Source organism: Rhizobium sp. RU35A (assembly GCF_900156005.1).
Lineage (GTDB): Bacteria > Pseudomonadota > Alphaproteobacteria > Rhizobiales > Rhizobiaceae > Neorhizobium > Neorhizobium straminoryzae.
Genome location: NZ_FTMR01000001.1, coordinates 331295 through 438027, shown reverse-complemented (window position 1 = coordinate 438027; position 106733 = coordinate 331295). Strand labels below are relative to the sequence as shown.

Sequence of the window (106733 nt, the reverse complement as noted above, 5' to 3'; positions counted from 1 at the left end):
GCACCTTTTCCCGCTGGGCGAAGGAGACGAGCGGTCCCATCTGGGTTGCCTCGTCCTGCGGATCGCCGATCACGATCGCCTCCGTGCGGGCCTTGGCGCGGGTGAGGAACTGTTCCTTGATCGCCTTGTGCACGAAAACACGGGTGCCGTTCGAGCAGACCTGGCCGGTGGAATAGAAATTGCCGAGCATGGCGCCGGAAATGGCGCTGTCGAGATCTGCATCGTCGAACACGATGAGCGGCGACTTGCCGCCGAGTTCCATCGTCACATGCTTCAGCTGGCCGGCGGCGGCGGCGGCCACCTTGCGGCCTGTCGGCACGGAGCCGGTCAGCGACACCTTGGCGACGTCAGGGTGGTTGACGAGCAGCGGCCCGGTCTCCCGGTCGCCCTGGATCACGTTGTAGAGCCCCTTCGGCGCGCCGGCCTCGATCAGGATCTCGGCGATCTTCAGCGCGCCGAGCGGGGTGACTTCCGAGGGCTTGAAGATCATGGCATTGCCGGCGGCGAGTGCCGGTGCTCCCTTCCAGCAGGCGATCTGCTGCGGATAGTTCCAGGCGCCGATGCCGACGCAGACGCCGAGCGGCACGCGCTTGGTATAGGCCCAGTCGGACCCCAGCGGAATGTGCGAACCGTTGAGGGCGGTCGCGGCAATGCCACCGAAGAATTCGAAGGCATCGGCGCCGGAGGTCGGGTCGGCCACGATGGTTTCCTGGATCGGCTTGCCGGTATCGAGCGTCTCCAGTTCGGAGAGTTCGCGGTTGCGCTCGCGGATGATCTCGGCCGCCTTTTTCAGCACGCGGCCACGGGCGGTCGGCGAGAGCGCCGCCCATTCCTTCTGCGCACGTTTGGCAGAAGCGATTGCCTGTTCCACGATGGCAGGCGTTGCCGCATGCAGGCGGGCAATCACCTCGCCGGTGGCGGGATAGAGGCTTTCGATCACCGTGCCGGCCGTGTCTTCCACATAGGCGCCGTCGATGAAATGCGAGGCGGGGGGCTGGGCTTTCATGTCCTGTCTCCTGACGGTCTGCCGTTCGGTCATTCGTGTTTCGGTCGGATCCTTGTTGCCGGCATGTGCTCCGCATCCGATGCTGAAGTGCGGCAGTGCCTTCGCCGCATCCCGCTCAGCGGGACGGGGTGCGGCCGTGCTGTCGGTTCAACTGTCCGGCCACATAGTCCTCCACCAGTGTGACAGAGGCATCGATGGACAGCGGTGCCGCCTTCAGCGACTGGCGAATGTAGAGGCCGTCGATGAGGGCTGCGGCGCCATCGGCGATCTGTTTTGCAAGCGGCGCCGGGCAGAGCGGCCGAAGGCCGGAGAGCAGGTTGGAATGCAGCCTGCGCGCATAGAGCACCAGCAGGCGGCGCACTTCCTCCGAACGCTGTGCCTCGGAATAGAAGGCAAGCCAGGCGGCCACCACGTCGGGCGCGAACTGGTCGGCCTGGAAGGAGACGCGGATGACGGCGGAAATGCGCGCCCGCGGCGTCTCGGCTGCCGCAAGCGCCGCCACCGCATCGGCCCGCAACTGGGCCAGCAGCGCGCGGATCGTGGCCAGCAGCAATTGCTGCTTGCTGCCGAAATAATGATGGGCAAGCGCTGCCGAAACGCCGGCCTCGCGGGCAATCTCCGACATCGTCACGTCGAGCGATCCCTGGCTGCCGATGGTGCGCAGCGCCGCGTCCACCAGCGCCTTGCGGCGCACCGGTTCCATTCCAAGCTTCGGCATTCTGATCTCCTGACATTTGCCAGATTATTTTTGATTGACTGGTCAATCAAGAAAAAACTGCGCCATGCTCCGGCCTTGCTGCGACGGAGGACGCCGGTGATGGGCTGACTGTGGCCCCCGTGTTTCCCATGTGCCACACGCTGTGTTGAACGCCTGTGCACAGGGGAATTGCGCACTGTCAAAAAACTTTCACGCAAGCGTCACAGGGTGGAAACCGATCATTGACCGCTATGGTGTGAGCATCTGTCGTGTTTTTCGTTTGAGCTCACACACCGGAGAAGACCATGTCGAGCGCTGCGACGCTGGAAACGGGTATCTTGAGACGCTACGCCGACGACCAATTGCTGCCCCTGTCGAAGCTCGTTCTGGAAACCGCCTTCCAGCCGATCGTCGAACTGTCGACGGGGCGTGCCTTCGGTTACGAAACGCTGATGCGGGGCCATGAGCGGCTGGGCTTTGCCTCGCCGCTGCATCTTCTCGATACCGCCGCCGGGGCCGAACAGCTGCTGGCGCTGGAACAGATGCTGGCGTCGCGTGCGCTTGCCAAGTTCGCGACGCTGCCGGATTTCGCTTCCAACACGCTGTTCATCAATCTGGATGGCCGGCTGATTCCGCAGGGCGAGCAGGTGGTGGACAAGCTGGTGGCGCATCTGCGCAAGGCCGGCATTCCGCCATCCTCCATCTGCTTCGAGCTGTCCGAGCGCATCGACAACACCAGCGTGCCGGAATTTGCCGGCCTCATCACCAAGATGCGCAAGGCCGGCTTCAAGCTCGCCATCGATGATTTCGGCGTCGGCCATGCCGAGATCAAGCTGCTCTGCGATTTCCCGGTGGATTACCTGAAGATCGACCGGCATTTCATCGCCGGCCTGGAGGAGAGCCCGCGCAAGCGGCATCTGGTGCGCAACATCGTCAACATCGCGCATGTGCTCGGCATCCGCGTGATTGCCGAAGGGGTGGAAACGGAACCGGAATGCCTGGCCTGCCGCGAATGCGGGGTGGATCTCGTGCAGGGCTGGTTCATCGCCCGGCCCACCATCTTCACCAGCGAGCTGCAATCGGCCTTTCCGCATCTCGTCGATCTCGGCCGTGGCCGCCGCGCCAGCCAGTCGCTCGACGAGATCCTGATCCGCAAGCAGATCGAGATGCTGCCGACCGTCTACGAGCACGAAAGCGTCGATACCGTGTTCGAACTGTTCCGCAGCAATCCGCGCCAGTCCTTCTTCCCGGTGCTGAACGCCAATGGCGAACCGCGCGGCATCATCAGCGAACATCACCTCAAGGAATATATCTACCGCCCCTTCGGCCGCGACCTCCTGAAGAACAAGATCTACGAGCGCGCCATCTCGCATTTCGTGGAAGGCGCGCCGATCGTCGGCCTCGATGCCAATGCCGAGCGGCTGATGAACATCTTTGCCAACATGGATGGCAGCGACTGCGTGATCCTGACGGAAAACATGCGCTATGCCGGTGTCGTCTCGGCCGCCTCGCTGATCAAGGTCATCAACGAGAAGCAGCTGAAGGTGGCGCAGGACCAGAACCCGCTGACAGGCCTGCCCGGCAACCGCGCCATCCGCGACTTCATGCACGAGGTGGGCCGCAACGACGACCAGACGCGCTTCTTCTGCTATTGCGACTTCGACCACTTCAAGCCGTTCAACGACCATTACGGCTTCCAGATGGGCGATCACGCCATCTCGCTGTTTGCCGCGCTGATGCGGCGCTATTTCTTCTCGGAAGGCCATTTCCTCGGCCATGTCGGCGGCGACGATTTCTTCATCGGCTTGAGCGACTGGACACGCGAGGAACTGAACGAGATCCTGGAGCGGCTGCTCTCCGATTTCCACGACGATGTGGTGGAACTTTATTCGCCGGAAGACCGGGCGGCCGGCATCATCCGCGGCCATGACCGCAACGGGCGGGAACGGGATTTTCCGCTGCTGCGCTGCTCGATTGCCGTTCTCGAACTGCCCGAAGGCCTGCTGCTCGATGATGTCAACCGCATCAGTGCGGCGATTGCCGGCGTGAAGGCGCAGGCCAAGGATTGCGAGAGCGGGCTGGTGTTCAGCAGTTTTCAGGCACATTCCGCCTGAGACAGCCACTCAGCCCTCGTGCGCGCCGGCCTCTCCTGTCCGGATGCGTTGGAGCGAAAAATAGCGCGGGCGCGGACGCGCTGTCGCTTGCGGCAGCGCGTCACCTTTTCAAGTGCGGTGTCGGGTCCTACATCGGGGAACCGAACGAAAGGAACAGCCCATGCCTCTGTCCGCTCCGCTTCCCGTCTCCATGCGCCATGTCGATCTGCAAAGCTTCGGCGCGCCCGAGGTGATGACCTTCGCCACCGGCCCGGTGCCGCAGCCGCGCCCCGGCGAGATCCTGGTGCGCGTGTCAGCGGCCGGCGTCAACCGGCCGGATGTGGCGCAGCGGCAGGGCAGCTATCCGCCGCCGAAGGAGGCGAGCCCCATTCTCGGCCTGGAAGTGGCGGGCGAGGTGGTGGCGCTCGGCGAGGGCGTCACCGATTTCGCCGTCGGCGACCAGGTCTGCGGCCTCGCCAACGGCGGCGGTTATGCGCAGTACTGCCTGCTGCCCGCCGGCCAGGCGCTGCCCTTTCCCAAGGGTTATGATGCCGTGCGGGCGGCGGCCCTGCCGGAAACCTTCTTCACCGTCTGGGCGAACCTCTTCCAGATGGCAGGGCTAACGGAAGGCGAGAGTGTCCTGATCCATGGCGGCACGTCGGGCATCGGCACCACCGCGATCCAGCTGGCGCGCGCATTCGGCGCCACCGTCTACACCACCGCCGGCTCGGCGGACAAATGCGCCGCCTGCGAAGGGCTGGGGGCTCTGCGCGCCATCAATTACAAGACCGAGGATTTCGTCGCCGTCCTCAAGGAGGCGACCGGAGGGCAGGGGGTCGATGTGGTGCTCGACATGATCGGCGCCGCCTATTTCGAAAAGAACCTCTCCGTACTGGCCAAGGACGGCTGCCTGTCGATCATCGCCTTCCTCGGCGGTGCCGTGGCGGAAAAGGTCAATCTGTCACCGATCATGGTCAAGCGCCTCACGGTGACCGGCTCGACCATGCGCCCGCGCACGGCGGAAGAAAAGCGCGCCATCCGCGACGATCTCGCCACCCAGGTCTGGCCGCTGCTGGAGGCTGGCCGCGTGGCGCCCGTCATCCACACCGTGCTGCCCTTCGATCAGGTGGTGGAGGCGCACCGGCTGATGGAAAGCTCCAGCCATATCGGCAAGATCGTGCTGACGCTTCGCTGATCCGGCGGGGAGTGGCCGGGCGCGAGGCCCGGCCCCCATGCTCTGAGGCATTAGCCGGGCGGGCAATTCATCACCTTCGCATTGTTCAGCGTCGAGCTGACGCCGGCCAGAATATAGGCCGATGCGATCGGCGCGATCTGCGTTTGCGTCGTCACCACGCCGGTGATCGTCGCGCCGGCCTGCGAGGGGGTCCCGCTGGTCGATGCGCAGGTCCACGGGGTCGACGGGTTGGGTGCCGTGGTCTTGTTCATCATCGAGACGTTGTAGCAACTGCCGCCGGGCAGCTGGAACTGGCCCATATCCGACTTCCAGGCGCCGCCGGCACCCTTCCCGTAGAAGTTGTTGGCGGCAATGGTGATCGTACCGCTCTGATTGGTCAGCGCATTGCCGACGTTTGTCACCACAACCCCGGTTTCATTGGCCGCCGTCGCCGAGATGACGATGGTGGCGTCGCTGTTCAGGCAGAAGGCGAAGTCCTGCGGCGGCAGCGCCGACAGCTTCAATTCCTGTGCCTGAACGGGTGTCAGAGGTCCGAGTGCCGCGGCGACCGAGACCAGCATGCCGAAATATTTGCTCTTCATTGCAATTCCTCCCTGCGTTATCGAAGAACAATGCAACCATAGCGCTAATTTTCTCGTCGCGCCACAAAATATACTTAAGGTAGAGTAAATTATAATAATGCATCTTAAAAATGCATTTGCTAGAATGGCCGGATTGCGCGTCCGCCTCCGGCCGTCAGAGGCAATCGAAACCCGGCAGGCAGCGGGCCCGCGTCTTTTCGAGGGGCTCCTCGGCGCAACCTGGGGGGGCACGCTGTCCTCGACGAATGGGTGACCGCACCGCACGATGCGGCTGTGGCGTGATGCCTATGGGATTGGCGTGCAGCCCTCTCGGGCGGGGTGGATTGCGGTGCCGGCCCGCTCCGGCGCGCGGCAGGGTTGCCGCCCTTGCGCCTTCGGAGCGGATGCTTTCACGCAATCACATGCCGCTGTTACACAACGTGGCTTGAAGATCGGCGGCCTCGCGCCTACCTTCTCCTCATGTTCAACGAAACGGAAGGAGGTGATCCGATGTCTAATGAGATTGCGGTTTGCAAGGCGGACATGGGAAAGGTTTTGGTCATGACGGGGCAGCCCTCGGCCTGACCGCACCTCCTCAGGGATCTTCCACCGCAAGGTCCCGGTTCGCATTCCGAACCGAACTCATGGAAAGGGTCGCGCAAGCGGCCCTTTTTCTGTTTGGGGCGCATATCGGGCGAGGGCTATATCCCGATGCGGCCGATGGCCGGGATCTTGAGGCCGGGGCGGGCGAGATCCAGCCCGGCGACGAGGCCCAGAACATGCACCTCCAGCCCGCTGCGCCAGCCGGCGGAGAGCCCGATCAGGCCGGCAAGCGTCAGGTGCACGTCGCGTCCGTCCGGGTCGATCACGAGGAATGGCCCTTCCGGCAGAAAATCGCGGCCCACGGCATGCGGCGGCAGCACGGCGCCGAGATCCGGCACGCGGCGCAGCACGAAGGCGACGAAGGTGTTGGAATTCGGCCCCGGCCAGATGCGGTAATCACCCGGTTGGGCGTAGGGATAGGCAGCAATCGCCGCCTCGACCTGCGGGATCAGCCGTTCGGCTTCGGGCCCCGTGACGGAGGCCACCAGTTCCGGCGCATTGGAGTACCAGTAGGTATCGGCCGGCCGGTGGTTGCGCCGAATGGGAGAACCCCAGCCCACCTTGTCATAGCGCTGATAGGAGGCGGCGCCCTTTGCCTTGGTGACGATCCAGGCATGGCTCGCCACCGCCCCCTTCAGCCCGCCGGTCTTGGCGGACAACACGTAGACGGCAGCGTCCTTGCTCTCTTGCGGGCGTGGCAGCAGGCTGGAGGAGCCCCAGTTGGCCTCGCTCCAGCGGGCGGGCCTGTCCTGCAGCGCCCACCAGCCGGCGGCGGCGAAGGTGGGGGCGAGGTAGAGCAGGAAAAACGCCGTCAGCAGTCGTTTCAGCAGTGTCATTCCGGTTGTTGCCCGCTTCGCTTGGCCCGTGCTGCGGGCCGGTAAAATGGGTTGGGCTTTTTGTCCCGTCAGGCTATCAGAGGCAGGAAAGCAGCATCAGCAGGGCCTCCCAATGCAAAATCCCGTTACCGTCGAAGTCACCCGTGGCAATCGTGTGGAAAGCCGTCATCGCGGCATGGCTGTCGCCGTGGATGGCGCCGGCCGCATCGTCTTCTCCGCCGGGGATGTGGAGGCCGGCGTGTTTCCGCGCTCCGCCTGCAAGGCCATGCAGGCGCTGCCGCTGATCGAAAGCGGTGCAGCGGATGCCTTCAGCCTTTCGGCGCGGGAACTCGCGCTTGCCTGTTCCTCCCATTCCGGCGAGGACGAGCATGTGGCGACCGCCGCCGGCATGCTGCAAAAGGCCGGCCACGACCTTTCCGTTCTCGAATGCGGCGCGCACTGGTCCTCCGACCAGCAGACGCTGATCCACCAGGCCCGCACGCTGGAGCGCCCGACGGCGCTGCACAACAACTGTTCCGGAAAGCATTCCGGCTTCATCTGCACCTGCGTGCAGTCCGGCTGGGATCCGAAGGGCTATGTCGGCTATGACCACCCCCTGCAGGCGGAAATCCGCGCCGTCATGCAGGCGCTGACCGGCGCCGTGCTGGACCGCGATACCTGCGGCACCGATGGCTGCTCCATCCCCACCTATGCCGTGCCGCTTACCGGGCTGGCGCACGGCTTTGCCCGCATGCTGACCGGCGAGGGCCTGTCGCCCGCCCGCGCCGCAGCCTCGCGCCGGCTGATGGAGGCCTGCATGGCCGAACCCTTCTATGTGGCCGGCACCAAGCGCGCCTGCACCCGGCTGATGGAGGTGGCGCCAGGGAAAATCTTTGCCAAGACCGGGGCCGAAGGCGTCTTCGTCGCGGCCCTTCCCGACCAGGGCGTGGCGCTTGCCGTCAAATGCGAGGACGGCACATCGCGCGCCGCCGAAAGCATGATCTATGCGCTGATTGCCCGCTTCTTCGAGCCGGGCAGCGAGACCCGCGACACGCTGATCGCCATGGCCAACCGCCCGCTCTCCAACTGGAACGGTATCCATGTCGGCGATATCCGGGTGACGGACGCGCTGTTTGCATGAGGTTTTGGCCGGGATGGCGTGATCGGCCGCACCTGGGTGGCGTTGTGTCGTGTGGTTTGCCGCCTCTGGCTGCCGCCATCTCTCCACGAGGGGCGCGCTGCTGCACCCGCCCGGCTTTCACCTGCTTCGGCGGCTCGGCTGGGTTAAAGCCCTCCCCCTTGTGGGGAGGGTTGGGAGGGGGCTTGTTTCAATTGCAACAGTCGCCCTTGCGGGGGAAATGCCCAGCGGCGCCGATATGCCACAGCGGGCAGAACGCCAGAGCCACTTCAAACGCAACGCAACGTCACGACCGAACCCTTAAATCTCCCCGCCAATCCGCGCCGTGCCGGTCTGGCCGTTGTCGCGGATCCATTTCAGCGTCCTGTCGCCGGTCCTGTAGAGTTCGAAGCACATCGGCGCGCCCTTGTACCAGGTGGTGAACTGCTGGCAGAGGCGGTTGCCGCGGATCCACCATTTGCCGGTATCCGTGGGCTGGATGAAGCGGCCGAGGCCGAGCGCCTCGCCGGAGCCATCGACCACGCCGGAGCGGCGATAGTTCAGCGGAAATTCGCCGCCGAGGGGGGCTGCCAGATAGATCCGCTTGCCGATGATCTGGCGCTCGATGTCGCGGGCGCTGTAGGCCTCGCCGGTGGCGGCGGCGGGGCTGGCGGCAGGGGCGGCAAGCGCCAGGCACAGCGGCAGGGTGCGAAGAAGGGGCGGCAGGCGTGTCAACATCGGCAATCTCCTGTGGCAGGGGCGCATCATGCGCCGCGGTCCGGGGCAGACGTCCCGATGCGCCGCGGATCGTCCGGACGCCATGCCATCGCCGACCTGGGGCCAGGCGTCGCAAACCATCCGGATGCGCTCACTAACGCAGACGTTGCGGTGCCGGATCAGTCGGCGGCGATGATTTTGATGCCGGCCTGCCGATAGGGGAGAAGGCGATCCTCGCCGGTCTCCGCCGGTACCACCAGGGTCGAAAGCTGAGCGGTGGGCATGATCACGTGCGGTGAGGTGGCATCCAGCTTTTCCGGTGTAACAAGCGTAATTGTTTCCCCGGCGCGGCCGGCGATCTGCCGCTTGATCGCGGCTTCCTCGAAATCGCCGGTCGAGAGGCCGCGTGTCGCATGGATCGCGGTAACGCCGAGAAAGAAGACGTCGGGGCTGAGAAGCGCGATCTGCGCGGCGGCCTGCGCGCCGACCGCTACCATGGAATGCCTGTAGAGCGTGCCGCCGATCAGGATCACGCTGGCCGCGTGATGCTCCAGATCCGCCGCAATCGTCGGGCTGTGGGTGAGGATGGTGACGGCCATGTCGCGCGGCAGGTGCCGCAGCAGCGCGGCATGCGTGGTGCCGCCATCGACAAAGATCGTCATGCCCGGCCGGATCAGTGCCACGGCGGCGCGGCCGAGCCGATCCTTCACGTCGCTTGCAAGGCCACGCCGGGCCGTCAGGTCCGGCAGCCCCGGCGCCAGCGGCAGCGCCCCGCCATGCACGCGGGTCAACAGTCCCTCCGATGCCATCTCGCGCAGGTCGCGGCGGATCGTATCCTCCGACAGAGAGAGCGATTGCGCCAGATCGCGGGCAATCACCTGGCCGTCGCGGCGCAGCAGGTCGAGGATCAGGGCTTTGCGTTGGCTGGTCAGCATGGCTTGACTCTTCACGAAATTGCACGAAACCTAGTGATGTTGCCTGAATTGAGTCCTGAAGGCAAGAAAACAAGATTTTTCGTGCGGAGATACACACCATGCTGATCCTGATTGCCGGCCCCTATCGTTCCGGAACCGGGGATGATCCCCGGAAGATGGCGGAAAACCTGCATCGCCTTGAGGCGCCCTCGCATGCCCTGTTCAAGGCAGGCCATGTGCCGATGATCGGCGAATGGGTGGCGCTGCCGATCTGGCGCGCCGCCGGCGGACAGAGGGTGGGCGATGCGCTCTACGAGGACATCTTCTATCCCGTGGCGCACCGGCTTCTGGCGCTTTGCGAGGGCGTGCTGCGCCTGCCGGGCGAATCTAAGGGGGCCGACAACGATGTGCGGATCGCCCGGGAGCGGGGCCTGCCCGTCTGGTACCGGCTGGAGGATGTTCCGGGCGTCGTCACGGAATAGGCACTTTCCCGGCGCCGGGTGATGGGCTACTCCTTGCCCTCGATATTCTGGAGGACTGCTGATGTTGACGCTCTTCTTCTCGCCCGGCGCCTGTTCGCTCGCCGCCCATATCGCGCTGATCGATTCCGGCCTGCCGTTTGCGCTGCATCGGCTGAAATTTGCGGAAAACGAGCAGCGTTCGGCACATTATCTGAAGGTCAACCCGAAGGGCCGCGTACCGGCGCTGGTGACGGAGAAGGGCACGCTGACGGAAACGCTGGCGATCCTGCTGTTCATCGCCCAGATGGCGCCGGACAAGCAGCTCGCGCCGCTGAACGATCCCTTCGCGCTGGCGCAGCTGCAGGGGTTCAACAGCTTCATCGCCTCCACCGTGCATGTGAACCACGCGCATGGCCGCCGCGCCACCCGCTGGGCCGATGAGCCGACCTCGATCGAGGACATGAAGCGCAAGGTGCCCGCCACCATGCGCGATTGCTTCCGCCTGATCGAGGAGGGCATGCTGGCCGGCCCCTGGGTGCTGGGCGAAGCCTATTCCGTCGCCGACCCCTATCTCTTCGTGATGTCCGGCTGGCTGAAGGGCGATGGCGTCGATATCGCGGAGTTTCCGCGCGTCGAGGATCACTATCGGCGCATGCAGGAGCGTCCGTCGGTGCAGAAGGCGCTCGCCGACGAGGCGGCTGCCTGAGCGGACGGATGTCCGTCGGGCGGTTCAGATTTTCTTCAGGCGCAGCGTGACAGCGGCAGAGTGTTTTGCGCGGCGGTCGGTGTCTCCTGAATCGCGACTTCAATCGCGACCTGGCCGAGCGGAAGATCGGCGAGATCGCGCAGGCTCATGCGGTGGATCTGCGGATGTTGCAGGATGTCCTCGCCGTTCGCGCCGTCAATGCGGGTCGCCCACGTTGCCAAGGTCAGGATGTTGCGGAAAAGGGTGGGAATTGCCATCGCGGCTACCTCGCAAATAAGAGTTATTTGCAGGCTCGTTATCCGCGAACCGGGCATCGTCTTCAATTGAAGAAATCAGGCGCCTGCTGTAGAAAATCTATATGCACAACCTCAATCGCGTTCATCTCAACGGCCTGCGGGCGCTGGAAAGCGTGGCCCGCCTCGGCTCGCTGCAGGCGGCGGCCGAGGAGCTTGGCGTCACCATCGGCGCCGTCAGCCAGCAGGTCATCAAGGCGGAAGCCCAACTCGGGCGTCCGGTCTTTGCCCGCACCCCGAAGGGGCTGGTGCCGGTGGAGGGCACGGAGCCGCTGATTGCGCGGCTGGCGGAGGGTTTTCAGGCCCTGTCGGAGGCGGTCGCCATCGGCCGCCAGCCGGACGATACGCTGCTCACCGTCACGGTCGCGCCGGTCTTTGCCTCGCGCTTCATCCTGCCCCGGATCGACCGTTTCACCGCCCGCCATCCGGAGCTTCGCCTTAGGCTCGATGCCACCGCGCGGCTTGCGGATTTCTCCCGCGATGCCGTCGATGTCGGCATCCGCATCGGGCGCGGCGAATGGCCGGGCGTGGATGCGCAACTGCTTCTGCCGCAGACGGTGTTTCCGGTCTGCGCGCCCTCGCTGGCGCGTGGGGTGAAGACGCCGGCCGATCTTCTGAAGCTGCCGGTGCTGCTCGACGGGCAGGCGATGTTTTCCTGGGATGTGTGGCTGGAAGAGGCCGGCCTTGCCGGTCGCAAGGTGAAGCCCCGCCATGTGTTCAGCGAGGCCTCGCTCTGTCTCGAGGCCGCGATTGCCGGGCAGGGGGTGATGCTGGCCTGGCGGCTGCTCGCCCTGTCGGCGATCCGCCAGAAGTGCCTGGTGCGTCCCTTCGCACTCGAGGCATCGACCGGCATGGGCCATTATCTCGTCACCCGCACCGGCGCGCGACGTCCGGCCAAGGTGAAGATGTTCGCCGCCTGGCTGCGCGCCGAACTCGATGAGGCGATGGCCGACTGGGCCGCGCTTGACGCACCGGCGCCGGACCGGTAACGATCATTCCCGAAGGGTCCGCAGTTCACCCAGGCGTCACCGCCCGATCCCGCATCGGGAGCTAAACCTGCCCACGCATCCCGCACTCGCGTTGGTTTCTCCTTCGTGCCGGGTCGGAAGACGGTGACCACCGACGATCCCATCGGCACGATATCGAGGACGAAACGATGTCGAAGACCCTGCATGCCGTGACCATTCCGGATCTCTCCGCGCTGGCGAAAATCCTGCGCCGTGAACTTTATGCCCGCGATACCCCGCCGAGCCATGTCGAACTGTTGAACCTGCTCGCCCGCGGCGCCGGTTTCCGCAATTTCCAGCATCTGAAGGCGAGCCACGCGGCTGCCGCCCGGCTGGAGGCCGCGCCCGAGCCGGTAGAGGCGGAGCCCGTCGATCACCGCCGGATCGAGCTGGTGCTGCGCTGTTTCGATGACGAAGCCGTCATGGCCCGCTGGCCGAAGAAAACCGCACAGCAGAAGCTGGCGCTCTGGTGGTGCTGGGCGTCGCTGCCCGCCCGGCGCGAGCTTTCCGAACCCGAGGTGAACGCCATCCTGAAGGCGCTGAACGGCTTTGGCGATCACGTGCTGATCCGCCGCGAACTCGTCGATTGGGGCATGGTGGCCCGCTCGCCGGATTGCCGCATCTACCGGCGGATCGAAACCCGCCCGCCGGCGGACGCGGCGGCGCTGATCGCGCATCTTCAGGCGCGCAAGCGGGCAAAGCGGGTGCCACGGGTCTCGAACAGGCCGCCGTTCACACCGGTCCGGTCGCCGGCTCGGCCAGACGCTTCTCCCACATCGCCTTGAAGGCGGGGCGGGCCTGGGCGCGCTCCAGCCAGGCCTTCAGCGCCGGGCGCTCATCGAACAGCGGCGCATGCGGCTGGGCGTAGCGGACGATCTCGGCCATGTTGATGTCGGCGACCGTGAAGCGTTCGCCGACCATCCAGGTCCTGGCCGTCAGGTATTTTTCCAGCACGTCGAAGGGGCGCTTCAGGCTGGCGGCGGCCGTCGCGATGGCGGCCGTCACCGCGTCCGTCTGTTCGCCGAGCGAGGCGGCGGAAATCTTCAGCGCGGCTGCCTCGATCTCGGTCGCGGCAAACAGCGCCCATTGCAGCATGGCGGCCTCTTCGACCAGATCTTTCGGGCCGAGGTCGCCGCCGTATTTCTTCGCGAGGTAGAGGTTGATGGCGAGCGATTCGATCACCACCACGCCGTCATCCTCGATGGCGGGAATGGTGCCCATCGGATTGATCGCAAGGAAAGCGGGCGATTGGGTGTTGATCGGCGCATCCGCGGCCAGCGGGTTTTCCAGGCGCTTGGCCTGCACCACGGGCACGTGGGTAAAGGCAAGATCGAGTTCGCCGGCCAGCCAGAGGGTGCGGGTAGCGCGGGAGCGGCAGGCGCCGTAGATCGTCAGCATGGGCAGTCATTCCTGTTTGCGGGTAAGGACCGGAGCCTATTGCGCTGCCGCGGCAACGGAAAGGGCATCCGGCTGCAACCGGCGATGAAATTTTCTGATCGGCAGGCGGCGGAAAAAAACCGGAAATTCACGCTGAAAACGAATCAGTTTTCCCCCTTGAAATTTTTTCGTTCTGCCCTGTTGCGATTCGCGACAGGGCAGAACGATCAGAACCTCTGTTTCAAATTGATGCAACGACAGGCGGGGTTTGAGGGCTTTTCCCGCGATAGATCGAAATTTTCCTATCTTCTTAAATGAAGCGAAGGGTTTGCATCCCATTCTTTGGCCGTCAACGGACCCCGCGACATATTTTGCCCTTCTCATATAGCGGGATGCCCCGCTAGGATTCGCGAATGGGAGGGCGAGGATGCAGGATGGGTGCAGGAGGCGCATGAATGAGTGACAGTGCAATGCACCACAGGGTTGTCGCAGCCGATGCCGATCCGCTCGATCAACTGCGTCGCCATCTCGTCCAGCTTGCCACCTCCGCCGACGTCGACGCCCTTGGCGCAGCCCATGTCATCCAGTCTCTCGATCCCAGCATGTTGTTCGATCAGTTCTCCGAATATTTCTGCATCAAGGACCGTTGCTGTCGGTTCGTTTTCGCCAATGCGGCGGCAATGTCCTGCATCAATGCCCGGTCCATGTCCTCCGTGCTCGGGCGCACCGAACTCGATTTTCTCGACCGCGAGACGGCCGAGCAGCGGCTTGCCCTTGAGCAGGACCTGATGGCGCAAGGCGCCAACTGCGAGCGCGAGGAGATGGTGCGTCTGCCTGACGGTGCCGAGAAATGGCTGCTCACCACCCGCACCAGCCTGCGCGATGCCAAGGGCGACGTGGTGGGGCTGATGGTCATGTCGCGCGACATCACCCGCGCCCGGCAGGAGGCGGAACTCGAGCGCGGCCATGCGGCGGTGCTGGAAATGGTGGCGCGGGGGCGGCCGCTTCCGGCGGTGCTCGATGCGCTGTGCTGCACGATCGAGAACCAGCTGCAAGGGATCTATGCCTCCGTGCTTCTGCTGGACGAGGCGGGCGAACGGCTGCGCCATGGTGCTGCCCCCAGCCTGCCGCCGTCCTATACACGGCTGATCGATGGCGTTGCCATCGGTCCGTCCGTCGGGTCGTGTGGCACGGCTGCCTGGCGGCGCTGCTCCATCGTGGTGCGCGATATCCAGTCCGACCCGCTCTGGGCGGATTTCCGCCATCTCGCCATGCCTTTCCGGTTGCGCTCCTGCTGGTCGACGCCGATCATGGGCGCCAACAACCGCGTGCTCGGCACCTTCGCGCTCTATTCGAACGAGGTGCGCGAGCCGATGGCGCGCGAGATCGAGCTGACCGCCATGGCGACCGACCTCGCTGGCATTGCCATCGAGCGGGCCATGAACGAGCGCCGCATCCAGCATCTGGCCTATCACGACCCGCTGACGGGCCTGCCGAACCGCACATTGTTCTGGGCGCAGTTCGCGCGGACGCTGATGGACGCCCGCCGCGAAAGCCGCAAGCTGACGGTCGCCTATCTCGATCTCGACAATTTCAAGCAGGTCAATGACACGCACGGCCACGCGGCCGGCGACGAGGTGCTGAAGCGCATTGCCGAACGGATCGAGCAGCGCCTGCGGCCGAACGACCTGGCCGTGCGCCTCGGCGGCGACGAATTTGCCATCGTGCTGGCCGATGTCTACCAGGACGAGGTCAGCGCGCTGATGCGCCTGCGTGAAATCCATGGCGCAATCGCCGAGGATCTGCGTGTGGGCACCGCGCGGACATCGGTGACCTGCAGCATCGGTGTCTCCTTCCATCCGCAGGATGGCGATACGGCGGAAGCGCTGCTGGCGGCCGCCGACCGCGCCATGTACGAGGCCAAGGCGCAAGGGCGCGATGCACTGCAGGTGATCCGCCGCGTGCCGGCCTGACCTTGAGCACAAGATCGCCCCGGTTCAGCGGTCCCGTCCCTCCTCGGGCGGAAGGGGGCGTGGTTCCGGCGGCAGGACCACATCCTCCAGACGCTCCGCATGGAGGAAGATCTCCTCGAACCCGTCGAGAAAGCGCTCGAACAGCAGGCTGAAGGCAAGGCGTTCCTCGGAACTCCAGCCATGGGTCGCCTGGGTGACGATCGCGTGCTTCACCGCCCGGATTTCCGTCAGCAGGGCTTCGCCGGCTTCCGTCGGCGCGATCAGCGAACGGCGGCCATCTTCCTGCGAGGCGTCGCGCTTCAGGATTCCCTGACTGACCAGTTCGGCCACCAGCCGGCTGCCACGCGAGGGGTCGATGCGCATGGCCTCTGCAATGGCGCCGACGGTTGCCTCGCCGCCTTCGCGGCGGATGCGCACCACCACTTCGAGAATGTCGAGCTGTGACAGATCGAGACCCGGAGCGGCACGGGCAATCGCGATGCGACCGATCATGCGCCGTCCCATCATCACCCGCATGCGCGTCATCGTCTGGCCGATGCGGAAGATGTCCGCATCGGTCTGCGAGGCTGTCTCTGGCGCGGTGTGGTCTGTTCTCATGCGGGTGTCGTACACCAAATCGTGAGGCGGCTTCAAGTGCATGCCATCAGCAAGAGCATTCGATTGACAATTATATGCTAAAGGCACATAAATCGGCAAACTTCAGGAAGCCTCCCATGGACATGTCGCCCCAGCAGTTCCAGCCTCTCGTCACCGATCCGCGCAAGAGGCTGATCCTTTTCCTCTTTCTCCTGACGGCCATGTTCATGGCCACGCTCGACAACCAGATCGTCTCCACCGCCCTTCCCACCATCGTCGGGGAGTTCGGGGAACTCGAGCGTTTCGGCTGGGTGGGGTCGGCCTTCCTGCTCGCCACCAGCGCGGTGATGCCCGTCTATGGCAAGCTCGGTGATCTCTTTGGCCGCAAATACGTGATGATCGGCGCCGTCACCATCTTCACCATCGGTTCGCTGCTCTGCGGCCTCGCCTGGTCGATGGACAGTCTCATTGCCGCGCGCGTCTTCCAGGGGCTGGGCGGCGGCGGCATCATGGTGTCGATCTTCTCCGTCAATGCCGACCTGTTCGAGCCGCGCGAACGGGCCCGCTACCAGAGCTATTCCAGCCTCGTCATCATGGCGTCCGGTACCGTCGGACCGACGATCGGCGGCACCATGAGCGACCTGTTCGGCTGGCGCTCGATCTTTTTGATCAACCTGCCGATCGGTATCATTGTGCTGGCCGGTCTGGTGATGATGCTGCCGAACCGGCGTCCCAGCCGCCAGCCGAAGATCGATTATCTCGGTGCCGTGCTGCTGGCGCTGGCCAGCACCACCGTCGTTCTTCTGACGGACGGCATCTCGCTGTTCGGCTCGCTGTTTTCCTGGCAGAGCTTCACGGTGCTGGTGATCGGCATTGCCGCGGCTGTCTCCTGGGTTCTCGTGGAACGCCGCGCGCCGGAGCCGATCATTCCGCTGCGCCTGTTCAAGGATTCGACCTTCTCGCTGTTCCTTGTCGTTTCGCTGATGACGGGCGGTGTGGCGATCGGCATGGTCAACTATTTTGCGCTCTTCCTGCAGACGACCACCGGGCTGTCACCGACCGCCGCCGGTCTGTTCTTCATCGCCGTCACGGGCGGCATCGTCATCGGCTCCCTGTCGGCCGGGCGGCTGATCTCGATCACCGGCCGCTACAAGCCCTTCGTGGTCACGGGTCTGGTGATGAATGTTGCGACCCTTCTCATCTTCTCGCAGCTGCATGCCGGCAGTTCGCTGGTGCTGGTGGCGCTCGTCATGCTGATGCAGGGTCTTTCCGTCGGGCTTGGCCAGCAGGCGCCGATCATCGGCGTGCAGAATGCCGTGCCGCGCGCCGATGTGGGCTCTGCCACCGGCGCCGTCACGCTGACGCGCATGGGCGGGGCGGCGATCGCGATCTCCGTCTATGGCGCCGTCATCACCGCCTTCATGCACGGCGTCACCGTGCCCGGCGTCGAGAATGTCACCACGCTGACGCCGGACCAGCTGGCGAAGCTGCCGGATGCGGCGCGGCTGGCGGTTGCCAATGCCTATGCGCAGGCCTTCGAGCCGATGTTCCTCACCGCGGCCGGCTTTGCCATAATCGGACTGATCGCGGCCCTGATGCTGAAGCCGGTGCGTCTGCCCTCGCTCGGCGAGCGCAAGAGCTGAGGCAGACAGGCGGCCTTTGGTGGCGCGACGGGCAGGGCTTTCAAAGCGCTGCTTTCTGCCTATCTTCAGCGTCATGAAACCCGAAGCGCTGCTCTATCCCACGCCGGCCGGTCTCTATTGCCCGGCTGGCGATTTTCATGTCGATCCCGTGCGCCCGGTGAAAAGGGCGCTGATCACCCATGGCCATTCCGACCATGCCCGCGCCGGCCACGGCGCCGTGCTCGCCACCCGCCAGACACTCGACATCATGGCCCTGCGCTATGGTACCGATTTTGCGGGTTCGACACAGGCGGCCGCGTGGGGGGAGGCGGTGGATCTCGGTGGCGTCAAGGTCCGCTTCCATCCGGCCGGCCATGTGCTGGGCTCGGCGCAGATCGCCATCGAAAAGGATGGTACCCGCATCGTCGTGTCCGGCGATTACAAGCGCGGCGTGGATGCCACCTGCGCGCCCTTCGAGCCGGTCGCCTGCGATGTCTTCATCACCGAAGCCACCTTCGGCCTGCCGGTCTTCCATCACCCCGATCCGAAGGCGGAAACCCGCAAGCTGCTCACCTCGCTTGTCCAGTTTCCCGAGCGCACGCATCTCGTCGGCGCCTATGCGCTCGGCAAGGCGCAGCGGGTGATCCGGCTCATCCGCGACTGTGGTTATGACCGGCCGATCTACATCCACGGCGCGCTGGCCAGGCTCTGCGACTATTATCGCGCCGAGGGCATCGATCTCGGCGACTTGCGCCCGGCAACCGTCGAGAAGAAGGAACCGGGGGCCTTCCACGGGGCCATCGTCGTCGGTCCGCCCTCTGCCTTCCAGGACCGCTGGGCGCGCCGTTTCAACGAGCCGCTGATCGCCTTTGCCTCCGGCTGGATGATGGTGCGCCAGCGCGCCAAGCAGGGCGGCGTGGAGCTGCCGCTCGTCATTTCCGACCATTGCGACTGGCCCGAACTTCTCGACACCATCCGCGAGATCGCCCCGCAGCAGGTCTGGGTCACGCATGGTCGCGAGGAAGCGCTGGTGCGCTGGTGCGAGCTTGCCGGCATCGCCGCCCGCCCGCTTCATCTGGTGGGCTACGAGGACGAGGGGGATTGAGGCTTTTTGCGGCCAGAGTGTTTTGACGCTGTAGGGTATCGTTTCGGTCTGACATTGCAAACCATAAAATATCTATTTGAATTCCTACGGACGTTAACTAAGCTTCACTCATTGATTGTCGGAAGGAATTTTGTTTTGCGAAGCAATTATTATGCGTTGGATGGTATGCGGGGTGCCGCGGCGCTCATGGTTGTCATTTTTCATATGGGCTTCTGGTTCCCCCAGGCGATCTTTCCGAAGGCATATCTGGCGGTTGACCTGTTTTTTTGCTTGAGCGGGTTTGTGATTGCTCATGCTTATTCTGGGAAGTTGAGTTCTGGGATGAAAGTTTCAGAATTTATTGCTTTGAGAATTGCGAGGCTTTATCCTCTTTATATTTTAGGAACATTGCTTGGTTTCTTTAGGCTTGCTGGGCAGATTTTTGTAAATCATCCAAATGCCCCATCTCCTTTTGCTTTTTTTGCTTCAATTATTCTTTCTTTTTTCATGCTGCCGTCATGGTCTCCGCGTTTCGATCTCTATCCTGCTAACACGGTGGCATGGTCACTCGTGTTCGAGTTGCTTGTAAATGCTGCATACGCTTTTTGTTTTCCGTTTCTTACCACCAGACGTATGATTCAAATAGCCGTAGTGTCAGGTGCGGGGCTGCTGTTGTTCGGTACGTTGAACGGTGATTTTGAAATGGGACCTTTCTGGAGTGATTTTGTAGGGACATGCTTTCGGACTGTTTTCTCGTTTTCCATGGGACTTATTGTCTATCGTTTTCGTGATGACTGTCCTCTTAAAGTACCGGCGCCAGCTCTATTGATATTGGTTGTTGCTGCTCTGGCTGTGCCGTTTCATGGGGCGGTGTGGTATGATGCAATCTTCTGTGCTGTCATTTCCCCGATTTTGGTATGGTGCGGTGCTGGAGCAGGAACAGAGTCCGCAAAGCATAAGGTTTCTTCATTCCTCGGATATGTATCTTATCCTATTTATATGATTCATACACCTTTTGTGAGCGCAGTCGGAAACTTCAAATATAAATTTGATTTTAATATTTATGCTTTGGCTATTTTAATAATAATTTTTATTGTAATTCTTTCTTATTTGGTGGGAAAATTCTACGACGAGCCAATGAGAAGGCGATTGTTAATGTGGGTTCGGGGCGCATTCGTGTCTCAGGAAAGAATGTCCTTGTGATTGGATGAGTGGGGACATCGTGTGAGCATTTCCAGCGAAATTGGGTATGGGTTCTCTTGTCCGCAATTGCGTGAAAGCAAAGAGTGTAGGGGATTTTAAGCTGCTTTTGTGCCGTAAACGCTCCAAGTACACTCAAAAGACGCCTTGCGGTGTGGCGCGCGTGCTCCATGTCAGATGATGAATGAAAGCCTTCGCCACACTCCTCGATCGTCTCGTGCTCACCCCGTCGCGCAACGGCAAGCTGACGCTGCTCGTCGATTATTTCCGCACCACGCCCGATCCCGACCGTGGCTATGGGCTGGCGGCGCTCGCCGGCACGCTCGATCTGAAGGGCGTCAAGCCGGCGCTCCTCAAGGAACTGGCGCTGGAGCGGCTGGATCCCGTCCTCTTCCAGTATTCCTATGACTATGTCGGCGATCTTGCCGAAACCATCGCGCTGATCTGGGATGGCGGGGCGAAGGAGCGGGTGGCGGCGGAAAGCCAGCCGCGGCTCGGCGAGGTCGTCACGCGCATGAACAGTCTCGGCCGCACGGAGGTGCGCGCCGCCGTGCGTGAGCTGCTCGATCATCTCGATCATTCGAGCCGCTTTGCCTTCCTGAAGCTTGCGACCGGCGGCCTGCGCATTGGCGTTTCGGCCCGCCTTGCCAAGCAGGCGCTTTCGGAGATGAGCGGCCCCGCTGGAGAGGGCAGGGACGTCACCGAGATCGAAACGCTCTGGCACGGGCTGGCGCCACCCTATCAGCCGCTGTTTGCCTGGCTGGAGGGGCGGGCGGAGAAGCCGGTGCTGGCAACGCCGGCCATCTTCCACTCGGTCATGCTCGCCAATCCGGTCGAGGCGGGGGATCTCGACAAGCTCGACCCTCGGGATTATGCGGCGGAATGGAAATGGGATGGCATCCGCGTGCAGATCTCCTCCTTCGGGACCACGCGAAAACTCTATTCGCGCTCCGGCGACGATATTTCCGGTGCCTTTCCCGATGTGATCGACGCGATCGGCTTCGAAGGCGTCATCGATGGCGAATTGCTGGTCGGCGGCACGGCCCGGTCGAACAGCGCCACCCGCAGCTTTTCCGACTTGCAGCAGCGGCTGAACCGCAAGACGGTGAATGCAAGGCTGGTGCAGGATTATCCGGCCTTCGTGCGCGCCTATGACCTCCTGTTCGAAGGCGACGACGACCGGCGCGCCAGGACCTACCTGGAGCGGCGCGCGCGGCTGGAGGACCTGATCGACAGGGCCCCGCACGACCGCTTCGACCTTTCGCCGCTGGTGCCCTTCGCAGACTGGCAGGAACTTGATGCGCTGCGGCTGTCACCGCCCGATCCGGTCATCGAAGGGGTGATGATCAAGCGGCGGGACAGCGCCTATCAGGCGGGGCGCCTGAAAGGGCCGTGGTTCAAGTGGAAGCGCGAACCCTTCAACGTCGATGCGGTGATGATGTATGCGCAGCGCGGCCACGGCAAGCGCTCCAGCTATTATTCCGATTTCACCTTCGGCGTGTGGGCGGAAGGTCTCGACGGCGAGATGCTGGTGCCGGTCGGCAAGGCCTATTTCGGCTTCACCGATGCGGAACTGGAGACCCTCGACAAGTTCGTGCGCGACAATACGGTGGAGCGGTTCGGGCCGGTGCGGGCGGTGCGCGCCGAGCCGGGCTTCGGCTTCGTGCTGGAAGTGGCCTTCGAGGGGATCAACCGCTCGACGCGTCACAAGTCGGGCGTTGCGATGCGCTTTCCCCGCATTGCAAGGCTTCGGCCTGACAAGCTGCCGCGCGATGCCGACCGCCTCTCGACGCTCATCGCCCTGATCGACCAGAGGATCGACCAGAGGGCCGGCGAGGCCGGGGAGGGGCCGGCGTGAGCGCGACGCAAGCCCTGCGGTTGACCCGTCGTGGTGGCTCTGCGCCGCGTACGGCCGATCACGGCCGCCGATCCTGTTCGCTTGCAGCATTCAATTCTGCGTGACTGCAAGGTGTGATTGCGTGTTGAATCGGCTGGTCTCTGTTCCGTTTCGGGTCAGACGGCTGGCGGCAGCGGGGCAAAGCCGGCTCCGCCGGCGGCGAAACGCCTGATCACGGCTTCGGGATGGTCGTGTGACACCGGGGTGGACACCGGACGGGGGCTTGTCGGCGCCGCCGGCAGTGCTAGCTTTTGCTGTCATCAACAAACGCGGTCCCATTCATGCTGTTATCCCGCCGTTCGATGCTTGCCGGTCTTGCCGTCGCCTCCGTCAGCCCTGTTGCCGGTCGGGTTCAGGCTGCCGAGCCGCCACCCTTTCCCGTTCCGGAAGATCCGCCGCAGGAGCGGCGCGATTACGCAGAAGCGCGCAAGCATTTCCAGACCCGTCTGTTGCGGCGCGGCCCCTCTCCGGAGCTTGCGCCGCCGCTCGGTACGCCGGCCGGTGCGACGCGCGTGCTCTATCGCAGCGGTGAGCAGAAGGAACTGGAACTGATCGCCTGGGTTTCCGAGCATGCCCCCTCCAGGGAGCTGAAGCCCGCGGTTCTCTTCCTGCACGGTGGCAATGCCACCGGCGATGGCCACTGGCAGCTGATGAAGCCCTATGTCGAGGCGGGTTTCGTGGTGATGCTGCCGTCGTTTCGCGGTGAAAACGGCCAGATGGGCTATTATTCCGGTTTCTATGACGAGACCTCCGACGCGCTGGCCGCTGCCGAATATCTCGAGAACCTGCCGGGCGTCGATCGCGAGCGCCTGTTCCTGGCCGGCCACAGCAATGGTGGCACGCTGGCGCTGCTGGCAGCCATGACACGCCGTTTCCGCGCCGCCGTGCCGATGTCCGCCGGTGTCGATGCGTGGCGCTATTTCTCCCGCTACAGCGACGACATGCCCTTTGATGACCGCAATGCGGAAGAGTTCGTCATGCGCTCCTCCGTCTGCTTCGGTCACAGCCTGAAATGCCCGACGCTTCTCCTGCGCGGCACGGAAGAGCGTCCCTTCGACCGCAATCACCAGCTGACCATCGATCGCGCCCGGGCCGTGGGCGTTTCCATCGATCACCGCCTGCTGCCCGGCAGCCATAACGGCATGGTGCCCGGTGCGGTTGCGGAAAGCATCCGCTTCTTCCGCAGCTACGGCGCCTGACGATCGTGGTCTGCAGGCTGGTGCGAAAGCCTCGCGCCAGCCTGAAGCGGCACAGTTCGGCACGACGCCATCTGCCGGAAGACCCGCCATGTCCCGCACTGCCCAGATCTTCGCGCGCCTGTCTGCGCCCCTCTGCCTGATTGCCGTTGCCACAGGCCTTTCCGGCTGCATTCTGGTGACCGATACCAGCCGCATGAACCCGGACGTCTTCGTGCAGGAGACGGCGCCGGTCTTCTACAACATGGCCGGCGCCAGCCAGCCGCAGCCGCAGCCTCTGCCGGTGCGCAAGCAGCAGCCGATCCCGCAGAAGCGCGATCTCTACCAGACGCAGTTCCACCAGACCTATGGCGTGCCGATCAGCAATCCGGCCTTCCGCACCTATTATGCCAGCATGCAGGATGATGGCCACACCCTGCCTGCCATTCCCTATTCCCGCATCGACCAGCGCTATCTGCGCCAGGAGGTGGATTATCCGACCACCGAGGCGCCCGGCACCATCATCGTGGATACCAAGGCCCGTTTCCTTTATCTGGTAGAGGCCAACGGAAAGGCGCTGCGCTACGGCGTCGGCATCGGTCGCGACGGCTTTGCCTGGTCGGGTCGCGGCGTGATCCAGTGGAAGGCGAAGTGGCCGCGCTGGACCCCGCCGCAGGAGATGGTGGACCGGCAGCCGGAACTGGCGAAGTTTTCCGCAGCCGAGGGGGGTGCCATGCCGGGCCTCAATAACCCGCTCGGCGCCCGCGCGCTCTACATCTACAAGGATGGCAAGGACACCCTCTACCGCGTGCACGGCACGCCGGACTGGCAATCGGTCGGCAAGGCAACGTCCTCGGGCTGCGTGCGCATGCTGAACCAGGACGTGATCGACCTCTTCGACCGTGTCCCGGCCCGCACGCCGATTGTGGTGATCTGATCACACCTGCACGAGACCTGCCGCATTCAGAGGAACGGGCGCCGAATTGCGGCGCCCTTTACTTGTTTAAGCCATATTTAATGGAACAATCGTGCCCATCATTCGTTGATTTCCGTTCGTGTTCCCGCCGTTCCAGTGAAGAAGTTTTTCCGCTCCCATGACCACTGATCTTTTCAGCCGCCGCCGTCTGCTCAGTCTCCTGGCCGTCGGCACTGCCTCCACGCTTGCCAGTTGCGCCTCCTCCCGGCCGGGTCCCGCCGGTCTCAACATCACCTATCGCGATGGTGATGCAGGGCTTCCCTTCGTGCCGTCGCCGCCGATGCGCGGTCGTTCGCCGGAACTCGACGCCATCTATGGCGAGACGGTGGATGGCGGTTTCGTCATTCCCGCCGTTCCCTACTGGCAGATCGATCCGCGCTTCTATCGCCAGCGGGTGGTCGATCCGACCGGCCAGCCGCCGGGCACGGTGGTCGTCGATACCGCCTCGCGCTTCCTCTATCTTGTGGAGCCGGGTGGCACCGCCATGCGCTACGGTGTCGGCATCGGTCGCCAGGGCTTTGCCTGGCAGGGCGAGGGCGTCATCCAATGGCGCCAGAAGTGGCCGAAGTGGACGCCGCCGGATGAAATGGTGGCCCGCCAGCCGGAACTCGTGCGCTATTCCTCGGCCAATGGCGGCATGCAGCCGGGCCTGATGAACCCGCTTGGCGCGCGTGCGCTCTACATCTTCAAGAACGGCCAGGACACGCTCTACCGTCTGCACGGTTCGCCGGAATGGAATTCCATCGGAAAGGCCGTCTCCTCCGGCTGCGTGCGCCTGATGAACCAGGACATCATCGACCTTTACGAGCGCGTGCCGCAGAAGGCCCGTATCGTCGTCTGGCAATAACACCGAGGGTTTGACGTTTGACATGCGAAAGGCGCCCTATGGCTTCATGGGGCGCTTTTTTTGAGCATTTCCGGTGAAAACCGGATCCCCTGAAATGCTCTGTCTCTTTGTTTTCACGCAGTCCGGACGCAAAACCGCTGACGCACTTTTGGCTCGGACGTGCTCTAGCCGTCGCCCTGCACCACGGTGCAGGCGAAGCGGCTGGCTGTCAGCGCCTTGCAGGCGGATTGCGCTGCAGCGCGGTTCTGGAAGCCGGAGAAGCGGGCGCGGTGCAGCGGACCGGACGCGCTGCCGACTGTCTGCGTATAGGGCGTGATGCCGTTGAAACGACGATCGAGCGTCGGCATGGCACGCGACAGCAGGGAAATCGCCTCCGACTCGCTCGGCGTTGCCGCAATCTGCACCGCCCAGCCGTCATTGCTGGCCATGGCGAAGGGCATGTCAGCCGGAGGGTGATGGGGAATGGCGGCCCGCGGCGTCGGTGCGGAGACGGTGGGGGCATCCTCCATGGCGACCGGCTCGGCCACGATCGGCGCGGCCACGATCGGTGCTGCAGGTGTCGCCGGGGCGGCATAGGCGAGATCGCTGTTGCGGCTTTCGAGCGCCGCGAGCTTGCGGGCGACCGGATCGTGTCGGCGCGGCTCTACCGGTTGCGGCACGCCGCGTTCCGGCAGGTCGATGCTTTGCGCGACGGCGGCGGGTGCTGCGCCACGGCCGATGCCGGCGCGTGGCATGGCGGCGTCCAGAAGGGCTGCCATGCGGTCGTCACGGGCCCGCGCCGTGCGTCCGCCCATCACCACGCCGATCACCCGTTTGCCATCCTCGTTGACCGCGCTGACGATGTTGAAGCCGCTGGCGTTGATGTAGCCCGTCTTGATGCCGTCCATGCCGCGATAGCGGTACATCAGGTGATTATGACCGCTGATGGTCCGGCCGCGGAACGTGAAGGAACGGGTGGCGAAGATGCGGTATTCCTTCGGAAAGTCGCGCATCAGGGCAAGGCCCAGCGTCGCCATGTCGCGCGCGGTCGTCACCTGCCGGCTGTCGGGCAGGCCGGAGCCGTTGCGGAATGTGGTGCGGCTCATGCCGAGCTGGCGCGCCTTGCGCGTCATCGCCTGACCGAATTTTTCCTCAGAGCCGTAGAGGTGGTCGCCGATGCCTTCGGCGACGTCATTGGCGGATTTGACCGCCATGCCGTAGACGGCTTCGCGCACCGTATAGGTCTGGCCGGCGGGAATGCCGAGCTTGAAGGGAATGGTGCTTGCGCCATTGCGCGACATGACGATCTTCTGGTCCCAGGAAAGGCGCCCGTCGCGCAGCGCCTCGAAGGTCATGTAGAGCGTCATCATCTTGGTGAGCGAGGCCGGATGGTTCAGCGCATCGGCATTTTCCGCCGCCAGTACCCGGCCGGTATTGGCGTCCATGACGAAATGCGCGTAACCGGCCTGTGCCGGTGCTGCCGCAAGGCCGAGCAGAAGCGCCGCCATTCCCATCAGTATCGAAAAAGCCTGCGCGATCTTCGTCATTCCGGTCCCCGTTCGGATGAAGAATGCCATGCATAAGGCCGCTTTGCGGCAACAAAGTCGTTCGAATTTTAGAGAATGTTGACAGACTTAACGAAGGGTGAAGGTCGCGCGGCAGCCTGTGCCGCGATGATGCAGCGCGCCAGCTTTTGCCGCTAGGCAGCCCGGCGCCGTCTCTTTTGACCTGCGCGACTCGGGCGGCGGCATCCGCTCCGCCGCCCCGATCAGCCTTGCGCGGCCACAGTCATGTGGCCCCCTGATGGCTCAGACGAACTGCGACAGGCCCGGAACGGAGCCGACCACCTCGTCCACGGTCTCGGAGCCGGCATGTTCGCGGGCAACGGCAATGGTTTCGCGGGCAAGCGCGGTGATTTCACCCATGCCGAGGCCGAGCGACATCAGCTGCTGGCCGAGCGCCATCACGCCACCGCCGAAGGCCGACATCAGGCCGCCGAGCAGGCCGCCGCCACCTGTGCCTTCGCCGTTGAATTTCGCCACCAGTTCGGGCGCGCCGGGAATCGCCTCGATCATGCGGGCAACGGCGCCGTCATCGGCCTCGCGCTGCAGAAAGCCCAGCATCATGCCCACGGCCTTTTCCGCAGTATCCGGCGCAATGCCCACATTGTCCGCTACGCGGGTGACCAGCTCGTTCATCAAACTCTCCTCAGGTTTTTGACGTTAACGTCAAGGTAAATAAAACCCCGGTGCGATGCAAGCCGTCTGCGACGTCTGGCGGTCGCATGGATGGCGAAGGAAGAAGAGGCAACGGGGCGCTTGCGGCGCCTGTCGCCGGGGCCGCGTTGCCCGACGGCACGCCACATCCTATACATCAGCACAGGGACATCAAAAGACACGGGATGACAAGGGAGACCTGTTCAATGCACGAGGCGGGAAAGCTCTTCATCGGCGCAAGCCGCCACCCGGACGACCGGCTGAAGAAGCCGGAATATCTTCAGCTGTCGCTCGCCAACCGTCACGGTCTCGTCACCGGCGCCACCGGCACTGGCAAGACGGTGACGCTGCAGATGCTGGCGGAAGGCTTTTCCGCGGCCGGCGTGCCGGTGTTCTGCTCCGACATCAAGGGCGATCTCTCAGGCATCGCCGCCCTGGGAGAGCCGAAGGATTTTCTGCTGAAGCGGGCGGAGGAGATCCGCTTTGCAGACTATGACAATGCCGCCTTCCCGGTGATCTTCTGGGATCTCTATGGCGAGAAGGGTCACCGGGTGCGCGCCACCATTGCCGAGATGGGGCCACTGCTTCTCGCCCGGCTGATGGATGCGACGGAGGCCCAGGAGGGCGTGCTGAACATCGCCTTCAAGATTGCCGACGAGGGCGGCCTGCCGCTGCTCGACCTCAAGGACCTGCAGGCGCTGCTGACCTACATGGCCGGGCAGGCGGCCGCGATTTCCGAGCGTTTTGGCTTCGTCTCCAAGGCCTCGATCGGCGCGCTGCAGCGCGGCCTGCTGGTGCTGGAGGAGCAGGGGGCCGAGCATTTTTTTGGCGAGCCGGCGCTTCAAATCACCGACATCATGCGCACGGCCCCCGACGGGCGCGGCGTGATTTCCGTGCTGGCCGCCGACCGGCTGATGATGAATCCCCGTCTCTACGCCACCTTCCTGCTCTGGCTGCTGTCCGAACTGTTCGAGGCGCTGCCGGAAGTCGGTGATCCCGAAAAACCGAAACTCGTCTTCTTCTTCGACGAGGCGCATCTTCTGTTTTCCGAGGCGCCGAAGGTGCTGCTGGAGCGGGTGGAGCAGGTGGTGCGCCTCATCCGCTCCAAGGGGGTGGGCATCTATTTCATCACCCAGAACCCGCTCGACGTGCCGGAAACGGTGCTCGCCCAGCTTGGCAACCGGGTGCAGCATGCGCTGCGCGCCTATAGCCCGCGCGAGCAGAAGGCGGTGAGAACCGCTGCCGAAACCTTTCGCCCCAATCCCGACTTTCGCACGGAGGAGGCGATCACCCTGCTGGCCACCGGCGAGGCGCTGGTGTCAACCCTCGAAGGCAAGGGCGCGCCCTCGGTGGTGGAGCGCACGCTGATCCGCCCGCCCGCCGCCCGCATCGGCCCGCTCTCGGACGAGGAGCGCCGTCAGGTGATGGCGCAAAGCCCGGTCGCCGGTCACTACGATACCGATCTCGACCGTGAATCTGCCTTCGAGATCCTGATGGCCCGCGCCGGAAAATCCGTCGATGCTACGCCCGCCACCGCGTCGAACCCGGAACAATCCCCTTCCCCCTGGGGAGGTACCCGTGACGCGCCATCGTCCGAGAGTGCCGCTGGTCGCTGGAAACTGCCGGGCTTCGATCCCGCAGAGGAGGAGGCTGCGGAACGGCAACGCAGCCCGCGCGGCACCCGTTCCACCGGCTATCAGCGCGAAACCGTGCTGGAAGCCGCGATGAAAAGCGCCGCCCGCTCCGTCGCAAGCCAGGTCGCCAACCAGCTCGGCCGCGCGCTGGTGCGGGGGATCCTGGGAAGCCTGAAGCGGTAGGGGGCTATCGGGCGAAACGGCCCCCTCCGTTTGTCGGGCGCCACTTCCGGGCATGGACGGCGATGACGCCCCCCTTTCGGTCGCGTCCTCGCCTCCGGTCATCCTCGTTTCAGCGTCTCAGCGCCGAACGATCCCGTTCATGAAAACATCCACCAGATGCGCGATCTGCTCCGGTCCTGATGGGTCCTGTTCGGTGGCAAGCGAGATGGCAGTCGCGACGCAGACGAGATCGTTGAAGCGGACATCCGGCCGAACGGCACCCTCCGTCTGCGCTCGCTGCAAAAGCCGGATACCTTCCGTGCTGGTGGCGAGACATCCCGGCGTTCCGATCTGGAGAACCGTTCCCAGAGAAGCGGCAAAACCGCGATAGACGTTCGAATAGCGGACGAGGTCTTCGAGATAGGCGCTAAGCGCGCTTGCAGGGTCGAGCGTGGCCGATCTGGCGCGGCTCGTCTCAGCACAGGCCTCGAAACGCGCGCTATAGGCCGCCGCCAGCAGGTCCTCGCGCGTCGGAAAGCGGCGATAGAGCGTGCCGATCCCGACGCCGGCGCGCCGGGCGACATCGTCCAGCGACACGCCGGCGCCGCGCTCCAGAAACACGTCCTCGGCGGCGGCCAGGATCCGCTCCCTGTTGAGTTTCGCATCGGCGCGCAAAGGGGTTTCGTCCGTCAAAAAATGCCTCTCCTCGTCACTTGCAAGTGGAGGATATCTCCACATATAAAGTGGAGCAATCCTCCACTTAAAACGGAAGCGAGACAGGCATGACGAAGCGATTTGAAAACAAGGTGGTGGTAATCACCGGCGGCACGGATGGGATCGGTCTGGCAACGGCCCGAGCATTTGCGGCGGAAGGCGCGCATGTCTACGTCACGGGGCGCCGGCAGGATCGTCTCGACGCGGCGCTTGGGGATATCGGCCAGGGTGCCGTCGGCGTGCAGGGCGATGTCAGCAATCCCGCCGATCTCGACCGGCTCTACGCCGCAATCCAGCAGGATCACGGGCGGGTGGACGTGGTGTTCGCCAATGCCGGCGTCTCGGAATCCGCACCGATTGGCGCCATCGATGAGGATCACATTGACCGCCTGTTCGCCATCAACGTCAAGGGAACGATCTTTACCGTGCAAAAGGCTCTGCCGCTGATGTCGGCCGGCGGTGCCGTGGTGCTGGCCGGGTCCGGGGCCGGCAGCAAGGGCTTCCCCAGCCTGTCCGTCTACAGCGCGACCAAGGCCGCGATCCGCTCCTTCGCCCGCACCTGGACGACCGATCTCAAGAGCCGTGGCATTCGTGTCAACACCGTGTCCGCCGGCATGGCGCTGACGCCGGCCATGCAGACCTATCTCCAGAACAATGCTGGTCTCGAGGACTGGATGAAGCAGATGATTCCGTTCGGACGGCTTGGCGAACCGGACGAGATCGCCAAGGCGGTGCTGTTCCTCGCCTCGCAGGACAGCAGCTTCGTGGGCGGCGAGGAACTGCTGGTCGATGGCGGCTTCGTGGCCGTCTGAGGAGCGCACGGGCCGGGTGGGGGCCCTGATGTCCACCGCGAGGATGGCCTCTGCGTCAACATGGCCGATGTCGTCGGCCGTCGTTTGGCGCTAGTGCTGCTTGACAATAGACAAGATCGAGTACGCCCGTGAATACATCCGATATCTGGGACTGGTTCCCTTACGTCTTCTTCCCCTTGAAGATTCTCGTGCTGGGCGTGGGCATGTTCTATGCCATCAAGTGGCATCACGATCAGGAAAAGAAGAAGAACGAAACCAGCGGGTCGTAACCGCCCGCAGAAGGCAGACGCGCCGCAAGGGCGGCGCGCCTTGCCGCAAGAAACTTACCGCTTGCGCACGAATTCCGTGCGCAGCACCAGCCCCTTGATGGTGTCGTGCCGGCAGTCGATTTCTTCCGGGTTGTCGGTGAGGCGGATCGAGCGGATGACGGTGCCCTGTTTCAGGGTCTGGCCGGCGCCCTTCACCTTGAGGTCCTTGATCAGCACGACGGAATCGCCATCCGCCAGCACATTGCCGGAGGCATCGCGCACTTCGGAAGCCTTGGCCGCTTCGGCCTTCAGCTCGGAGGCCGGGCGCCATTCGCCGCTCGCTTCGTCATAGATGTATTCGTCGTCATCGGCGCTCATGGCGTTCTTCCTTGCTGGTGTTTCAGGCGCCATAGGCCTTGCCGGCCCGGAAGTCAAAGCGGTGCGCCATGCTCGGCCGCCCGATGTTCCGCCAAAAGCGTGTCGATGACGAGCAGTGCGCCCTGATGGGCTGCGCCATCGTCCGTATCCGGCTTGTCGAGCGCCAGCAGCGCCTTCCACAGCGCCCAGCCACGGGCGCGGGCAAAGGTTGCCGCATCAAGGCCGATGCGGCTGCGAAACAGCGCGCGGCTTTCGCCGGCAAAGAAGGTCCAGGTCATCATCAGGTCCGAGGCGGGATCGCCGGTGCCGAGGCAGCCGAAATCGATCACGGCGGCCAGTTTTCCGTCGCGCAGCAGAAGATTGCCGGCCGAGACGTCGCCATGCACGAAGACGGGCGCCTGCTGCCAGCGGGAGGACAGGGCCGCCTGCCACAGGGCGGCAGCGGTTGCCCGGTCGTAGCGCCCGGCGGAGCGCGTCAGGCAGGCCTGCGTTTCGCCGTCATAGACGGAAAGATCGCCGCCACGGAAGAAATTGTGCGGTCCGGCGGGCGGTGCATCGGAGACCGGCACCCGGTGCAGTGCGAGCAGCCAGTCGGCAAGGTCCCCGGCCAGCGCCGTGCGGTCGACGGCGGACGAGGCCGCAACGCTTTTTCCGGGAATGAAGCTCTGGACCACCCAGGGAAAGGGATAGTCTTCGCCCGGCCGGCCAATTGCCAGCGGCACCGGCAGCTCGTGCGCGACACTTTCCGGCAGGTGGGCTGCGATATGCGGCAGCCAGCGGGCCTCCTTCTCGCCCTGCGCGGCATAGCGGATGGCGGTCGGCATGCGGATCTTCATCGCATCGCCCAGACGGAAGGTGCAATTGTCCCAGCCGTTGAGGTCGACCGGGCGCACGGGAAGATCTTCCCATTGCGGAAACTGCGCCGCCACCAGCGCCGCTGCCGTTTCCACCGGAATGTGCAGCCGGTCGTCGCCGGTCTTGTCCTTTTCAGCCATCCTGCTCTTGTCCCCTGCCTGCCTGTTGGCCCCGTCCAGGTCGCGACGCATGGCCATTCCCGGCTCGCTTACCCCTTCCCCTTTGCCGTTTGATGACGCCGGTTGCCGCAGCCGGGAAACGCTACCAGCGGTCGGACGGTTTTTGCATCTCGCGCCGACGCCTGGCACGATGCGCGCCATCCTGAAAGCCCGGCGGCTTGCGGGACACCCAGGCGACGAATTTGGCCATATCGGGATGGGCAAGCAGCGCCTCGACCGTGGAATAGGCCGTCTCCAGCTCGGCTTCGGAGAAGAGCGCATGGATCTGCTTGTGGCAGATGCGGTGCAGCGCCTGTGTGACGCGCCCGCCGCGGCTCTTCGGCACCAGATGATGCAGGTCCCGCTGGTCCTCCGGGATCTCACGTCCGCACAAGGGGCAGATCTCTGCCGCCGGCGGCTGATACCAGGGTGCGATCTTTTCCCGATGCTTGCGTGCCATGCCCGTTCCGGTGCGGAGCCTTTTCGGAAAAGATAGGCGTGCGCAGACGGCGGGGGAAGGGGCTATTCCACCAAAAGCCGCGCGCCCGCGCCGTCTTCGCCCAGCCGGTCGGCGGCGTTGCGCAGCGGGCACTGGTCGAGCGACAGGCAGCCACAGCCGATGCAGCCGGTCAGGTCGTCGCGCAGGCGGGTCAGTTGGCGGATACGTTCGGAGAGCAGGTCGCGCCAGCCGGCGGACAGTCTCGCCCAGTCCTTTGCCGTCGGCGTGCGGGCCTCGGGCAGGGTGGCAAAGGCCTGTTCGATCTCCCGGAGGCTGAGGCCGGCGGCCTGTGCCACGCGGATCACCGCGATGCGGCGCAGCACGTCGCGGCCGTAGCGCCGGTGGCCGCTCGGCGTGCGCTGGCTGCGGATCAGCCCTTCCGCCTCGTAGAAATGCAGGGCGGACACGGCAACGCCCGCGCGCCGCGCCACCTCGCCCACCGAAAGCTCGCGCCGCACGGCACGTCCTGCCGATTGTGCCTTGACCTCAACCATGCTCGAGGTTCTACAGGCTCTCTCCGGTCGAGAAAAGATGAAAAGGATCGGAGAGGGTCATGGATCAGATGTCGGGAGGAGCAAAGCAGATGGCAGACGAAAGGACAGCGCCGAGCGTGGCGGCGGATGACGCGCTGACGGCTGTCGCGGAACGGCCCGAATCTGCGGACACCGCCACCGGCTGGCCGGCGCTGCTCGCCGCCCCCTATGGGTTGCGGCTGATGGCAGTGTCCGCCGGCATCGGCCTGCATGCCTTCAACGAGGTGGCGATTGCCCCGGTGCTGCCGCTCGCCATGGAGGCGCTCGGCGGCGTGACGCTGCTGCCCTTGATCTATGCGGCCTTCTTCACGCTGGTGATTGCCGGCGGCCTGTCGGCTGCGCCGCTGCGCCGCCGGTTTGGCGCGCGCCGGGCCCTGATGCTGGCCGGGCTTCTCTATTGCGCGGGCATTTTGCTGCAGGTCTCCGCCCCCTCCGCGCCGCTGCTTCTGGCCGGCCGGGCCGTACAGGGGCTGGCGGATGGCTGGATCGTGGCGCTCTGCTACACGCTGATTGCCGATCTCTTCCCCTCGCGCCTGGTGCCGCGCGTCTTTTCCACCGAGGCCGTGGTCTGGGCCATGGCGGCGATCCTCGGTCCCTTTGCCGGCGGGCTGGTGGTTCAGCATCTCGGCTGGCGGCCGGCCTTTGCGGTCAGCCTGCCGCTTCTGGCGCTGTTCTTCCTCGCCATGCCCTTTGCGCTACCGCGCGACGGGCGGGCAAAGGTGCCGATCGTGCCGCATCGCCTGCTGCCGCCACGGCTGTTCGGCTTCTCCTCCACTGTCGGGCGCGGCAGCTGGCTGCTGTTGCTGATGACGGGCGGCCAGTGCGTGTCCACCGTCTTCCTCGCCTATACGCTGCATCACCGCCTGCAGCTCTCACCGGTCGAGGTGGGGCTGGTGCTGATCACGCTCTCGCTGAGCTGGAGCGTCACGGCGATCCCGATCGGTGGCATCCGCACGGTCGAGCGGCGGCAGGCCATTCTGCGCATCGGCCCGCTGTCGCAGGTGCTGGGCGCCGCTTTGGTGGCGAACGGTCTCTATTTCGGGTTTTTGCCGCTGGTGCTGGCCGGGCAGGCGCTGAACGGCGCGGCCTTTGCCATGGTGTTCGGCAGCGCCAGCCAGGCGATCATCGAGGATGCCGATCCCGAACACCGCATGACGACGAGCGCGCTGCTGCCGTCGGTGGAAACCGGCGGCTATGTGATCGGCGCCAGCTTTCTCGGCGGCATCGGCCCGCTGTTCAACCTGCCGGCGCGGCTTGCGGCAGAACCGCCGGCGCCGCAGATCTTTGCCCTGTGGGGCGTCACCATGCTGATGGCAGCCGTTTCGCTTGTCGCGGCGCGCGGCGTGCGGCTGAAGCCGCCGGGCGCCGGACCGTGATCGGGTAAAGGGCGGTGCTCAGGCTGCGCCCACCAGCGCGAAATAGGCGCCCTGCGGGTCTGTGGCCTGTACGATCTGGCTGCCGCCCGGCACCTCCTGCGGGCCGAACACCACCGTTCCGCCGCCGGCCTTGATCCGCTCGATGGCCGCGCTGATCGAGGCGACGGTGATATAGTAGGACCAGCAGGCGACCGGCACGCTTTGCGGCCGCGTCATCATGCCGCCGATCGGCCGGCCGTGATGGGCAAAGATCAGGTAATCGCCCATCTCGCCCATCGGCATTGCGTGATCCAGCCTCCAGCCGAACAGCTTTTCGTAGAAGGCGAGCGCCTCGCGCCCGTCATTGGCATAAAGCTCGTTCCAGCCGAAGGTGCCGGGGCTGCCGGGGGCTGCCATCGGTGGCGGATTGTCCATCGGCAGCGGCGTCATGATGCACAGAACCGCACCGTGCGGATCGGCCACCACCGCCATGCGCCCGACGCCCGGAACGTCGAAGGGCGGCTTCATCACCGACCCACCCTCGGCCTCGAATGTCCGGACCGTCTCGTCCACGTCGTCGACGCCGACATAACCCGTCCAGTTCGGCGGCACCTGGCCCTTCATATCCGGCGGAATGACCATGTAGCCCGCCACGCCACAATCCGCGTCACCGGCGCGGGTGTCGAAGATTCCGTATTCTTCGCCCTCCATGCCGGGCATCGGCATGGTCTTCGTCGTCCAGCCGGTCACGGCGGTGTAAAAGGCGGCGGCCTTGTCCATGTCGCTGGTCATCAGCTCGCACCAGATGAAGGTGCCGTGGGTGGGAGAGGGCATGGGCGGGGTCCTTGTTCGATGAGGTTGCGGGTCGCCCTGAGGGATAGCGCAAGGCCATCCGCGTTCGGGCACGAAGACGCGTGCGATGCCGTCAGGTCAGGCAAGGCGCCGGTAGTCGGCACGCATGAAACCGTGCCAGCCGCCATCCGGCTGGGCGGCGCTGGAGGTGAAGATGCGGCTGTTCTCGCCGGTCAGGATGATCTGCTCGCGATATCGCTGTGTGACGGCCGGATCGGAAAAACTCGGGCCCGTCGTGTAGAGGCTGAGCGTGGAGCCATCCTCGGAAAGCTCCCCGTCATAGACCCACATATGCTCCATCATCGTGCCGATCCAGCTGCCGAGATAGCGGCCGGTCGCGCTGTTGTGGCCAAGTGTCAGCAGCGTGGTGGCAGGCGTGCCGTCCGGCATGTTGCCGCGACCTTCCGCCACGAACCAGAGGCCGGAGAGCGAGCGCACCTCCTCGATCCAGTCGCTGCCATCGCTCATCTCTGCTGCGGAAACCTGCCAGCGACCGACCAGTTTCTGCAGGAAAGCGTGCTCGGCACGCGGCTGCGGCATGGGCATGTCCATGGGCGTTCTCCTCCCGTTGGCGCCTCGTGTCCCCGGTGTGTGGGCTGCGCTCAGTGGCAGCAGCCACCGGCCTTTGGCTGATCCTCGTATTCGTCGTGGCGGCGGATGAAATCCATCGTGCCCTTTTCGTTGCGTCCGAGCGGCGCCTGATCAAGGATCATCATCGTTGCCAGCATCTCCTCGCCGCCGCGGGCATAGGAGGAATAGGTGTGGAAGATCTGGTTCTGCCCGTCCCTGAAGAAGGCGGATTGACCGGGCAGTTCGTCATGCGCCTTGTCGCTCGGCGTGTCGCGGAAATTGTAGAAGACGGAGCCCTCCGCCAGTTGCGATGGCGTGAAGGACACGCCGAAATCGAAGTTGAAATCGCTGCCGAAGGAGGAGACCCAGGGAAAGCGCCAGCCCATGCGGCGCTTGTAGGCCTCGATCTTGTCGAGCGGCGCGCGCGACACGCAGACCAGCGTCACATCATGATGGTTGAGATGCGGCAGCGTGCCGTCCAGATGGTCGGCGAGGAAGGAGCAGCCGGGGCAGCCGGCCTCCCAGTCGGGGCCGAACATGAAGTGGTAGGTGATGAGCTGGCTGCGGCCATCGAACAGGTCGGCCAGCGATTGCTCGCCTGATGGGGTGTGGAAGCGATAATCCTTCTCCACCTTCACCCAGGGCAGGGCCAGCCGCGCGCGGTTCACCTGATCGCGCAGCCGCGTCATTTCCTTTTCCTGGACGAGCAGCGCCTGGCGGGCTGCAAGCCATTCCTCCCGCGAGACCACGGCATGATCCATCCCGTTCACGACCATCTTCATCCTCCCGATGGCTACGATCTTGACAATTAGGTTGATATCAACGTATATAAGTCATGTCAAATGAAAATGTGATTCCCTTTTCGGTTACGCTTGAAGTCCGGGATACCTGTCTGTGCCTGCATGTACAGCGTGCGGCCCGGGCGCTGGCCCGACGCTTCGATACCGCGTTGAGGCCGCTCGGTCTCACCAATGGCCAGTTCTCGCTGCTGATGTCGCTGAACCGGCCGCAACCCGCCACCATGGGGTCCGTTGCGCAGGTGCTGGACATGGATCGCACCACGCTGACGGCGGCGCTGAAGCCGCTTGAGCGGCGCGGACTGCTGGAAAGCGTTGCCGACCCGAAGGATGCCCGCAGCCGCCTGCTGCAACTGACGCCGGAGGGCAGGGCGCTTCTTTCGCGCGCCGTGCCGATCTGGCGCGATACCCATGCGCTGGTCGACGATCTGCTGGGCGAGGGCGGCCCCGCCCGTCTCAGGTCCGATCTGGCGGCGATCCGGTAGCATATCGCGCCGCAATGCGCGGGTCGGCGGCAAAATCCGCCAGCGAGAAGCCGAGCCGAAGGCGCGGGAAATCGCAGAGCGCCTGCACGTGCCCGGTCGAGAGGTGGATGCGCCAGCTCTGGCGTTCGGTCGGTTCCCGATGGGCAAAGGCGCCGGCATTCAGAAGCGCGATGTTCATGCCGCGCCCGGGGTCGCGGATCGAGCGATAGAGGATCGCATCGATCTCGGTCGCCCTTGCCGTCTCCGCCAGCGTCTGGCAGGCCGCGTAATCGGTCGGATGCTCGAGGGCCGCGCGGTCGCGCGCGAACGGCTCCCGGCTGAGGTCGAGCCCGCGCTCGGTCGCGATCCGGGCGGCAAAGGCCGTGTAATCCGCAGGGCTGGCGGGAAGCTGCGTGGCAGGCGATTCCGTGTAGAACAGCAGACGGTAGAAGGCCATTTCGGCAACGGCGGTGGTCACGCTGGCGGCGGCATAGAACACGCCCGGCGTGCGGCCGGCCCGGCGAAAGCGGGAGCCGTGCGGATAGACCGCGCCATAACGGAAGGGGGTGGCGAGCAGGTAATCCAGCCCGCGCGCCTCGGGCGGCAGTTGCGGCTTGGTCTCGTCCAGCAGGCTTTCCAGCAGTGCCTGTTCCTCGCTCGTCTCCACCAGCTTCATGGTCGAAACCTGATGCTGCGCCTCCACCAGCCGCCAGAACGCGCCGCGAACGGGCACGATCTCAGACAAGAGCGCGGCGGGCGTCCAGATAGGCAAGGACATCGATGAGACCTGCAATGGTGACGATCTTTTCCAGGGGAATGCTGCCGAGCGCGGTATTCTCGTTGCGCAGCCATGCCTTCGCCACCGTCTCGTCGCCGCCGGTGATGGCATCGAGCGAGCGGAACAGGCGGATGAAGAGAAGTGCGAGTTCGAAACTCTTCTCGCCCGGCGAAAGCCTGAGGTCGCCGCGCTTGAGGCGAGAGACGGAGGCTTCCGAAAGACCGAGAATGCCACCCAGCGTGCGGCCGTTGAGGTTGAGCCGGTCGGCTGCGCTCAGCACGGCCTTGCTGACCACGGCGCTTTCGGAAGCGCGATCGGGACGGGCGGGGAGCTGCAAGTTCATGGGCACTATCCTTTCATGTGAAAGAATATAGCATGAAATCCATTAAATGAAAGGGCCGCTTGCGCGACCCTTCCGTTTCGCCCCCCGTCCGGGGGATGGATATGGGATCCGAGGGATCAGGCAACCGAGACCGGAACTTCGGTCGAGGTGCGCATGGCGTGGCTGTAGGGGCACACGATATGGGCCTTGGCGACCAGGTCTTCGGCCTGGGCCTTGTCGAGGCCGGGGATGTTGACCAGCAGCGAGACCTCGATGCCGAAGCCGGTGCCGTCATCGCGCGGGCCGATGCCGACGGTGGCGGTGACCGTGGTATCTTCCGGGATCTTCACCTTGGCCTGGCCGGCCACGAATTTCAGGGCACCGAGGAAGCAGGCGGAATAGCCGGCCGCAAACAGCTGCTCGGGATTGGTGCCGGTGGCGCCGTCGCCGCCCAGTTCCTTCGGAACCGTCAGCGTGACGTCGAGGACGCCGTTTTCGGAATGGGCGCGGCCGGCGCGGCCGCCGGTGGCAGATGCCTTGGTGGTGTAGAGAATGGCCATGATCGTCTCCTTGGGTTGCGGTTCTGTTGACGTCTTCGGGTGTCTGCGAATGGCCGAGATTGAAGCGGCCTGAATTTAATATTGCGCAATTCAATTGCGTGCAATACATTTATGCGCATTGAAGTCCGGCGTCAAGCCTGCGACAATGGAAAAAATAGGACGATGTGCGATGAAATCAGGATCCGCCATGCCAGACAACGATCAAGCCGGCGAAACGATCCGCCTGGACCAGATGCTGTGTTTTGCGCTCTATGGCGCAGCGCATGCCTTTTCGCGCGCCTACAAGCCGCTTCTGGAGCCGCTTGGCCTCACCTATCCGCAATATCTGGTGATGATCAGCCTCTGGGAAAAGGACGGCCAGCCGGTGAAGGGGCTCGGCGAAGCGCTGGGGCTCGATTCCGGCACGCTCTCGCCGCTCCTGAAGCGGTTGGAGCAGGCGGGCCTCGTGACCCGCACCCGCGCGCGCAGCGACGAGCGTCAGGTCAACATCACGCTGACGCAAAAGGGCAGGGCGCTTGAGGCTGATGCGGCCGGCGTCACGTCCGCCATTGCCGGCGCCACCGGCTGCGGGCTGGACGAGATCGTGTCCCTGCGCGACCGGCTGCAGGATCTCAGGCTGCGGCTGGTGGAGGCCGGCGAGCGGCTCGATTCCGCTCCGGCGTGACCGGCAGGACCTTGCGCATGCGGCAGGCGACGGCTATCCCCGGTTCTGCAGTCATGGCTGCGTACAGCTTTTGCATGACCTGATCGTTTCCATCTGGGGATTTATTGCCGATGCTTCGCACTCTTTACGCCTGGACCATGGCGCTCGCCGCGCGCAAGGCTGCGGCCTGGTGGCTGGCCATCATCGCCTTCGTGGAAAGCTCCTTCTTTCTCGTGCCGGCCGATGTGCTGTTCATTCCCATGGTGCTGGCGCGTCCGCGCCGCGCCTATGTCTATGCGGCGATCGCCACCACGGCCTCCGTGCTCGGCGGCATTCTCGGCTGGGCCATCGGCCATTATGCCTTCGAGGCGGTGGCAAAGCCGGTGCTGGTGTTTTACGGCAAGCTCGACACGTTCGACAGCCTTGCCGCCGCCGTCGACTGGAAGACGATCCTGCTTCTCCTCGTCACCTCGGGCGTGGCGCATCTGCCGCCGATCAAGGTGGTGACGATCCTGTCCGGCGTCGCCAACTTCAATCTCGGCCTGTTCATCCTGTCGGCCATCATCGCCCGCGGCGCCCGCTTCTTCGCGCTGGCCTGGCTGCTCAACACCTATGGCGAGGACATGCGCCATTTCATCGAGAAGCGCCTGAAGCTGATCACCGCCATCGCCGCCGCCGCCCTGATCGGCGTCTATGCGGTCTATATGCTGCGGCATTGAAAAGGGTCTTGACGGCCGTTTCCAGATTGGGAATTGTAGGGCTGGTCATGGCTCACGGGTGGCGCGGTCGGGATGAATGTCATTGCGAAGGCGGCGCTGGTGCGTTTCTGGCAAAAGCAGCCGAAGGGCGAGCCGCAACGGGCCGCAGAGGCCGCGATGACGCAATGGTTCACAACGGCCTCGGATGCCCTTTGGGGCAATTTCGATGACCTGAAACGAACCTTCAATTCGGCCGATTATGTGGGCAATGGCAAGGTGGTCTTCGATATCGGCGGCAACAAGTATCGGATCGTCGGTCTGGTGGCCTACCGAACGAAACGTATCTTCATTCTCTTTGTCGGCACCCATGCGGACTATGACCGCATCGACGTTCGAGCGCTGTAAGGGAGACGGTTCATGGATATAGCGTCCATCCGCACATTGCAGACGGAAGCGGAATATGAGGCTGCTCTGTCGGCGGTTCGCCCCTATTTCGAGGCAGAGCCAGCGGAAGGCACGCCGGAGGCCGCGCATTTCGATGCCCTCGTGCTGCTCATCGAGGAATATGAGGCGCGCCATTTTCCGATAGACCGTGCCTCGCCGGTCGAGGTGGTCAAGGCGGTGATGGAGGCCAACAACTATACCCGCGCCGATCTGGTTGCGGTGATCGGCTCCAAGGCAAGGGCGGCCGACCTGTTAAACGGGCGGCGCGAAATCAATCTCGACCAGATCCGCAAGTTGAGCCGGGCCTGGGGCATTCCACCGGCCGCCCTGATCGCCGAACTCGCGGCCTGAACGCGAGGGCGCGCGGGACACTGTCCGCGCGCCCGGTTCCATCAACCCCGTCTCGGTCAATCCCAGTGCGGCGGGCGCAGGTGGCCGGGGTTGACGATGCGGCCGTCGGGCTTGGCCAGCGCGTGGATCGCCTGCATCTCGTCTGCCGACAGTGCAAAGTCGAACACGTCGAAGTTTTCCTTCAGGCGGCTTTCGGTCGCCGTCTTCGACAGCGCGATCACGCCGTCCTGCTGCACGGCCCAGCGCAGCACCACCTGCGCGGCGGTCTTGCCGTGGCGGGCGGCAATATCCTGCAGTAGCGGGTCCTTCGGCACCCGGCCATCGGCCATCAGGTAATAGGCCGTCAGCGAAATGCCCCGGGCGCGGGCCGCCTCCAGCAGCTTCGACTGGTCGAGATAAGGGTGATATTCCACCTGGTTGGTGGCGATCGGCGCGTCCGAAAGGCTCGCCGCCTCGTTCATCATCGCGATGTTGAAGTTGGAAATGCCGATATGCTTCACCTTGCCGGCTGTCTTCACGGCGTTGAGGCTGTCCATGCGCTCGGCCAAGGGCACGTCGCTTTGCGGCCAGTGCAGGAGCAGCAGATCGACATGGTCGGTCTTCAGTTTCCGCAGGCTTTCATCGACGGAGGCGGAGAAATCCCGGGCCGCAAACTTGTCGACCCAGACCTTGGTGGTCAGGAAGATCTCGTGGCGCGGCACGCCGGAGGCGGCGATCACCTGGCCGACTTCGGCCTCGTTGCCATAGATCTGCGCGGTGTCGATGTGGCGGAAGCCGAGGTCGATCGCCTTGGGCAGCACGCTGCGGATCTCGTCGCCCGGCATGCGGAAGGTGCCGAAGCCGAGGGCGGGAATGTTGGCGCCATTGGCGCTGACGGTGTGCATGGTCACTCCTTGCGGATGGGTTCGGGGATCAGGCGGCGGCGGGCGCCGCGGGGAAGGGGGACCCCTTCTACATGGGGCCCCGAGGGGCAAGTTCAAGCACGTCCGCCGGCGGCTGCCCCGCGCGCGGTTCTGTCGAGCAGGCCGCTTGCGACCGTGAGCCCCAGCGCCACGGCCACCAGGGCCGCGCCGAACAGCGGCGTTGCGCCAAGGCCCAGCGGCGAGTCCACCACCAGCCCGCCGATCCACGCGCCGCCGGCAATGCCGAGATTGAAGGCGGCGATGTTGAGTGCGGAGGCGACATCGACCCCGCCCGGGCGGTAGCGCCGGGCGAGCTGCACCACATAGATCTGCAGGCCGGGCACGTTGGCGAAGGAAAGGAAGCCGAGCGCCGCCAGCGTGACGAGGGCCGCAATGGCGTGCGGGGCGGTGAAGGCAAACAGCGACAACACGCCGGCCTGCAAAGCAAACAGGCCGGTCAGCGCCTTGACCGGATCGCGGTCCGCCAGCCGGCCGCCGCTCAGATTGCCGACCGCGATCGCAAGCCCGTAGAGCACGAGGACCAGGCTGACGCTGCCGGCGGAAAGGCCGGTGATCTCCTGCAGCATCGATGCCAGATAGGTGAAGGTGACGAAGGTGCCGCCATAGCCGAAGGTCGTCATCGCCAGTACCAGAAGCAGGCGGCCGGAGCCCAGTACGCGCACCTGGTCCATCAGGCCGGCCGGTGCCGCCTTCGGGAGCGTCGAGGGCAGGAGCGCCAGGATGCCGAGGAAAGCGATCGCGCCCAGCCCCGCCACGGCCACGAAGGTGGCGCGCCAGCCAAAGGTCTGGCCGATCAGCGTGCCGAGCGGAACGCCCGTGACGATGGCGACCGTCAGTCCGGTGAACATCAGCGCAATGGCCGAGGCCCGACGGTTTTCCGGCACGAGATCGGCAGCAATCGTCGCGCCGACGGAGAAGAACACGCCATGGGCGAAGGCCGACAGCACGCGTCCGACCAGCAGCAGGCCATAGCCGGGGGCAAGGGCGGTGGCGAGATTGCCGGCGATGAACAGCGCCATCAGGCCGAGCAGCAGGGTCTTGCGGTTCAGCCGGCCGCTCAGCGCCGTCAGCACCGGCGCGCCGAAGGTGACACCGAGCGCATAGATCGAGACGATCAGCCCGGCGAGCGGCAGCGTGATGTGAAGATCGGAAGCGACGGTCGGCAAAAGGCCGACGATGACGAATTCCGTGGTGCCGATCGCATAGGCCGCGATCGTCAGGGCATAAAGGGCAAGAGGCATGGGAGGGTCTCCGGAAGGGAAAAGCGTTGCACCGGAGATAGACTGTGGCCCTCTTGTGAACTAGATTGCGCATGAGAACATCAGTTGTGAGGCAAAGTCACAGATGGCGCGTGCCGACATCAACCGGTCCGGCGAGATGGAGGTTTTCGTGCGGGTGGTGGAAACCGGCGGCTTTTCGGCCGCCGCCCGCAGCCTTTCCATGACGCCTTCGGCGGTCAGCAAGCTTGTGGCACGGCTGGAAAAGCGGCTGGATGCCCGCCTCGTCAGCCGTTCCACCCGCCAGTTCCGCCTGACGCCGGAGGGGCGGGATTTTTTCGAGAGAGCAACGGCCATCCTCGCCAGCATCGAGGATGCCGAACGGGCGGCGGGGGCCGCGGTGAAGGCGGTCGGCCGCATCCGCCTCAACACCAGCTCGGTCTATGCCACCCATGTGCTGAACCCGCTGCTGCCGGATTTTCTGGCGCTTTATCCCGGCGTCACGCTCGACATCGCCCAGACCGACCAGGTGATCGATCTGCTCGCCGATCATGCCGATGTCGCGGTGCGCACGGGGCCGCTGAAAAGTTCCAGCCTCGTCGCCCGCAAGCTCGGCGAAACACGGCTGGTGGTGGCGGCAAGCCCGGCCTATCTCGCCAGGACTGGCACCCCCAGGGTCCCGGCCGACCTTGCCGGCCACAACCTCATCTCCTTTTCCTACAGTCGCAGCATCCGCGAATGGCCCTTCGTGGTGTCCGGGGAGACGGTGACGGCGGTGCCGTCCGGCGCGGTGCAGGTGAATGACGGGGAGGGCATGCGCCAGCTGGCGCTCGCCGGCGTCGGCATCGTGCGGATGGGGGAATTCGCGCTGGCGTCCGATCTCGCCGCCGGCCGTCTGGTGCCGCTGATGGAGGATCTGAACCCCGGTGATCGCGAGGCCTTCTACGCGGTCTATGTCGGGCAGGGCGGGCCGCTGCCCTCGCGGGTGCGGGCGCTTCTCGATTTTCTGGCCGACCGGGGCCGCGTCGGCTGAGCCGTTCGCCGTTTCGCGCAGGGCAGCCATCCCCGGCCTGCTGTTCGCTTGCGTGCGTCCGGGCCGCCGTTCAGCGTCCGGAAGGAAACAGGCGGCGGCCGAACCTGTTGCGCAAAAAGGCGGAGGTTTTGTAGCGCAGGCCTGCCGGCCGTTCGGGATCGACCCAGTCGGATTCGGCAATCATGGCGTCATCGATGCCGAGCGGTCGCCGTTCCACAGGGCGAAGTCCGGTGCCGCCCGGCTGCGTCAGGGTCGCGATCGCCTTCAGCAGCGAGCCGCCGTTGCCGGCGATGGCGGCGGATACCTGTTGCGGCGTCGAGCCCAGATGCTCGGCCAGCAGGTCGTCGCGCCGGAATCGGATCCGCTCCCGCACCGTATCGTCCTGCGCTTCGAGGATCACGTCGCTTTCGGTGTCGTAGCCCATGGAGCGGTTGTTGAGGTTGGCCGAGCCGAGCTTCAGGAGGCGGTCGTCGGCAATCATGATCTTGGCATGCACATAGATTGGCGTGTCTGCCGCATTGACCGGGTAGAAGATGCCGAAGCGGCCGAAGCGGTCAGCCTTGCGGACGATGTCGATCATGCGGCTGCGCGCCGTGTCCATGGTCTTTTCCTCCAGCCAGCCGCTGGCGGTCTTCGGGTTGACGATGACGATCTCCGGCCCGTCCGGCTCGGCAAGCCGTTTCGCCATCGCCTCGGCCACCCGCCGCGAGGCGAAATACTGGCTCTCCACGTAAAGGCTCCTGCGTGCGGCGGCGATGATGGCAAGCGTCGCCGTCTCGATCTCCACCACCTCGCGGCGCTCGCGGTAGCGGGGTGCCGTGCGGGCAATGCCGACCCTGACGCCGGTAAAATCCGGCGACAGTCCGTCCGGCCAGAGATCGGTCACCTCATAGGGGGCGCGCAAGGCCTCCTCCGTCGCCACGCGCCAGCGATCGCGGGCAAGATCGCCGAGTGCACGCGCGGCCGGGCCGGACATGCAGGTGGTTGCATCATGCCAGGGCGGCTCGGCAAAGCCGAAGGGCGAACGGCGCAGCGGATGGTTGTCCCGGTGCTCGCGCGTGTCCCAGCGGCCGACCGTCATGTCGATGCCGCCGCAGAAGGCCACCGCATCGTCAATCACCAGCAGCTTCATGTGGTGGGCGGCCAGCGGCGGATGCGCCCGGTCGAACTTCAGGTGGATCTGGCGCGAGGTGATCCAGCGCAGCATGTGCAGCGGCGTCTCGCCGCGGGTCAGGGAGGCGATCAGTCCCAGATCCCATTTCAGGATGTGGATCCCGAGCTGCGGCGTGCGGCGGGCCAGATGTTCCAGGAAGCGCCCGAGGCGATCCGGCGCGTTCGTCTCCTGCGGTGTCAGGCGGATGCGGGTGTCGAAATCCCAGCCGATCAGGATGATCGAATGGCGGGCTTTGAGCATGCAGTCCCTGGCGTGGCGGAAGAAATCCGCGGCATCGATGATGACCGAAAAACGATCCGCCTCGGCGATGCGCCAGCAGGTTTCTCCTTCCGCCAGTATGGATGTCATGCCCTCTTCCGTTGCCGCGCCAGACCCCCGGCAAGACGCAAGGAAGGGTAAATTTGTTCCCGCAAATTTGATCTCAATCGAATTTACGCCGCATAAATCTGTCATAATGCCCGGCAGAGAGAGTATGAGGGCTGATGCGAATTTCCTGGTGTCTGGTGTGGATTGCGATTCTGGTCGCCATCGTGCTGTGCATTCCGCTGATTGAGCGGAACGCCTTCGAAACCCGCACGCGCGGCTCCGAGACGGGCGAAAACGCACCCCTGCTGCCGGCTCCGCCGCAGCGACCGTGAGGGCGGCGTGAACGCGCGCTGCGCACTTTCCATCAGCGGCGATGATGGGTGCATTCGCCCCGTTTACCGATGACGAACGGCGATGACCGGGAAGGCCGGGCGGGGAGCAATTTTCTTTCGATTGCGTGCCTTCTTCTAAAAATCCCTTGACCGGGCAAGCCTGCGGCGCGTTCATTTCCACCAGTTTTGCACGCGCACGGAGAATAACATGCCTGTCGATACCACGCCCCGCAGCCCCACCTGGACCTTTGTCGACGGGGACTGGATCGCCGGAAATCCGCCGCTGATCGGCCCCACCTCGCATGCCATGTGGCTGGGCTCGACCGTGTTCGACGGTGCCCGCTGGTTCGACGGCATTGCGCCCGATCTCGACCTGCATTGCCAGCGCGTCAACCGCTCGGCGCTTGCCATGGGGATGAATGCCACGATGGCGGCCGAGGAGATCGAGAGGCTGGCGCTCGAAGGCGTCCGCAAGTTCGATGGCAAGACGGCCATCTACATCAAGCCGATGTACTGGGCCGAGCATGGCATGGCGACATCCGTGGTGGCCGCTGATCCGGAGTCTACCCGCTTCGCGCTCTGCCTGTTCGAGGCGGCGATGCACACCGCAAAACCCTCCTCCATCACCGTCTCGCCCTTCCGCCGGCCGAACCCGGAAGTGGCGATGACCGGCGCCAAGACCGGCAGCCTCTATCCCAACAGCGGCCGTGCCATCATCGAGGCGCGCGCCCGCGGCTTCGACAATGCGCTGATGCGCGACATGAACGGCAACGTGGCCGAAACCGCCTCCTCCAACATCTTTCTGGTGAAGGACGGAGTGGTGATGACGCCGGTTGCCAACGGCACCTTCCTTGCCGGCATCACCCGCTCGCGCGTCATCACCCTTCTGCGCGGCGCGGGGATCGAGGTGCGCGAATGCACGCTGACGGTCGAGGATTTCAAGGCCGCCGACGAGATCTTCACCTCCGGCAACTATTCGAAGATCGTGCCGATCAACCGGCTGGACGACCAGGAATTCCAGGAGGGGCCGGTCGCCCGCAAGGCGCTTGCGCTCTACATGGACTGGGCCCGCGCCACGACGAAGGCCGCCGCCTGAGGCGTGCCGGGCAAGCCCGCGCGATGCCGCCGCAAACCCCTTCCCGTCCGGGGAAGGGGGGAGATCGAACCGCGGCCGCGACCGGGTGTTCCCGGCCGGCCGCCGTTTGCCGTCATCCTTCCTGAGCACAGCGTGCGGACCTGCGAAATGGCAAAAATCGCGTACCGTTTTCGGCCCTCGCGTGGTTGCCTCGCGCCGCGTTCAAACCTATGTTCCGCCTCAACATCGCTTCAGGTGTTTTGCCGAAAAGGAGTAAGATCATGGCCTTTGAACTTCCCGAACTCCCCTATGCCTACGATGCGCTCGCCCCGTTCATGTCGGCGGAAACGCTCGAATTCCACCACGACAAGCACCACAAGGCTTACGTGGACAACGGCAACAAGCTGGCTGCCGAAGCCGGCCTCGCCGACCTGTCGCTGGAAGAGATCGTCAAGAAGTCCTATGGCACCAATGCCGGCCTCTTCAACAATGCCGGCCAGCACTACAACCATGTCCACTTCTGGAACTGGATGAAGAAGGACGGTGGCGGCACCAAGCTGCCGGGCAAGCTGCAGGCCGCGATCGACAGCGATCTTGGCGGCTATGACAAGTTCAAGGCCGATTTCGTTGCCGCCGGCACCACGCAGTTCGGCTCCGGCTGGGCCTGGCTCTCGGTCAAGGACGGCAAGCTCGTCATCTCCAAGACCCCGAACGGCGAAAACCCGCTCGTGCATGGCGCGTCCCCGATCCTCGGCGTCGATGTCTGGGAACACTCCTACTATATCGACTACCGCAATGCCCGCCCGAAGTACCTCGAAGCCTTCGTCGACAGCCTGATCAACTGGGATTACGTGGCTGAACTGTACGAAGCCGCCACGAAGTAAGCGGCGCCGGCGCACGACGCCGGTCACAGCCAGGAAATCAGAAGGCTCCGGTTCGCGCCGGGGCCTTTTTCGCGTGGCGGTCTTGGCGCCGAATTCGACGCCGGCGGCGGCACGGCCTCGCTGATGGTGAATGCCACCACCGAGGGTCAGGATCCCACCGTCTGGGTCCGCGCCAACTACACCGTCAAGTTCTGACGCCACAGACCGGACCGCCGGCGTCACAAGGTGCCGGCGCTCCTGGTGATCGGCGGGCGGCTTGTGAGTGAGCGGCATGCTCGTATCGCCGCAGACAAGACCGTCAGCCCTCTGCTGTTGAAACGGGCAGTGTCGCCTATGGCTACCCGCTCTACCGCCGTTCCCGCCAGAGGGAGACCATGAAGCGGTACTTTTTATTTCTTGTATTTCTAAAATATTCAGAAGTGAATGTTGCTGCTCGGAAGCTGAAAAAGCAGAATTTATCCTAAAAATAGGACGTTCTATTTTGGGGCTAATGTATTGCAATGCTTACGGAAAAATATAATCACGGTGAGTGACTGCCCGCCGCACGCGCTATGATTCTTTGTTGTGTACGGGTTTCCCGATGCAAGGTCGGGTCAGGGGTGTTTTAATCAGGTGAAATGATGCAGGGATTTGTTTCAGGAAGGTATTGGTGCGCGGTCTCGGCGCTTGCGCTGATGGTGGGCTGGGGCGGTCAAGCCTGGGCCATGCCGGTTGCTGCGCATGAAATTGTCGGCATGAGCCGCGATGGTTCGGTCTATCTGGATCGTCAGATGGCATACGAGAACAACGATTACGTTGTCACGTATCGCCTGGTTTCCACGGCAAACGGTACGAGCGTGACGATCGAGTTTCCGCCTGGGGCGAATAACCCATACATCGCTGGCATGAGCCCGGACGGCAGTGTCCTTGCTGGCGTCTCTTATACGGACGGTGGCCCGCAAGCCTTCATCTGGAACAATGGTCAACTGACATTTTCCTCTGCGCTCAGTTCGTTTCTCAATGTCGCTGGTGTCAGCAACAATGGAATCGTTGCAGGCACGCAGTTTGATCCTTCGTCATCGAACGCGTTGATCTGGCAGGACGGACGTTTTACGCCTGCCCCGCATGATGGCCCTGTCACCAGTACATCCGCCGCGGCCATCAGCCTTGATGGCTCCACGGTTGTCGGTGAAGTCACGTCATCGGGTGATAACGGCCACTATCATGCAATGGTGTGGAAGCTGGCTGATCAAAGCGTCTTCAATATCGATACACTTTACGATCGGTCTTCGGCAGAATTTGTCAGCCGGGATGGTTCCGTTGTTGCCGGCGAGGGAACCCATTTCGGCCAGGACGATCAAGACGAATATCGCGTGTTCCGCTGGTCCATGCTTGGTGGGATGCGCGACATCGGCACTTTGGGCGACTCTGGTCAATATATGTCGCTCTCGGCAATGTCCGATGACGGCAGTGTTCTGGTCGGCACGGGGGGCGTGCAAAGCGGCGCAGACCATGCCTATCGCTATGTCGCGCCGGCACAGCCGAACGGGACCGGCGAACTGACCGATCTGGGCACGCTCGGCGGTCAAAGTTCATATGCTCGCAATGTCAGCGCCGATGGGCGCTACGTGGTGGGCTATGCCCAGAATGCCGAGAATGTGGATCGGGGCTTCCGCTGGTCGGAAGCAACCGGCATGCAGTCCATCGAGCAATGGCTCGCCGCCGCCAACGTGACCTACAACTATGCCACTGTCGATGCCGAGTTCATCTCCGACGACGGCAATGTCGTGACAGGCCTGACGGACGAGGGCAATATCTACGTGGCGCGCGTCGGCGCGGTGAGCGGCATCATCGATGAGGCCAAGTTCTTCCCCACGGTCGTTCAGGCCGCGTCCACCTCGGTGCAGAACAATGTGGGCAACGCCAATACCATCATGTTCGGCGCACAGGGCAATCCGATGCGCAACCTGCTCAGCGAGGGACAGCGCTCCGTCTGGGGAACGGTCGATGGCGGCTATGACAACAGCGATCTGTCGGAAGGTGGTCTGGCGCTCGGGGAATTCGGCTTCGGCTACGGCATTGCCGAGGGTGTGACGGCCCGCTTCTCGGTGGGCGGCACCTACAGCAACCAGGATCTCGATGCCGGCGGTTCGGTGCGCCAGCGCGGCTACTATCTCTCGCCGGAGGTCTCGACGCATCTCGGCTCGGATGTCTACCTGACGCTCGGCGGCTATCTCGGCCGCAGCAGCATCGATACGGCCCGCGGCTATCTGAACGGTTCGTCGCAGGACTATTCGAACGGCAGCACCCATGCCGATACCTGGGGCGCCAAGATCCGCTTCGACTGGCTGAACGCGGCCAATATCGGCGCAACCGACATCACGCCCTATGCCGGCCTCTCCTATGCCCGCACGAAGGTGGACGGCTATACGGAAACCGGCGGTTCGTTCCCCGTCAGCTATGACGAGACGAAGGACCATTCGACGGTGCTGCGCATCGGTGCCGATTTCGTGCATCCGCTGACCGACACGGTTCGCCTGCTGGCCAAGGCCGAGGCCGACTACCAGTTCGAGAAGCATGCGGCCACCACCAGCGGCACGCTGATCGGGCTCAACGACTTCAGCATTGCCGGGCAGGATCTGAAGCAGTTCTGGGTGCGTGGCGGTCTTGGCGCCGAATTCGACGCCGGCGGCGGCACGGCCTCGCTGATGGTGAACGCCACCACCGAGGGTCAGGATGCCACCGTCTGGGTCCGCGCCAACTACACCGTCAAGTTCTGACGCCACAGACCGGATCGCCGGCGCCACAAGGTGCCGGCGGTTCTGGTGATCGGCGGGCGGTCGCCTGCCTCAGTCCGCCAGCCGTGCCCAGCGCTCGTGGTCGCACCACACGCCGTTGATCTTCAGGTAGCGCGGCGAAAAACCTTCCTTCGAGAAGCCGCAGCGGGAGACGAGCGCGATGGAGCGCCGGTTGCCCGGCTGGATATTGGCCTCGACGCGATTCAGGCCGATCTCGTCAAACGCATGCACCAGCACCCTGTTCAGCGCCGCCGTCATCAGCCCGCGGCCGGCCAGCGCCGCCATGCCGTAATAGCCGAGATAGCAGCTGCGGAAATTGCCGAGCGCGATCTGGCTGAGGTTGAAGACGCCGATGATCTGCTGCGTCGCCGCAAGGCGGGCGATCAGGCTCACATTGGCACCCGTCATCACCTGCCCGTACCAGGCCTCGAATCCCGCCTCGTCGGTTGGCGGCATCACCCAGGGGCGGTGATGCCAGAGGCTTTGCACATTGGCGGCCAGCAGATCGGCGGCGTCGCTGCGCAGCACGGGGCGAAGATCGATCGCCTCTGCGGCGGGAAGGGGGTGCATCATCTCTTTCATGGGCGTCTCCGATCAGGGCACGGCGGTTAAGCCGCAGGGGCGGCGCGGTCAATGGGCAAAGGCACGCGCCACCTGCGAGGTCTCTTGCAGGGTTCCTGTCACAACCGTGTCACGCCAGACCGCTAATGCGACCGCATGCCAAACCAGCCGCTTCTCCGCTTCGGTCTCATTGCCGATCCCCAATATGCCGATCTCGATCCGAACGCTTCGCTCGACCGCCATTTCCGGGCCAGTCTTGGCAAGCTCGCCGAGGCGATCGGGACCTTCGAGGGCGAGGATCTTTCCTTCATCATGACGCTTGGCGATCTCATCGATCGCGGAGCAGAGCATTTCGAGGCGCCGCTTGCCATCTACCGGCGCTCGCGCCACGAATGCCTGTTTTTGCCTGGCAACCATGATTTCCTGGTGGATACCGAACACCTCGGCCGGGTTCACATGCGGCTCGGCATGCCGGCGCCCTATTACAGCTTCGTGCGCAACGGCATCCGCTTCGTGGTGATCGACGGCTGCGAGGAAAGCCTGTTTGCCACCGTCCCCGGCTCGCCGGCCCATCAGGCGGCCACGGCCCGGCTGGAGGCCTTGAAGGCGAGGGGCGCCGTCAATGCCATGGACTGGAATGCCGGCATTTCCGAGCGCCAGTTCGCCTGGATCGCCGGCCAGCTGGAGGCGGCGCGCGCGCTTGGCCAGCGGGTGATCGCCATGGGCCATTTCCCGCTTTATCCCCACAGCGACCATGCGCTTTGGGATGCCGAGGCGCTGGCCGATCTCTTTTCGTCCCAGCCGCACGTGATTGCCTATCTCTGTGGCCATTATCATGCCGGCGGCGTTTCACGGGCCGGACACTGCTGGTTCCTCAATCTCAAGGGTATGGTGGATACGGCGCAGCAGAACGCCTTTTCGACGATCGCGCTTTATGAGGATCGCCTGGAGGTGACCGGCTTCGGCCGCGAGGAAAGCCGCGTCCTGACGCGTTGAGCGGTCTTCGCCGGTGCCACCCCTGTCGCGGCCATGCCTGGCATGACCCAGGGCACGTTGCTTCCGTTTGCCAATCACATCTGTGTGTCTCTGCTTAAACGTCATGTAAATCAAATGCATGCCATGCCATCATGATGCGTCGCAGGAATGCCGGGGTGGGTCCGGCACCGACAGAAGGGGAGACCATCCATGAAATTCAAACTGGTGACGACAGGCATTCTGGCGCTCTGTCTTGGTGTTGGCGCCGTCTATGCCGCGGACGCGCCGCAGGTGGTCCGTCAGGGGCTGATGAAGAAGATCGGCGGCTCCATGGGTGCTCTCGGTGCGATTGCCAAGGGCCAGAAGCCCTATGACGCCGCCACCGTGAAGACCTCGCTCTCCACGATTGCCGAATCCGCCAAGGATTTCCCCAACCACTTCCCGGCCGGTTCCGAAACCGGCAACGATACGGAAGCCGCCCCGGCCATCTGGCAGAACACGGCAGATTTCAAGGCCAAGGCCGAAAAGCTCTCCTCGGATGCGCAGACCATTCTCGCGTCCATGCCAACGGATCAGGCCGGTGTCGGCCAGGCCGTGCAGACGCTGGGCGCGGAATGCGGCGTCTGCCACCAGGCCTATCGCCTGAAGCGCTGAGACGCCTGCGAGCGGATGCACCGCTGCCGGGCCGGCCCCGGCGGCGGCTTTTTCTGTTTTCTGACCTGACCGAAGGGGGAAGGGCATGGCCTCGATCTGGAGCAAATTGGCGCTTGCCGGCTTGGCGGCCGCCGTGGTTGGTGCCGGTGTCGCCTATGCGCTGACAAGGCCCGATCCGCATCCGGCCTCCTATTGGACGGGCCTTGCCGGGCCGGATCTTGCGCATGGCGAACAGCTGTTCTGGGCGGGCGGCTGCGCCAGCTGCCATGCGGCCAAGGGCGCCGAAGGCGAGGACCTGAAGGTGCTGTCCGGCGGTCGCGCGCTGCCCACGGCATTCGGCACCTTCCACGTGCCGAACATCTCCTCCGATCCGAAGGCCGGCATCGGCGGCTGGACGCTCGCGCAATTTGGTGATGCGATGACGCGGGGCGTCGGGCCTTCGGGCGAACATCTCTATCCGTCCTTTCCCTACGGCTCCTATGCCCGCATGACGCGCGAGGACGTCAACGACCTCTTCGGCTATCTGAAAAGCCTGCCGGCAAGCGCCAATGTGGCGCCGGCCCATGAACTGAACTTCCCCTTCAACCTGCGCATCGCCGTGGGCGGCTGGAAGCTCATCTATTTCTCGGATGCGCCGCGCATCGAACTGGGCAATGCCAGCGCGGACGTGAAGCGCGGGCAGTATCTGGTGGAAGGACCCGGCCATTGCGGCGAATGCCACACACCGCGCAATGTTCTCGGCGGTTTCCAGGCCGGCCAGTGGCTGGCCGGCGGTCCGAACCCGGAAGGCGAAGGCCGCATTCCCGACATCACCCCCGGGTCGCAAACGATCGGCAAATGGAGCCAGGATGAGATCGTTGCCTATCTCGAAACAGGCTTCACGCCTGATTTCGACAGTGTCGGCGGCTCCATGGTCGAGGTGCAGAAGAATATCGCCCACCTGCCGAAGAGCGATCTGCAGGCGATTGCCGCCTATCTGAAGGCCGTGCCGGCGCGTTGAGCGCGGCCTTCGTCTTGGTTTCTGCCCGTGGCAGATGTTTGGTGATGCATGGCAGGCCAGAGCGGCCGGCCCTGTCAGAATTCACGCCCAAAGCCTGCCATCTCCGCTTCCGCCTCCGGCGTCCACAGGTCCAGCGCCTTCAGGATCTCCACCGTAAACGTGAAGGGCGCGGTGCCGGGGGCCGTCACGACGCCATCCTCGGACACTGCCCGTGGCTGGTCGCGGTAAAGCGCGCTTCCGGCATAGCCCGGCACCGCCTGGTGGGCTAAAAGCGCATTGCCTGTATGGGCAACGTCGTTCAGGATCCCGGTGCCGGCGAGCGCGCTCGCGGCAGCGCAGATGCCGGCGACCAGCTTCCGTCGGTTGCGAAACGCGTGGACGAGCGGGGCGAGATCGGGTGCGGTGCCTTTCTCCCAACTCATCCCGCCCGGGATTACCAGCGCCTCGAAGCGTTCGGGATCGAGCCCGGCATAGGCGCAATCCGGCGTCACCCGCAACCCGCCCATGGAGGTGACCAAAGCGCCGTCCGGCGAGGCGAATACGATTTCGACGTCGAGAAAGCTGCGGGCGACGGCGGTCAGAAGCGCGATCTCCCAATCGGCGTAATCTGGCGTCAGGGCAATGGCGATTCGGGTCATGCCTGGTTCTCCCATGCGTCATGGCTTTTTGCGTCCGGGGCACGGTCGCCCCGGTCTCTGCTGGCGGAGGCGGGACTTGTCCCGCATCCCTGCCGGTCAGGCCAGCGGCTGCAGGAAGCGCATGCCGGTGACGGGGCGGGCGGTGAAGTCCATCTGCTCGTAGAAGCGGTGGGCGGCGAAATTGCCTGTGGCGGCGGAGACCGAGAGGAAGTCACAGCCCTGGGCGCGGGCACAGTCGCGGGCGCGCGCCACCAGATGCTGGCCGATGCCGTGGCCGCGATGGCCGTCGCGCACGAAGAGATGGTGCAGGTCCATGCCGCGCTTGCCCTCCTGCGCCCTGTAGAGCGGCACCAGAATGGCGTAACCCATCAGGCCCTCACCGCCGTCGGCCACCAGCGCCTGGATCCATGGCATGGGGCCGAACAGATCGCGCTCCAGCTTTTCCGGCGTCATGGCGGACGCATCGCCGTGATGGGCGGCAAGCAGGGCGATCATCTCGTTGAGTTCCGGCAGGTCGCGCGGTTTGGCCACGCGGATATTCACCACGGCCGGGCGGAGAAGGGAGATTTCGGTATCTTCGGGCATTTGCGGCATCCTCTGGTTTTCTCGTGCCGTCAGGTGCCGTCTTCTAACAACAAAGCCGCCTGACGGCGGCTTGTTGACATTGTGATCTGTCGAGCCGCCCGTTACCGGTAGGCCCAAAAATACGTAGCAGCAATGGGTGCGCATTCGATCATCATTCCTCATGCATGCGCCCGATTTCTCCAGGTGTCAAGGGGTGTATGACCTGCGGGGCTGAGGCTGGTATCATTGGCTTGCGCCAACAAGGCGGCCTCCTCGAGGCCAGGCTGCCGCGATTGCGAGGCGCTTTATCGGGGCGATGTGGCGGACGAATAGCCGCTTCAATGCTCGTGTTCACACAATCCGTGGTCGGAGAGCGCCCGGATCACATAGCAATCCTCCACGGTGTGGCCGCCGCAATGGGAGACGATGCGTTCCAGTTCCGCCTCCAGCCGCTTCAGCTGTTCGATCTTCTGGCGCACCTCGGTCAGATGCGCGCCGGCAATCCGGTCGGCTCCTTCGCAGGGCGCGTCCGGATGCTGGCTGAGGGCCAGAAGTTCACGGATGCGGTCGATCTCGAAACCGAGATCGCGGGCATGGCGGATGAAGGTCAGCCGCTCCACGTCGCCGCGCCCATAGCGGCGCTGGTTGCCCTCCGAGCGTTCGGACGGCGTCATCAGGCCCATCTGTTCGTAGTAACGGATGGTCGGCACCTTCACGCCGGTGCGACGGGACACTTCGCCGATCGAAAACATTCCTGCCGCCTTCCTCGCATCACCGCTGCCGAAACGGCCTGGCGCGCCGCGCCAGACCTTTAGTCTCTGGAGATTTCAAACTGGGTGATCCGCTGCCGGATTGCAAGGCCGCGTGACACGGTGAGGCGACGGGGATGGCACGGAAAAGGCGGGCGGGCGACCCGTGGGGAAGGGGACAGGCCGTGGCCCGGCGGAGACCGTCATGCCTCTTCGCCCGCTGCTGTTCTCTCGGATACCCGTCAGCAGGCGTCGTGTGGCCGGCCTTGTTCCTCCGGGACTTTTTCGCACATCGCCCCGGCTTTATGGCGCCGCCGCCAGGCATCTTGCCTTCGATCCCGATCCAGAATAGGGTAGGGGGGTATAGTATTGGAGAGTGCGCCATGTCTCACACCATCCGCGATGGCGAAAAGCTGCTGGCCCGCGTGCGCCGCCTGAAGGGACAGATGGACGCGGTGGAGCGGGCGCTGGTGGCCGAAAAGCCCTGTGGCGAGGTGCTGCAACTGCTCGCATCCATTCGCGGTGCGCTGTCCGGCCTCACCGGCGAGGTGATGGAGGCGCATCTGCATGAACATGTGGTGCATGCCGAGAGCGAAGCGGAGCGCGCGGCGGCCGCCGATGAACTGGCAGCGGTGCTGCGCACCTATATCCGCTGACCCCGCCAGATGCGCGAAAGGTGCCCTCGCGCCGATCGCGATCTGCACACCATCCTGATTCAATTGGGAGAAACCCGATGACCACGCATGTCCATGGCAACCCTGACGCCACTGCCTCCCCGATGGGGCACGAGCATGTCTTTCTCGGCCGGCATCATGATCGCAATGCGCGCAAGGTGGGCTTCGTCATCGCGCTGACGGCGGCGATGATGATCGGAGAGATCGTGGCCGGCAGCCTGTTCGGCTCCATGGCGCTGCTTGCCGATGGGTGGCATATGTCCACCCATGCCGGCGCCATGTTGATTGCGGCGGTTGCCTACTGGTATGCACGGCGCGAGGCCAGAAACGGCCGCTTCACCTTCGGCACGGGCAAGCTCGGTGATCTCGCCGGCTTTGCCAGCGCCATTGTTCTGGCGCTGATCGCGCTGCTGATTGCTGTCGAAAGCCTGATGCGGCTGGCTGAACCGGTGCCGATTGCCTTCGGGGATGCGATCTTCGTCGCCCTTCTCGGCCTCGGCGTCAATCTCGTCAGCGCCTGGCTGCTGCGCGACGAGCCGCACCATCACGGCCATGATCACCACCATGAGCACGGACATTCTCATCGCACCGGCCGCCATGTCGAGCATGATCATCCGCATCACGGGCATCCCGAGGCCGGCCACCACGATCATGATCATCACCATGACCACCATGGGCATGCGGCTCACACGGCGCACCGCGGCAACCACCATGGCCATGCGGGCGACAACAATCTGCGCGCCGCCTATGTGCATGTGCTGGCCGATGCCCTGACCTCGGTTCTGGCGATCCTGGCCCTGCTGCTCGGCCGCGCCTATGGCTGGATCTGGCTCGATCCTGTGATGGGCATCGTCGGCGGGCTGGTGATTGCCCGCTGGTCCTGGGCGCTGATCCGGGACACCGCGCGCGTGCTGCTTGATGTGGTGCCGGAGGAGGGGCGACTGGCAGAGGAGATCCGCAAGCGTCTTTCTACGTCGGAAGGGCAGGTCACGGACCTGCATGTCTGGCAGGTCGGTCCCGGCCACCATGCCGCCATCGTGGCGCTGTCGGCATCTGAACCACTGGAGCCGGCGGCCTACAAGGACCGGCTGAAGGATCTCGACACGCTTTCGCATGTCACGGTGGAGGTGAGCCGGGCGGCGTGAGGCGGCTGCGCGCAAGGAACTGAAAGCAAAATTATTGATTGCAAAAAATACAAAAGCACGCAATGATTGCTTTCTGGGCGGTTCATTCCAGAATTGGAGACATCTGATGAACCGGTATATTCTCTCACTCCTTGGCGCATTTTGCCTGGCTCTCACAACGATCGTTGTGCCTGCGCATGCTCAATATGTGCAGACATTCAACAATAATCCGACCCGCAACGCGTGCGCGCAAAACGTAACGGTCAACTTCCAGGATGGGACGAACACCGCTCTGCAGCCCAATGCGGCTGCCGTGACGCTGAACGGCGCGGTCACCAGTGCGACATACATGAATGTCGTTATCCCGGCGACGGACAATACCAGTTTCAACAATGGCTATCGCTGCGTCTACAGGAGTTGCCAGGTTACTGGACAACAGGGAAGCCTGGCGATCGACTGCTATTCGCCAACCAACTGAGGGCACAGGCTGGCCCTCACGTTGACCTCAGACGTTGGCCTGGAACAAGGTCGCCGGGGAGGAGTGTTCCGCCCCGGCGCCGTCAGAATTCGGAATAGACGTCCTCGATGTGTTCGACAGTACCCGGCTGTTGCGGCCGGTTGACGGCCGTGCCGTCCTTGCCCGGGCCGCTGGCGCTGCGGGCGTTTTCCACCGCCCACAGGGCGTTGGCAAGGGAAGAGGACAGCAGGGTGCTGCTGCCCGTCAGCGCAGACGCTGAGCGCTGCGGCTGATCTATCTCACGCTGTTCGGCCGCCGGCTCGGTGCGGCGTTCGATGTTGTAGGAACGCCCCGAATAGCCGTAGCCGCTCAGCCCGCTCTGGATCTGCATGGCTGTCTGTCCGTGCTGGTTATCGTTAAGAAAGTGTTAATCTATCAAGCTTGCGCGAAGCTTGCGGCTTTTCGCAAATGCGAAAAAGGAGGCATTGACAGTCGCGGGCTTGTGCGGGGTGGCTGACTGATTTGCAGGCATTATGCCCGGTTTGCGCGCAAGGATGACCGTTTTGCCGCGGACGGCTCCGGAAACGCCATGGTCATTTTCAGGCGAGCGAGGCGATTCCCTTGCGGGCCGTGCCGCTGGCCGACGGGCAGGGTGCCGGACGCGACTCACCGGCAATGCGGCAGCAGTCGCGGCCCGCGGCCTTTGCGCCATACAGCGCCTGGTCGGCGGCTTTCACGGCGGCTTCCAGGCTTGCGCCGGAGGCCGGGCAGAGGAAGATGCCGGCCGAGAAGGTGAGGCCTGGATGCGTAAGGCCCGGGATCTGGATGTCCTGCAGAACCGCGCGCCAGCGTTCGCAGCAGGCCAGAATCTCAGTCCGGCTGGTGCTGCCGAGATGTATCAGGAATTCCTCGCCGCCCCAGCGGAACAGGCTGTCCCCTGGCCCGAGCGCTGCCAGCAGCGTGGCGGCGAAGGCCTTCAGGACCTCATCGCCGACCTGATGGCCGAAGCGATCGTTGAAGCTCTTGAAGTGGTCGATGTCGAGGATGGCCAGGGCCGACACGCCGCCGCTCGTCTGCTTGGCCAGAAGGTCGGGCAGAATGTTCTGGGCGTGGCGGCGGTTGTAGAGCCCGGTCAGGTGGTCGCGCAGCGCTTCCTCGCGCAGCATCTCCTGGAGGCGCAGATTGTCCCGCAGCCGTGCTTCCAGATCGCGCGAGAGGCTGGCGAGCCGGTTCTGGTCGGCCTTGCGCAGCGAGATGTCTCGCATCACGATCATGCGTCCGCCGGCGCGGCCCCAGGGTTTCAGCGAATGGGTGGAAACTTCGTAGGCATTGCCATTGCCGGTCAGCGTGAGTTCATGCCGTTCGCCGTCGCCATGCGCGGTGCGGGCCAGCAGGGCCGAAAGCTCGGCGGGTTCGCGCAACAGCGCCCCGATCGGATGGGCCGGCAGGCCGGGCAGGGTGGCGGCCGCCGGGTTCAGTTCCAGAATGCGTCCGCTTTCATCGAGAATGATGACGGGATCGGGCAGGATTGCGAAAATGGCCTCGCGGCCGATGGGCGGCACCACGAACAGCCGTCCCAGGAATTGCGCACCCAGCATGAAGGCGCCGGCCCCGACGAACACGAAGGGCGTCGGATCGTCGTTGAACAGCATGAAACCATATTGCGTGTACGCGACATTGGCGACCCAGGGCACCAGGGCCGCAATCAGCAGCGAGAGGATCTGCCAGCGGTGGATGCTGCGGTGGCGGATGGTCAGTACCGTGCCGGTGATGCAGGCCACCGTCATGGTGGAATAGGCAATGCCGAGCGCCGCCCAATAGGCCCAGCCGTGGCGAAACAGCATGGCTTCGGCATCCAGCAGCTCCAGATACATCGCATGGTGCCAGGAATCGGTCAGCGCGATGATGCCGAAGAACGCGGAGATAAGGCCGATCACAACCATCTGTCCCAGCGTTTCCGGCTGGCGACCGCGCGCATAGGTCACGAAGCTCAGCGACCAGTACAGCGGCGTGCCCATGATGCCGAACCAGGCGAGTTTGGTGGCCACCAGCTGCTGTTCGAAATCGGTCACGCTGTGGCGATAGAGCACGCAGCTCGTCCACCACAGCGACATCAGCACGGACAGTGCAAACGCATATCGACCCGGCGCATTGGGCGCGCGCAGGGTGCCGATGATGATGATCACTGCCAGAACGATCGTCGCTCCCAGCAGCCAGACTGACGTCTCCAAATGCCTTACCCCGCCCCGTTTGGGTAATTGTAGCGAATCGGTACGAATTCACAACAAGCATGGCGCGGATTGTTGATCACGAACCGAAAGACAACAGTCTTTGATCGGAAAAATCCCGCCTTGCGAGGACAGTATGTAGCAATTTCGGGCATACACCAGCGTCACGCCGAAGCTGCGCCCGCAGATATATCTTGAAGACGGTTTCTTTCTGTTGTTGCGCAGGTGCGAATACAGGACCGTCTCCGGTAGAGACCGCCGTGTTTATTTGCACGCAGGGCTGGTCCTGTGTCGGTTGCGCGAGAAGGGTTGCCCCGGGCAGGACAGCCGCAGGCGCTCCTCAAGCCCTGTCTGCCGCAGGCGGGAAAACAAGACAATCGTGGGCCCGGGCGGAGAGGGCCGCCCGCGCCCGGAACGTTCACGTCCGGCCTGCGACCTTGATCGCAAAGGCATATTCGAAGGCAATTTCCTCCAGCCGTTGGAAACGTCCGGACTTTCCGCCGTGGCCGGCAGCCATGTTGGTCTTCAGCAGGAAGGGGCCCGCCGCCGGGGCCTGTTCGCGCAGCCGGGCGATCCACTTGGTCGGCTCCCAATAGGTGACGCGCGGGTCGGTGAGGCCGGAAATGGCCAGCAGTGGCGGGTAGGGCCTGTCTGCCACGTTGTCGTAGGGAGAATAGGCGGCAATCCAGCGATATTCCTCGTCCGATTCGATCGGATTACCCCATTCCGGCCATTCCGGCGGCGTCAGCGGCAGCGTGTCGTCCAGCATGGTGGTCAGCACATCGACGAACGGAACTGCGGCGATGATGCCGGCGAATTTTTCCGGCGCCATATTGGCGACGGCGCCCATCAGCATGCCGCCGGCCGAGCCGCCCTCGGCGATGATCTTGTCATAGGACGTAAAACCTTCTGCCACCAGATGGTCGGCGGCGGCGATGAAATCGCGGAAGGTGTTTTCCTTGTGCTCCATCTTGCCGTTCTCGTACCAGGCAAAGCCCTTGTCCTTGCCGCCGCGGATATGGGCGATGGCATAGACGAAGCCGCGATCGGCAAGCGACAGCGTGTTGGTCGAGAAGGAGGCGGGAATGGTGATGCCATAAGCGCCGTAGCCGTAGAGCAGGCAGGGCGCCGAGCCGTCGAGCGGGGTGTCCTTGCGATAGAGCAGCGAAACCGGCACCCGTTCGCCATCGGGGGCGGGGGCCATCACGCGTCGCGTCACATAATCGTCCGGGTTATGGCCGGAGGGAACCTCCTGCGTCTTCAACAGCACCCGTTCGCGCGTTGCCATGTTGTAATCGAACAGCTGCGAGGGCGTCGTCATCGAGGAATAGGAGAAACGGATCACATCCGTCTCGTATTCGGCCGCGCCCTGCAGGCCGAGCGAATAGGCCTCCTCGTCAAAGGCGATTGCATGGTCCTCGCCGCTTGCGCGGTCCATGATGACGATCCGCGGCAGCCCCTCGCGACGCTCCAGCCAGACGAGATGGCGGGCATAGGCCATGTGGGAGAGGATCAGACGGCCCGGCTCATGCGGCACCACCTCCACCCAGTTCTCCTTGCCCGGCGCATCAAAGGGCGCCGCCATGATCTTGAAATCCTTGGCGCCGCCGTCATTGGTGAGGATATAGAAGATGTCGCCGCCTTCGGTCATGGAATATTCCACGCCCTCTTCGCGCGCCGCCACCAGAGCGGGGGCGGCCGTCAGGTCCGTTGTCGAGAGGAGGCGGTATTCGGATGTCTCGTGGTCGTGGATGTCGATATAGATCACATCATCCAGCAGCGAACCGCCGACGCCCATGAAGAAACCCGGATCTGTTTCCTCATAGACCAGCCGGTCGGCCGATTGCGGCTCTCCGAGGATATGGTGGAAGACTTTCGACGGGCGGTGGTTCTCGTCCTGCAAGGTATAGAAGAAGCTCTTGCCGTTGGGGGCCCAGACGCCGCCACCAGCGGTATTCTCGATGACATCGGGCAGGTCCTCGCCGGTCGCGAGATTGCGCACGCGCAAGGTGAAGTATTCGGATCCCTTGTCGTCATAGCCCCAGATGCCGAGCGAATGATCGCTGCAGTGGTCGATGCCGGAAAGACGGAAGTAATCCTTGCCTTCGGCCTCGCGGTCACCGTTCAGAAGCACCTGCTGCTCGCCGCCGTCGCGGGGCGTGCGGAAGTAATGCGCCTGTTCGCCGCCGGTCACATAGAGCGTGCCATAGGCGAAGGGACCATCCTTCATCGGCACGGACGAATCGTCCTCCTTGATGCGGCCCTTCATTTCGGCAAACAGCGTCTTCTGCAGATCCGTGGTGTCGCCAAGCGCTGCTTCCATATAGGCATTTTCTGCCTCCAGATGGGCGCGGATTTCCGGATCGAGAAGCGAGGGATCCTTGAACATGGCCTGCCAGTTGTCGGCGCGCAGCCAGGCATAGTCGTCCGTGCGGGTAATGCCGTGGCGGGTATCGGTGACCGGCCGTTTCTCGGCCTTGGGCGGGGTGGGGAGGTTCTGGAAAAGGGCCTTGGAACGGTGCACGCAAAAACTCCGGCGTCGACTGGAAGGTCTGCCAGAGATAGGCGCCGCTCAGGCCAAGAGCAAGGAGGCCTACTTCTTCTTCGAGCGCTGGCCCGGCAGAACGCCATCACGCCAGCTCTGCCAATAGACAAAGCCGATCGCCATGGCGATCCCGATCACCGGCATCGAAAGCATGAGGATGTGCTCTATCATTGGCTTAATCCCTTCAGGATCGTGCTGCCTACCCAATGTAAGGTGATCCCCAGGGCAAAGCAAGCAAGCGGCACAAGCACCAGCCAGAGCGGATGGATTTGCGCGTCGATGTCGCCGTAGAGGGTGCGAATGGGCGGCGTGATCACCCCGATCAGCATCACGCCGATGCCGATCCCGTTCAAGAAGGTGGCGCGCAGCTTGATCTGTTCCTTGCGGGCGTCCGAAAGAGGCCGCATGCTTTGCCCGTCAGGGTCTGCCTCCGCCATGCGCCCTCCCGTGCCGGCTGGTTTGTCGCCGTTCGGGATTGTTGATCACATTTTGCGCGATTCGTCTTCCGGTAGGTGGTCATTCCGGCACACCTTCCCTAGGTTTCGCTGCGTCCCCCCATGAAACGGAAATGAGATGCATGATACGATCCACTTCCCTTGCCGCGGTGCTGCTGGCCGTCGTGCCGGCCTTGCCCGCCCAGGCGATCGACAATCGCATAGTGCGACAGCTTGATGCCCTGACCCCCGAGGAGAGACGCGAACAGCGTTGCGATATCGAGGCGATGAACCGCATCGCGCGTGAATCGGAGGGGTTCCGGCCCGACAAGGTGATTGCCTATACCTTTGGCGACACCGTGGAGAAGGGCGACCTGATCCGCGCGCCGGGTGCCGTCTTCCGCAGCCGGGGCGACTGGTATCGCCTGCGCTACAAGTGCCAGACGGCCAATGACGGGCTGGAGGTCAAATCCTTCGACTACAAGGTCGGCTCCAAGGTTCCGCGTGAACAGTGGGAACAGTATTACCTCTACGATTGAGGTCTGCGGTGCCGCAGCTGCCTCAATCGGGCAGTTGCGGCATTGTCTTGCGGTCCGGGAACAGTTCCTGGGCGATCGTCATGACGATCAGCGACAGCGGCAGCGCCAGCATGGCGCCGACAGCCCCCCACATCCAGGTCCAGAACAGGATGGCGAGGAAGACCACGAAGGGGTTGATCTCCCACTGCCGGCCCATGACGGCCGGAAAGGCGAGGTTCTCCATCACCAGATGCACCAGGAAGAACACGGTGGCCGGCAGCAGCGCCACAAGCAGCGCATCATGGGTCATGATGCCGGCAATGGCGACCGACAGCGTCATCACGGTGATGCCGAGGAAGGGAATGAAGCTCGAGAGAAAGGCAAAGATGCCCCACAGGATCGGCATCGACAGCCCGCCGGCATAGGCAATCAGCGTCATCACCACGCCAAGGCCCATGTACATCACGCTGGCGGTTGCAAAGTAATAGCCAAGGACTTCCTCGATCGCATTGGAGATGCGGATCGCGAGCAGTCGCTGGCGTCGCGTCGGAAAGGCCATGATGATGGTGCGGCGCAGCCGGATGCGCCCGTAGAGGAAGAGCAGCAGTGCCGCAAAGAAGATCAGCCCCTGCACGATCGCCGGCGTCAGGCTGCCGGAGACGATGCTGAGGATGTTGCCGCTGTTTTCGATCAGCTTTTCCATCGACATCGGGCCGGTCTCGAAGGTGGCCGGGGTGATGTTGAGCCAGTGATGCCGTTCCAGGAACGGCGTGATGCGGGCAATCGCGCCTTCCAGCACGCGCGGCCCGTCCTGCAGCAGCGTTGCCAAGGGTTCGGCCAGCGCGTTGATCATCAGGAAGATCGTTGCCATCACCAGCGTGGAGAGAATGAGGGCGGTGCCGAAGCGGGGAATGCCGACCTCTCCCATGCGCTCGGCCGCCATGCCGAGGATCATGCCGATGACGATCGCAAGGGTGACCGGCTTGAGGATCAGCGAGAGGTGATGCACCACGGCAAAGCCGATGATCAGGAAGATGCCGATTACCGCCCAGGCTTTCGCCACCTCCAGCGCCTCGCGTCCGAGCGGCATGAATTCGGTGGCGTCGGCGCGGTAGACGGCGATCTCGTCCTGCCGCGCCGCCTCCTGTTCCATCACGCGCCGCCTCATGCTGCCATTGTGCCTGCCGTGGCGGGTCGAAGTCGTAGCCATGTCCGGGGTCCCTCTTGCGCCGCCATAACGCGCGAGAGTTGCGCCGGTTCCGGGCTGCCCGCCAGACGGACCAGAACGGCCGTGGCCTCAGGCGGAGAGCGTCAGGCCGAGAGCGTCAGGCCGATGCCCCAGGGATCCTTCAGCGACCAGCCGCCGGCGCTGCGGGTGGCGGCAATCTCCAGCCGCTCCAGGCTGGCAAGCGCGCGCTTGAGTTCGGCCGGGTCGTTGAACTTCAGCGTGTAGTTGGCAAGGCCCGTCATGCCGGTGCTGCGCGTGCCGGCGCCGCGGCTGTTCCAGATGTTGGCCGCCACATGGTGGTGATAGCCACCGGTCGCAAAGAAGCTCGCGCCCGGATAGCGCGCCATGATCTTGAGGCCCAGAACATCGCGATAGAAGCTGTCTGCTTCCGGAATGTTGCCGACCTGCAGGTGGATGTGGCCGATTGCCGTTCCATCCTCCATGCCGCCCCAGGCACCCTTCGGCGCGCTGTCATAGAGCGCCTGCAGGTCCAGCCGGTCGGTCGCCATCTGCACCGTGCCATCGGCAAGATAGGTCCATTCCATCGGCGTGCGGTCGCGGTAGATCTCGATGCCATTGCCCTCGGGGTCGGAGAGATAGATCGCCTCGCTGACCAGATGGTCGGAGGCGCCGTCGAGACGCACGCCGGCATGGGCGGCATGGGCCAGCCAGGCGCCAAGCGCGCGGCGGTTCGGCACCAGGAAGGCGGTGTGGAACAGGCCTGCCGCCGTGCGCGGGGCGCGTGCCACCGTCCTGTCCGTCGACAGCGTCAGCAGCGGCACGCCGGAGACGCCGAGCACCTGGCCGCTCGCCGATCCCTCGATCGGCGTCAGCCCGATGATGTCGCGGTAGAAGCCTGAGACGCGGTCGAGATCCTCGACGACCAGATGCGCGGTATCCACGTGGGCGGGGCGCGTCAGCGCGAAGGAGGGGGAAGGGGCGCTCGTATCGGTCATGACGGTTGGCTTTCCGGGGCAGGAGGTTTGAAGCGGATATAGGCGTGCGCGCGCGTTCAATATAGATGTCGATCCGACGAAACTTCGTTCGATAAAAGAAGACGATGGTGTCCGGCCGATTTGACCTTGCTCAAGGCACACCACCCCTTGCGGGTGGAAACTGCCTGCATTCAAACGATCCGGGAGACCAACATGTACAGATCCATCGTCGTTGCCGTGGACATGGCCCAGCTCGAAAGAGGCGAGCGCATCCTTGAAAAGGCTGCCACCCTGCTGGATGCCGGCGGCAAGATCACCATCGTCAACGTGGTGGAGGAGCTGCCTGGCTATCTGGCGATCGATGTCCCGACGGATCTGGTGGCGCAGGCGCGCACGGATGCCAGCCAGAAGCTTGCGGCGCTGCGCGACCGGTTCGGCATCGACGCGGCCATCGAGATCCGCCAGGGTGGTCCGGCGCATGAAATTCTGGCTGCGGCGGAGGCCAACCGGGCGGATCTCATCGTGCTGGCCTCGCATGTCCCCGACTTCTCGAACTACTTCATCGGCGCCACCGCCGACCGCGTGGTGCGCCACGCCAAGTGCTCGGTGCTGGTGGATCGCTGAGCGGGAGACAGGACATGGAGACCGATCACTACCGGCGCGTTCTGGAGACGCGCCGCGCCGAACTGGACCGAAGGCTCACGAAGATCGAGCACGACCTCGACCAGCCCGGCAATCCCGATGACGACGACCGCGCCATCGAGCGCAACAATGACGAGGTGCTGGAGGGGCTGGGCGAGGCCGGCCAGAAGGAACTCGCAGCCATCGAGGCAGCGCTGGGGCGAATCGATGCCGGCACCTTCGGCCGCTGCGCCCGCTGCGGCGAACCGATTTCCGACGAGCGTCTGGCGGCCGTGCCACACGCCGCCCTGTGCAGCGACTGCATGAGCGAGGCGTGATGCGGCTGCCGCCGCATCACTGTCAAAAAGTCTTAACGGAACACAATGCAATGTGATGATGGAGCGGGCTTCGGCCCGTTGCGTTTTCACCCCGGACCTGCATTTTGCACGAGACGGAGGATGCATTGCATGAGCGACCTGTTCCGCTTCGGCCGAACCTATGACTTTCACGAGATCGTCGCCGATGGCGTGGTGCACGGCATCGGCATCGTGTTTGCGCTGATCGGCGTGACCGCGCTGATCTTCTATGCCACCCTCTGGTCCAGCTATGGTCAGCTTGCCGCCGCCTGGACCTATGGTCTCGGCCTTGTCCTGTGCCTCTCGGTCTCTTTCACCTACAATATCTGGCCGCATTCGCGCACCAAATGGCTGCTGCGCCGCTTTGATCATTCGGCGATCTTCGTGCTGATCGCCGCCACCTATACGCCCTTCCTGCAGCGTGGCGCCTCCGATCCGCTTGTGCTGTCGATGCTGATCTTTGTCTGGAGCATGGCGTTGATCGGCATCACCGTGAAATGCGTCTTTCCCGGCCGCTACGACCGGTTGGCCATCCTGCTCTATCTCGGCATGGGCTGGAGCGGTGTCGTCGTGGTGCCGCACCTTTCCGAGCTCCTGCCGCCGATCACGCTCTGGCTGATCGTCATCGGCGGGGTGATCTATTCGCTTGGCGTGATCTTTCACGTATGGGAGCGGCTGCGCTTCCAGAACGCCATCTGGCATGCCTTCGTGGTGGCCGCCGCCGCCGTGCATTATTCGGCGGTGCTGACCTGTTTCAGCCTGACGTCGCCCGGCGCCTGACCCGTTCCCGCATCCTCCGCTGCCGGCGTATCGCGGCGCATTGCCTTGACGCGGCGCCTGGGCATCAGGCGCTGCCCGAAAACATCCGGCCTGTGAAGCGTCCATCTGGACCGGCGCATGGGTCGTCTGTTATGTGAAACGAAAAGTACACCATAATGGAAAGCATGAGGGCCGGTGTGATCATTCGGGATGCGGGCGAGGCCGATCTGGCGGCTGTCATGGAGATTTACAACGATGCCGTCGCCAATACGACGGCGATCTGGAACGAAACGCAGGTCGATCTGGACAATCGTCGTCAGTGGTTCGGCGCGCGCCAGGCGCGCGGCTTTCCGGTGCTGGTGGCAGAGGTTGACGGTCGCGTCGCCGGCTATGCCTCTTATGGCGACTGGCGCGCGTTCGAAGGGTTCCGCCATACGGTGGAGCATTCTGTCTATGTGCATCGTGACCACAGGGGCGCCGGCATCGGCGCTGCGCTGATGCGCGCGCTCGTCGAACGAGCCGTGGCGGGCAATGTCCATGTCATGGTGGCCTGCATCGAGGCCGGCAATGCCGCCTCCATACGCCTGCACGAGGGGCTTGGCTTTCGCCTTGTCGGCATCCACCGCGAGGTTGGCATTAAGTTCGGCCGCTGGCTGGATCTTGCCTGCATGGAACTGCAGGTGTCGCGACCCCTGTGAGGGGACGTGTCCCCGCGACGCAAAGCACGCCCTGACCGGCCCTTGCCGTGCCAGTCAATGTCCCCCGATCGGCGCCCCGAGATGTGTGAAACGGTCGGGTGTGATTTCTCTCCATCCTCTCTTGCCTATAATTTTTACGAATCATAATCATAAAACCGGGTCATGGTCGGTTGTCGGCGACGGCTTTCCGCCGCTCAAAACTGCGGCGGGCAATCCGGTTTGCGGCAGCCCTCCGCCCTGACCCAATGGGCGTTGCTTGCAACGGACTGTCGCACGACTGATGCAGCACAACCGGTCTTGACAGGCGGACGGCAGCGCTCTTGAATTTTTCACAACCGGCGGTCGGCTCATCGTGTCTGCGGTGAATGTCGATCCCGTCGGAATGGCGCTGCGAGGCCGCTCCGCCATTTCCCGTCCGAGGACACATGAGAGAGCTGATTGTTCATATCGGCGCCAGCAAATGCGCCAGCAGTACGGTGCAGGGGTTCCTGTCGCTCAATCCGGTGATGGCTGCGGGGGGGCGCACCTATGTCTATGCCTGTCTCGATAACAACGGGGCGGTGCTGCATGGGGAGGAGCTGGCGGAGGCGGGCAGGCATTCCGTGTTCGGCTATGCCGCCAGCTATGTCGCCTTCGACTGGGTCGAGCAGCTTGGACACGGGTTGAGGCAGATTGCCGACATTTTTGATGGCGATGAGAGCGTTATCATCAGCAATGAAGGGTTCTGGAACCTCGGGATCGATCCGTCGTCTGCGACGATCTTTGATGACCTCGGCGTGCCGGTCCGCGTCTTCATGCTCACCCGTCCGCCCGTAGACTGGGCCAATGCCGGCTGGTGGCAATGGGGCTGCTGGGAATATGAGACGGTCGGCGACTGGTGTGACTCGATCGGCTTTGTCGACTACAAGGCCGGACTGGATCAGTGGAAACAGCTGCGCAGGCTGAAGCAGGCCTATGTCGCCGATATCTCGCAGGGCCCCATTCCCTGTCTTCTCGATTTCCTGGACATCACATCGGGCGATTTCGTTTACCCCGAGGACCTGAATGTCGCGTCCAGCGCTGAGGTTCTGCGGCTGCTGCTCGGGAACCGGGAGATGTTCGGACGTCGCACGCACGAGCCCGAGGTCGAGTTCAGGCTGAACGCTCTGCTGGACTATAAGGGACCAAAGCCGCCATTCGCGCTGTCGGAAGCGATGGTGCGCCGTCTGGTCGCGGGAGGCCGCGACAGCCACCGGCAGCTTCTGGACGACATGCACTGGCTGCGTCCGGAGACGAAGCAGGCGGTCTGCGAGGCCTATCTCAGTACCCGGCCCTATGTCGGGCGTTGCAGTGATTTCGATACACAAACCTTCGTGTCGCAAGGGTTCAGTGACAGCTTTGTGGCTCTGCTCGGGCAGCGCCTGCTGGATGGCCGACCGTGAGCTTTCCCACCCGGTTCTAATGGCGGGCACGCCGCCGCCGGGACGCGCCGCGCCATGGCGTGGGGCCCACCATCCGGCATGCGGCGCACCACCCTGGCCTCGCGTCCTGACAAGCGCACCTAGGCTTCTGCCCGGCGGCCGGGCAGCGTCATGGCGATCACGCCGACCATCACGAAGGCAAGACCGATCCAGCTGCTGAGCGACAGCCGCTCGCCGAGAAAGATGGCGCCGATTGCGACGCCGATCGGCACGCGCAGATAGGCCTGCGAGGTGGTGGCGACCGAACCCAGCGTGTGCACCAGCCGGAAATAGATGACGAAGGCGAGGGAGGTGGAGAAGGCCGAGAGCGCGAGCAGCGCCACAAGCGAAGAGGGCGAGGGACTGAGCGTCCAGGGATGGTCGATGACGAGGCTGGCGGGCAGCAGCAGCGCTGCCCCGCAGATCAGCGAGCCGGCCGCCGGCATCATCGGGTCGAGACCCTTGAAATTCTTGCCGTAGATCGCGGCGCAGGCGTAGCAGACGGTGGCGGTGACCACGGCAAGCTGCGCCAGCACATCACGCCCCAGGCCGTTCAGCGCACCGACCCCGATGATCAGGCTCGCTCCGGTCAGGCCGGCAACGACACCGGTGAGCTTGCGGCTGGAAACCGCCTCGTGGCGGGTCACGAAGGCGGTGATGAGGAAGGTCACCACCGGCGTCAGCGAATTGAGAATGACGGCAAGCCCCGCATCCACGCTCTGCTCCGCCCAGGCGATCAGCGTGAAGGGTACCGCGCTGTTGAGGCAGGCCTGCACAAGGAAACGCCCCCAGACGGCGCGATCCTTCGGCAGGCAAAGCCCGCGCAGCCGCAGGATCGCGACAAGCAGGGCTCCGGCAATCAGGGTCCGCGCCGCAATCAGCGTCACCGGCGGGATCGTCTCGATCCCCACCTTGATGAAGGTATAGGCCGATCCCCAGCAGGTGGCGAGGAGCAGAAGAAGAAGGAGTTCGCGGGCAAGGCTGGTCTTTTCGGGCATCGGGATGTCGGTTCCTGTGGCTGTCGCCGGCACCCTATCGCCCATCCGTGTCCGGATGTTTCGGCGAAGGTCGAACTATGCTGTCCCCAACAATCCGTGTGTGCGGGCGGCCGGGATGCCGCCGTCAGGCCGGGATTCCGGTCGCTCCGTTGCCGTGCCGGCCCTTCGCCGCAAGCGTGTCCGGTATCCGCCGGCCGGCCTCAACCGCGCGCCCCCGTGCCCGTCGCTCCGCGATCCCGCTCGCTCAAAGGGCCTCGAACACCATGGCATGGCCGTTGATGCAGTAGCGCAGGCCGGTCGGCGGCGGGCCGTCGGGGAAGACATGGCCGAGATGACCGTTGCACGTCGCGCAGCGGATTTCGGTGCGCACCATGCCGTGCGAGGTGTCGCGCAGTTCCACAACCGCATCCGGCTTGACGGGCGCGAAATAGCTCGGCCAGCCGCAACCGGAATCGAACTTGGTGTCGGAGACGAACAGCGGCTCGTCACAGCCGGCGCAGCGATAGAGACCCTTCTCCTTGCTGTTCCAGTAGGGGCCGGTGAATGCCCGCTCGGTGCCGCTCTGGCGCAGGATGCGATATTGCTCCGCTGTCAGCTGCTCGCGCCATTCGGCCTCCGTCTTCTCGATCTTCAGCTTGCTGTCTTGCATGGCGTTCCTCGCAGGTTTCCGGTTTCTGTCACCTCAGATAGGTGTTCACGACGCGCTCATAAAGAACGGAGCTGCGTCGAATTCTGTCTAAAAACATTGAGGCAGCGGTGAGCATGCCTTAAGTAAGCTGGCACCTCTCGGCCGGCGCCGGAGACCTTGTCCAAGAATCCGACGCATCGGCGGGAGGAAATGATCGCTCAACTGACCCTGGTCTGCCTGTTTCTGCCTTTCGTTGCGGCTTTGGCGGCACCCGTTCTGACACGTCATCTCGGCCACCGGGCCGCCTGGTTGCTGTGTCTTGCGCCCGCGCTCTCCTTTCTTTTCTTCACCGGTTTCCTGCCGGAGGTGTCGGCGGGGGAAGTGGTGACGGGCGGTTATGCCTGGGCGCCCAGTTTCAACCTGTCCTTCTCCTGGTTCCTCGATGGCCTGTCGCTCACTTTCGCGCTGCTGATCACCGGCATCGGCACGCTGATCGTGCTTTATGCCGGCGGCTACATGAAAGGTCATCCGCAGCAGGGCCGCTTCTTTTCCTTCATCCTGCTGTTCATGGGCGCCATGCTGGGCCTTGTGGTATCCGACAGCTTCCTGATGCTGTTCGTCTACTGGGAGCTGACCTCGATCACCTCCTTCCTGCTGATCGGCTTCGATCACCAGCGCGCAGCCGCGAGGCGGGCGGCCCTGCAGGCGCTCGTCATCACCGGCGGCGGCGGTCTGCTGTTGCTGGCGGGCCTGATCTTCCTGTGGAATGTCAGCGGCGTCACGCAGCTGTCGTTGCTGGTGCATTTCGGCGAGGGCGTGCGCGAAAGTCCGTTCTACCTGGCGACGCTGCTGCTCATCCTGGGCGGCTGCTTCACCAAGTCTGCCCAGTTTCCCTTCCATGCCTGGCTGCCCAATGCCATGGAGGCGCCGACCCCGGTCTCCGCCTACCTGCATTCGGCCACCATGGTGAAGGCCGGCGTCTATCTGCTGATGCGGCTCAACCCGGTACTGGGGGGAACGCCCGCCTGGGAAATCCTGCTGCCCTTCGCCGGCGGCATCACGTTGATCGCCGGCACCTTTCTCGGTCTGCGCCAGAGCGATCTCAAGCTGATGCTTGCCTATACCACCATGGCCTCGCTCGGCCTGCTGGTGATGCTGACGGGGTTCGATACGCCGCATGCCGTCACTGCCGCCGTGCTCTATCTGGTGGCGCATTCGCTGTTCAAGGGCGCGCTGTTCATGGTGGCCGGCATCATCGACCACGAGGCCGGCACCCGCGATGTGACGCGGCTCGGCGGCCTTGCCAAGGCGATGCCGGTCACCTTTGCCGCAGCGCTGCTTGCGGCGCTCTCCATGGGCGGCCTGCCGCTGTTCTTCGGCTTCCTCGCCAAGGAGGAGATCTATTATGCGCTGGCCGGCGGCAATCCGCGTGCCCTGCTGTTTTGCGGGGTGGCCATTCTCGGCAATGCGCTGATGTTCGCGCTCGCCTTTGCCGTGGGGCTGAAACCCTTTGTCGGCAGACCGGTCGAAACGCCGAAGCCTGCGCATGAAGGGCCGCTGCTGCTCTGGCTGGGGCCGGTGGCGCTTGCCGCACTCGGCCTTTTGGCCGGCCTGTTCTCACCCGTTGCCCACCGTTTCATCTCCTCGCCCATGGCAAGCGCGGTGCAGGGGGAACCGGTCACCGTCACCATTTCCACCGTTCCGCATCTCGGGGTGCCGCTGCTGCTTTCGCTTTTGACGGTGGCGCTCGGCCTTCTCGTCTACACACAGATCGACCGGTTGCGCGGCCTGATGCAGCAGATGGTGGAGGCGATCGGTCCGGGGCCGGATCGCGGCTTCGATGCGGCGCTTGCCGGCCTTGTGCGCCTCTCGGTGCGCATCACGCGCCTGATCCAGCCGGGCCGGCTCGACCTCTACATGACGGCCACCTTCCTGATCCTGGCGGCGACGCTGCTGGTGCCCCCCTTCGTCTATGGCGAATGGCCGGCGGTGCCCGCGATGCCCGCCGGCGTGCCGATCCACGAATGGGCCTTCGTCGCCATTGCGCTTCTGGGGCTTGTCGCGGTGCTGCGGGCACAAAACCGGCTGACGGCCATTGTCTCGCTCGGCATCCAGGGGTTTGCGGTGGCGGTGATCTTCCTGCTGTTCGGCGCGCCGGACCTGTCGTTCACCCAGTTCATGGTGGAAACGCTTTCGGTGGTCATTCTGGCGCTGGCCATCACCAGGCTCAGCCTGACGCCCTCCGACCGCCGCCCGCTCGGCCAGATGCTGATGGATGGAACGATTGCGGTGGCCTGCGGCCTCGGCTTCACGCTGCTGCTGCTGAAAACCACGGAAGGCGTTTTCGATGCGCGCCTGACGGAGTTCTTCAACGCCTATTCCAAGGTGATTGCCCACGGCGCCAATGTCGTGAACGTCATCATCGTCGATTTCCGCGGCACGGATACGCTGGGCGAAATCGCGGTGGTGATGGTCACGGGGCTCGCCATCCTGGCGGTGATCCGCATCCGGGCCGGCGGGCCGCAGCGCCCGGCCGATAACGATCCGGATGCCGCCGAGCCGCAGGCGGGAGAGCGCTCATGAACACGCTGATCTTCCGCACCGTCGCGCCCTTCCTCACCGCGCTGATGCTGCTGTTTTCCATCTTCGTGCTGCTGCGCGGCCATAACGAGCCGGGCGGCGGCTTCATTGGCGGGCTGATCGCCGTCTCGGCGCTTGCCATCTACGGCATTGCCTATGGCGTGGCGGCGGTGCGCCGGGCGATCCGCTTCCATCCGCTGTCGATCGCCGGCTTCGGCCTCATGCTCTCCACGCTGTCCGGCCTTCTCTCGGTCTTCGCGGGCGTTCCCTTCATGACGGGCCTGTGGATCGCGCCGCGCCTTTTTGGGGTGGAGGTGCCGCTCTCCACCGTCATGAGCTTCGATATCGGCGTCTATCTGGTGGTGGTCGGCGCCATCACCTCCATTGCGCTGGCGCTGGAAGAAAAGGAGAGCGACTGATGGAAGCGCTGCTTGCGGTGCTGGTCGGCGCCTTCTTCGCGACCGCCGTCTACCTGATGCTGTCCAGGCACTCCGTGCGGATGCTGCTTGGTATCGCCATTCTCGGCAATGCCGTGAACCTTCTGATCTTCACCGGCGGACGGCTGACGCGGGAAGTGCCGCCGATCATCGGGGCGGGGCTCGACGCGTTGCCGGAGGGGGCGGCCAATCCGCTGCCGCAGGCGCTGATCCTGACGGCCATCGTCATCTCGTTTTCCTTCTTCGCCTTCCTGCTGGTGCTGACCTACCGCGCCTATCAGGACCTCGGCACGGACGATACGGACGAGATGCGCCTGGCCGAGCCGAAGGATGATCCCATGCCGCCGCTCGGCTATTGAGGAGGCCCGATCATGGCTGCCACGACCTCCGCCCCCATCGATCTGTCCGCGGCCCTGCAGCTTGCGCCGACGCCTGCCGCCGACTGGCTGGTCATCCTGCCACCGGCGCTGATGATCGGGCTTGGTGCGGTGTTGATGATGCTGCGCCATCGCATCCGCCTGCATGCGCCGATCGCGATCGCTGGCCTTGCCGGGCTGGTGCTGATCGATGCGCTGCTGCTGTGGCGGGCGCTGGCTGTCGGTCCCGTCACCATGGTGATGGGCCGCTGGCTGCCGCCCTTCGGCATTGCCTTTTCCGTCGATGTCTTCGGCGCGGTGATGGCGCTCGTCTCGGCCGTGGTGGCGCTGGCGGCGGCCGTTGCAGCTTGCACCGAGATCGATGACGCGCGCCTGCGCTACGGCTTCTTTCCCTTCCTGCTGCTGCTGATGGCGGGCGTCTCCGGCGCCTTCCTCACCGGCGACATCTTCAACCTCTATGTCTGGTTCGAGGTGCTGCTGATCTCCTCCTTCGGTCTCCTGATCCTCGGGTCGGAGCGGGAGCAGATCGACGGCGCTATGAAATATGCGGTGCTGAACCTCATTGGCACCACGCTGTTCCTGATCGCCGTCGGCTATCTCTATGCGGTGTTTGGCACGCTCAACATGGCGGATCTGGTGCTCAAGGCGCGCAGCATCTCGGGCGCGCCGCTGATGACGCTGTCCTGCCTGTTCATCCTGGCCTTCGCCATGAAGGCTGCCGCTTTCCCCGTGAACTTCTGGCTGCCGGCCTCCTATCACACGCCGCGCGTCACGGTCTCTGCCCTGTTCGGCGGCCTGCTGACCAAGGTCGGCATCTATGCCCTGCTGCGCGTCATGGTCATGCTGTTTCCGCTGCAGCTGGAGGAGCTCAGCCTGGTGGTGGCGGTCGTGGCCGCGCTCACCATGCTCGCCGCCGCGCTCGGCATGCTGGCGCAGAACGATCTGAGACGGCTTGCGGGCTATGCGGTGATTGCCGGCATCGGCAACATGATGGCGGGCATCGCCGTCGGCAGCGTGGCCGGGCTTTCGGGTGCGATCTTCTACGCGCTGCATTCGATGCTGGCGATGACGGCGCTCTATCTCGTCATCGGCCGGGCAGCCGCCCTGACCGGCGAATGGACGCTGTCCGCGCAGGGCGGTCTCTACCAGCGGGCACCTGGTTTTGCCTTCGTCTCGCTGGCGCTGTTCTTGGCGGTGGCGGGATTGCCGCCCTTTTCCGGCCTCTGGCCGAAGATCGTGCTGGTGAAGGCCTCGCTTGATATCGGCGCCTGGTGGCTGGCGGGCAGCATTCTTCTCTCCGGCTTTCTCGTGACGATCGCGCTCGCCCGCGTTTTCCTTCTGGTCTACTGGCGCCCCGCGCCCGGACCGCAGGCCGGAGAAGGAACGCTGCCGGCAGCCGCGTTCGGACCGATCCTGGCGCTCGGGCTGCTGATTGTCCTGTTCGGCCTGTTTCCGGAATGGCCGCTCAGCCTCTCTCAGGAGGCGGCTGCGGGCCTGATTGATCCGGCCGCCTATCTCGGTTCTGTCTTTCCCGGCGGAGGTGCGCGATGACCGCCTTTACCTTGAACGTGCTGTTTGCGGTCATCTGGGTCGCTGTCAGCGGCAGCGCAAGCGTGCTGAACCTGCTGTTCGGTTTTGCGGTGTCGGCGCTTTCGATCGGACTGGTGCGGGAGCAGGCGCACGGGGTCAGCTATCTGCGCCGCATCGGCCGCATTCTCTCGCTGCTGGCGCTCTTCCTGCGCGAGCTGGCGCTGTCGGCCTGGAAGGTCGCGGTGCTGGTCACAAGGCCGCGCCTCGTGGTCAGGCCCGGCATCTTTTCCTTTCCGCTCACGGTGGACCGCGATTTCGAGATCACGCTGCTTGCCAATCTCATCACGCTGACGCCGGGTACGCTCTCCGTCGACGTGTCGGAGGACCGCCGCACGCTCTATGTGCACGCCATCGACTGTTCCGACATCGAAGGCGCCAGGCGGGACATCCGTGAAGGCTTCGAGCGCAAGATCATGGAGGCCTTCCGATGATCACCGAGGCGCTGCTTCTTTCCGCCGGCATCTGGCTGTCTCTGGCCCTGCTGGTCCTGTCCTTTCTCGTCACCGTGGCGCGCGTGATCCGTGGGCCGACGCTGGGGGACCGGGTGGTGGCTCTCGACATGCTGGTCGGGATCGCCATCGGTTTCATCGCCGTCATTGCCATCAAGACCGGCTTCACGCTCTACATCGATGTTGCGATCGCGCTCGGCCTTGTCGGCTTCCTCGCAACCGTGGCGCTGGCCCGCTTCATCCTGGCGCGCGGTGCTGCCGGCGCGGAAGGCGAGGGGGCTGCCATGCGCGGTGAGGACGCCGGCGAACGTCCGGAGAATCGCTCCAAAATGAAACAGGAGAGAAAAGCATGAGCCTTATACTCACGCTGGTGACGGTTCTGCTTCTGGTGGCCGGCAGTGCTTTCGCGCTGATGGGCTCGATCGGCCTGATCCGCTTTCCCGACATGTTTTCCCGCATGCACGCCGCCTCCAAGGCCGGCACCGTCGGCTCTGGCCTGCTCTTGCTCGCGGCAGGGCTTCATTCTGCCGATTTATCCATATTTGCCAGAGCCTTGGCGGGCTTTTTCTTCTTCATCCTGACCACGCCCGTCTCGGCCCATCTGCTGGCGCGTGCGGCCCATAAGGCAGGCTATCGGCTCCACCCGTCCTCCGTTGCCGACCATCTTCGTCAGGACAGCCCTTGATAATCAGGGTGCCTCTCATATTTACTTTGGCTTGTCGCCATCTGTGCGATAATCAATCAGTAAGCGCTTAAACTCGTAGGACAAAGTCCCGAATAGAACAAAGTTACGAAGATTGTATTTGGACTTTGCCGCGAACAATGCTAATCGCATTTCAGTAGAGCACGAATATCGACCGCGTTCGGTCAAACTCTTGCCATTGATTTGATGTCCGGGAACGGGCAGTCGGGGCAAAAGGGGACAGGAACAGCGATCGGTATTTTGCACGGCGCGCAAAAATTCGTTCACGCCCGCATGGATCTAGGGGTGGATCCGCTTTCGAAAGAAAAACGGGCATGATCTCGGGTTTTACGCACTGCTCTGCACACGGCGCTGTATCAAGGTGATACAGACGCCAGCGAAACGAACAGGAGATTTGAAATGACCGAAGTCACTGCGGGCAAGGGCTCCGATCTGCTGGTGGAACTCACCGCCGATATCGTGGCCGCCTATGTCAGCAACCATGTCGTCCCGGTGGGCGATCTGTCCAACCTGATTTCCGACGTGCACAGCGCGCTCAGCAACACGTCGTCGCCGGCGCCCGTTCCTGCCGCGGTCGAAAAGCCGAAGCCGCCCGTGCCGATCCGCAAGTCGATCGAAGACGACTACCTGATCTGCCTGGAAGACGGCCTCAAGTTCAAGTCGCTCAAGCGTCACCTGATGACCCATTACAACATGACGCCGGAAGAATATCGCGAGAAGTGGGGCCTGCCGGCCGACTATCCGATGGTGGCTCCGTCCTATGCCGAGGCCCGTTCGCGCCTTGCCAAGGAAATGGGCCTTGGCCAGCGCCGCAAGCGCGCCAAGTAAGAATCCATGCCTCCGCCGCTCCCTCTCTGCAAGGGGCGCGGTGATGGCGTGACCCACAAGCGCTGCCGGAGCGGTGTTCGCTCGGGCGGCGTTTTTTTGTGTGGCAGGCACGGATGTCGCCGCGAGCGCGATGATGCGACCGGGGCGATCCTCGTGCGCCGGGAGCGTGGGCGCTTGTGGCTTGCGCTGGCGCGCCTGCCGTGAGAGGCGCCCGATTGTTGCCGGCATGGCCGCGCAGCCTCCGCCGCCGTCCCGCAGATCCCCTCGATTTTGGGAGAGGGGTGAGGATAATCATCCCGAAATTTTAGCGTCTGTCGGAAAATATCCCTGTAAAATCAACGAAACTGTCGCAGGACCCGCTTTTGTTTATCCCCCGGTTGTGACAAGGGTATATGAATTAATTCCTATTTCGGGAGTTGTTCATGCGAGAGATCGACAGAATTCCACCACTGCCATGTCCCTCCGAGGCGCGCAATGCCGCCGGTCCGGTGCTGGTGCCGCCCTTCGTTCCGCCGGCCACCCTGCCGTTGACGCAGGTCTGCCGCATCGTGCGGCAACTGGTCAGCGAACTGGTGATGGCGATCGGCGACCGCACGAGTTTTCGCCGTGACCGCCGCCGCGCGCTCTGCCATGTCCGGCAGATCGCCATGTATGTCTGCCACGTCACGCTCAGCATTCCGCAGGGTGATATCGGCGATGCCTTCGGGCGGGACCGGTCCACCGTGGGCCATGCCTGCAGCGTGGTGGAGGATCGTCGTGAGGATGCCGCCTTCGATTCTTTCGTCTCGACGATCGAGCGCATGGTGGTTGCCGTTTTCGGCCGTCGCGAGGGTCTGCGTCATGACTGAGGGTTTTGGCAAGGACGGGATCGGCGGCAGTCCTTCTCCGGTGCCGCCTGCGGGCAACAAGGCCCTGGTGCGTCTTTTGAAGCAGGTGGTGCGCGGCCCCTGCCACCTGCCGGAGGGCGCCGAGGCAGACGAGCTGGTGCTCACGGGCGCCTCGGGGCAGGGGCGCCATGCGTCGGAGGTTGTGCAGGCAGCGCTGTCCGCCGGGCTGCTGGAGCGTCAGGGCGAGCGGTTATCGGCCCGGCCGGAGGCGATCGCCTTTCTGCGCAGGCAGCTGGCGGAGGTCGGCGACGAGCCCTTTGCCGGCCAGCACCGTCTCGAGGTCGAGGAGACCGTGGAGGTCGCCCGGGTGCGGCAGGCCGTGCGGCGCAACCTGCTGGAATCGCCGCTTGCTGCGCTGGTGCGGCTGAAGGATCGCGACGGAAAGCCCTTCTTCGGTGAGGAGGCGATCGCGGCGGGCGAGCGGCTGGCCGCCGACTTCGAGCGCGGGCAGCTGACACCGCGCGTCACCGCCAGCTGGGAGCCGCGGCTTGCCCAGCGCATGGCGGGCGAGCGGGGCGGTCTTCAGGATCTGTCCGATACCGCGCTGGCCGCAAGGCTTCGCGTCAACCGCGCCGTGGAGGCCATGGGCCCGGATCTGTCCGGCGTGGCGCTCGATGTCTGCTGCTTCTGCAAGGGGCTGGAACTGGTGGAGAGGGAGCGGGGCTGGCCGGTGCGTTCCGCCAAGCTGATGCTGCGCACGGCCCTTCTGGCGCTGGCGCGGCATTATGCGCCACCGCCCGGACGTGCGCGCCGCCATGCCTGGGGCGCGGAGGATTTTCGCCCGCAGCTGTAAGGTCGGACATTTCGGGCGAAGGCCGGGGGATGGGGTCAGGCCGCTGTCAGCGCCTGCGCCTCGTCCCGGATACGCTTCACCATGGAACGCAGGCCGTTGGCCCGCTGCGAGGAGAGGTTCTCCACCAGACCGAGGCGATTGAACACCTCGAACACATCGGATGTCGCGATCTGCGAGGCCGTCTTGCCGGAATAGGCGGCCAGCACGATCGCCACCAGGCCGCGCACGATATGCGCGTCTGAATCGCCTTCGAAGGTCAGCACGGGATCGGCTCCTTCGCCACGATGGGTCACCAGCCAGACCTGGCTTGCGCAGCCGTTGACCTTGTTCTCGGCTGTGCGCTTGTCCTCCGGCAGATCCGGCAGCGCCTTGCCGAGTTCGATCACATAGCGATAGCGATCCTCCCAGTCGTCGAGAAAGGCAAAATCGTCGATGATCTGGTCAATGCTGGTCATGGCGGCTCCGTTGGGCTCCCCGGCAGGCGCAAGGCCCGGCGGCTCGCCTGCGGGCGCCCGCGCGCAGCCGCGGTTCGATGCCCCTCATATAAGGGGTGGCGCGCGCAAGGAAAACCTCGGCGCAGGGAGAGAAACAGGTTTATCGCGGCATGGGCAGGGCGTGCCTTACCGGGCAACCCGGAAGCGCGGCGCCAGACCCGCGACGCGCTTTTCGGTCTGCGGCACGCTGGTCTCCGCCACGGTCGGTGTCACGGGTTCTGCATAGGTGTAGCGGTCGGCGCGGCGCCAGGCTTCGAGGCGGCGGCCGCACTCGTCTTCCTCGAGCGAATCCCAGAGGATCTGGCCGCGGGTCGTATCGCCGATCACGTCCTTCAGATGCGTGTAGAAGCGCTCCAGCACGAACAGCGCTTCGGTTTCCCCCATGGCAAGGCCCTTCAGCGTGGTGGCGAGCTGATGGCCGGAGACATCAAGCAGGATGCGTTCGGCGAGCCAGCGGCTGGCCGACAGCGTATCGGCCAGCGTGGTGGCAAAGCTGTCGGCATCGCGTTCGCGGGCAAAGCGCACGAGAAGCGCCTCCTGCACCTCGGTCAGGCTGCGCAGGCCCAGCCGGTCGCCCGGTGCGCGGTTGAGATGCGCGGCAAGCCCCTTGATCTGCTGGCGCAAGGCCTCCTCGCGGGCAAGGCGTGCCTCTTCCGGCCCGTCGGCCAGCTTTGCGGGGACGGAAAGGGTCGGTTCGGCGCCGGCCAAGCGGTTGGCGGAGGCATCCTGCGCCGGTTCGCCGGGCGCTGTCCTGCGGGCGTGGCGAAGACCGACCAGGGCGTCGATGACCTTCGGCGACAGGTTCTCGCGCCGGACAATGGCGCGGGCATGATCGGCCCCTTGCGTGCGGGCAATGGTGATCAGCATCTCGTCGGTCAGGCAGGCGGACCCGATCAGAAAGGGAGCGGCGACGGATACAGGCTGGCTGGCGATGAAGAAGGCAACGGCGGGCGGAATGTGCAGGGAGCGGGAGAGAGCGGCAACGGCCTGGCGGCGTGCCTCGTCGCCGGAGGCCTGGAAAAGAGGCGTGAACAGTTCCGCAAACTGACGCAGTTCCGATTTCGTCGGGCGCTCGAGTTCCTCGAAACTCGTGACCGTGGCCATCAGCACCACATCCTTTCTGCGCATGGCCTGCGGCCTCTCAAGTTCACGATACCGGTCCACGGTCCTATCCACCGACGCATTACAAACGATACAAGACTCAGAGCGTGCGCGCGGCCCCCGGAGCGGCCGTCGTCCTGTCCTCTGGACGGGCAAATCGATGACGGCAGGGCAGCACCGGGTGCAAGGCACGCCACCACCGTCATGGCATGGTTAAGCCATGTTACGGAAATGAGGTTAATGGCTGGTGAAGAGGTTTCTCCCGCCGGCACAGGTCCGCCGCCGTCCGTGCCATGGCAGGCCATGCAGCCAGGCCGCAAAACGCAGGGACTCCTGGCCGGGTGCCCGTCGTCTGGCGGCAGGCTGCGATGCCGGATTGTCCCGGAAATCCCGACAATCCCTTGGTTTTCCACAGGCAAGGTCGACAGGATGAAGGGGCATTGCCGCAACACCCGGCCACAGCCGTCGCTTTCTCCCATTCCCGCCCGAGAGGGGCGGCCCCGCTTAGCAAATTGTTAACGGCGTTATGGCTGTATTTCAGGAGGGACGCATAAACGATTCTGCAAGATCCTGTTTCGGGATGAACCGGTTTGACCCCGGTTCGATAAACATGCAGCGCCGTGAAACCGTGAAGGGTTCCATGCGTTTCCCTTGGCGCAGATCCCCGGATACCGGAAGGCTCCGGGGCTGACGAGAAAGGCGCAGATGCCTCGGGCACGAGGTGCGCCGGCCCCGGCTTGGGGCAGGGTGAAATCGGTCCGTCCTTCATCCGTCTCGAACTCTTGATGGAGACGAGCATGGCAGAGATCGTGGTGATGAATGCATGGCGGGCAGAGCATAAAGGCCGCAGGCCGCAGCCCCCATCCCGTATGCCGGAGGCGCGTGATGCGGCCGTGCTGCTGTTTACCGGCGTGCGCTACGAGCGGCGCGAGGAGATGAGCCACCGGCTGATGGACGAACTGACCCTGCGCGCAGACAGCCAGTAAGGCATTGCGAGAGACAGAGGGGATAAAGGCGCACCGACAAGGTCGCGTCCTCTCAGCGTGATGTCTGGGGAGCCGTCGAAAGCGGCAGGCATCCGGCGCCGTTCAGGAACTCGCTTGTCTGCGGGCGAAAACTTGCCTGCGGCGCCATGGCCCGCAGAACCGCATAACCCTGGGTCTGCTGTGTCTCGACGATGATCGACTGGGCCAGGGTCGGCGCCTGCGCCTTGCGCAACCGGGTTGCCTGCACGGGTGTCGCAAGGATCACGTCCAGCGCGTCATCGACGGCAGTACGATCATTGATGCTGAAGGTTTCGTTCGATGCGGCGTCGAAGGTGGCGAGCGACCAGAACGGCACCTCGCCGCTCGCCGTCAGCTGGACCGGCCCCTCATCCAGATCGAAGGCGCAGACGGCAATATCGAGGAACGGATCGGTGCGGCCGAGACCGGCCGGATCGCGCCCCGGCCCCAGCACATGGAATTCGAAGGACGGCCCCTCGCGCAGCACCCGGCTATAGGCATCCCGCTCGCTGTAATAGGGCAGGGCGAGAATGATCACCAGATGCAGCAGACCGGCACCCACGAGACCGGTCAGGATGGCGAGCAGAATTTTAAGCATGGCCACACCCGATGCGGTCGATGCGCGGCATGGCGAGGTCGATCAGACCGGAACTGCCGGCCGTCGGCGTGTCGAGCAGCGTCAGCACCAGCCGGAAGGGCTTTTGCGCCTCCACGGCCAGCCAGTTGCCGGGTTCGGCGGTTGCGGCCACCGTGATGACGAAGCTGCCGTTCTGCTCGCGCAGCACGCTGCGGGAATTCAGCGCCACCGGCAATCCGTCGGACGCATTCGGCAGCCGGTCCTCGCTGCCCGTGGCAAACAGCGTCCACAGCCTTGCCTGCGGCGTCTGGCCGGAAACCAGATAGGTGCAGTTGCCGTTCAGCCGCTCGCCTTTCTCGTCCGTCGCCGCCGTGAAGCTCAGGCCCTCCGCGCTGCCATAGAGCAGGCGCCCGCCATTGGCGCGGTGCGCCTTGGCATAGGGATCGGCATTGACCGTCTGCGCCTCGGGAAAGGCCTCCCAGGCACCGAGCCGGATCGCGCCGAAGCCGGTCGTGGCATCAAGGGCCACCCGCGTCGAACCGATGCCGACGCCAAAGGCGACGATCAGGGCGAGCGCAACGAGAAGGGGCAGGCGAAACAAAAGCGGTTCAACCTCTGTGGTTCAGGGTGATGAGCGGTAGCACTGTTTGCCGCGCGGGAAAATGGCGAAGGTCGGTTTGCTCCCGCCCCGCGTTGCCTGCGTCTTGCGACGCCGACAGCGCTAAAGACCGGAAGCCTTGCGCAAGGCATCGTTGATGCGGCTCTGCCAGCCTTTGCCGTCCTGCTTGAACTTTTCCACCACATCTGCATCGAGCCGCAGCGTCACCTGTCGCTTCGGGCTGCTCTACCGGCGGGCGGCCGCGCACCTTGCGGCGTGCCTCCATCGCCGCAAAGAACGGGGCAGGCAGAATGTCCCGCGCAGGCCGAAGACGCGCCAGTTCATCCTCCGTCATCGGCGGGCAATCGATGGCGTCAGCGTCCGCCGCGTCCTGGCCGGGATAACCTTGCTGTTCGTTCCGATGGGCGGACATAGGGTCCTTCGTCATGACAGTCTCCTTCGTTCCTGCTCGCTGGCGGGGCGAAAGCTGATGATCGAGATTGCCTCACCGCTCGACACTTGCGCCGATCGCTGCGGGCGTCGCTTCCGCCACCTTCTGGGCAGGCAGCGGCGGGGCGGTTGCGAGATCGCGCGCGATGCGGCGCAGAAGGCGCGTGCTGTCGGCCGATAGCGATCGCGGGCGGCTGAGGGCCGGCGGGCTGGGTTCCGCGCCCTTGGCGGCAACGGGGGTGCCGGTCGCGTGGTTGCCGTTCGGCAGCGGGTTGTCGATGCCGGGGATCGGCTTCAGCTCGATGCCCTGATGGGCGTAATCCATCAGCTTCTTGAAGGTCATCGCCGGCAGCGAGCCGCCCGTCATGTTGTTGGTCGAGGTGAAGTCGTCATTGCCGAACCAGACGGCGGCCGTGTAATTGCCGGTGAAGCCGATGAACCAGGCATCGCGATAGGCCTGCGAGGTGCCGGTCTTGCCGGCGGTGACGATGCCACCATCGAGGGCCGCCCGCCGCGCGGTGCCGATCACCGGGATCTGGGTCAGGATGCGGTTCATCGAGGCCATGGCCTGTTCGCTGACGACGCGCTGGGCAGGCTGCTCGTCGCGGTCGAAATCGTAGAGCACGTCGCCCTCGTAATCCATCACCTGGGCAATGCCGTGGCGCCGCGTCTGCAGCCCGCCGGAGGGCATCACCGCATAGGCGGTGGCCTGATCCATGACGGTGACTTCCGAGGTGCCGAGCGGAATGGTCTTGTCGGTGCGCAGCGGGGTCTCGACGCCCATCTTCTTCGCCGTCTCGACGATCACGTCGATGCCGAGTTCCTCTTTGGCAAGCCGCACCGGCACGGTGTTGAGCGATTGCGCCATGGCCGTCAGCAGGCTGACGCGGCCTTTGTAGGAGCGGGCATAATTCTGTGGCGACCAGCCGCGCCAGGTGATCGGCGCATCGGAAATCATCGTGTCCGGCGTAAAACCATGCTCCATCGCCGCCGTATAGGTATAGAGCTTGAAGGAGGAGCCCGGCTGGCGCAGCGCCTTGGTGGCGCGGTTGAACTGGCTTTCGCCGTAATCGCGCCCGCCCACCATGGCGCGCACGGCCCCGCCGGTCTCGATCATCACCAGCGCGCCCTGCTTGACCTTGTAGCTGTCGCCATATTCGCGCAGAGAACTTTCCACCGCATCGTCGGCCGCCTGCTGCAACCCCATGTCGATGGTGGTGCGCACGATGACGGAATGCTTCTTCAGCCGGCCGTCTGCCGCCAGCCGCTGCACCTCGTCAAAGGCCCAGTCGAGAAAGTAATCCGGCGCCGGCTGTTCGGCCCGGTCGATGACGCTGGCCGGATTGCGCCGTGCCGCCACCACCTGGCCCTCGGTCATCAGTCCGCCCTGCACGAGATTGGTCAGCACCTCGTTGGCACGCGCGCGCGCCGCCGGCAGGTTGACATGCGGCGCATATTTGGCCGGCGCCTTGAACAGGCCGGCCAGCATCGCGGCCTCCGCAAGGTTCACGTCGGTGATGTTCTTGCCGAAATAGAACTGTGCCGCAGCGGCCGCCCCGAACGTGCCGCCGCCCATATAGGCGCGGTCGAGATAAAGCCGCAGGATCTCCTTCTTCGACAGGTTGGCCTCCAGCCAGAGCGCCAGGAAGGCTTCCTTGATCTTGCGCTCCAGCGAGCGCTCGTTGGTGAGGAACAGGTTCTTGGCGAGCTGCTGGGTCAGCGTCGAGCCGCCCTGCACCACGCCGCCTGCCTTGGCGTTTTCGTTGAGCGCGCGGGCGAGGCCTAGGAAATCGATGCCGAAATGGCTGAAGAAACGGCGGTCCTCGGTCGCCAGCACCGCCTTGACCAGATGATCCGGCAGCTTGTCGATCGGCACCGAATCCTCGTGGATGATGCCGCGATGGCCGATCACGTTGCCGTAGCGGTCAAGGAAGGTCACGGCGAAATCGCCATGGTTGCGCCAGTCCTTCTTGGTTTCCTCGAATGCCGGCAGCGCCAGCGCGAGCAGCAGCACGAAGCCAGCCGTGCCGAAGGTCATTGCCTCGTCGGCCAGTTCCACCACCACCCGCTTCCAGCCGCGCACGCGAAACCGGCGCGAAAAGATGGTGATTTCCTCCCAGATCTCGGCGGCCCGGAAGCCTGCCGTCCAGACGGTGGAATCGATCCAGCTGTCGATGCGCAGCAGCAGATGCCGCCTGCGGCGACGCTTGCTTCGGGAAGGATGGGGATCGTCCTGCACCTTGGAAATTCCTTGCTGGGACCCGGACGGCTTGACGCATCCCGCACGAAGCAGGAAAAGCCTTCACCAACCGCTTACGGCGAAAATGGCTGACAAATGGTTGACGCCGGGGCAGGCGACAGCGCTTTGCCGCCCCCTCCTTCAGACTTTGATCAGCCGGTGCTAAAAAGACAAGATGGAAAACCAGTTCTGGAAAACGAAACGCCTGGACGAAATGACCCAGGCCGAATGGGAAAGCCTCTGCGACGGCTGCGGCCTCTGTTGTCTCAACAAGCTGGAGGACTGGGACACCGGCGAGGTGGCCTTCACCTCGGTGGCCTGCCGGCTGCTGGACGGGCAAAGCTGTCGCTGCAAGGACTATGAGAACCGCCAGGAAACAGTGCCGGACTGCATCCAGCTGACGGTGGAAAGCCTGCACGAAATCCCCTGGCTGCCGCCCACCTGCGGCTATCGCCTGGTGCGCGACGGCGAGGACCTCTACTGGTGGCACCCGCTGATCTCCGGCGACCCCGACACCGTGCACCAGGCCGGTATTTCCGCGCAAGGCCGCACCATTTCCGAGGAGGAGGTGGATGTCGATGATTTCGAGGATTACCTCGTGGACTGGCCGCTGACGGTGGGGGAGACGGCGAAGGCGCGGTGATCGAATGCTTGACGTTCGGGACAATGCGCGAAGGCCCCCTCTTGCTGCCGCGTTCGTCGCGGCAATCGGTCGACTGGATCGATTGCCTCGCTTCGGGAAACGCTCCTCAACCGGTCACAAGGGAGAGGGTTTGAGGTACCCGCCCGGGCCTTGATCGGCTTCGGCGGGTCGGCTGGGTTAAAGTCCTTCTCTTGGTGGGCAGGGGCCTTGTTTCAGATGGAATAGCCTTGTTTTGTGGCGGTGATGGCTGTCGCCAGAGGGGGCTTTCTGATGCCCTCACGAGCCCCGCATCGCCGCCTTCAGCACCTCCGGCAGGCGGGGATCGGTCATCTGGGTCACGTTGAAGCGCATCAGGTTTGGCGCTGAGAGCGTCGGGCTGAACACGTTGCCGGGGGCAAGCACGGTGCCCTCAGACAGGGCGGCTTCCGCCGTGGCGACGGCATCGACGCCGTCCGGCAGGCGGCACCAGAGGGTGAAGCCGCCGCGGGGCAGAAGCACGGGGGAGATGCCGAGCGGGGCAAGCATCTGCACCGCCGTCCGCCTTGCACCCGCCAGCCGGTGGCGCAGGTCGTCCAGGTGTTTGCGGTAGGAGCCGCCCGTCAGGAGTTCCGCCAGAACCTCCGCCACGAAGGGGCTCGGGCCGCTGAAATGGCCGGCCACCTGCAGGTCGGTCAGCGGCGCGATCCAGTCGGCCCGGGCGGCGATATAGCCGGTGCGCAGCGAAGCCGAGATCGTCTTTGAAAAGCTGCCGATGCGGATGACGTTGGAGAGCCCGTCGAGGGCGGCCAGCCTCGGCGAGGGGTCCGGTTCGTAATCGGCAAAGATATCGTCCTCCACGATCGGCATGTCGTATCGGGCGGCGCTCGCCACGATCCGGTGCGCCACCTGCGGCAGGAGCGAGGCGCCGGTCGGGTTGTGGAGGGCGGCATTGGTGAGGTAGAGGCGCGGCCGTTCCCGCGCCACGACCGCTTCGAAGGCTGCCGGATCCGGCCCGCCCGGCAGGAAGGGCACGCTGAGGATGCGCGCCTGATGCGCCTTCAGCAGGGCCTGGAAATTGAAGAAGCAGGGATCGTCCACCAGCACCGGATCGCCCGGCCTCAGCAGCAGGCGGCAGATAAGATCCAGCGCCTGCGTGGCCGAGGTGGTGAGCAGGATCTGCTCCGGCGGTGCGGCAAGCCCTTCCTCGGCAAGCCGGGCGGCAATGACCCTGCGCAGCGACGGCGCGCCGAGCGTCGGGCTATACTCCATCAGCAGCCGCGTTTCGCCGCGCGCCACCTGGCGCAGCGCCTTGCGCAGCGCCGCCTCCGGCATCCACTCGGCCGGCAGCCAGCCGCAGCCGGGTTTTGGCCGGTCGCCAACCGCATCGAGCGATTGCCGCGTGACCCAGAAGGGATCGACCGCGCGGGCGGCGGGGCTTTGCATCTCCGTCAGCGAGAGCGGCGGGGCGGCCCCCGAGGCCACAAAGAAGCCCGCGCCGCGCCGGGCGCGGATCTGCCCCTCCGCCGCCAGCCGGTCATAGGCCTCCACCACAGTGGAGGGCGAGACGCCGAGGCTTGCCGCCAGCCCCCGGATCGAGGGCAGCCGGTCGCCGGGGCCGAGCGCGCGGGCGGCAATGCGCAGGCGGATCGTTTCCATCACGAGACGGGTGCGCCCCAGGGGAGACGCTAGGGGGGAGGCGAGGGGAAAGGAGGAGGGAGAGGCGGTGGCCGCATCCGGAACCATCGGGGCGCTGCGGGCAGACGCGGTCGGCATCGGTATCCTCATGGTGTTGGCCGGATGGCGCATCGTGATGGAGCGCACTGTATGGCAGGAAGTATCCATACAGTTTGACAGAATTGTACGGTACTGTATCTCGGCGGCAAGCCCCTGTCCTGTGAAAATGAAGGCCTCATCTGCGAGGGTTTTCATGCACACATCCTTCCGCGGCGTCGGCAGCGGCCTGCTGGGCGTCATCATTTTCAGCGGTTCGCTGCCGGCCACGCGCGTGGCGGTCAGCGATCTGGCACCGCTGTTCCTGACCTCGGCGCGTGCGGTGATTGCCGCGCTGATCGGCGCGGCGCTGCTGCTGGTCATGCGGGAAAAGAAGCCGGCGCGGGCTGATCTCGTGCCGCTTGCCGTCGTGGCGCTTGGCGTCGTCGTCGGCTTTCCGCTTCTGACGGCGCTCGCGCTGCAGACCATCACGTCCGCCCATTCCATCCTGTTCATCGGGCTTCTGCCGCTCGCCACCGCCGGCTTTGCGGTGCTGCGCGGGGCGGAGCGGCCGCGCCCGCTGTTCTGGCTGTTTTCCGGCCTCGGCAGCGCCTGCGTGGTGGGCTTTGCGCTGGCGAAGGGCGGGGAGGGCGCGCTTGCGGGCGATCTTCTGATGTGCGCGGCGATCCTGCTCTGCGGGCTGGGTTACGCGGAAGGAGCAAAGCTCTCGCGAAAGCTCGGCGGCTGGCAGGTGATCTGCTGGGCGCTGCTGATCGCGCTGCCGGTGATGACGGTGATGGCGGCGCTGACGCTGCCGGCCTCGTTTGCCACCATCTCGGCCCCGGCCTGGGCGGGGCTCGCCTATGTTTCGGTGTTCAGCATGATGGTGGGCTTCATCTTCTGGTATCGGGGACTGGCGCTCGGCGGCACGGCGGCGATCGGCCAGCTGCAGCTGCTGCAGCCCTTCTTCGGCCTGCTTCTGGCGGCGCTCGTGCTGGGGGAGGCGGTCAGCCCCGCCATGCTGGCGGTGACGCTCTGCGTGGTGGCCTGCGTGGCCGGCGCCCGCCGCTTTGCCCGCTGACGCCCGCTTCCGCCCCGGCCGCCTCGTCTCACGCTGAGGGACGATCCTCTTCCCATCCGCCGGCCCATCCCCTATCTCTGCCCGACAGCATCAAACGGGAGGCGTTTTACCATGGGCAAGCGGATCATTTTCACCGGCGGCAGCGGCAAGGCGGGGCGGCATGTGGTGCCCTATCTGCAGGAAAAGGGGCACCGGGTGCTGAACCTCGACCTCAAACCCTTTCCGGGAGAGGGTGTGGAGACGCTGATCACCGATCTCACCCATTCCGGCGAAGTGTTCAACGCGCTCTCCCAGCATTTCGGCTTCGACGGGCTGGAAACGGGGGATGGCCCGGCGAAAGTGGATGCCGTGGTGCATTTTGCCGCCGTGCCGCGCATTCTCATCCAGCCCGACAACACCACCTTTGCCGCCAACACGCTCTCCACCTACAATGTCATCGAGGCGGCGATGAAGCTCGGCATCCGGAAGGTCGTCATCGCCTCCAGCGAAACCACCTATGGCGTGTGCTTTGCGGAAGGCGACAAGGATTACCACCAGTTCCCGCTGACGGAAGACTATGACGTGGACCCCATGGACAGCTACGGCCTTTCCAAGGTGGTGAACGAGAAGACGGCGCGCGCCTTTGCCATGCGCTTCAAGGCGGATATCTATGCGCTGCGCATCGGCAATGTCGTCTCGCCCGAGGATTACGCGAACTTTCCGCAGTATCTCGCCAACCCGCCGATGCGCAAGCGCAATGCCTGGAGCTATATCGACGCCCGCGATCTCGGCCAGATCGTCGATCTCTGCCTGGGCAAGGACGGCCTCGGCTTCCAGGTGTTCAACGCCGTCAACGACACGATCACCGCCGACGAACCCACCCGCGATTTCCTCGCCCTATGGGCCCCCGGCACCCCGATCACCGGCTCGCTCGACGGTTTTGAGGCGCCGATCAGCAATGCCAAGATCCGCGACCTGCTGGGTTTTCGCGAGGAACACGACTGGCGGAACTATGTGACGCGGTAGGTTTTTGTGGGGGGCTTCAGGCTCCCGGTGCAGATGGGAAAAATGTGGCACGGCGCCCGCCTTTCCCCTCTCCCCCTCGGGGAGAGGTCCCGCCGAGCAAAGCGGAGGCGGGGTGAGGGGGCGGCACGGCAGGACGGTTGCTGGGGAGAGCGTCCCCCTCATCCGCCCTACGGGCACCTGACCGGGGCCGAGCCACGCGTCTCGTCCCGCCCTTCGGCCCCCCAAGGGAGAAGGGATGAACCGCGCCCTCTGCGTTTTCCAATGAAACTCAGACCGTTTGCGGCACGCCGCCCGCTATTCCCCTCTCCCCTCGGGGAGAGGTCCGCCGAGCAAAGCGGAGGCGGGGTGAGGGGGCGGCACGGCAGGGCGGTTGTTGGGGGAGCGCCCGCCCCCTCATCCGCCCTACGGGCACCTTCTCCCCGAGGGGAGAAGGGATGAACCGCACCCTCTGCGTCCTCCAACGAAACTCAGACCGATTGCGGCACGCCGCCCGCCATTTCCCTCTCCCCTCGGGGAGAGGTCCGCCGAGCAAAGCGGAGGCGGGGCGAGGGGGCGAAATGGCAGGGCGGTTGCTGGTGAGAGCGTCCCCCTCATCCGCCCTACGGGCACCTTCTCCCCGAGGGGAGAAGGGATGAGCCGCACCCTCTGCGTCCTCCAACGAAACTCAGACCGATTGCGGCACGCCGCCCGCGTTTCCCCTCTCCCCTCGGGGAGAGGTCCGCCGAGCAAAGCGGAGGCGGGGTGAGGGGGCGGCAAGCAATGCAGCGAATGATTTGGCTGGTTTGCGTGTCGGCTTTTGGCCTTCGTTTCGGGCGTAGAGCAGGTGGCTGGGGATTCCAAAAGCGATCTCATGTGCGGGTTTGTGGTCCACTGGCCAAAAAACTCCCAATCCTTGTATCGCCGTACAGAAGCGGGGGGGGGGAATGGTCAACTGTATGGTGAATTTGGAGCAGGCCACCGTGGATTTGTGGGTAGACCGTTACGCTCGGAAACCGGGAGCATTCAGTCCGTTGGTTGAGGCAGAAACTGAGCCAGTCTATACCCCGCTAGACAAGTCGGACGTACGTCCATTATGGCCCGCGACGATGTAGCATCCGAAATGCTTCAGTGTTATGCGGGATAGCGCCGCGCTATGGGCGGTTGAACACCGCTTCGAAAATCCCGATCTGACATCTGTCTGACAACCTCCGATACGATGTACTGCGCGCCCATCACAAGATGCCCGACCTCCCTCCGACTAGGCTGTGTGGCCGAGTATCGATTGGGCACATAAGGAGGCTGTGTCGCAATTACCCGCTTTACCCGCGCACAATCGAATGCGCTCCAGCCAGCCCCCACGAAGTCGGCAATCTTCGCGTTGTCGTGGTTGAACTGCTTCTTAATCTCATGGTCAGTTAGGCCCAGTGCCGCAGCACCAGATTTTAGAGCCAATTCGGTTGCAAGGAGCGAACTTTGCACGGCTCCCCTGTAATCATAACCACCTGTTAGAACAGCAGATGCGGAATGCAGGTGTAGCCGCGAAAGTCCGATGTAGCGAACGACAAGCTCGCTTTTGACGAAAGGCTTCTTCAACGCCTGCGTTCCGTATTGAACATCCGCTATGTCTGAAAACTGATCAAGATATGTCGCTATCTCCTCCGGCTCTGTTTGGATAATCCGAAGTTGGACGGGAGTGAGCTCGACAAAGTCAAAAGGGTTTAGGCTGACTTGCCCATAAACATGCGGAACACCGACGCGAGCGAAGATGTCCCGGTACATGAAAACGCCGATGTGGCCTCCCATTGCAATGTCCTGCTGCCGATAGATCGAAGCAAAAGCATCCTCAATCCGTTGGAGGATTTTGGGCTTTCCGCGTCCGGCAATCACATAGCCGTTTACGTACCCGAGCTTCTGCATAACCGCTTGAGGGACTTTCCAGTACCGCTGTTTGATGTCCTCTCCGGCATCAAACAGTTCTTTGTCAGTCATGCCGACCAAATAGAGTAGGTTTTCATCCGGGATATCGTCTGGCTTCATAGCAGCAAGATAGTACATGCGACATGCCGTGTGCCATACGTTTCTACTATACGCTTCAAGTGCTTTTGATGGCTCGCGTGGTAAAGGTTTGCGCACGGGAGGAGCGATAGCTTTCCGGCTTGTGCGGATCAAAGCCTCGGTCCTCCGACAGCGGCCGGATTTATCTCGGCACGAATATGCCGACAGCCGCCAATCCCCTCCCGCCCCCCACTCCCGCTCCCCCCGAATCTCCTCTATCCTCGCCCGCATGAACATGATCCGGCGGTTTCCCATTCTTGGTGCGGTGCTGGCGCAGGGGCTGGCGGTTGGGCTGGTGCTGGCGCTGCTTCTTCTTCTGCGGCCTCTGCTGCCGGCGGGCGGCTGGTGGCCTTGGGCGGCGGTGGGGGTGCAGGCGCTCGTGGCGGCGGGGGTGACGGTTCTGTTGCGGCTGCCGGTCTGGTGGGTGTGGATCGCGCTTCTGTTTCCGGCAGCGCTCGGGCTGGGGCTGACATTCGGCAGCCTGCCGGCCTGGCCCTTCGGGCTGGCCTTCGTGCTGCTCTATCTCTTCTATTCCAACACGGCGCGCGAGCGGGTGCCGCTTTACCTGACGAACGGGGTCACGGCGGCGGCGCTGGCGGATCTGGCGCGGGAGCGCGGCGTGCGCCATGCCATCGATCTCGGCTCCGGCTTTGGCGGCGTGGTGCGGGCGCTGGCCGGGGAAGAGTGCCGGGCCACCGGGGTGGAAACGGCGCCGATGGCCTTTCTCGTTTCGAAGGCGCTTTCCCGCCTCACCGGGCGCGGAACCATTCTGCGGCAGGATCTGTGGGCGACGGATCTGTCGGAGGCCGATCTCGTCTATGCCTTCCTCTCGCCCGAACCCATGCCAAGACTGTTTGCCAAGGCGAAAGCCGAGATGAAGCCCGGAAGCCTGCTCGTCTCCAACAGCTTTGCCGTGCCGGACGTAGCGCCGGATGCGGTGTGGGAACTGCCCGACAGGCGCCGGACGCAACTGTTTCTCTATGAAATGGGGGCGCAGCAACACGACATGCAAGACGAGGTGCTTTCGCCCGATTCGGGGAGATCGCCGACCTGATGTCGGGTCTGCATGCGCTTTGTCGCCCGCCGGCCGCCTGGCTGCGGCGACGGGTTCAAGGCTCCGTATCCCGCCGGCTAGAATTTCAACTCGATGCCGGTCAGGTTCTTGATGGCTGCGCTGACCACGGAAAAGGCCGCATCGATAACGTCCTGCACCAGTTCGTAGGTCATGAATTCCACCAGCAGCAGGACATTGCTCAGCGCCAGTTCCTGCGTATGGATCGCGATATCCGCGTTTTCACGCGTGATGGTGCCTTTGGCGAGGCCAAGCTGGGTGAGCCAGGCCTTCTTGGCCAGAGACTGAAGGTGGACCGAAATCTCCTTCTTGATCTCCTCGACGTTGTTCTTCAGCACCGAGACGATGTTTGCTAGGATGCCGCTGAACAGTTCGTCTGCTGTCTTGGGCTTGAATGTCGAAAGATCAATGGATGTCGTCATCTCGCACCACCTATTTCAGCCGGTTTTCCATCACACGGGGAATTGCGCAGGCCTCTTTCGCTGCGAAGACGGCCAGCGTGTCCGCATTGAGAGCAGCCTTGCGATGCGCTTCCAGCTGTGCCTGAAGTGTCGTTTGGCACGTCTTCAGTGCCGTCGCCACGATTTCGGCCGGTCGCCCCGAAATTCTGCTCTTCAGGTAGGTTGCCCGTCCTTCGGCCACCTCAATCGCCCCATCGAGATTGGCGGTGGCATCGACATAATAGCTCTCGACCTTGGAAAAGGCGGGTGGTGCGGCATAGACCTTGGATGCCGCCGCATTGATCTTGTCCAGATCATCGTTGACTGCGCTGATCTTCTGGTAAATCACCTCGTCATAGGTCGGTACGAAAATGGAGCATGACGCGAGAAGAGAGAGCGATATGACCAAATACATCTTTTTCATGAAAGTCCCCCTGATCATGAAATTGATGGAAATTAACATAAGTGATTATTGATTTCACGCAAGATAATTCCAATGCAATTGCAGATTATATTCTGATGTTCAACAACGGTGGCAGCCGGAGGCTTGTGCTTTTCCCGTCTGACAAGGAGGGCTTGACCTTCCCATGATGGGAAGCCCTACATGGGAGAAAGACAGGGATGCCCCATGCGCGTCCCGGAAGGATGGAAGGCATGAACCAGACCGTGACCACCGCCCGGACCCTCGCCGGCGCCGAGCCGCTGATCATTCCGGTGGAGGGCATGAGCTGCGCCTCCTGCGTGCGGCGGGTGGAGCAGGCGGCGGCGAAGGTGCCGGGGGTGGCCTCCAGCGCCGTCAACTTTGCAACCGAAAGCCTGACGGTCGAGCCGGGCGAGGGCTTTTCGGCCGTCCTGCTGGCCGAGGCGATCCGCAAGGCGGGCTACGAGCCGAAGCCGGAGCAGCTGACGCTTGCGCTGCAACGGGTGCCGACGGATGCCGAGGCCGCGCGGCTTGCGGCAGCGCTTGCAGCGCTGCCCGGCGTCGTCTCCGTGTCGCCTGCGCCGGGGGCGGCCCAGGTGACGGTGGAGGCCTTCGGGCGGGATCTTTCCCGCAGCCTGCGGGCAGTGGTGAAGGGGCAGGGTCTTGCGCCGCAGCCGGCAGCCCCGGTCGCGGCGGGTGGCCATTCCGCGCTGGCGCAGGGGAATGCGCAGGGGCATGCGAAGGGGGAGGCCGGCGCCGCCGGGCCGCATGATCATCACGAAGAGGATGCCGCGCGGCTGAAGCGGGATCTGGTGGTTGCCGTCCTGCTCACCCTGCCGCTCTTCGTGCTGGAGATGGGCGGCCATCTCTATGCGCCCTTTCATCACTGGCTGATGGGGACGGTCGACACCCGGCTTCTCCATTATGGCTATGCGGCGCTCGCCACGGCGGTGATTTTTGGCCCCGGCTTCCGCTTTCTGAGAACCGGATTGCCGGCGCTTTTTCGCGGTCATCCGGAAATGAATGCGCTGGTGGCGCTCGGTGTGCTCTCGGCCTATGCCTATTCGCTCGTCACCACCTTTGCGCCGCACCTGCTGCCGGCTGAGGCGCGCTATGTCTATTTCGAGGCGGCAACCGTGATCGTGACGCTGATCCTGGCCGGGCGCCTGATGGAGGCGCGCGCAAGAGGCCGCACGGGGGCTGCCATCCGCCGCCTGCTCGGCCTGCAGGCCAGGACGGCGCGGGTGGAGCGTCATGGCGAGACCGTCGATCTTCCCGCCGAGGCGGTGGAGCCCGGCGACGTGCTGATCGTGCGCCCCGGCGAGCGGATCGCGGTGGATGGCACCGTGCTCGACGGCGCCTCGCATGTGGATGAATCGATGATGACCGGCGAGCCGCTGCCGGTGGAAAAGAAGGCCGGCTCCGCCGTGGTGGGCGGCACGATCAACGGCACCGGCAGTTTCCGCTTCCGGGCCGACAGAGTGGGGGGCGATACGCTGCTTGCCCAGATCATCCGGCTGGTGGAACAGGCGCAGGGCACCAAGCTGCCGATCCAGGCGGTGGTGGACCGGGTGACGGCCTGGTTCGTGCCGGCGGTCATGGCTATCTCGCTGCTGACCTTCGGGATCTGGCTGCTCCTCGGCCCCGAACCCGCGCTGCCGCATGCGCTGGTGGCGGCGGTTGCGGTGCTGATCATCGCCTGCCCCTGCGCCATGGGGCTTGCGACGCCGACCTCGATTATGGTCGGCACCGGCCGCGCGGCAGAACGCGGCGTGCTGTTTCGCAAGGGCGATGCGCTGCAGGCCCTGCAGGGCGTGACCATGGTGGTGCTGGACAAGACCGGCACCGTGACGCGCGGCCGCCCCGAACTGACGGATGTGGCGGTGGCCGAGGGCTTTGACGAGGATACCGTGCTCTCTGCCGTCGCGGCAGTGGAGGCGCGCTCGGAACATCCGGTGGCAGAGGCCATTCTCGCGGCCGTTCAGGCGCGCGGCCTTGCCGTGCCGGCGGCCTCCGGCATTCGGGCCGAGGCGGGCTATGGCATCGAGGCGGTCGTCGAAGGCCGCCGCGTCGCTATCGGTGCCGACCGCTTCATGCAAAGGCTCGGCCTGTCGGTTGCGGCGTTTGCCGAGAGGGCCGATGGGCTGGGCCGGGCCGGCAGGACGCCGCTCTATGCGGCGATCGACGGGCAGCTGGCGGCGATCCTCGCCGTCTCCGATCCGCTCAAGCCATCGAGCCGGACGGCGATTGCGCGGCTGAAGGCGCTTGGCCTCAAGGTCGCCATGGTGAGCGGCGACAATGCCCTGACGGCAAGCACGGTTGCCGCCGAGGTCGGCATCGGGGAGGTGGTGGCCGAGGTGCTGCCGGCCGGAAAGGTGGACGCATTGAAGGCGTTTCAGGCGCGCGGCGAACGGGTGGCCTTCGTTGGCGACGGCATCAACGATGCGCCGGCCCTGGCGGCGGCCGATGTGGGCCTTGCCATCGGCACCGGCACGGATGTGGCCATCGAAAGCGCCGATGTGGTGCTGTCCGCCGGCGATCTGACAGCGGTTGTCGATGCGATTGCGGTCAGTCGCGCGACGCTTGCGAATATCCGCCAGAACCTGTTCTGGGCCTTCGGCTACAATGTGGCGCTGATCCCGCTGGCGGCCGGTGCGCTCTATCCGGCCTTCGGCATCCAACTGTCGCCGATGATCGGCGCCGGCGCCATGGCGCTCTCCAGCGTCTTCGTGCTGACCAACGCGTTGCGGCTGAAGACGCTCGATCTTTCGGGAGGCATGCGATGAACATCGGACAGGCGGCAGAGGCCTCCGGGGTTTCGGCCAAGATGATCCGCTATTACGAGCAGATCGGGCTGATCAGACCGTCCGCCCGCAGCGACAACAATTACCGCGTCTATGGCGATGACGAGGTGCATGTGCTGCGCTTCATCAGGCGGGCCCGCTCGCTCGGCTTCTCGCTGGAGGAGACCGAGCGGCTGCTTGCGCTGTGGCAGGACCGCTCGCGCGAGAGTGCTTCGGTGAAGGCGGTGGCGGTGCAGCACATTGCCGACCTGAAGCGCCGCATTGCCGAGATGGAGGGTATGGTGAAGACGCTGTCGCATCTCGCCCATTGCTGCGGCGGCGACGGGCGCCCCGACTGCCCGATCCTCGAGGATCTGGCTGGCCATGTCCCGCCGCCGATACCCGCCGCTTCGCGTTCCCGCCGGCGGGCGCCATGAGCGGCATTGTCGACAATCTGGTATGACTGAAGGAGATGAAAAGATGACCACGTTCCACGTGCCCGACATGACCTGCGGCCATTGCGAGAAGACGGTGAAACAGGCGCTGGACAGGGCGCTGCCGGGCGTTCCCGTCGCGGTCGATCTCGCCGGCCACCGGGTGACCATCGAGGGCGGCGATGCCGGCAAGGCGGAAGCCGCCATCCGTGACGCGGGCTACAGCCCCGAACGGCTGGGACTTGCCTGAGAGACGCCGCAACTGAAAAACCTCTCCCCGCCGGGCGGGGAGAGGCCTCTTGCACAGTCAAACCGTGCAAAGGGGATCAGAACTTCACGCCGATGCCGACATTGACGACATGCTGATCGAAATCGGCATTGATGCCGCTGATGTTCTTGTCGCCGTAATCGTTGTAGCGATATTCCAGACGGCCGAACATCTTCTCGGTAAAGGCGTAGTCGATGCCGCCGCCGATGGTCCAGCCGCTGAAGGTCTTGTCGGAATCGATGCCCGGGCCCTTGACGAAGCCGTTGGTGGCCGTCCAGCCGCCGGCGGCGAAGATCAGCGCGCGGTCCATGGCATAGCCGACGCGGCCACGCACGGAGCCCGACCAGTCGGTGCCGGCGTTGAAGCCGCCCGTGTAATCGTTGTCGTTCCAGTCGTAGTTCACGTCACCTTCGACGCCGAGCACGAAGCCGTTCGACATCTGCCAGTTATAGCCGGCGAAGCCGCCGATGCGGCCGCCGTCGAAATCGTCGGAACCGATCGCCGCGCCGCTGAAATCGCCATTGGCCCAGCCGTAGCCGCCGAGCAGACCGACATAGGGGCCGGACCAGGTGAAGGCGGGAACAACCGGTTCCTGGGCGACCGGCGCCTGCGGTGCTTCATAGATCGCATCGGCAGCAAGCGCCGCGGAGGAGGTGGAGATGGCAAGGCCCGTGGCCAGGAGCAGGATTTTCTTCATTGTCTCGTTTCCCTTTCATGAGCAACAGGATCGCATCTAGGGCGTGCGGTTCATATGGCTGTAGCTAATATACAACACAGTATCAGCAATGATTGAAAATGCGGCTTGCCGCGGTGAAAATGCCTGCGGAATGGGCAGGGACGGGAGCCTCTTTCACCGCTTGCGGTTTGGGGGAGGAGACCCTTATGCTGGCGGTCACGGGATCGCGGGCATGCCGGCGGCACGCCGATCCAGCAAGGAGTAAGATTTTGTTTCCCTTCGATAATTCCTATGCAAGCCTGCCGGATCGCTTTTTCGCGTCCGTCTATCCGGAAGCCGTGTCCGGCCCGGTGCTGATCGCCTTCAACGGGGCGCTTGCGAAAAAACTTAGGCTCGACCTTGACGAAACGGATGCCGGGCGTCTTGCGGCAATTTTTTCCGGAAACGTGCTGCCGCCGGGGGCGCAGCCGCTGGCCATGGCCTATGCCGGCCACCAGTTCGGCAATTTCGTGCCGCAGCTGGGGGATGGGCGGGCGATCCTGCTCGGCGAGGTGGTGGATGCCGACGGCGTGCGGCGTGACATCCAGCTGAAGGGGGCGGGCCCGACGCCGTTTTCCCGTCGCGGTGACGGGCGTGCGGCACTCGGGCCGGTGCTCAGGGAATATGTCGTGTCCGAAGCCTTTGCGGCGCTTGGCATTCCCGCGACGCGGGCGCTGGCCGCCGTGCTGACGGGCGATCCCGTCTATCGCGAGACCGTGCTGCCCGGTGCCGTCTTCACCCGCGTCGCGGCAAGCCATGTGCGGGTCGGCACGTTTCAGTATTTTGCGGCCCGCGGCGATCACGAGGCGGTGCAACAGCTGGTGGATTACGTGATCGCCCGGCACTATCCCGATCTGGAGGGGGCGGAGAAACCGGCCCTTGCCCTGTTGCAGCGGGTGGCGGCGCGGCAGGCGGAACTGATTGCAAGGTGGATGGGGGTCGGCTTCATCCACGGCGTGATGAACACCGACAACATGACGATCTCCGGCGAAACGATCGATTTCGGCCCTTGCGCCTTTCTCGACGAATACGACCACATGAAGGTGTTTTCCTCGATCGACCAGCAGGGACGCTATGCCTATCGCAACCAGCCGGGCATCGGCCAGTGGAACATGGCGCGGCTGGCGGAATGCCTGCTGCCGCTGCTGGACGCCGACGAGGAGCGGGCGGTGGAGGCGGCGAACGCCGTGCTGAAGGCCTTTGGCGAACAGTTCCAGGCGGCGTGGATTGCCGTCTTCCGCCAAAAACTGGGGCTTTTCACCGAGGAGCCCGGCGATGGTGAGCTGGCGCAGACGCTGCTGGCCGCCATGCAGGAGGGGCGCGCCGATTTTACCCTGACCTTCCGCCGGCTTGCCAAACTGGCGGAAGCGGAGGCTGCCGGCGGCGAGACGCGCCTTGCCGCCGAGGCATCCTTCGTGGAAGGTTTTGCGCCCTGGCAGAAGGCGGAGGCCTGGCTGCCGCTGTGGCGCGAACGGCTGGGCCGCCAGCCGGCAGGCGAGGGGGCGGCAAGCCCGGCCGCCCTGATGCGTGCCGCCAACCCGGCGCTCATTCCCCGCAACCACCGCATCGAGGAGGCGATTGTGGCCGCGACCGAGGGTGATCTTGCCCCCTTCCAGCGCCTGCTGGAGGCCGTCTCCGATCCCTGCAACGACCGCCCGGAGTTTGCCGACTACACGCAGGCGCCGAGGGACGAGGAACGGGTGCTGCGGACCTTTTGCGGGACGTGAGAGACGCAACCGCGCCTTGCCGGCCGGCGGTCGGTTCTATGGCTCCGACCGGCTGCTGGATTCGCGGTTGCCGGGATAGGATTTCAGGCCGGGAAACGACGGCAGGAAGGCCTCGCGGCGGATGGTCCAGAGTTCGTAGGTGGGCGCAACCTGGTTCGGCTGGTCGAGCGAGCCGAGGTTGATCTCCACCTCATCGCCGGTTCGGGCAAAGACCGGCGATCCGCAATGCGGGCAGAAGAAGCGGCCGGCATAGCTGCCGGTCTCCCCTTCGACTGCGACGGCCTTCTGCGGGAAGATCGCCGAGGCATGAAACAGTGCGCCATGATGCTTGCGGCAATCGAGACAGTGACAGAGGCCGACGCGATAGGGCGCGCCGCTGGCCACGAACCGCACCCGGCCGCACAGGCACCCGCCTTCGAACTGATGCATTGATCGTCTCCTTCTCCTGTTTTCATCTCAATCGCAGGCGCCCGGTTTTGTTTCAACAATGACCGCACAGGCACCGGGGAACGGGCGGAGCGCGGCACGTGAGAAACGGTGAAAATGTTGACAAAATATCGGAATTCGCCTTATGGCGGGACAAGGCGTCGATGAACGGCGCATCGATCTGTCTGCCCGATCCGGATGAAGAATTGTGACGTCTGCCTGCGGTATCCCCCGGATCATTCACCAGACCTGGAAGACGCGCAAGGTGCCGGAGGAAATGGGCGATCCGCAAAGCTGGATCGCGCATAATCCAGGCTGGGAATACCGGTTCTGGACCGACGACGATCTTCTGGCGTTCTTTCGACAGGAAAGGCCGGATCTTCTCGATCTCTACCTGTCCTATGCCCGGCCGGTTCAACGGGCCGATCTTGCCCGCTATTGCATCCTTCAACGGTTCGGCGGCCTCTATGCCGATGTCGATACCCGCTGTCTTGCCTCGCTGGAGCCGCTTGCGGGGGATCCGCGGGTAATCCTGTGCGAGGAGCCGGCGCGCCACTGGCAGCCGGCGCTGGTGCGCGGGCTCGACCGCCTGTGGTTCAACGGCACGATGGCAAGCCCGCCGGGGCATCCGTTCTGGGACATGGTGATCGATCTCTGCCGCCGGATGGCGGAGCGCCGGCACGGCGATGTTCTGGAAACGACCGGGCCGCTGGTTCTGACGGCAGCCGTGCGCGACTATGCCGATCCCGATGGTCTGGCACTGAATGCCTGCGGCCTGTTTGCCGATATCGATGTGCATGGCAAGCCCTCCGGCGGTGCGCGCCACGGACCCTATGGGCACCTGACCCTGTCCACCCATCTGTGGAAGGGCAGCTGGTATCCGCGCAGCCGCCAGCACTGGTGGCCGCGCAAGGTGGCGCGTCTGCGGCAACTGGGCGATCGCCTGTTCGGCGGCCCGCGCCTTGAGCCGGAGCGCATGCTTGCGGGGCTCGACAGGGCGCGGCTGCAGCGCGCACCGCAAAAAGCCTCCGATGACGATCATCTGCTCGTGCTCGTTCCCGTGGGCAAGGCCGAGCCACAGCTGTTGCGCTTTTGCGAAGGCCTGCTGGCGCTCGGCCATCCGCGTGAACGGCTGCATCTGTGGTTCGGGCAGGGCGGTGGCCGCGACGAGAGCGCCGATGTGCTCGAAGCCTTCATCGCGCGACATGGCAGCCGGTTCGCGTCGGCGGGCATCGTCAGGACCGGTCGCAGGTCTTATGGGCCGGTGCGGGGCAGACGCGGCGCGCTGGCAAGGCTGGCGGCTGTCCGCAACGCGCTGCTGGCGCAGACATTGACGGATCGCCATGACCGGGTGCTGTGGATCGACACCGGCGTCACGGACTATCCGCCGGACATCGTGGCGCGGCTGAGGGCAGCCGGGGGGCGGATCGCGGTGCCGCATGCCGTGCACGACCATGGCGGGCCAAGCGCCGACGCCGGCTCCTTTCTGACGATCGCCGAGCCGACGCGCGCGGATTTCTACGGCCATGTGCGCCAAGGGCTGCTGCAGCCGCCGCGCCGCTGGGCTTTCCGCCGTCATCTGGACGATCTGCGCTACCTGGACACGGTGCCGCTGCACGGCGTGGGCGGGGCGATGCTGATGGTCGATGCCGATTGCCACCGGGCCGGCCTGCTGTTTCCCGAGCGGCCCTACCGCCACCTGATCGACACCGAAGGTTTTGGCCTTCTGGCGCGGGATGCGGGCGTGATCCCGCTCGGCCTGCCGCAGCTGGAGATCCGGGTTGCGGCGCCGGATCGACTGCACGCGCCTGCGGACGCCACCCGGTTGCACGGGCACGGTGGCGGGGCGGAGCATCCGGTTTCGGCAGCGGTGGGAATTTCCGCCGCCGCCGCCGCGCGTTCGGAAAATGCAGCGATATAGGAAAATAATCCTTGACGGCGTGACGGCGCTGTGACATGATCTCTGCATAGTCGAAGAATTGCGACTGGCGGCGACGCCGGTGCGATAACTTCCAGTCTGCGGCCTCACGGTTCTGTCACGAACCTGGGGCCGTTTTTTTATCCGGACATGCAAGGCGGGACCTTTTGCGCGCGGGACACATCCCGGCGTGGCGGAGCCTTTGGATGAAGGAAAGGCCCGGCGGGACAGGGAGAGACGCATGGATGGCTTGGAAAAGATCGATGTGTCGCTCTTCGGTCTGTTCGCTTTGGCGCCGGATCAGGGCCTGGCGGACGAAGCCGATGCGGTGCTGCTGGAATTGAAATCGGCGGATGCGGAGGCGGGCACCGAAGATCTGCGGCTGCTGCTGAACGAGATGACGCGCGAGATGCGGGCGCAGTTCCTCGCCTTCCGGGCCCTGCGCGCCGAGGCTGAACGGCAGGCGGCCGAGGGCGACGAGGCAGCCCAGAAGCTGGCGCGCGCCGACCTGAAGGCGGCGACCGATGCCATGTCGCTGATCGTCAGGACACTGGAAAAGGTGGACAGCCTGCAGCGGCAGCTTTCCCGCGACCGCGCGGAAGAGGCCGAAGGGCGGGCCGAGGAAACCGGATTTGAGGAGGCGCTGCGCGATGTCCGGCAGCTTATCGAGGCACGGGCAACGGAACTGTTCCGGCGCTGGCAGATGGACGGCAAACAGGACGATGACGGCGCTTTCCGCCCTGTCGACGGCGGCCACGGTGCGGCTGGGGCCGGACCGCCCGTCGCAGGCCGCCCAGACGGCACTGATGTCAGCAAAAACGGTGCTTGAGGAGTTTTCCGGCGGCATGAGGCATGTTGGCGAGGACCGGAAGGCCGCAGGCACGGCATCTGGCGCGGGTGGTGCACGGCACGGTGCGGCGCAGACTTCGGCATGGGTTGCGCCTGTCCCTGATACGCTGGCGCCAGACCGGCAGCGGAGCGCCCTCGATCTGCCGGAGCGGGTGGTGCGTCAGGCCGGTCGTCTTTGCCGCAACTGGACGCTTGCAGGGCGCGCCGAGCAGAAGCCGCCACCCGGCGACTGGCGCACCTGGCTGGTGATGGGCGGGCGCGGCTCCGGCAAGACACGCGCCGGCGCCGAGTGGGTTCATGGGCTGGCAACGGCATCTCCCCGCTCGGACCTGCGCATTGCGCTGGTTGCGGAAACGCTGGGCGATGCCCGCGAGGTGATGATCGATGGCGTCTCCGGCATTTGCCGGATTGCCGGGCGGCTTGCGCCGGATTTCGAGATTTCCCGCCGCCGGCTGGTCTGGCCGACCGGGGCGGTGGCCCAGATCTTTTCCTCGGAGGATCCGGAAAGCCTGCGCGGGCCGCAGTTTCACTTCGCCTGGTGCGACGAGCTGGCGAAGTGGAAGCATGCGGAAGACACCTTTGACATGCTGCAGTTCGGCCTTCGGCTGGGGACCGCACCGCGCCAGCTGGTGACGACGACACCGCGGCCGGTGCCGGTGCTGAAGCGGCTGATCGCCGATCCCGCCACACGGCTGGTGAAAATTGCCACCCGCGACAATGCCGAGCATCTGGCGCCGGGCTTTCTCACCGCGCTGGAGGAGCGTTATCGCGGCACGCGGCTCGGCCGGCAGGAACTGGAGGGCGAACTGATCGAGGACCGCAGCGACGGGCTGTGGAAGCGTGCCGATCTGGAGGCGCTGGTCATCCGCTTTGCCGGGGCCCTTCGCCGCATCGTGGTGGCGGTCGATCCGCCCTCCGGGCAGGGCGCAACATCCTGCTGCGGCATCGTGGTGGCCGGGCTTGAAACGGGCGGGCGGGCGGTGGTGCTGGCCGATTGCTCGGTCGAGGGCTTGAGCCCCGCCGGCTGGGCGCAGGCGGTGGCGAAAGCCTTCCGTCGCTTCGCCGCCGACCGGGTGGTGGCCGAGGTGAACCAGGGCGGCGAGATGGTGGCGGCGATGCTGCGCAGCGTCGACGAGACCCTGCCGCTGACGCAGGTGCGGGCCACGCGTGGAAAATATCTGCGGGCCGAGCCGGTGGCGGCGCTTTACGAGCAGGGACGGGTGGCGCATGCCGGCCGCTTCGTGGAACTGGAAGACCAGATGTGCGATTTCGGCCCCGATGGACTGTCCGGTGGACGCTCTCCGGACCGGCTCGATGCGCTGGTCTGGGCGCTGACGGCGCTGCTGCTGGAGGGGCAGGCGGAGCCGCGTGTCCGTGGGCTTTGATGGGGCGTTTGTGTCACATTCAACACGTCCGGCCTCGTGGGCCGGCGCGTTTCGTGCCGATGTCAGGGAGCGTCGACAAGCTTTAGCCGTGGCGGCGCCCGGCGATTATCCGGCTGCCTTGCCGCGACAGGGACGATGGCTGTTCACGAGGCCAGCCGTAAGGCGCGGAGGCAGGGCCTGCCTCCGGCCGGGAACGAAAAGGGGATCAGCGGGCCTTGGCCGGGGTGGGTGCTGCATCGCGCATCTGCTTCCACTCGGATTCCAGGCGCTCGACCAGATGCTGGGGGATCTGCTGCTTCGGGGTCGTGGCATTGGCGGCGGCGGTCACGGGCTGCTGCATGATCATGATCTCCTTCCAGAGAGGGCCAGAGGTGGTCCAAGCGTTGCGGGTGCAATAACATCCCCGTGATCGTTTGGTTCCACAGCGTTAGCGGAAAGTAAAGAGGGCGCCTGGCGTCTAAACCGATTAGCTAAATTTAAAATCGATTGAAGGGCTTGGCGGCATGGTGCGATGCAGCATCCCGGCCGGATTTTGTGCGGAAACAGGACTTTCAAGTAAAAGGCAAGAATAAAGCGCGTGCATTGCGCCTTGGCTGTGGCATCATAAGGCTGCGGCAGGGGACGGCCGTCTGTCGGGGCATGAGGCCAAGCAGAAAGAGAGGGAATTCATGATCAATACGGTGTTTTTCTTCGATCAGGTGACGCAAAAGCTGTTCGCCAAGGGCATGACGCCTGCCCAGGGCGACGGGCTGGAGGCGATCATCACCTATTGGCTGAAAAGCCACGCCGACGAAGACGACCGCTGGCTGGCCTATGCACTCGCCACCGCCTATCATGAGACGGGTGCGGCCATGCAGCCGGTGCAGGAAAACCTGAATTACCGTGCCGAAGGGCTGCTGAAGGTGTTTCCGAAGTATTTTTCGCCGGCTGATGCGCAGGCCTGCCAGCGCAACCCGCAAAAGATCGCCAATCGGGCCTATGCCAATCGCATGGGCAATGGCGACGAGGCCAGCGGTGATGGCTGGCGCTATCGCGGGCGCGGTCTGGTGCAGATCACCGGCCGCAACAATTACCGCACCTATGGCATCGAGAACGATCCGGACAAGGCGCTCGAAGACGATGTGGCCGTGCACATCCTGTTCGACGGCATGATCCATGGCCGCTTCACCGGCAAGAAACTGGCCGATTTCTTCAACGGATCAGTGGAGGACTGGCGCGGGGCGCGCCAGATCATCAACCGCCTGGACCGGGCCGATGACATCGCGGCCTATGCGCGGACGTTCTACGCGGCGATCAGCT

General features: G+C 64.4%; 115 protein-coding genes and 1 pseudogene (2 of these 116 running past the window's edge). 64 read left to right on the top strand and 52 right to left on the bottom strand.

What is annotated here, in order from left to right; genetic code table 11:
* Together betB and betI are read right to left on the bottom strand one after the other, a co-directional pair.
* Positions 1–1006: the 5' portion of a betaine-aldehyde dehydrogenase gene (gene betB / locus F3H95_RS02330; protein ID WP_149744789.1), read on the bottom strand. Its footprint begins 458 nt before the window's first position; only the first 1006 of its 1464 coding nucleotides appear in the window; the start codon lies at positions 1004–1006; the stop codon falls past the left edge of the window.
* A 115-nt stretch (positions 1007–1121) separates the two neighbouring features.
* Positions 1122–1724, bottom strand: coding sequence for a transcriptional regulator BetI (betI, locus tag F3H95_RS02325; RefSeq protein WP_149744788.1), 603 nt, complete (start codon positions 1722–1724; stop codon positions 1122–1124).
* A gap of 284 nt (positions 1725–2008) precedes the next feature.
* On the opposite strand from betI, the gene F3H95_RS02320 reads away from it, so the two are divergent.
* Entirely contained in the window at positions 2009–3817 is a 1809-nt protein-coding gene (locus tag F3H95_RS02320; protein WP_149744787.1) for a bifunctional diguanylate cyclase/phosphodiesterase, read from the top strand.
* Positions 3818–3977: 160 nt separating this feature from the next.
* Positions 3978–4991 (top strand): NAD(P)H-quinone oxidoreductase, encoded by a 1014-nt coding sequence (locus tag F3H95_RS02315; protein WP_149744786.1) that lies wholly within the window; start codon positions 3978–3980, stop codon positions 4989–4991.
* 50 nt (positions 4992–5041) lie between these two features.
* Here F3H95_RS02315 and F3H95_RS02310 read toward each other — a convergent pair whose 3' ends face one another.
* Together F3H95_RS02310 and F3H95_RS02305 are read right to left on the bottom strand one after the other, a co-directional pair.
* Complete coding sequence (locus tag F3H95_RS02310) at positions 5042–5572, bottom strand: hypothetical protein (RefSeq protein WP_149744785.1); 531 nt, start codon at positions 5570–5572, stop codon at positions 5042–5044.
* A gap of 680 nt (positions 5573–6252) precedes the next feature.
* Positions 6253–6990, bottom strand: a complete 738-nt coding sequence (locus F3H95_RS02305; protein ID WP_149744784.1) for a DUF3750 domain-containing protein — start codon at positions 6988–6990, stop codon at positions 6253–6255.
* A 112-nt stretch (positions 6991–7102) separates the two neighbouring features.
* On the opposite strand from F3H95_RS02305, the gene F3H95_RS02300 reads away from it, so the two are divergent.
* The gene (locus F3H95_RS02300) at positions 7103–8110 is read left to right on the top strand and encodes an asparaginase (protein WP_149744783.1); all 1008 of its coding nucleotides are present in this window, start codon (positions 7103–7105) and stop codon (positions 8108–8110) included.
* A 297-nt stretch (positions 8111–8407) separates the two neighbouring features.
* On the opposite strand, the gene F3H95_RS02295 is transcribed toward F3H95_RS02300, so the two are convergent.
* Both F3H95_RS02295 and F3H95_RS02290 read right to left on the bottom strand, forming a co-directional pair.
* The gene (locus tag F3H95_RS02295; protein ID WP_244617851.1) at positions 8408–8824 is read right to left on the bottom strand and encodes a hypothetical protein; all 417 of its coding nucleotides are present in this window, start codon (positions 8822–8824) and stop codon (positions 8408–8410) included.
* A gap of 158 nt (positions 8825–8982) precedes the next feature.
* A complete protein-coding gene (locus tag F3H95_RS02290) occupies positions 8983–9738 on the bottom strand; it encodes a DeoR/GlpR family DNA-binding transcription regulator (RefSeq protein ID WP_149744782.1) in 756 nt (251 codons plus the stop codon).
* 98 nt (positions 9739–9836) lie between these two features.
* Here F3H95_RS02290 and F3H95_RS02285 point away from each other — a divergent pair, with 98 nt between their 5' ends.
* Positions 9837–10199 (top strand): DUF4406 domain-containing protein, encoded by a 363-nt coding sequence (locus tag F3H95_RS02285; RefSeq protein ID WP_143126862.1) that lies wholly within the window; start codon positions 9837–9839, stop codon positions 10197–10199.
* A gap of 61 nt (positions 10200–10260) precedes the next feature.
* Complete coding sequence (locus F3H95_RS02280) at positions 10261–10884, top strand: glutathione S-transferase N-terminal domain-containing protein (RefSeq protein ID WP_143126863.1); 624 nt, start codon at positions 10261–10263, stop codon at positions 10882–10884.
* 35 nt (positions 10885–10919) lie between these two features.
* Here the strand turns inward: F3H95_RS02280 and F3H95_RS02275 are convergent, their stop codons facing one another.
* Entirely contained in the window at positions 10920–11141 is a 222-nt protein-coding gene (locus tag F3H95_RS02275; RefSeq protein WP_149744781.1) for a hypothetical protein, read from the bottom strand.
* A gap of 101 nt (positions 11142–11242) precedes the next feature.
* Between F3H95_RS02275 and F3H95_RS02270 the strand changes: the two genes are divergently transcribed.
* Together F3H95_RS02270 and F3H95_RS02265 are read left to right on the top strand one after the other, a co-directional pair.
* Complete coding sequence (locus F3H95_RS02270) at positions 11243–12166, top strand: LysR substrate-binding domain-containing protein (RefSeq protein ID WP_149744780.1); 924 nt, start codon at positions 11243–11245, stop codon at positions 12164–12166.
* Positions 12167–12333: 167 nt separating this feature from the next.
* The gene (locus F3H95_RS02265; protein ID WP_149744779.1) at positions 12334–12969 is read left to right on the top strand and encodes a DUF2087 domain-containing protein; all 636 of its coding nucleotides are present in this window, start codon (positions 12334–12336) and stop codon (positions 12967–12969) included.
* Here the strand turns inward: F3H95_RS02265 and F3H95_RS02260 are convergent.
* Positions 12917–13582 (bottom strand): glutathione S-transferase family protein, encoded by a 666-nt coding sequence (locus F3H95_RS02260; RefSeq protein WP_149744778.1) that lies wholly within the window; start codon positions 13580–13582, stop codon positions 12917–12919. The genes F3H95_RS02265 and F3H95_RS02260 overlap by 53 nt on opposite strands.
* 36 nt (positions 13583–13618) lie before the next feature.
* Positions 13619–13945 carry a hypothetical protein gene (locus F3H95_RS02255; protein ID WP_188134271.1) on the bottom strand — a complete coding sequence of 109 codons (327 nt, stop codon included), beginning with the start codon at positions 13943–13945 and terminating at the stop codon, positions 13619–13621.
* Positions 13946–14016: 71 nt separating this feature from the next.
* Between F3H95_RS02255 and F3H95_RS02250 the strand changes: the two genes are divergently transcribed.
* Complete coding sequence (locus F3H95_RS02250) at positions 14017–15534, top strand: diguanylate cyclase (protein WP_149744776.1); 1518 nt, start codon at positions 14017–14019, stop codon at positions 15532–15534.
* Between the two features lie 24 nt (positions 15535–15558).
* Here F3H95_RS02250 and F3H95_RS02245 read toward each other — a convergent pair whose 3' ends face one another.
* Positions 15559–16131: a MarR family transcriptional regulator gene (locus tag F3H95_RS02245; RefSeq protein ID WP_143126869.1), complete on the bottom strand. Its 573-nt coding sequence runs from the start codon at positions 16129–16131 to the stop codon at positions 15559–15561.
* A 116-nt stretch (positions 16132–16247) separates the two neighbouring features.
* On the opposite strand from F3H95_RS02245, the gene F3H95_RS02240 reads away from it, so the two are divergent.
* The 7 genes from F3H95_RS02240 to F3H95_RS02210 all read left to right on the top strand — a co-directional run bounded on the left by F3H95_RS02240 (position 16248) and on the right by F3H95_RS02210 (position 24911).
* Complete coding sequence (locus tag F3H95_RS02240; protein WP_244617850.1) at positions 16248–17753, top strand: MDR family MFS transporter; 1506 nt, start codon at positions 16248–16250, stop codon at positions 17751–17753.
* Between the two features lie 73 nt (positions 17754–17826).
* Positions 17827–18837 carry a ligase-associated DNA damage response exonuclease gene (locus tag F3H95_RS02235; protein WP_188134270.1) on the top strand — a complete coding sequence of 337 codons (1011 nt, stop codon included), beginning with the start codon at positions 17827–17829 and terminating at the stop codon, positions 18835–18837.
* Positions 18838–18972: 135 nt separating this feature from the next.
* A complete protein-coding gene (locus tag F3H95_RS02230) occupies positions 18973–20019 on the top strand; it encodes an acyltransferase (RefSeq protein ID WP_149744774.1) in 1047 nt (348 codons plus the stop codon).
* Between the two features lie 181 nt (positions 20020–20200).
* Positions 20201–21874: a cisplatin damage response ATP-dependent DNA ligase gene (locus F3H95_RS02225; protein WP_149744773.1), complete on the top strand. Its 1674-nt coding sequence runs from the start codon at positions 20201–20203 to the stop codon at positions 21872–21874.
* A gap of 320 nt (positions 21875–22194) precedes the next feature.
* Positions 22195–23112, top strand: a complete 918-nt coding sequence (locus tag F3H95_RS02220) for an alpha/beta fold hydrolase (protein WP_149744772.1) — start codon at positions 22195–22197, stop codon at positions 23110–23112.
* Between the two features lie 88 nt (positions 23113–23200).
* Positions 23201–24025, top strand: coding sequence for a L,D-transpeptidase (locus F3H95_RS02215; RefSeq protein ID WP_149744771.1), 825 nt, complete (start codon positions 23201–23203; stop codon positions 24023–24025).
* 157 nt (positions 24026–24182) lie between these two features.
* Entirely contained in the window at positions 24183–24911 is a 729-nt protein-coding gene (locus F3H95_RS02210) for a L,D-transpeptidase (RefSeq protein ID WP_149744770.1), read from the top strand.
* Between the two features lie 164 nt (positions 24912–25075).
* On the opposite strand, the gene F3H95_RS02205 is transcribed toward F3H95_RS02210, so the two are convergent.
* On the bottom strand, positions 25076–26437 hold the full coding sequence (locus F3H95_RS02205; protein WP_149744769.1) for a D-alanyl-D-alanine carboxypeptidase: 1362 nt from the start codon (positions 26435–26437) through the stop codon (positions 25076–25078).
* Between the two features lie 261 nt (positions 26438–26698).
* Positions 26699–27088: a hypothetical protein gene (locus tag F3H95_RS02200; protein ID WP_149744768.1), complete on the bottom strand. Its 390-nt coding sequence runs from the start codon at positions 27086–27088 to the stop codon at positions 26699–26701.
* Positions 27089–27312: 224 nt separating this feature from the next.
* Between F3H95_RS02200 and F3H95_RS02195 the strand changes: the two genes are divergently transcribed.
* Positions 27313–28923 carry a helicase HerA-like C-terminal domain-containing protein gene (locus F3H95_RS02195; RefSeq protein ID WP_149744767.1) on the top strand — a complete coding sequence of 537 codons (1611 nt, stop codon included), beginning with the start codon at positions 27313–27315 and terminating at the stop codon, positions 28921–28923.
* 117 nt (positions 28924–29040) lie between these two features.
* On the opposite strand, the gene F3H95_RS02190 is transcribed toward F3H95_RS02195, so the two are convergent.
* Positions 29041–29595: a TetR/AcrR family transcriptional regulator gene (locus F3H95_RS02190; RefSeq protein ID WP_149744766.1), complete on the bottom strand. Its 555-nt coding sequence runs from the start codon at positions 29593–29595 to the stop codon at positions 29041–29043.
* Between the two features lie 89 nt (positions 29596–29684).
* Here F3H95_RS02190 and F3H95_RS02185 point away from each other — a divergent pair, with 89 nt between their 5' ends.
* Complete coding sequence (locus F3H95_RS02185; RefSeq protein WP_149744765.1) at positions 29685–30428, top strand: glucose 1-dehydrogenase; 744 nt, start codon at positions 29685–29687, stop codon at positions 30426–30428.
* Positions 30429–30556: 128 nt separating this feature from the next.
* Entirely contained in the window at positions 30557–30697 is a 141-nt protein-coding gene (locus tag F3H95_RS27035; RefSeq protein WP_185969918.1) for a hypothetical protein, read from the top strand.
* Positions 30698–30751: 54 nt separating this feature from the next.
* Here the strand turns inward: F3H95_RS27035 and F3H95_RS02180 are convergent, their stop codons facing one another.
* The 4 genes from F3H95_RS02180 to soxR all read right to left on the bottom strand — a co-directional run bounded on the left by F3H95_RS02180 (position 30752) and on the right by soxR (position 33060).
* Positions 30752–31054 carry an alkylphosphonate utilization protein gene (locus F3H95_RS02180; RefSeq protein ID WP_143126880.1) on the bottom strand — a complete coding sequence of 101 codons (303 nt, stop codon included), beginning with the start codon at positions 31052–31054 and terminating at the stop codon, positions 30752–30754.
* A gap of 53 nt (positions 31055–31107) precedes the next feature.
* On the bottom strand, positions 31108–32049 hold the full coding sequence (locus tag F3H95_RS02175; protein ID WP_149744764.1) for an aminoglycoside phosphotransferase family protein: 942 nt from the start codon (positions 32047–32049) through the stop codon (positions 31108–31110).
* 121 nt (positions 32050–32170) lie between these two features.
* Complete coding sequence (locus F3H95_RS02170) at positions 32171–32527, bottom strand: HNH endonuclease signature motif containing protein (protein WP_149744763.1); 357 nt, start codon at positions 32525–32527, stop codon at positions 32171–32173.
* A gap of 62 nt (positions 32528–32589) precedes the next feature.
* Complete coding sequence (gene soxR / locus F3H95_RS02165) at positions 32590–33060, bottom strand: redox-sensitive transcriptional activator SoxR (RefSeq protein WP_143126883.1); 471 nt, start codon at positions 33058–33060, stop codon at positions 32590–32592.
* A gap of 89 nt (positions 33061–33149) precedes the next feature.
* On the opposite strand from soxR, the gene F3H95_RS02160 reads away from it, so the two are divergent.
* Entirely contained in the window at positions 33150–34475 is a 1326-nt protein-coding gene (locus F3H95_RS02160) for an MFS transporter (protein ID WP_188134269.1), read from the top strand.
* Positions 34476–34493: 18 nt separating this feature from the next.
* On the opposite strand, the gene F3H95_RS02155 is transcribed toward F3H95_RS02160, so the two are convergent.
* The 3 genes from F3H95_RS02155 to F3H95_RS02145 all read right to left on the bottom strand — a co-directional run bounded on the left by F3H95_RS02155 (position 34494) and on the right by F3H95_RS02145 (position 36637).
* Positions 34494–35288: a VOC family protein gene (locus tag F3H95_RS02155; protein WP_149744761.1), complete on the bottom strand. Its 795-nt coding sequence runs from the start codon at positions 35286–35288 to the stop codon at positions 34494–34496.
* A 96-nt stretch (positions 35289–35384) separates the two neighbouring features.
* Positions 35385–35852, bottom strand: a complete 468-nt coding sequence (locus F3H95_RS02150) for a DUF1579 domain-containing protein (RefSeq protein ID WP_149745087.1) — start codon at positions 35850–35852, stop codon at positions 35385–35387.
* A gap of 56 nt (positions 35853–35908) precedes the next feature.
* Complete coding sequence (locus tag F3H95_RS02145; protein ID WP_149745086.1) at positions 35909–36637, bottom strand: thioredoxin family protein; 729 nt, start codon at positions 36635–36637, stop codon at positions 35909–35911.
* A gap of 74 nt (positions 36638–36711) precedes the next feature.
* Here F3H95_RS02145 and F3H95_RS02140 point away from each other — a divergent pair, with 74 nt between their 5' ends.
* A complete protein-coding gene (locus F3H95_RS02140; protein WP_149744760.1) occupies positions 36712–37158 on the top strand; it encodes a MarR family transcriptional regulator in 447 nt (148 codons plus the stop codon).
* Here the strand turns inward: F3H95_RS02140 and F3H95_RS02135 are convergent.
* The 3 genes from F3H95_RS02135 to F3H95_RS02125 all read right to left on the bottom strand — a co-directional run bounded on the left by F3H95_RS02135 (position 37130) and on the right by F3H95_RS02125 (position 38797).
* Entirely contained in the window at positions 37130–37915 is a 786-nt protein-coding gene (locus F3H95_RS02135; protein ID WP_149744759.1) for an RES family NAD+ phosphorylase, read from the bottom strand. The genes F3H95_RS02140 and F3H95_RS02135 overlap by 29 nt on opposite strands.
* Positions 37875–38258, bottom strand: a complete 384-nt coding sequence (locus tag F3H95_RS02130; protein ID WP_149744758.1) for an MbcA/ParS/Xre antitoxin family protein — start codon at positions 38256–38258, stop codon at positions 37875–37877. The genes F3H95_RS02135 and F3H95_RS02130 overlap by 41 nt, the downstream gene beginning before the upstream one ends.
* Before the next feature lie 116 nt (positions 38259–38374).
* Positions 38375–38797, bottom strand: coding sequence for an organic hydroperoxide resistance protein (locus F3H95_RS02125; RefSeq protein ID WP_143126889.1), 423 nt, complete (start codon positions 38795–38797; stop codon positions 38375–38377).
* 187 nt (positions 38798–38984) lie between these two features.
* Between F3H95_RS02125 and F3H95_RS02120 the strand changes: the two genes are divergently transcribed.
* The 4 genes from F3H95_RS02120 to F3H95_RS02105 all read left to right on the top strand — a co-directional run bounded on the left by F3H95_RS02120 (position 38985) and on the right by F3H95_RS02105 (position 40933).
* A complete protein-coding gene (locus F3H95_RS02120; protein WP_188134268.1) occupies positions 38985–39461 on the top strand; it encodes a MarR family transcriptional regulator in 477 nt (158 codons plus the stop codon).
* Between the two features lie 110 nt (positions 39462–39571).
* Positions 39572–40159 (top strand): YqaA family protein, encoded by a 588-nt coding sequence (locus F3H95_RS02115; RefSeq protein WP_143126891.1) that lies wholly within the window; start codon positions 39572–39574, stop codon positions 40157–40159.
* Positions 40160–40231: 72 nt separating this feature from the next.
* Positions 40232–40543 (top strand): type II toxin-antitoxin system HigB family toxin, encoded by a 312-nt coding sequence (locus tag F3H95_RS02110; RefSeq protein ID WP_143126892.1) that lies wholly within the window; start codon positions 40232–40234, stop codon positions 40541–40543.
* 12 nt (positions 40544–40555) lie between these two features.
* Positions 40556–40933 (top strand): helix-turn-helix domain-containing protein, encoded by a 378-nt coding sequence (locus F3H95_RS02105; protein WP_149744756.1) that lies wholly within the window; start codon positions 40556–40558, stop codon positions 40931–40933.
* A 56-nt stretch (positions 40934–40989) separates the two neighbouring features.
* Here the strand turns inward: F3H95_RS02105 and F3H95_RS02100 are convergent, their stop codons facing one another.
* Both F3H95_RS02100 and F3H95_RS02095 read right to left on the bottom strand, forming a co-directional pair.
* Complete coding sequence (locus F3H95_RS02100) at positions 40990–41817, bottom strand: aldo/keto reductase (protein ID WP_149744755.1); 828 nt, start codon at positions 41815–41817, stop codon at positions 40990–40992.
* Positions 41818–41909: 92 nt separating this feature from the next.
* Positions 41910–43097, bottom strand: coding sequence for an MFS transporter (locus F3H95_RS02095; protein WP_149744754.1), 1188 nt, complete (start codon positions 43095–43097; stop codon positions 41910–41912).
* A gap of 103 nt (positions 43098–43200) precedes the next feature.
* Here F3H95_RS02095 and F3H95_RS02090 point away from each other — a divergent pair, with 103 nt between their 5' ends.
* Positions 43201–44106, top strand: coding sequence for a LysR family transcriptional regulator (locus F3H95_RS02090; RefSeq protein WP_149744753.1), 906 nt, complete (start codon positions 43201–43203; stop codon positions 44104–44106).
* Positions 44107–44176: 70 nt separating this feature from the next.
* Here F3H95_RS02090 and F3H95_RS02085 read toward each other — a convergent pair whose 3' ends face one another.
* Positions 44177–45628, bottom strand: a complete 1452-nt coding sequence (locus F3H95_RS02085; protein WP_149744752.1) for a phospholipase D-like domain-containing protein — start codon at positions 45626–45628, stop codon at positions 44177–44179.
* A 134-nt stretch (positions 45629–45762) separates the two neighbouring features.
* Here F3H95_RS02085 and F3H95_RS27030 point away from each other — a divergent pair, with 134 nt between their 5' ends.
* The 4 genes from F3H95_RS27030 to F3H95_RS02070 all read left to right on the top strand — a co-directional run bounded on the left by F3H95_RS27030 (position 45763) and on the right by F3H95_RS02070 (position 50636).
* Positions 45763–45918 carry a hypothetical protein gene (locus F3H95_RS27030; protein WP_185969916.1) on the top strand — a complete coding sequence of 52 codons (156 nt, stop codon included), beginning with the start codon at positions 45763–45765 and terminating at the stop codon, positions 45916–45918.
* Between the two features lie 208 nt (positions 45919–46126).
* Entirely contained in the window at positions 46127–47014 is an 888-nt protein-coding gene (locus F3H95_RS02080; RefSeq protein ID WP_143126898.1) for a branched-chain amino acid aminotransferase, read from the top strand.
* Positions 47015–47274: 260 nt separating this feature from the next.
* Positions 47275–47877 (top strand): superoxide dismutase, encoded by a 603-nt coding sequence (locus tag F3H95_RS02075; protein WP_143126899.1) that lies wholly within the window; start codon positions 47275–47277, stop codon positions 47875–47877.
* Positions 47878–48611: 734 nt separating this feature from the next.
* Positions 48612–50636: an autotransporter domain-containing protein gene (locus F3H95_RS02070; RefSeq protein ID WP_188134267.1), complete on the top strand. Its 2025-nt coding sequence runs from the start codon at positions 48612–48614 to the stop codon at positions 50634–50636.
* A 69-nt stretch (positions 50637–50705) separates the two neighbouring features.
* Here the strand turns inward: F3H95_RS02070 and F3H95_RS02065 are convergent, their stop codons facing one another.
* The gene (locus tag F3H95_RS02065; RefSeq protein ID WP_244617849.1) at positions 50706–51236 is read right to left on the bottom strand and encodes a GNAT family protein; all 531 of its coding nucleotides are present in this window, start codon (positions 51234–51236) and stop codon (positions 50706–50708) included.
* A 135-nt stretch (positions 51237–51371) separates the two neighbouring features.
* On the opposite strand from F3H95_RS02065, the gene F3H95_RS02060 reads away from it, so the two are divergent.
* The 3 genes from F3H95_RS02060 (at position 51372) to F3H95_RS02050 (ending at position 53844) form a co-directional block, all read left to right on the top strand.
* On the top strand, positions 51372–52211 hold the full coding sequence (locus tag F3H95_RS02060; protein WP_149744750.1) for a metallophosphoesterase: 840 nt from the start codon (positions 51372–51374) through the stop codon (positions 52209–52211).
* A 189-nt stretch (positions 52212–52400) separates the two neighbouring features.
* Positions 52401–52844 (top strand): cytochrome c, encoded by a 444-nt coding sequence (locus tag F3H95_RS02055; protein WP_143126701.1) that lies wholly within the window; start codon positions 52401–52403, stop codon positions 52842–52844.
* A gap of 85 nt (positions 52845–52929) precedes the next feature.
* Positions 52930–53844 (top strand): cytochrome c, encoded by a 915-nt coding sequence (locus F3H95_RS02050; RefSeq protein ID WP_143126700.1) that lies wholly within the window; start codon positions 52930–52932, stop codon positions 53842–53844.
* Positions 53845–53918: 74 nt separating this feature from the next.
* Here F3H95_RS02050 and F3H95_RS02045 read toward each other — a convergent pair whose 3' ends face one another.
* From F3H95_RS02045 to F3H95_RS02035, 3 genes are all read right to left on the bottom strand, one after another.
* On the bottom strand, positions 53919–54482 hold the full coding sequence (locus tag F3H95_RS02045; protein WP_149744749.1) for a type 1 glutamine amidotransferase family protein: 564 nt from the start codon (positions 54480–54482) through the stop codon (positions 53919–53921).
* 96 nt (positions 54483–54578) lie between these two features.
* On the bottom strand, positions 54579–55076 hold the full coding sequence (locus F3H95_RS02040) for a GNAT family N-acetyltransferase (protein WP_143126698.1): 498 nt from the start codon (positions 55074–55076) through the stop codon (positions 54579–54581).
* Between the two features lie 308 nt (positions 55077–55384).
* The gene (locus F3H95_RS02035; RefSeq protein WP_143126697.1) at positions 55385–55798 is read right to left on the bottom strand and encodes a helix-turn-helix domain-containing protein; all 414 of its coding nucleotides are present in this window, start codon (positions 55796–55798) and stop codon (positions 55385–55387) included.
* A gap of 380 nt (positions 55799–56178) precedes the next feature.
* Between F3H95_RS02035 and dmeR the strand changes: the two genes are divergently transcribed.
* From dmeR to F3H95_RS02020, 3 genes are all read left to right on the top strand, one after another.
* Entirely contained in the window at positions 56179–56451 is a 273-nt protein-coding gene (dmeR, locus tag F3H95_RS02030) for a Ni(II)/Co(II)-sensing transcriptional repressor DmeR (RefSeq protein WP_149744748.1), read from the top strand.
* Positions 56452–56528: 77 nt separating this feature from the next.
* Complete coding sequence (dmeF, locus tag F3H95_RS02025) at positions 56529–57614, top strand: CDF family Co(II)/Ni(II) efflux transporter DmeF (protein ID WP_149744747.1); 1086 nt, start codon at positions 56529–56531, stop codon at positions 57612–57614.
* A gap of 106 nt (positions 57615–57720) precedes the next feature.
* The gene (locus F3H95_RS02020; protein WP_149744746.1) at positions 57721–58071 is read left to right on the top strand and encodes a hypothetical protein; all 351 of its coding nucleotides are present in this window, start codon (positions 57721–57723) and stop codon (positions 58069–58071) included.
* Between the two features lie 82 nt (positions 58072–58153).
* Here the strand turns inward: F3H95_RS02020 and F3H95_RS02015 are convergent, their stop codons facing one another.
* The 5 genes from F3H95_RS02015 to F3H95_RS02000 form a co-directional block, all read right to left on the bottom strand.
* Positions 58154–58441 (bottom strand): hypothetical protein, encoded by a 288-nt coding sequence (locus F3H95_RS02015; RefSeq protein ID WP_149744745.1) that lies wholly within the window; start codon positions 58439–58441, stop codon positions 58154–58156.
* A 208-nt stretch (positions 58442–58649) separates the two neighbouring features.
* Positions 58650–60281: a diguanylate cyclase gene (locus tag F3H95_RS02010; RefSeq protein ID WP_149744744.1), complete on the bottom strand. Its 1632-nt coding sequence runs from the start codon at positions 60279–60281 to the stop codon at positions 58650–58652.
* Between the two features lie 415 nt (positions 60282–60696).
* On the bottom strand, positions 60697–62802 hold the full coding sequence (locus tag F3H95_RS02005) for a S9 family peptidase (RefSeq protein WP_149744743.1): 2106 nt from the start codon (positions 62800–62802) through the stop codon (positions 60697–60699).
* Positions 62803–62871: 69 nt separating this feature from the next.
* Entirely contained in the window at positions 62872–62994 is a 123-nt protein-coding gene (locus F3H95_RS27600; protein ID WP_280177819.1) for a hypothetical protein, read from the bottom strand.
* On the bottom strand, positions 62991–63260 hold the full coding sequence (locus tag F3H95_RS02000) for a hypothetical protein (protein WP_149744742.1): 270 nt from the start codon (positions 63258–63260) through the stop codon (positions 62991–62993). The genes F3H95_RS27600 and F3H95_RS02000 overlap by 4 nt, the downstream gene beginning before the upstream one ends.
* A 131-nt stretch (positions 63261–63391) precedes the next feature.
* Between F3H95_RS02000 and F3H95_RS01995 the strand changes: the two genes are divergently transcribed.
* Positions 63392–63796: a DUF930 domain-containing protein gene (locus F3H95_RS01995; protein WP_188134266.1), complete on the top strand. Its 405-nt coding sequence runs from the start codon at positions 63392–63394 to the stop codon at positions 63794–63796.
* 22 nt (positions 63797–63818) lie between these two features.
* Here the strand turns inward: F3H95_RS01995 and F3H95_RS01990 are convergent, their stop codons facing one another.
* Positions 63819–64985, bottom strand: coding sequence for an AI-2E family transporter (locus F3H95_RS01990; RefSeq protein ID WP_143126689.1), 1167 nt, complete (start codon positions 64983–64985; stop codon positions 63819–63821).
* 101 nt (positions 64986–65086) lie between these two features.
* Positions 65087–65959 carry a VOC family protein gene (locus F3H95_RS01985; RefSeq protein ID WP_149744741.1) on the bottom strand — a complete coding sequence of 291 codons (873 nt, stop codon included), beginning with the start codon at positions 65957–65959 and terminating at the stop codon, positions 65087–65089.
* A gap of 192 nt (positions 65960–66151) precedes the next feature.
* Between F3H95_RS01985 and F3H95_RS01980 the strand changes: the two genes are divergently transcribed.
* The 5 genes from F3H95_RS01980 to F3H95_RS01960 all read left to right on the top strand — a co-directional run bounded on the left by F3H95_RS01980 (position 66152) and on the right by F3H95_RS01960 (position 69793).
* The gene (locus tag F3H95_RS01980) at positions 66152–66562 is read left to right on the top strand and encodes a universal stress protein (RefSeq protein WP_143126687.1); all 411 of its coding nucleotides are present in this window, start codon (positions 66152–66154) and stop codon (positions 66560–66562) included.
* Positions 66563–66576: 14 nt separating this feature from the next.
* Entirely contained in the window at positions 66577–66897 is a 321-nt protein-coding gene (locus tag F3H95_RS01975; protein WP_149744740.1) for a TraR/DksA family transcriptional regulator, read from the top strand.
* Between the two features lie 129 nt (positions 66898–67026).
* Positions 67027–67695, top strand: coding sequence for a hemolysin III family protein (locus F3H95_RS01970; protein WP_149744739.1), 669 nt, complete (start codon positions 67027–67029; stop codon positions 67693–67695).
* Positions 67696–67859: 164 nt separating this feature from the next.
* The gene (locus F3H95_RS01965; RefSeq protein WP_149745084.1) at positions 67860–68372 is read left to right on the top strand and encodes a GNAT family N-acetyltransferase; all 513 of its coding nucleotides are present in this window, start codon (positions 67860–67862) and stop codon (positions 68370–68372) included.
* A gap of 425 nt (positions 68373–68797) precedes the next feature.
* Positions 68798–69793 carry a hypothetical protein gene (locus tag F3H95_RS01960; RefSeq protein ID WP_149744738.1) on the top strand — a complete coding sequence of 332 codons (996 nt, stop codon included), beginning with the start codon at positions 68798–68800 and terminating at the stop codon, positions 69791–69793.
* Positions 69794–69912: 119 nt separating this feature from the next.
* On the opposite strand, the gene F3H95_RS01955 is transcribed toward F3H95_RS01960, so the two are convergent.
* Together F3H95_RS01955 and msrB are read right to left on the bottom strand one after the other, a co-directional pair.
* Positions 69913–70809, bottom strand: a complete 897-nt coding sequence (locus F3H95_RS01955) for an EamA family transporter (RefSeq protein WP_149744737.1) — start codon at positions 70807–70809, stop codon at positions 69913–69915.
* A 244-nt stretch (positions 70810–71053) separates the two neighbouring features.
* Positions 71054–71458, bottom strand: a complete 405-nt coding sequence (gene msrB / locus F3H95_RS01950) for a peptide-methionine (R)-S-oxide reductase MsrB (protein ID WP_143126682.1) — start codon at positions 71456–71458, stop codon at positions 71054–71056.
* Positions 71459–71647: 189 nt separating this feature from the next.
* Here msrB and F3H95_RS01945 point away from each other — a divergent pair, with 189 nt between their 5' ends.
* The 10 genes from F3H95_RS01945 to F3H95_RS01900 all read left to right on the top strand — a co-directional run bounded on the left by F3H95_RS01945 (position 71648) and on the right by F3H95_RS01900 (position 80081).
* Complete coding sequence (locus F3H95_RS01945) at positions 71648–74020, top strand: putative monovalent cation/H+ antiporter subunit A (protein ID WP_149744736.1); 2373 nt, start codon at positions 71648–71650, stop codon at positions 74018–74020.
* On the top strand, positions 74017–74436 hold the full coding sequence (locus F3H95_RS01940) for a Na+/H+ antiporter subunit B (protein WP_149744735.1): 420 nt from the start codon (positions 74017–74019) through the stop codon (positions 74434–74436). The genes F3H95_RS01945 and F3H95_RS01940 overlap by 4 nt, the downstream gene beginning before the upstream one ends.
* Positions 74436–74813 (top strand): Na+/H+ antiporter subunit C, encoded by a 378-nt coding sequence (locus F3H95_RS01935; RefSeq protein WP_143126679.1) that lies wholly within the window; start codon positions 74436–74438, stop codon positions 74811–74813. Before F3H95_RS01940 ends, F3H95_RS01935 begins: the two co-directional genes overlap by 1 nt.
* Positions 74814–74825: 12 nt before the next feature.
* Complete coding sequence (locus tag F3H95_RS01930; RefSeq protein WP_149744734.1) at positions 74826–76382, top strand: Na+/H+ antiporter subunit D; 1557 nt, start codon at positions 74826–74828, stop codon at positions 76380–76382.
* Positions 76379–76852 (top strand): Na+/H+ antiporter subunit E, encoded by a 474-nt coding sequence (locus tag F3H95_RS01925; protein ID WP_149744733.1) that lies wholly within the window; start codon positions 76379–76381, stop codon positions 76850–76852. The genes F3H95_RS01930 and F3H95_RS01925 overlap by 4 nt, the downstream gene beginning before the upstream one ends.
* On the top strand, positions 76852–77223 hold the full coding sequence (locus F3H95_RS01920) for a cation:proton antiporter (protein ID WP_185969907.1): 372 nt from the start codon (positions 76852–76854) through the stop codon (positions 77221–77223). The genes F3H95_RS01925 and F3H95_RS01920 overlap by 1 nt, the downstream gene beginning before the upstream one ends.
* Entirely contained in the window at positions 77220–77555 is a 336-nt protein-coding gene (mnhG, locus tag F3H95_RS01915) for a monovalent cation/H(+) antiporter subunit G (RefSeq protein WP_143126675.1), read from the top strand. Before F3H95_RS01920 ends, mnhG begins: the two co-directional genes overlap by 4 nt.
* Before the next feature lie 417 nt (positions 77556–77972).
* On the top strand, positions 77973–78401 hold the full coding sequence (locus tag F3H95_RS01910; RefSeq protein WP_143126674.1) for a MucR family transcriptional regulator: 429 nt from the start codon (positions 77973–77975) through the stop codon (positions 78399–78401).
* Between the two features lie 422 nt (positions 78402–78823).
* Positions 78824–79249 (top strand): helix-turn-helix domain-containing protein, encoded by a 426-nt coding sequence (locus tag F3H95_RS27405; protein ID WP_244617848.1) that lies wholly within the window; start codon positions 78824–78826, stop codon positions 79247–79249.
* Positions 79242–80081 carry a DUF6456 domain-containing protein gene (locus tag F3H95_RS01900; RefSeq protein ID WP_149744732.1) on the top strand — a complete coding sequence of 280 codons (840 nt, stop codon included), beginning with the start codon at positions 79242–79244 and terminating at the stop codon, positions 80079–80081. Before F3H95_RS27405 ends, F3H95_RS01900 begins: the two co-directional genes overlap by 8 nt.
* Positions 80082–80116: 35 nt before the next feature.
* Here the strand turns inward: F3H95_RS01900 and F3H95_RS01895 are convergent, their stop codons facing one another.
* On the bottom strand, positions 80117–80536 hold the full coding sequence (locus tag F3H95_RS01895) for a SufE family protein (protein ID WP_143126673.1): 420 nt from the start codon (positions 80534–80536) through the stop codon (positions 80117–80119).
* 165 nt (positions 80537–80701) lie between these two features.
* Positions 80702–81703, bottom strand: a complete 1002-nt coding sequence (locus tag F3H95_RS01890; RefSeq protein ID WP_149744731.1) for a DUF2336 domain-containing protein — start codon at positions 81701–81703, stop codon at positions 80702–80704.
* Positions 81704–82473: 770 nt separating this feature from the next.
* On the opposite strand from F3H95_RS01890, the gene F3H95_RS01885 reads away from it, so the two are divergent.
* Positions 82474–82662, top strand: coding sequence for a hypothetical protein (locus F3H95_RS01885; protein WP_143126671.1), 189 nt, complete (start codon positions 82474–82476; stop codon positions 82660–82662).
* Between the two features lie 52 nt (positions 82663–82714).
* On the opposite strand, the gene F3H95_RS01880 is transcribed toward F3H95_RS01885, so the two are convergent.
* The 4 genes and pseudogenes from F3H95_RS01880 to F3H95_RS01865 all read right to left on the bottom strand — a co-directional run bounded on the left by F3H95_RS01880 (position 82715) and on the right by F3H95_RS01865 (position 86544).
* On the bottom strand, positions 82715–83278 hold the full coding sequence (locus F3H95_RS01880; protein ID WP_149744730.1) for a DUF1254 domain-containing protein: 564 nt from the start codon (positions 83276–83278) through the stop codon (positions 82715–82717).
* Positions 83271–83858, bottom strand: a complete 588-nt coding sequence (locus tag F3H95_RS01875) for a DUF1214 domain-containing protein (protein WP_143126669.1) — start codon at positions 83856–83858, stop codon at positions 83271–83273. The genes F3H95_RS01880 and F3H95_RS01875 overlap by 8 nt, the downstream gene beginning before the upstream one ends.
* A 120-nt stretch (positions 83859–83978) precedes the next feature.
* Positions 83979–84288: pseudogene (locus F3H95_RS01870) on the bottom strand (BrnA antitoxin family protein).
* Between the two features lie 72 nt (positions 84289–84360).
* Complete coding sequence (locus F3H95_RS01865) at positions 84361–86544, bottom strand: transglycosylase domain-containing protein (protein ID WP_188134265.1); 2184 nt, start codon at positions 86542–86544, stop codon at positions 84361–84363.
* A 175-nt stretch (positions 86545–86719) separates the two neighbouring features.
* On the opposite strand from F3H95_RS01865, the gene F3H95_RS01860 reads away from it, so the two are divergent.
* Complete coding sequence (locus F3H95_RS01860; RefSeq protein WP_143126667.1) at positions 86720–87187, top strand: YcgN family cysteine cluster protein; 468 nt, start codon at positions 86720–86722, stop codon at positions 87185–87187.
* A gap of 276 nt (positions 87188–87463) precedes the next feature.
* Here the strand turns inward: F3H95_RS01860 and F3H95_RS01855 are convergent, their stop codons facing one another.
* A complete protein-coding gene (locus F3H95_RS01855) occupies positions 87464–88822 on the bottom strand; it encodes a PLP-dependent aminotransferase family protein (protein ID WP_149745083.1) in 1359 nt (452 codons plus the stop codon).
* Between the two features lie 271 nt (positions 88823–89093).
* Between F3H95_RS01855 and F3H95_RS01850 the strand changes: the two genes are divergently transcribed.
* Positions 89094–89957, top strand: coding sequence for a DMT family transporter (locus tag F3H95_RS01850; RefSeq protein WP_143126666.1), 864 nt, complete (start codon positions 89094–89096; stop codon positions 89955–89957).
* A gap of 111 nt (positions 89958–90068) precedes the next feature.
* Positions 90069–90962: an NAD(P)-dependent oxidoreductase gene (locus F3H95_RS01845; RefSeq protein ID WP_149744728.1), complete on the top strand. Its 894-nt coding sequence runs from the start codon at positions 90069–90071 to the stop codon at positions 90960–90962.
* Between the two features lie 1110 nt (positions 90963–92072).
* Here F3H95_RS01845 and F3H95_RS01840 read toward each other — a convergent pair.
* Entirely contained in the window at positions 92073–92996 is a 924-nt protein-coding gene (locus F3H95_RS01840) for a hypothetical protein (protein WP_149744727.1), read from the bottom strand.
* A gap of 235 nt (positions 92997–93231) precedes the next feature.
* Between F3H95_RS01840 and F3H95_RS01835 the strand changes: the two genes are divergently transcribed.
* Positions 93232–94050 carry a class I SAM-dependent methyltransferase gene (locus F3H95_RS01835; protein WP_210248535.1) on the top strand — a complete coding sequence of 273 codons (819 nt, stop codon included), beginning with the start codon at positions 93232–93234 and terminating at the stop codon, positions 94048–94050.
* Positions 94051–94127: 77 nt separating this feature from the next.
* Here the strand turns inward: F3H95_RS01835 and F3H95_RS01830 are convergent, their stop codons facing one another.
* Positions 94128–94490: a hypothetical protein gene (locus F3H95_RS01830; protein WP_149744725.1), complete on the bottom strand. Its 363-nt coding sequence runs from the start codon at positions 94488–94490 to the stop codon at positions 94128–94130.
* Positions 94491–94500: 10 nt separating this feature from the next.
* Positions 94501–94932, bottom strand: coding sequence for a hypothetical protein (locus F3H95_RS01825; RefSeq protein WP_244617847.1), 432 nt, complete (start codon positions 94930–94932; stop codon positions 94501–94503).
* A gap of 230 nt (positions 94933–95162) precedes the next feature.
* On the opposite strand from F3H95_RS01825, the gene F3H95_RS01820 reads away from it, so the two are divergent.
* The 3 genes from F3H95_RS01820 to F3H95_RS01810 are packed head-to-tail and all read left to right on the top strand — an operon-like array spanning position 95163 to position 98396.
* On the top strand, positions 95163–97715 hold the full coding sequence (locus tag F3H95_RS01820) for a heavy metal translocating P-type ATPase (RefSeq protein WP_244617846.1): 2553 nt from the start codon (positions 95163–95165) through the stop codon (positions 97713–97715).
* Positions 97712–98149: a Cu(I)-responsive transcriptional regulator gene (gene cueR, locus F3H95_RS01815; protein WP_149744724.1), complete on the top strand. Its 438-nt coding sequence runs from the start codon at positions 97712–97714 to the stop codon at positions 98147–98149. Before F3H95_RS01820 ends, cueR begins: the two co-directional genes overlap by 4 nt.
* Before the next feature lie 43 nt (positions 98150–98192).
* The gene (locus F3H95_RS01810; RefSeq protein ID WP_143126661.1) at positions 98193–98396 is read left to right on the top strand and encodes a heavy-metal-associated domain-containing protein; all 204 of its coding nucleotides are present in this window, start codon (positions 98193–98195) and stop codon (positions 98394–98396) included.
* A gap of 76 nt (positions 98397–98472) precedes the next feature.
* On the opposite strand, the gene F3H95_RS01805 is transcribed toward F3H95_RS01810, so the two are convergent.
* Positions 98473–99111, bottom strand: coding sequence for an outer membrane protein (locus tag F3H95_RS01805; RefSeq protein WP_143126660.1), 639 nt, complete (start codon positions 99109–99111; stop codon positions 98473–98475).
* Positions 99112–99359: 248 nt separating this feature from the next.
* Here F3H95_RS01805 and F3H95_RS01800 point away from each other — a divergent pair, with 248 nt between their 5' ends.
* Entirely contained in the window at positions 99360–100856 is a 1497-nt protein-coding gene (locus tag F3H95_RS01800; RefSeq protein WP_244617845.1) for a protein adenylyltransferase SelO, read from the top strand.
* Between the two features lie 36 nt (positions 100857–100892).
* Here the strand turns inward: F3H95_RS01800 and F3H95_RS01795 are convergent, their stop codons facing one another.
* Positions 100893–101285 carry a GFA family protein gene (locus F3H95_RS01795; protein ID WP_149744722.1) on the bottom strand — a complete coding sequence of 131 codons (393 nt, stop codon included), beginning with the start codon at positions 101283–101285 and terminating at the stop codon, positions 100893–100895.
* Positions 101286–101490: 205 nt separating this feature from the next.
* On the opposite strand from F3H95_RS01795, the gene F3H95_RS01790 reads away from it, so the two are divergent.
* From F3H95_RS01790 to F3H95_RS01780, 3 genes are all read left to right on the top strand, one after another.
* Positions 101491–103203 carry a glycosyltransferase gene (locus tag F3H95_RS01790; RefSeq protein ID WP_149744721.1) on the top strand — a complete coding sequence of 571 codons (1713 nt, stop codon included), beginning with the start codon at positions 101491–101493 and terminating at the stop codon, positions 103201–103203.
* A gap of 238 nt (positions 103204–103441) precedes the next feature.
* On the top strand, positions 103442–104029 hold the full coding sequence (locus F3H95_RS27025; protein ID WP_188134264.1) for a hypothetical protein: 588 nt from the start codon (positions 103442–103444) through the stop codon (positions 104027–104029).
* The gene (locus F3H95_RS01780; protein ID WP_244617844.1) at positions 103923–105434 is read left to right on the top strand and encodes a terminase family protein; all 1512 of its coding nucleotides are present in this window, start codon (positions 103923–103925) and stop codon (positions 105432–105434) included. The genes F3H95_RS27025 and F3H95_RS01780 overlap by 107 nt, the downstream gene beginning before the upstream one ends.
* A gap of 205 nt (positions 105435–105639) precedes the next feature.
* On the opposite strand, the gene F3H95_RS27595 is transcribed toward F3H95_RS01780, so the two are convergent.
* A complete protein-coding gene (locus tag F3H95_RS27595) occupies positions 105640–105774 on the bottom strand; it encodes a hypothetical protein (RefSeq protein WP_280177816.1) in 135 nt (44 codons plus the stop codon).
* A gap of 328 nt (positions 105775–106102) precedes the next feature.
* Between F3H95_RS27595 and F3H95_RS01775 the strand changes: the two genes are divergently transcribed.
* A protein-coding gene (locus F3H95_RS01775; RefSeq protein ID WP_143126655.1) for a hypothetical protein crosses the window boundary here: on the top strand, positions 106103–106733 show its 5' portion. 17 nt of this gene lie beyond the right edge of the window; only the first 631 of its 648 coding nucleotides appear in the window; it begins with the start codon at positions 106103–106105; its stop codon lies off the right edge, out of view.

Excerpts from the sequence above, each read along its gene's own strand:
- msrB (WP_143126682.1), bottom strand. The coding sequence starts at position 71,458 with ATGCAAGACAGCAAGCTGAAGATCGAGAAGACGGAGGCCGAATGGCGC.
- F3H95_RS01900 (WP_149744732.1), top strand. The coding sequence starts at position 79,242 with ATGACTGAGGGTTTTGGCAAGGACGGGATCGGCGGCAGTCCTTCTCCG.
- F3H95_RS02245 (WP_143126869.1), bottom strand. The coding sequence starts at position 16,131 with ATGAGAACAGACCACACCGCGCCAGAGACAGCCTCGCAGACCGATGCG.
- F3H95_RS01855 (WP_149745083.1), bottom strand. The coding sequence starts at position 88,822 with ATGGAAACGATCCGCCTGCGCATTGCCGCCCGCGCGCTCGGCCCCGGC.
- F3H95_RS02180 (WP_143126880.1), bottom strand. The coding sequence starts at position 31,054 with ATGAGCGCCGATGACGACGAATACATCTATGACGAAGCGAGCGGCGAA.
- F3H95_RS02135 (WP_149744759.1), bottom strand. The coding sequence starts at position 37,915 with ATGTCCTTGCCTATCTGGACGCCCGCCGCGCTCTTGTCTGAGATCGTG.
- F3H95_RS02085 (WP_149744752.1), bottom strand. The coding sequence starts at position 45,628 with ATGACATCCATACTGGCGGAAGGAGAAACCTGCTGGCGCATCGCCGAG.
- F3H95_RS02275 (WP_149744781.1), bottom strand. The coding sequence starts at position 11,141 with ATGGCAATTCCCACCCTTTTCCGCAACATCCTGACCTTGGCAACGTGG.
- F3H95_RS02015 (WP_149744745.1), bottom strand. The coding sequence starts at position 58,441 with ATGCAGATCCAGAGCGGGCTGAGCGGCTACGGCTATTCGGGGCGTTCC.
- F3H95_RS02020 (WP_149744746.1), top strand. The coding sequence starts at position 57,721 with ATGAACCGGTATATTCTCTCACTCCTTGGCGCATTTTGCCTGGCTCTC.
- F3H95_RS02110 (WP_143126892.1), top strand. The coding sequence starts at position 40,232 with ATGAATGTCATTGCGAAGGCGGCGCTGGTGCGTTTCTGGCAAAAGCAG.
- F3H95_RS02215 (WP_149744771.1), top strand. The coding sequence starts at position 23,201 with ATGTCCCGCACTGCCCAGATCTTCGCGCGCCTGTCTGCGCCCCTCTGC.
- F3H95_RS02310 (WP_149744785.1), bottom strand. The coding sequence starts at position 5,572 with ATGAAGAGCAAATATTTCGGCATGCTGGTCTCGGTCGCCGCGGCACTC.
- F3H95_RS02300 (WP_149744783.1), top strand. The coding sequence starts at position 7,103 with ATGCAAAATCCCGTTACCGTCGAAGTCACCCGTGGCAATCGTGTGGAA.
- F3H95_RS01975 (WP_149744740.1), top strand. The coding sequence starts at position 66,577 with ATGGAGACCGATCACTACCGGCGCGTTCTGGAGACGCGCCGCGCCGAA.
- F3H95_RS27025 (WP_188134264.1), top strand. The coding sequence starts at position 103,442 with ATGGATGGCTTGGAAAAGATCGATGTGTCGCTCTTCGGTCTGTTCGCT.
- F3H95_RS02290 (WP_149744782.1), bottom strand. The coding sequence starts at position 9,738 with ATGCTGACCAGCCAACGCAAAGCCCTGATCCTCGACCTGCTGCGCCGC.
- F3H95_RS02285 (WP_143126862.1), top strand. The coding sequence starts at position 9,837 with ATGCTGATCCTGATTGCCGGCCCCTATCGTTCCGGAACCGGGGATGAT.
- F3H95_RS01835 (WP_210248535.1), top strand. The coding sequence starts at position 93,232 with ATGATCCGGCGGTTTCCCATTCTTGGTGCGGTGCTGGCGCAGGGGCTG.
- mnhG (WP_143126675.1), top strand. The coding sequence starts at position 77,220 with ATGAGCCTTATACTCACGCTGGTGACGGTTCTGCTTCTGGTGGCCGGC.
- F3H95_RS02255 (WP_188134271.1), bottom strand. The coding sequence starts at position 13,945 with ATGAGAAGGGCAAAATATGTCGCGGGGTCCGTTGACGGCCAAAGAATG.
- F3H95_RS01925 (WP_149744733.1), top strand. The coding sequence starts at position 76,379 with ATGACCGCCTTTACCTTGAACGTGCTGTTTGCGGTCATCTGGGTCGCT.
- F3H95_RS01795 (WP_149744722.1), bottom strand. The coding sequence starts at position 101,285 with ATGCATCAGTTCGAAGGCGGGTGCCTGTGCGGCCGGGTGCGGTTCGTG.
- F3H95_RS02080 (WP_143126898.1), top strand. The coding sequence starts at position 46,127 with ATGCCTGTCGATACCACGCCCCGCAGCCCCACCTGGACCTTTGTCGAC.
- F3H95_RS01825 (WP_244617847.1), bottom strand. The coding sequence starts at position 94,932 with ATGAAAAAGATGTATTTGGTCATATCGCTCTCTCTTCTCGCGTCATGC.
- F3H95_RS01910 (WP_143126674.1), top strand. The coding sequence starts at position 77,973 with ATGACCGAAGTCACTGCGGGCAAGGGCTCCGATCTGCTGGTGGAACTC.
- F3H95_RS01985 (WP_149744741.1), bottom strand. The coding sequence starts at position 65,959 with ATGACCGATACGAGCGCCCCTTCCCCCTCCTTCGCGCTGACGCGCCCC.
- F3H95_RS01850 (WP_143126666.1), top strand. The coding sequence starts at position 89,094 with ATGCACACATCCTTCCGCGGCGTCGGCAGCGGCCTGCTGGGCGTCATC.
- F3H95_RS02225 (WP_149744773.1), top strand. The coding sequence starts at position 20,201 with ATGAAAGCCTTCGCCACACTCCTCGATCGTCTCGTGCTCACCCCGTCG.
- F3H95_RS02305 (WP_149744784.1), bottom strand. The coding sequence starts at position 6,990 with ATGACACTGCTGAAACGACTGCTGACGGCGTTTTTCCTGCTCTACCTC.
- F3H95_RS02220 (WP_149744772.1), top strand. The coding sequence starts at position 22,195 with ATGCTGTTATCCCGCCGTTCGATGCTTGCCGGTCTTGCCGTCGCCTCC.
- F3H95_RS02040 (WP_143126698.1), bottom strand. The coding sequence starts at position 55,076 with ATGCCGCAAATGCCCGAAGATACCGAAATCTCCCTTCTCCGCCCGGCC.
- F3H95_RS27030 (WP_185969916.1), top strand. The coding sequence starts at position 45,763 with ATGCGAATTTCCTGGTGTCTGGTGTGGATTGCGATTCTGGTCGCCATC.
- F3H95_RS01990 (WP_143126689.1), bottom strand. The coding sequence starts at position 64,985 with ATGGCTACGACTTCGACCCGCCACGGCAGGCACAATGGCAGCATGAGG.
- F3H95_RS01895 (WP_143126673.1), bottom strand. The coding sequence starts at position 80,536 with ATGACCAGCATTGACCAGATCATCGACGATTTTGCCTTTCTCGACGAC.
- F3H95_RS02170 (WP_149744763.1), bottom strand. The coding sequence starts at position 32,527 with ATGGCACGCAAGCATCGGGAAAAGATCGCACCCTGGTATCAGCCGCCG.
- F3H95_RS02140 (WP_149744760.1), top strand. The coding sequence starts at position 36,712 with ATGTCAAATGAAAATGTGATTCCCTTTTCGGTTACGCTTGAAGTCCGG.
- F3H95_RS27405 (WP_244617848.1), top strand. The coding sequence starts at position 78,824 with ATGCGAGAGATCGACAGAATTCCACCACTGCCATGTCCCTCCGAGGCG.
- F3H95_RS01810 (WP_143126661.1), top strand. The coding sequence starts at position 98,193 with ATGACCACGTTCCACGTGCCCGACATGACCTGCGGCCATTGCGAGAAG.
- F3H95_RS01830 (WP_149744725.1), bottom strand. The coding sequence starts at position 94,490 with ATGACGACATCCATTGATCTTTCGACATTCAAGCCCAAGACAGCAGAC.
- F3H95_RS02035 (WP_143126697.1), bottom strand. The coding sequence starts at position 55,798 with ATGTTTTCGATCGGCGAAGTGTCCCGTCGCACCGGCGTGAAGGTGCCG.
- F3H95_RS01965 (WP_149745084.1), top strand. The coding sequence starts at position 67,860 with ATGAGGGCCGGTGTGATCATTCGGGATGCGGGCGAGGCCGATCTGGCG.
- F3H95_RS02145 (WP_149745086.1), bottom strand. The coding sequence starts at position 36,637 with ATGGATCATGCCGTGGTCTCGCGGGAGGAATGGCTTGCAGCCCGCCAG.
- F3H95_RS02045 (WP_149744749.1), bottom strand. The coding sequence starts at position 54,482 with ATGACCCGAATCGCCATTGCCCTGACGCCAGATTACGCCGATTGGGAG.
- F3H95_RS01995 (WP_188134266.1), top strand. The coding sequence starts at position 63,392 with ATGAGATGCATGATACGATCCACTTCCCTTGCCGCGGTGCTGCTGGCC.
- F3H95_RS02050 (WP_143126700.1), top strand. The coding sequence starts at position 52,930 with ATGGCCTCGATCTGGAGCAAATTGGCGCTTGCCGGCTTGGCGGCCGCC.
- F3H95_RS01970 (WP_149744739.1), top strand. The coding sequence starts at position 67,027 with ATGAGCGACCTGTTCCGCTTCGGCCGAACCTATGACTTTCACGAGATC.
- F3H95_RS02000 (WP_149744742.1), bottom strand. The coding sequence starts at position 63,260 with ATGGCGGAGGCAGACCCTGACGGGCAAAGCATGCGGCCTCTTTCGGAC.
- F3H95_RS01840 (WP_149744727.1), bottom strand. The coding sequence starts at position 92,996 with ATGTACTATCTTGCTGCTATGAAGCCAGACGATATCCCGGATGAAAAC.
- F3H95_RS02105 (WP_149744756.1), top strand. The coding sequence starts at position 40,556 with ATGGATATAGCGTCCATCCGCACATTGCAGACGGAAGCGGAATATGAG.
- F3H95_RS02280 (WP_143126863.1), top strand. The coding sequence starts at position 10,261 with ATGTTGACGCTCTTCTTCTCGCCCGGCGCCTGTTCGCTCGCCGCCCAT.
- F3H95_RS02320 (WP_149744787.1), top strand. The coding sequence starts at position 2,009 with ATGTCGAGCGCTGCGACGCTGGAAACGGGTATCTTGAGACGCTACGCC.
- F3H95_RS01960 (WP_149744738.1), top strand. The coding sequence starts at position 68,798 with ATGAGAGAGCTGATTGTTCATATCGGCGCCAGCAAATGCGCCAGCAGT.
- F3H95_RS01880 (WP_149744730.1), bottom strand. The coding sequence starts at position 83,278 with ATGCTTAAAATTCTGCTCGCCATCCTGACCGGTCTCGTGGGTGCCGGT.
- F3H95_RS02100 (WP_149744755.1), bottom strand. The coding sequence starts at position 41,817 with ATGCACACCGTCAGCGCCAATGGCGCCAACATTCCCGCCCTCGGCTTC.
- F3H95_RS27600 (WP_280177819.1), bottom strand. The coding sequence starts at position 62,994 with ATGATAGAGCACATCCTCATGCTTTCGATGCCGGTGATCGGGATCGCC.
- F3H95_RS02130 (WP_149744758.1), bottom strand. The coding sequence starts at position 38,258 with ATGAACTTGCAGCTCCCCGCCCGTCCCGATCGCGCTTCCGAAAGCGCC.
- F3H95_RS01780 (WP_244617844.1), top strand. The coding sequence starts at position 103,923 with ATGACGGCGCTTTCCGCCCTGTCGACGGCGGCCACGGTGCGGCTGGGG.
- F3H95_RS01945 (WP_149744736.1), top strand. The coding sequence starts at position 71,648 with ATGATCGCTCAACTGACCCTGGTCTGCCTGTTTCTGCCTTTCGTTGCG.
- F3H95_RS01820 (WP_244617846.1), top strand. The coding sequence starts at position 95,163 with ATGAACCAGACCGTGACCACCGCCCGGACCCTCGCCGGCGCCGAGCCG.
- F3H95_RS02070 (WP_188134267.1), top strand. The coding sequence starts at position 48,612 with ATGAGCCGCGATGGTTCGGTCTATCTGGATCGTCAGATGGCATACGAG.
- dmeF (WP_149744747.1), top strand. The coding sequence starts at position 56,529 with ATGACCACGCATGTCCATGGCAACCCTGACGCCACTGCCTCCCCGATG.
- F3H95_RS02185 (WP_149744765.1), top strand. The coding sequence starts at position 29,685 with ATGACGAAGCGATTTGAAAACAAGGTGGTGGTAATCACCGGCGGCACG.
- F3H95_RS02125 (WP_143126889.1), bottom strand. The coding sequence starts at position 38,797 with ATGGCCATTCTCTACACCACCAAGGCATCTGCCACCGGCGGCCGCGCC.
- F3H95_RS02095 (WP_149744754.1), bottom strand. The coding sequence starts at position 43,097 with ATGCCTCTTGCCCTTTATGCCCTGACGATCGCGGCCTATGCGATCGGC.
- F3H95_RS01940 (WP_149744735.1), top strand. The coding sequence starts at position 74,017 with ATGAACACGCTGATCTTCCGCACCGTCGCGCCCTTCCTCACCGCGCTG.
- F3H95_RS02240 (WP_244617850.1), top strand. The coding sequence starts at position 16,248 with ATGGACATGTCGCCCCAGCAGTTCCAGCCTCTCGTCACCGATCCGCGC.
- F3H95_RS02090 (WP_149744753.1), top strand. The coding sequence starts at position 43,201 with ATGGCGCGTGCCGACATCAACCGGTCCGGCGAGATGGAGGTTTTCGTG.
- F3H95_RS02235 (WP_188134270.1), top strand. The coding sequence starts at position 17,827 with ATGAAACCCGAAGCGCTGCTCTATCCCACGCCGGCCGGTCTCTATTGC.
- cueR (WP_149744724.1), top strand. The coding sequence starts at position 97,712 with ATGAACATCGGACAGGCGGCAGAGGCCTCCGGGGTTTCGGCCAAGATG.
- F3H95_RS02200 (WP_149744768.1), bottom strand. The coding sequence starts at position 27,088 with ATGAACGAGCTGGTCACCCGCGTAGCGGACAATGTGGGCATTGCGCCG.
- F3H95_RS02075 (WP_143126899.1), top strand. The coding sequence starts at position 47,275 with ATGGCCTTTGAACTTCCCGAACTCCCCTATGCCTACGATGCGCTCGCC.
- F3H95_RS02270 (WP_149744780.1), top strand. The coding sequence starts at position 11,243 with ATGCACAACCTCAATCGCGTTCATCTCAACGGCCTGCGGGCGCTGGAA.
- F3H95_RS02210 (WP_149744770.1), top strand. The coding sequence starts at position 24,183 with ATGACCACTGATCTTTTCAGCCGCCGCCGTCTGCTCAGTCTCCTGGCC.
- F3H95_RS02055 (WP_143126701.1), top strand. The coding sequence starts at position 52,401 with ATGAAATTCAAACTGGTGACGACAGGCATTCTGGCGCTCTGTCTTGGT.
- F3H95_RS27595 (WP_280177816.1), bottom strand. The coding sequence starts at position 105,774 with ATGCAGCAGCCCGTGACCGCCGCCGCCAATGCCACGACCCCGAAGCAG.
- F3H95_RS01860 (WP_143126667.1), top strand. The coding sequence starts at position 86,720 with ATGGAAAACCAGTTCTGGAAAACGAAACGCCTGGACGAAATGACCCAG.
- F3H95_RS01980 (WP_143126687.1), top strand. The coding sequence starts at position 66,152 with ATGTACAGATCCATCGTCGTTGCCGTGGACATGGCCCAGCTCGAAAGA.
- F3H95_RS01805 (WP_143126660.1), bottom strand. The coding sequence starts at position 99,111 with ATGAAGAAAATCCTGCTCCTGGCCACGGGCCTTGCCATCTCCACCTCC.
- F3H95_RS01890 (WP_149744731.1), bottom strand. The coding sequence starts at position 81,703 with ATGCGCAGAAAGGATGTGGTGCTGATGGCCACGGTCACGAGTTTCGAG.
- dmeR (WP_149744748.1), top strand. The coding sequence starts at position 56,179 with ATGTCTCACACCATCCGCGATGGCGAAAAGCTGCTGGCCCGCGTGCGC.
- F3H95_RS02175 (WP_149744764.1), bottom strand. The coding sequence starts at position 32,049 with ATGGCTGAAAAGGACAAGACCGGCGACGACCGGCTGCACATTCCGGTG.
- F3H95_RS02065 (WP_244617849.1), bottom strand. The coding sequence starts at position 51,236 with ATGAAAGAGATGATGCACCCCCTTCCCGCCGCAGAGGCGATCGATCTT.
- F3H95_RS02250 (WP_149744776.1), top strand. The coding sequence starts at position 14,017 with ATGAGTGACAGTGCAATGCACCACAGGGTTGTCGCAGCCGATGCCGAT.
- F3H95_RS01930 (WP_149744734.1), top strand. The coding sequence starts at position 74,826 with ATGGCTGCCACGACCTCCGCCCCCATCGATCTGTCCGCGGCCCTGCAG.
- F3H95_RS01955 (WP_149744737.1), bottom strand. The coding sequence starts at position 70,809 with ATGCCCGAAAAGACCAGCCTTGCCCGCGAACTCCTTCTTCTTCTGCTC.
- F3H95_RS02120 (WP_188134268.1), top strand. The coding sequence starts at position 38,985 with ATGCCAGACAACGATCAAGCCGGCGAAACGATCCGCCTGGACCAGATG.
- betI (WP_149744788.1), bottom strand. The coding sequence starts at position 1,724 with ATGCCGAAGCTTGGAATGGAACCGGTGCGCCGCAAGGCGCTGGTGGAC.
- F3H95_RS02295 (WP_244617851.1), bottom strand. The coding sequence starts at position 8,824 with ATGTTGACACGCCTGCCGCCCCTTCTTCGCACCCTGCCGCTGTGCCTG.
- F3H95_RS02265 (WP_149744779.1), top strand. The coding sequence starts at position 12,334 with ATGTCGAAGACCCTGCATGCCGTGACCATTCCGGATCTCTCCGCGCTG.
- F3H95_RS02150 (WP_149745087.1), bottom strand. The coding sequence starts at position 35,852 with ATGCCCATGCCGCAGCCGCGTGCCGAGCACGCTTTCCTGCAGAAACTG.
- F3H95_RS02060 (WP_149744750.1), top strand. The coding sequence starts at position 51,372 with ATGCCAAACCAGCCGCTTCTCCGCTTCGGTCTCATTGCCGATCCCCAA.
- F3H95_RS01845 (WP_149744728.1), top strand. The coding sequence starts at position 90,069 with ATGGGCAAGCGGATCATTTTCACCGGCGGCAGCGGCAAGGCGGGGCGG.
- F3H95_RS02115 (WP_143126891.1), top strand. The coding sequence starts at position 39,572 with ATGCTTCGCACTCTTTACGCCTGGACCATGGCGCTCGCCGCGCGCAAG.
- F3H95_RS02205 (WP_149744769.1), bottom strand. The coding sequence starts at position 26,437 with ATGACGAAGATCGCGCAGGCTTTTTCGATACTGATGGGAATGGCGGCG.
- F3H95_RS01885 (WP_143126671.1), top strand. The coding sequence starts at position 82,474 with ATGGCAGAGATCGTGGTGATGAATGCATGGCGGGCAGAGCATAAAGGC.
- F3H95_RS02315 (WP_149744786.1), top strand. The coding sequence starts at position 3,978 with ATGCCTCTGTCCGCTCCGCTTCCCGTCTCCATGCGCCATGTCGATCTG.
- F3H95_RS01935 (WP_143126679.1), top strand. The coding sequence starts at position 74,436 with ATGGAAGCGCTGCTTGCGGTGCTGGTCGGCGCCTTCTTCGCGACCGCC.
- F3H95_RS02160 (WP_188134269.1), top strand. The coding sequence starts at position 33,150 with ATGGCAGACGAAAGGACAGCGCCGAGCGTGGCGGCGGATGACGCGCTG.
- soxR (WP_143126883.1), bottom strand. The coding sequence starts at position 33,060 with ATGGTTGAGGTCAAGGCACAATCGGCAGGACGTGCCGTGCGGCGCGAG.
- F3H95_RS02195 (WP_149744767.1), top strand. The coding sequence starts at position 27,313 with ATGCACGAGGCGGGAAAGCTCTTCATCGGCGCAAGCCGCCACCCGGAC.
- F3H95_RS02260 (WP_149744778.1), bottom strand. The coding sequence starts at position 13,582 with ATGCTGACGATCTACGGCGCCTGCCGCTCCCGCGCTACCCGCACCCTC.
- F3H95_RS02155 (WP_149744761.1), bottom strand. The coding sequence starts at position 35,288 with ATGCCCTCTCCCACCCACGGCACCTTCATCTGGTGCGAGCTGATGACC.